Source organism: Nocardioides sp. SRI_004 (assembly GCF_057586415.1).
In genome coordinates this window covers 220634-334985 of the sequence record NZ_JBYCZV010000002.1, presented here as the reverse complement: position 1 = coordinate 334985, position 114352 = coordinate 220634, and the positions used below count along the sequence as shown (strand labels likewise).

The 114352-nt window shown below is 72.1% G+C and carries 101 protein-coding genes and 1 pseudogene (2 of these 102 cut by a window edge); 81 read left to right on the top strand and 21 right to left on the bottom strand.

Annotation, left to right across the window (positions count from 1 at the left end; translation table 11 throughout):
* The 14 genes from AC2YHB_RS03770 to AC2YHB_RS03705 all read left to right on the top strand — a co-directional run.
* Window positions 1-927: the 3' portion of an ABC transporter permease gene (locus tag AC2YHB_RS03770; protein ID WP_036547143.1), read on the top strand. The gene continues 105 nt to the left of window position 1, outside the view; 927 of the gene's 1032 nt are visible here — the last part of the coding sequence; its start codon lies off the left edge, out of view; it ends in the stop codon at window positions 925-927.
* Complete coding sequence (locus tag AC2YHB_RS03765; RefSeq protein WP_179649441.1) at window positions 924-2027, top strand: ABC transporter permease; 1104 nt, start codon at window positions 924-926, stop codon at window positions 2025-2027. Before AC2YHB_RS03770 ends, AC2YHB_RS03765 begins: the two co-directional genes overlap by 4 nt.
* A complete protein-coding gene (rhaS, locus tag AC2YHB_RS03760; protein ID WP_179649443.1) occupies window positions 2024-3046 on the top strand; it encodes a rhamnose ABC transporter substrate-binding protein in 1023 nt (340 codons plus the stop codon). Before AC2YHB_RS03765 ends, rhaS begins: the two co-directional genes overlap by 4 nt.
* Before the next feature lie 40 nt (window positions 3047-3086).
* Window positions 3087-3428 (top strand): L-rhamnose mutarotase, encoded by a 342-nt coding sequence (locus AC2YHB_RS03755; RefSeq protein WP_036547149.1) that lies wholly within the window; start codon window positions 3087-3089, stop codon window positions 3426-3428.
* The gene (gene rhaI, locus AC2YHB_RS03750) at window positions 3425-4612 is read left to right on the top strand and encodes an L-rhamnose isomerase (protein ID WP_036547152.1); all 1188 of its coding nucleotides are present in this window, start codon (window positions 3425-3427) and stop codon (window positions 4610-4612) included. The genes AC2YHB_RS03755 and rhaI overlap by 4 nt, the downstream gene beginning before the upstream one ends.
* An 87-nt stretch (window positions 4613-4699) precedes the next feature.
* Window positions 4700-6736: a bifunctional rhamnulose-1-phosphate aldolase/short-chain dehydrogenase gene (locus AC2YHB_RS03745; protein ID WP_036547155.1), complete on the top strand. Its 2037-nt coding sequence runs from the start codon at window positions 4700-4702 to the stop codon at window positions 6734-6736.
* On the top strand, window positions 6733-8205 hold the full coding sequence (locus AC2YHB_RS03740; protein ID WP_179649445.1) for a rhamnulokinase: 1473 nt from the start codon (window positions 6733-6735) through the stop codon (window positions 8203-8205). The genes AC2YHB_RS03745 and AC2YHB_RS03740 overlap by 4 nt, the downstream gene beginning before the upstream one ends.
* Window positions 8206-8251: 46 nt before the next feature.
* Window positions 8252-11356, top strand: coding sequence for a glycosyl hydrolase (locus AC2YHB_RS03735; protein WP_179649447.1), 3105 nt, complete (start codon window positions 8252-8254; stop codon window positions 11354-11356).
* Window positions 11357-11378: 22 nt separating this feature from the next.
* Window positions 11379-12119 carry a (Fe-S)-binding protein gene (locus AC2YHB_RS03730; RefSeq protein WP_179649449.1) on the top strand — a complete coding sequence of 247 codons (741 nt, stop codon included), beginning with the start codon at window positions 11379-11381 and terminating at the stop codon, window positions 12117-12119.
* Window positions 12116-13576, top strand: a complete 1461-nt coding sequence (locus AC2YHB_RS03725) for a lactate utilization protein B (protein ID WP_179649451.1) — start codon at window positions 12116-12118, stop codon at window positions 13574-13576. The genes AC2YHB_RS03730 and AC2YHB_RS03725 overlap by 4 nt, the downstream gene beginning before the upstream one ends.
* On the top strand, window positions 13573-14193 hold the full coding sequence (locus AC2YHB_RS03720) for a LutC/YkgG family protein (protein WP_179649453.1): 621 nt from the start codon (window positions 13573-13575) through the stop codon (window positions 14191-14193). The genes AC2YHB_RS03725 and AC2YHB_RS03720 overlap by 4 nt, the downstream gene beginning before the upstream one ends.
* A 402-nt stretch (window positions 14194-14595) precedes the next feature.
* Window positions 14596-15849 carry an acyl-CoA dehydrogenase family protein gene (locus tag AC2YHB_RS03715; protein WP_179649455.1) on the top strand — a complete coding sequence of 418 codons (1254 nt, stop codon included), beginning with the start codon at window positions 14596-14598 and terminating at the stop codon, window positions 15847-15849.
* Between the two features lie 69 nt (window positions 15850-15918).
* Window positions 15919-17412 (top strand): aldehyde dehydrogenase family protein, encoded by a 1494-nt coding sequence (locus AC2YHB_RS03710; protein ID WP_487353502.1) that lies wholly within the window; start codon window positions 15919-15921, stop codon window positions 17410-17412.
* 206 nt (window positions 17413-17618) lie between these two features.
* Window positions 17619-18626: a helix-turn-helix domain-containing protein gene (locus tag AC2YHB_RS03705; RefSeq protein WP_179649457.1), complete on the top strand. Its 1008-nt coding sequence runs from the start codon at window positions 17619-17621 to the stop codon at window positions 18624-18626.
* 57 nt (window positions 18627-18683) lie between these two features.
* On the opposite strand, the gene AC2YHB_RS03700 is transcribed toward AC2YHB_RS03705, so the two are convergent.
* On the bottom strand, window positions 18684-19274 hold the full coding sequence (locus AC2YHB_RS03700) for a TetR/AcrR family transcriptional regulator (RefSeq protein ID WP_179649459.1): 591 nt from the start codon (window positions 19272-19274) through the stop codon (window positions 18684-18686).
* A gap of 116 nt (window positions 19275-19390) precedes the next feature.
* Between AC2YHB_RS03700 and AC2YHB_RS03695 the strand changes: the two genes are divergently transcribed.
* The 5 genes from AC2YHB_RS03695 (at window position 19391) to pgm (ending at window position 25519) form a co-directional block, all read left to right on the top strand.
* Complete coding sequence (locus AC2YHB_RS03695; RefSeq protein WP_487353501.1) at window positions 19391-20584, top strand: thiolase family protein; 1194 nt, start codon at window positions 19391-19393, stop codon at window positions 20582-20584.
* Window positions 20585-20599: 15 nt separating this feature from the next.
* Window positions 20600-21364 carry a 3-hydroxyacyl-CoA dehydrogenase gene (locus tag AC2YHB_RS03690; RefSeq protein WP_179649463.1) on the top strand — a complete coding sequence of 255 codons (765 nt, stop codon included), beginning with the start codon at window positions 20600-20602 and terminating at the stop codon, window positions 21362-21364.
* 8 nt (window positions 21365-21372) lie between these two features.
* On the top strand, window positions 21373-22560 hold the full coding sequence (locus AC2YHB_RS03685) for an acyl-CoA dehydrogenase family protein (RefSeq protein WP_036547187.1): 1188 nt from the start codon (window positions 21373-21375) through the stop codon (window positions 22558-22560).
* A complete protein-coding gene (locus tag AC2YHB_RS03680; protein ID WP_257026889.1) occupies window positions 22557-23642 on the top strand; it encodes an LLM class F420-dependent oxidoreductase in 1086 nt (361 codons plus the stop codon). The genes AC2YHB_RS03685 and AC2YHB_RS03680 overlap by 4 nt, the downstream gene beginning before the upstream one ends.
* Window positions 23643-23866: 224 nt before the next feature.
* Window positions 23867-25519, top strand: a complete 1653-nt coding sequence (pgm, locus tag AC2YHB_RS03675; RefSeq protein ID WP_179649465.1) for a phosphoglucomutase (alpha-D-glucose-1,6-bisphosphate-dependent) — start codon at window positions 23867-23869, stop codon at window positions 25517-25519.
* Between the two features lie 38 nt (window positions 25520-25557).
* Here the strand turns inward: pgm and glgA are convergent, their stop codons facing one another.
* Together glgA and glgC are read right to left on the bottom strand one after the other, a co-directional pair.
* Complete coding sequence (gene glgA, locus AC2YHB_RS03670; protein WP_179652306.1) at window positions 25558-26715, bottom strand: glycogen synthase; 1158 nt, start codon at window positions 26713-26715, stop codon at window positions 25558-25560.
* 11 nt (window positions 26716-26726) lie between these two features.
* A pseudogene (glgC, locus tag AC2YHB_RS03665) lies at window positions 26727-27953 on the bottom strand (glucose-1-phosphate adenylyltransferase); the annotation flags it as partial.
* A 225-nt stretch (window positions 27954-28178) separates the two neighbouring features.
* Here glgC and AC2YHB_RS03660 point away from each other — a divergent pair.
* The 20 genes from AC2YHB_RS03660 (at window position 28179) to AC2YHB_RS03565 (ending at window position 55402) form a co-directional block, all read left to right on the top strand.
* Window positions 28179-29309: an ROK family transcriptional regulator gene (locus tag AC2YHB_RS03660; protein ID WP_179649467.1), complete on the top strand. Its 1131-nt coding sequence runs from the start codon at window positions 28179-28181 to the stop codon at window positions 29307-29309.
* Window positions 29310-29616: 307 nt separating this feature from the next.
* Entirely contained in the window at window positions 29617-30867 is a 1251-nt protein-coding gene (locus tag AC2YHB_RS03655) for an ROK family transcriptional regulator (RefSeq protein WP_308645572.1), read from the top strand.
* Window positions 30864-32411 carry a sugar ABC transporter ATP-binding protein gene (locus tag AC2YHB_RS03650; protein WP_308645573.1) on the top strand — a complete coding sequence of 516 codons (1548 nt, stop codon included), beginning with the start codon at window positions 30864-30866 and terminating at the stop codon, window positions 32409-32411. The genes AC2YHB_RS03655 and AC2YHB_RS03650 overlap by 4 nt, the downstream gene beginning before the upstream one ends.
* Window positions 32408-33478: an ABC transporter permease gene (locus AC2YHB_RS03645; RefSeq protein ID WP_036547217.1), complete on the top strand. Its 1071-nt coding sequence runs from the start codon at window positions 32408-32410 to the stop codon at window positions 33476-33478. The genes AC2YHB_RS03650 and AC2YHB_RS03645 overlap by 4 nt, the downstream gene beginning before the upstream one ends.
* 44 nt (window positions 33479-33522) lie before the next feature.
* Window positions 33523-34584, top strand: a complete 1062-nt coding sequence (locus AC2YHB_RS03640) for a substrate-binding domain-containing protein (RefSeq protein ID WP_218864705.1) — start codon at window positions 33523-33525, stop codon at window positions 34582-34584.
* A gap of 71 nt (window positions 34585-34655) precedes the next feature.
* A complete protein-coding gene (locus AC2YHB_RS03635) occupies window positions 34656-35855 on the top strand; it encodes a Gfo/Idh/MocA family protein (RefSeq protein WP_218864706.1) in 1200 nt (399 codons plus the stop codon).
* Window positions 35852-37015, top strand: coding sequence for a xylose isomerase (gene xylA / locus AC2YHB_RS03630; protein WP_179649469.1), 1164 nt, complete (start codon window positions 35852-35854; stop codon window positions 37013-37015). The genes AC2YHB_RS03635 and xylA overlap by 4 nt, the downstream gene beginning before the upstream one ends.
* 136 nt (window positions 37016-37151) lie before the next feature.
* Window positions 37152-43241 carry a ThuA domain-containing protein gene (locus tag AC2YHB_RS03625; RefSeq protein ID WP_179649471.1) on the top strand — a complete coding sequence of 2030 codons (6090 nt, stop codon included), beginning with the start codon at window positions 37152-37154 and terminating at the stop codon, window positions 43239-43241.
* Between the two features lie 278 nt (window positions 43242-43519).
* Entirely contained in the window at window positions 43520-44527 is a 1008-nt protein-coding gene (locus AC2YHB_RS03620) for a sugar phosphate isomerase/epimerase family protein (protein ID WP_036547223.1), read from the top strand.
* Entirely contained in the window at window positions 44524-45498 is a 975-nt protein-coding gene (locus AC2YHB_RS03615; protein WP_179649476.1) for a helix-turn-helix domain-containing protein, read from the top strand. Before AC2YHB_RS03620 ends, AC2YHB_RS03615 begins: the two co-directional genes overlap by 4 nt.
* Complete coding sequence (gene xylB, locus AC2YHB_RS03610; RefSeq protein ID WP_487353500.1) at window positions 45495-46886, top strand: xylulokinase; 1392 nt, start codon at window positions 45495-45497, stop codon at window positions 46884-46886. The genes AC2YHB_RS03615 and xylB overlap by 4 nt, the downstream gene beginning before the upstream one ends.
* Before the next feature lie 46 nt (window positions 46887-46932).
* Window positions 46933-48084 (top strand): inositol-3-phosphate synthase, encoded by a 1152-nt coding sequence (locus AC2YHB_RS03605; RefSeq protein WP_487353499.1) that lies wholly within the window; start codon window positions 46933-46935, stop codon window positions 48082-48084.
* Window positions 48081-48959 (top strand): SCO3242 family prenyltransferase, encoded by an 879-nt coding sequence (locus AC2YHB_RS03600; RefSeq protein ID WP_487353498.1) that lies wholly within the window; start codon window positions 48081-48083, stop codon window positions 48957-48959. Before AC2YHB_RS03605 ends, AC2YHB_RS03600 begins: the two co-directional genes overlap by 4 nt.
* The gene (locus tag AC2YHB_RS03595; RefSeq protein ID WP_487353497.1) at window positions 48956-49825 is read left to right on the top strand and encodes a sugar phosphate isomerase/epimerase family protein; all 870 of its coding nucleotides are present in this window, start codon (window positions 48956-48958) and stop codon (window positions 49823-49825) included. Before AC2YHB_RS03600 ends, AC2YHB_RS03595 begins: the two co-directional genes overlap by 4 nt.
* Window positions 49822-50460, top strand: a complete 639-nt coding sequence (locus AC2YHB_RS03590; protein WP_487353496.1) for an EboA domain-containing protein — start codon at window positions 49822-49824, stop codon at window positions 50458-50460. The genes AC2YHB_RS03595 and AC2YHB_RS03590 overlap by 4 nt, the downstream gene beginning before the upstream one ends.
* A gap of 1 nt (window position 50461) precedes the next feature.
* Window positions 50462-51343 carry a TatD family hydrolase gene (locus AC2YHB_RS03585; RefSeq protein WP_487353495.1) on the top strand — a complete coding sequence of 294 codons (882 nt, stop codon included), beginning with the start codon at window positions 50462-50464 and terminating at the stop codon, window positions 51341-51343.
* Window positions 51340-52506: a metabolite traffic protein EboE gene (gene eboE / locus AC2YHB_RS03580; protein WP_487353494.1), complete on the top strand. Its 1167-nt coding sequence runs from the start codon at window positions 51340-51342 to the stop codon at window positions 52504-52506. Before AC2YHB_RS03585 ends, eboE begins: the two co-directional genes overlap by 4 nt.
* A 30-nt stretch (window positions 52507-52536) precedes the next feature.
* Complete coding sequence (locus tag AC2YHB_RS03575; protein ID WP_487353493.1) at window positions 52537-53931, top strand: alkaline phosphatase family protein; 1395 nt, start codon at window positions 52537-52539, stop codon at window positions 53929-53931.
* Window positions 53931-54896 (top strand): polyprenyl synthetase family protein, encoded by a 966-nt coding sequence (locus AC2YHB_RS03570; protein WP_487353492.1) that lies wholly within the window; start codon window positions 53931-53933, stop codon window positions 54894-54896. Before AC2YHB_RS03575 ends, AC2YHB_RS03570 begins: the two co-directional genes overlap by 1 nt.
* A complete protein-coding gene (locus tag AC2YHB_RS03565; protein ID WP_487353491.1) occupies window positions 54872-55402 on the top strand; it encodes a copper resistance CopC family protein in 531 nt (176 codons plus the stop codon). Before AC2YHB_RS03570 ends, AC2YHB_RS03565 begins: the two co-directional genes overlap by 25 nt.
* 120 nt (window positions 55403-55522) lie before the next feature.
* On the opposite strand, the gene AC2YHB_RS03560 is transcribed toward AC2YHB_RS03565, so the two are convergent.
* The 5 genes from AC2YHB_RS03560 to AC2YHB_RS03540 all read right to left on the bottom strand — a co-directional run bounded on the left by AC2YHB_RS03560 (window position 55523) and on the right by AC2YHB_RS03540 (window position 61417).
* Window positions 55523-56518, bottom strand: coding sequence for an ABC transporter permease (locus AC2YHB_RS03560; RefSeq protein WP_179649496.1), 996 nt, complete (start codon window positions 56516-56518; stop codon window positions 55523-55525).
* The gene (locus AC2YHB_RS03555; RefSeq protein ID WP_487353490.1) at window positions 56515-58014 is read right to left on the bottom strand and encodes a sugar ABC transporter ATP-binding protein; all 1500 of its coding nucleotides are present in this window, start codon (window positions 58012-58014) and stop codon (window positions 56515-56517) included. Before AC2YHB_RS03555 ends, AC2YHB_RS03560 begins: the two co-directional genes overlap by 4 nt.
* Before the next feature lie 24 nt (window positions 58015-58038).
* Complete coding sequence (locus AC2YHB_RS03550; protein WP_036547248.1) at window positions 58039-59055, bottom strand: sugar ABC transporter substrate-binding protein; 1017 nt, start codon at window positions 59053-59055, stop codon at window positions 58039-58041.
* A 57-nt stretch (window positions 59056-59112) separates the two neighbouring features.
* Window positions 59113-60240, bottom strand: a complete 1128-nt coding sequence (locus AC2YHB_RS03545; protein ID WP_179649502.1) for a class II histone deacetylase — start codon at window positions 60238-60240, stop codon at window positions 59113-59115.
* Window positions 60241-60337: 97 nt separating this feature from the next.
* Window positions 60338-61417 carry a helix-turn-helix transcriptional regulator gene (locus tag AC2YHB_RS03540; protein WP_487353489.1) on the bottom strand — a complete coding sequence of 360 codons (1080 nt, stop codon included), beginning with the start codon at window positions 61415-61417 and terminating at the stop codon, window positions 60338-60340.
* Window positions 61418-61634: 217 nt separating this feature from the next.
* Here AC2YHB_RS03540 and AC2YHB_RS03535 point away from each other — a divergent pair, with 217 nt between their 5' ends.
* A complete protein-coding gene (locus AC2YHB_RS03535; protein WP_487353488.1) occupies window positions 61635-63317 on the top strand; it encodes an amidase in 1683 nt (560 codons plus the stop codon).
* Complete coding sequence (locus AC2YHB_RS03530) at window positions 63314-64045, top strand: gamma-glutamyl-gamma-aminobutyrate hydrolase family protein (RefSeq protein ID WP_487353487.1); 732 nt, start codon at window positions 63314-63316, stop codon at window positions 64043-64045. The genes AC2YHB_RS03535 and AC2YHB_RS03530 overlap by 4 nt, the downstream gene beginning before the upstream one ends.
* Here the strand turns inward: AC2YHB_RS03530 and AC2YHB_RS03525 are convergent.
* Entirely contained in the window at window positions 64006-64536 is a 531-nt protein-coding gene (locus AC2YHB_RS03525; RefSeq protein WP_036547257.1) for a MarR family winged helix-turn-helix transcriptional regulator, read from the bottom strand. The two genes, AC2YHB_RS03530 and AC2YHB_RS03525, sit on opposite strands and share 40 nt — an antisense overlap.
* A 161-nt stretch (window positions 64537-64697) precedes the next feature.
* On the opposite strand from AC2YHB_RS03525, the gene AC2YHB_RS03520 reads away from it, so the two are divergent.
* The 4 genes from AC2YHB_RS03520 to AC2YHB_RS03505 are packed head-to-tail and all read left to right on the top strand — an operon-like array spanning window position 64698 to window position 69562.
* A complete protein-coding gene (locus AC2YHB_RS03520) occupies window positions 64698-66143 on the top strand; it encodes an APC family permease (protein ID WP_487353486.1) in 1446 nt (481 codons plus the stop codon).
* Window positions 66144-66176: 33 nt separating this feature from the next.
* The gene (locus tag AC2YHB_RS03515) at window positions 66177-67529 is read left to right on the top strand and encodes a glutamine synthetase family protein (protein WP_487353485.1); all 1353 of its coding nucleotides are present in this window, start codon (window positions 66177-66179) and stop codon (window positions 67527-67529) included.
* Window positions 67530-67554: 25 nt separating this feature from the next.
* Window positions 67555-68520 (top strand): PDR/VanB family oxidoreductase, encoded by a 966-nt coding sequence (locus tag AC2YHB_RS03510; protein WP_487353484.1) that lies wholly within the window; start codon window positions 67555-67557, stop codon window positions 68518-68520.
* A 10-nt stretch (window positions 68521-68530) separates the two neighbouring features.
* Window positions 68531-69562: a Rieske 2Fe-2S domain-containing protein gene (locus tag AC2YHB_RS03505; RefSeq protein WP_179649516.1), complete on the top strand. Its 1032-nt coding sequence runs from the start codon at window positions 68531-68533 to the stop codon at window positions 69560-69562.
* A gap of 9 nt (window positions 69563-69571) precedes the next feature.
* Here the strand turns inward: AC2YHB_RS03505 and AC2YHB_RS03500 are convergent, their stop codons facing one another.
* On the bottom strand, window positions 69572-70675 hold the full coding sequence (locus AC2YHB_RS03500; RefSeq protein ID WP_179649518.1) for a TIGR03857 family LLM class F420-dependent oxidoreductase: 1104 nt from the start codon (window positions 70673-70675) through the stop codon (window positions 69572-69574).
* A 59-nt stretch (window positions 70676-70734) separates the two neighbouring features.
* On the opposite strand from AC2YHB_RS03500, the gene AC2YHB_RS03495 reads away from it, so the two are divergent.
* Window positions 70735-71385 carry a TetR/AcrR family transcriptional regulator gene (locus AC2YHB_RS03495; protein WP_487353483.1) on the top strand — a complete coding sequence of 217 codons (651 nt, stop codon included), beginning with the start codon at window positions 70735-70737 and terminating at the stop codon, window positions 71383-71385.
* A 15-nt stretch (window positions 71386-71400) separates the two neighbouring features.
* Here AC2YHB_RS03495 and AC2YHB_RS03490 read toward each other — a convergent pair whose 3' ends face one another.
* Entirely contained in the window at window positions 71401-72669 is a 1269-nt protein-coding gene (locus tag AC2YHB_RS03490; protein WP_036547275.1) for a cytochrome P450, read from the bottom strand.
* A 146-nt stretch (window positions 72670-72815) separates the two neighbouring features.
* Here AC2YHB_RS03490 and AC2YHB_RS03485 point away from each other — a divergent pair, with 146 nt between their 5' ends.
* The 11 genes from AC2YHB_RS03485 (at window position 72816) to AC2YHB_RS03435 (ending at window position 83126) form a co-directional block, all read left to right on the top strand.
* Window positions 72816-73637, top strand: coding sequence for an acetoacetate decarboxylase family protein (locus AC2YHB_RS03485; RefSeq protein WP_036547278.1), 822 nt, complete (start codon window positions 72816-72818; stop codon window positions 73635-73637).
* The gene (locus AC2YHB_RS03480; protein ID WP_036548328.1) at window positions 73634-75130 is read left to right on the top strand and encodes an aldehyde dehydrogenase; all 1497 of its coding nucleotides are present in this window, start codon (window positions 73634-73636) and stop codon (window positions 75128-75130) included. The genes AC2YHB_RS03485 and AC2YHB_RS03480 overlap by 4 nt, the downstream gene beginning before the upstream one ends.
* A gap of 2 nt (window positions 75131-75132) precedes the next feature.
* A complete protein-coding gene (locus AC2YHB_RS03475) occupies window positions 75133-76092 on the top strand; it encodes a DODA-type extradiol aromatic ring-opening family dioxygenase (RefSeq protein ID WP_487353482.1) in 960 nt (319 codons plus the stop codon).
* A 25-nt stretch (window positions 76093-76117) separates the two neighbouring features.
* On the top strand, window positions 76118-76978 hold the full coding sequence (locus tag AC2YHB_RS03470; RefSeq protein ID WP_036547284.1) for a fumarylacetoacetate hydrolase family protein: 861 nt from the start codon (window positions 76118-76120) through the stop codon (window positions 76976-76978).
* Window positions 76979-77009: 31 nt separating this feature from the next.
* Window positions 77010-77942: a TIGR03619 family F420-dependent LLM class oxidoreductase gene (locus AC2YHB_RS03465; RefSeq protein ID WP_487353481.1), complete on the top strand. Its 933-nt coding sequence runs from the start codon at window positions 77010-77012 to the stop codon at window positions 77940-77942.
* Window positions 77942-78646, top strand: coding sequence for a type 1 glutamine amidotransferase (locus AC2YHB_RS03460; RefSeq protein ID WP_487353480.1), 705 nt, complete (start codon window positions 77942-77944; stop codon window positions 78644-78646). Before AC2YHB_RS03465 ends, AC2YHB_RS03460 begins: the two co-directional genes overlap by 1 nt.
* Complete coding sequence (locus tag AC2YHB_RS03455) at window positions 78643-79476, top strand: SDR family NAD(P)-dependent oxidoreductase (RefSeq protein ID WP_207009008.1); 834 nt, start codon at window positions 78643-78645, stop codon at window positions 79474-79476. Before AC2YHB_RS03460 ends, AC2YHB_RS03455 begins: the two co-directional genes overlap by 4 nt.
* Window positions 79473-80816, top strand: coding sequence for an NAD-dependent succinate-semialdehyde dehydrogenase (locus tag AC2YHB_RS03450; protein WP_487353479.1), 1344 nt, complete (start codon window positions 79473-79475; stop codon window positions 80814-80816). The genes AC2YHB_RS03455 and AC2YHB_RS03450 overlap by 4 nt, the downstream gene beginning before the upstream one ends.
* Complete coding sequence (gene npdG, locus AC2YHB_RS03445) at window positions 80813-81499, top strand: NADPH-dependent F420 reductase (protein WP_487353478.1); 687 nt, start codon at window positions 80813-80815, stop codon at window positions 81497-81499. Before AC2YHB_RS03450 ends, npdG begins: the two co-directional genes overlap by 4 nt.
* Before the next feature lie 98 nt (window positions 81500-81597).
* Window positions 81598-82740 (top strand): CaiB/BaiF CoA transferase family protein, encoded by a 1143-nt coding sequence (locus AC2YHB_RS03440; RefSeq protein WP_487353477.1) that lies wholly within the window; start codon window positions 81598-81600, stop codon window positions 82738-82740.
* 200 nt (window positions 82741-82940) lie between these two features.
* Window positions 82941-83126, top strand: coding sequence for a hypothetical protein (locus AC2YHB_RS03435; RefSeq protein WP_179649542.1), 186 nt, complete (start codon window positions 82941-82943; stop codon window positions 83124-83126).
* Between the two features lie 3 nt (window positions 83127-83129).
* On the opposite strand, the gene AC2YHB_RS03430 is transcribed toward AC2YHB_RS03435, so the two are convergent.
* Window positions 83130-84068: an AraC-like ligand-binding domain-containing protein gene (locus tag AC2YHB_RS03430; protein ID WP_179649544.1), complete on the bottom strand. Its 939-nt coding sequence runs from the start codon at window positions 84066-84068 to the stop codon at window positions 83130-83132.
* Between the two features lie 200 nt (window positions 84069-84268).
* On the opposite strand from AC2YHB_RS03430, the gene AC2YHB_RS03425 reads away from it, so the two are divergent.
* The 11 genes from AC2YHB_RS03425 (at window position 84269) to AC2YHB_RS03375 (ending at window position 93538) form a co-directional block, all read left to right on the top strand.
* Window positions 84269-85816: an amidase gene (locus AC2YHB_RS03425; protein WP_179649546.1), complete on the top strand. Its 1548-nt coding sequence runs from the start codon at window positions 84269-84271 to the stop codon at window positions 85814-85816.
* Complete coding sequence (nthB, locus tag AC2YHB_RS03420; RefSeq protein ID WP_179649548.1) at window positions 85813-86532, top strand: nitrile hydratase subunit beta; 720 nt, start codon at window positions 85813-85815, stop codon at window positions 86530-86532. The genes AC2YHB_RS03425 and nthB overlap by 4 nt, the downstream gene beginning before the upstream one ends.
* On the top strand, window positions 86529-87128 hold the full coding sequence (nthA, locus tag AC2YHB_RS03415) for a nitrile hydratase subunit alpha (RefSeq protein ID WP_179649550.1): 600 nt from the start codon (window positions 86529-86531) through the stop codon (window positions 87126-87128). The genes nthB and nthA overlap by 4 nt, the downstream gene beginning before the upstream one ends.
* The gene (locus AC2YHB_RS03410; RefSeq protein ID WP_179652324.1) at window positions 87128-87559 is read left to right on the top strand and encodes a nitrile hydratase accessory protein; all 432 of its coding nucleotides are present in this window, start codon (window positions 87128-87130) and stop codon (window positions 87557-87559) included. The genes nthA and AC2YHB_RS03410 overlap by 1 nt, the downstream gene beginning before the upstream one ends.
* Before the next feature lie 36 nt (window positions 87560-87595).
* A complete protein-coding gene (locus AC2YHB_RS03405) occupies window positions 87596-87790 on the top strand; it encodes a CbtB domain-containing protein (protein ID WP_179649552.1) in 195 nt (64 codons plus the stop codon).
* A gap of 13 nt (window positions 87791-87803) precedes the next feature.
* Window positions 87804-88577: a CbtA family protein gene (locus tag AC2YHB_RS03400; protein WP_179649554.1), complete on the top strand. Its 774-nt coding sequence runs from the start codon at window positions 87804-87806 to the stop codon at window positions 88575-88577.
* Window positions 88574-88960, top strand: a complete 387-nt coding sequence (locus AC2YHB_RS03395; RefSeq protein ID WP_179649556.1) for a hypothetical protein — start codon at window positions 88574-88576, stop codon at window positions 88958-88960. The genes AC2YHB_RS03400 and AC2YHB_RS03395 overlap by 4 nt, the downstream gene beginning before the upstream one ends.
* 42 nt (window positions 88961-89002) lie before the next feature.
* Window positions 89003-90064, top strand: a complete 1062-nt coding sequence (gene oxdA, locus AC2YHB_RS03390; RefSeq protein WP_179649558.1) for an aliphatic aldoxime dehydratase — start codon at window positions 89003-89005, stop codon at window positions 90062-90064.
* Window positions 90065-90171: 107 nt separating this feature from the next.
* Window positions 90172-91896 (top strand): AMP-binding protein, encoded by a 1725-nt coding sequence (locus tag AC2YHB_RS03385; RefSeq protein WP_487353476.1) that lies wholly within the window; start codon window positions 90172-90174, stop codon window positions 91894-91896.
* A 104-nt stretch (window positions 91897-92000) separates the two neighbouring features.
* Entirely contained in the window at window positions 92001-93017 is a 1017-nt protein-coding gene (locus AC2YHB_RS03380) for a WD40 repeat domain-containing protein (RefSeq protein WP_179649562.1), read from the top strand.
* Between the two features lie 26 nt (window positions 93018-93043).
* A complete protein-coding gene (locus AC2YHB_RS03375) occupies window positions 93044-93538 on the top strand; it encodes a VOC family protein (RefSeq protein WP_179649564.1) in 495 nt (164 codons plus the stop codon).
* Between the two features lie 84 nt (window positions 93539-93622).
* Here AC2YHB_RS03375 and AC2YHB_RS03370 read toward each other — a convergent pair whose 3' ends face one another.
* Complete coding sequence (locus AC2YHB_RS03370; RefSeq protein ID WP_257027440.1) at window positions 93623-94501, bottom strand: LysR family transcriptional regulator; 879 nt, start codon at window positions 94499-94501, stop codon at window positions 93623-93625.
* A gap of 88 nt (window positions 94502-94589) precedes the next feature.
* On the opposite strand from AC2YHB_RS03370, the gene AC2YHB_RS03365 reads away from it, so the two are divergent.
* Entirely contained in the window at window positions 94590-95870 is a 1281-nt protein-coding gene (locus tag AC2YHB_RS03365; protein WP_218864709.1) for an MFS transporter, read from the top strand.
* On the opposite strand, the gene AC2YHB_RS03360 is transcribed toward AC2YHB_RS03365, so the two are convergent.
* The 4 genes from AC2YHB_RS03360 to AC2YHB_RS03345 all read right to left on the bottom strand — a co-directional run bounded on the left by AC2YHB_RS03360 (window position 95809) and on the right by AC2YHB_RS03345 (window position 98463).
* Entirely contained in the window at window positions 95809-96411 is a 603-nt protein-coding gene (locus AC2YHB_RS03360; protein WP_179649568.1) for a DUF2238 domain-containing protein, read from the bottom strand. The two genes, AC2YHB_RS03365 and AC2YHB_RS03360, sit on opposite strands and share 62 nt — an antisense overlap.
* Before the next feature lies 1 nt (window position 96412).
* Entirely contained in the window at window positions 96413-96997 is a 585-nt protein-coding gene (locus tag AC2YHB_RS03355) for a class I SAM-dependent methyltransferase (protein ID WP_257027442.1), read from the bottom strand.
* A gap of 78 nt (window positions 96998-97075) precedes the next feature.
* A complete protein-coding gene (locus tag AC2YHB_RS03350) occupies window positions 97076-97597 on the bottom strand; it encodes a nuclear transport factor 2 family protein (protein WP_179649572.1) in 522 nt (173 codons plus the stop codon).
* The gene (locus AC2YHB_RS03345) at window positions 97594-98463 is read right to left on the bottom strand and encodes an LLM class F420-dependent oxidoreductase (RefSeq protein WP_179649574.1); all 870 of its coding nucleotides are present in this window, start codon (window positions 98461-98463) and stop codon (window positions 97594-97596) included. Before AC2YHB_RS03345 ends, AC2YHB_RS03350 begins: the two co-directional genes overlap by 4 nt.
* Before the next feature lie 189 nt (window positions 98464-98652).
* Between AC2YHB_RS03345 and AC2YHB_RS03340 the strand changes: the two genes are divergently transcribed.
* On the top strand, window positions 98653-99477 hold the full coding sequence (locus AC2YHB_RS03340) for an IclR family transcriptional regulator (RefSeq protein WP_487353475.1): 825 nt from the start codon (window positions 98653-98655) through the stop codon (window positions 99475-99477).
* Between the two features lie 125 nt (window positions 99478-99602).
* Here AC2YHB_RS03340 and AC2YHB_RS03335 read toward each other — a convergent pair whose 3' ends face one another.
* Genes AC2YHB_RS03335 through AC2YHB_RS03325 form a run of 3 tightly spaced genes read right to left on the bottom strand, consistent with a single transcriptional unit; the run spans window position 99603 to window position 101834 of the window.
* On the bottom strand, window positions 99603-100394 hold the full coding sequence (locus AC2YHB_RS03335; RefSeq protein ID WP_179649576.1) for an SDR family NAD(P)-dependent oxidoreductase: 792 nt from the start codon (window positions 100392-100394) through the stop codon (window positions 99603-99605).
* The gene (locus tag AC2YHB_RS03330; RefSeq protein ID WP_179649578.1) at window positions 100387-100695 is read right to left on the bottom strand and encodes a ferredoxin; all 309 of its coding nucleotides are present in this window, start codon (window positions 100693-100695) and stop codon (window positions 100387-100389) included. The genes AC2YHB_RS03335 and AC2YHB_RS03330 overlap by 8 nt, the downstream gene beginning before the upstream one ends.
* Window positions 100692-101834 (bottom strand): 3-ketosteroid-9-alpha-monooxygenase, oxygenase component, encoded by a 1143-nt coding sequence (locus AC2YHB_RS03325; RefSeq protein ID WP_487353474.1) that lies wholly within the window; start codon window positions 101832-101834, stop codon window positions 100692-100694. The genes AC2YHB_RS03330 and AC2YHB_RS03325 overlap by 4 nt, the downstream gene beginning before the upstream one ends.
* A 156-nt stretch (window positions 101835-101990) precedes the next feature.
* On the opposite strand from AC2YHB_RS03325, the gene AC2YHB_RS03320 reads away from it, so the two are divergent.
* From AC2YHB_RS03320 to AC2YHB_RS03310, 3 genes are all read left to right on the top strand, one after another.
* Window positions 101991-102629 carry a TetR/AcrR family transcriptional regulator gene (locus AC2YHB_RS03320; RefSeq protein ID WP_036547339.1) on the top strand — a complete coding sequence of 213 codons (639 nt, stop codon included), beginning with the start codon at window positions 101991-101993 and terminating at the stop codon, window positions 102627-102629.
* The gene (locus AC2YHB_RS03315; RefSeq protein WP_487353473.1) at window positions 102626-103402 is read left to right on the top strand and encodes an SDR family oxidoreductase; all 777 of its coding nucleotides are present in this window, start codon (window positions 102626-102628) and stop codon (window positions 103400-103402) included. The genes AC2YHB_RS03320 and AC2YHB_RS03315 overlap by 4 nt, the downstream gene beginning before the upstream one ends.
* 114 nt (window positions 103403-103516) lie before the next feature.
* Window positions 103517-104452: a type IV toxin-antitoxin system AbiEi family antitoxin domain-containing protein gene (locus tag AC2YHB_RS03310; protein WP_487353472.1), complete on the top strand. Its 936-nt coding sequence runs from the start codon at window positions 103517-103519 to the stop codon at window positions 104450-104452.
* A 112-nt stretch (window positions 104453-104564) separates the two neighbouring features.
* On the opposite strand, the gene AC2YHB_RS03305 is transcribed toward AC2YHB_RS03310, so the two are convergent.
* Window positions 104565-105323, bottom strand: coding sequence for an SDR family NAD(P)-dependent oxidoreductase (locus tag AC2YHB_RS03305; RefSeq protein ID WP_487353471.1), 759 nt, complete (start codon window positions 105321-105323; stop codon window positions 104565-104567).
* Between the two features lie 101 nt (window positions 105324-105424).
* Here AC2YHB_RS03305 and casG point away from each other — a divergent pair, with 101 nt between their 5' ends.
* From casG to AC2YHB_RS03265, 8 genes are all read left to right on the top strand, one after another.
* On the top strand, window positions 105425-107032 hold the full coding sequence (gene casG, locus AC2YHB_RS03300; RefSeq protein ID WP_487353470.1) for a steroid-24-oyl-CoA synthetase: 1608 nt from the start codon (window positions 105425-105427) through the stop codon (window positions 107030-107032).
* Window positions 107029-108306 (top strand): NADH:flavin oxidoreductase, encoded by a 1278-nt coding sequence (locus AC2YHB_RS03295; protein WP_487353469.1) that lies wholly within the window; start codon window positions 107029-107031, stop codon window positions 108304-108306. The genes casG and AC2YHB_RS03295 overlap by 4 nt, the downstream gene beginning before the upstream one ends.
* Before the next feature lie 21 nt (window positions 108307-108327).
* Window positions 108328-109281, top strand: coding sequence for an ABC transporter permease (locus tag AC2YHB_RS03290; RefSeq protein WP_487353468.1), 954 nt, complete (start codon window positions 108328-108330; stop codon window positions 109279-109281).
* A complete protein-coding gene (locus AC2YHB_RS03285) occupies window positions 109268-110323 on the top strand; it encodes an ABC transporter permease (RefSeq protein WP_487353467.1) in 1056 nt (351 codons plus the stop codon). The genes AC2YHB_RS03290 and AC2YHB_RS03285 overlap by 14 nt, the downstream gene beginning before the upstream one ends.
* On the top strand, window positions 110320-111333 hold the full coding sequence (locus AC2YHB_RS03280) for an ABC transporter ATP-binding protein (protein ID WP_487353466.1): 1014 nt from the start codon (window positions 110320-110322) through the stop codon (window positions 111331-111333). The genes AC2YHB_RS03285 and AC2YHB_RS03280 overlap by 4 nt, the downstream gene beginning before the upstream one ends.
* Window positions 111323-112306 carry an oligopeptide/dipeptide ABC transporter ATP-binding protein gene (locus tag AC2YHB_RS03275; RefSeq protein WP_179649591.1) on the top strand — a complete coding sequence of 328 codons (984 nt, stop codon included), beginning with the start codon at window positions 111323-111325 and terminating at the stop codon, window positions 112304-112306. The genes AC2YHB_RS03280 and AC2YHB_RS03275 overlap by 11 nt, the downstream gene beginning before the upstream one ends.
* On the top strand, window positions 112303-113715 hold the full coding sequence (locus tag AC2YHB_RS03270) for an amidase (RefSeq protein WP_487353465.1): 1413 nt from the start codon (window positions 112303-112305) through the stop codon (window positions 113713-113715). The genes AC2YHB_RS03275 and AC2YHB_RS03270 overlap by 4 nt, the downstream gene beginning before the upstream one ends.
* A gap of 224 nt (window positions 113716-113939) precedes the next feature.
* Window positions 113940-114352, top strand: the beginning of a protein-coding gene (locus AC2YHB_RS03265) for a type IV toxin-antitoxin system AbiEi family antitoxin (RefSeq protein WP_179649595.1). 568 nt of this gene lie beyond the right edge of the window; only the first 413 of its 981 coding nucleotides appear in the window; its start codon is at window positions 113940-113942; the stop codon falls past the right edge of the window.

Below are 114352 nucleotides of genomic sequence, written 5' to 3'. Positions count from 1 at the left end.
ATCCTCATCGTCGCGACCAGCCGCCGCAGCTCGTTCGTGTTCAGCGCCGACGGCTGGCGCGACACCCTGCTCGCGCCGTCGATCCTGCTCCTGCTCGCTGTCGGCCAGATGGTGGTCGTGGTCACCCGCAACGTCGATCTCTCGGTCGGCTCGACGCTCGGCATCACCGCCTATGCGACAGGGAAGATCTTCGTCGCCAATCCCGAGACGTCGGTCGTGGTCGTGTTCGTGGCCGGCCTCGCCATCGGCGCGGTCGTCGGCGCCCTCAACGGCCTGCTGGTCACCGTCTTCAAGGTGCCGGCCCTGGTGATCACGCTCGGCACGATGTACGTCCTGCGTGGCGCGCTGACCCATGAGGTCGGCAGCGACCGGATGACGGCGGGCGACTACCCGGCCCACTTCGAGAAGCTCGGCACCCAGCAGGTGCTCACGATCCCGGTGCTCACGATCATCGCGCTCGTCGTCGTCGGCCTGGTCGGCTACTACCTCCACACCGCCCGCGGCGGCCGCGAGCTCTACGCGATCGGCTCCGACCCGGACGCCGCCGACCTCTACGGGCTGCCCTCCGGTCGCCGCGTGTTCGGCGCCTTCGTCCTCTGCGGCGCGCTCGCGGGACTCGCCGGGGTCTTCTCCGCCGCCCGCTACGCCACGGCCTTCTCCGGCACCGGCTCCGGCATCGAGCTCCAGGCCGTCGCCGCCGTCGTCATCGGCGGGGTCGCCATCTTCGGCGGCAGCGGCACCGTCTGGGGCGCCGCCATCGGCGCCTTCCTCCTGGTCACCATCAACCGGGCGCTCCCGATCCTCGGCATCAGCGAGTTCTGGCAGGGCGCCGTCGTCGGCGCTCTGATCATCGGCTCGATCGTTCTGGACCGCGTGCTGAGCGTCCGTCGTACGAACAAGCTCGTGGAAGCGAGGGACCACGCATGAGCACCCTGACGAAGGAGCCGACGCCGGCTGCTGCCGCTCCGGCCCGCACCTACCCGGCGTACTCCCGCAACCTCCTTGCCCGCGTCCTGCTCAACCGCGAGGCGGCGGTCATCCTCGGCCTGGTCGCGGTCTACCTCTACGCGATGGCCAACGTGCAGTTCTTCGACGGCCCACTGACGACGTACAACCTCAGCAAGGAGTACGCGCCGATCCTGCTGATGGCGCTGCCGATGACGCTGATCATCATCACCGGCGAGATCGACCTCTCCGTCGCGAGCACCCTCGGCGCGAGCGCCGCGATCACCGGCGTGCTGGTCGTGGAGCACGACCTGTCGGTCCCGGTCGCCGCGCTCGTCGCGATCGGCGTCGGTGCGCTCCTCGGCGCGCTCAACGGCTTCTTCGTCGCCTACGTCGGACTGCCCTCGCTCGCGGTCACGATCGGGAGCCTCGCGCTCTACCGCGGTCTGGCGGAGGGACTCATCCAGGACAAGCGGATCGCCGGCTTCCCGGAGAGCTGGCAGGACTGGCCGACCGAGCGGATCGGCGAGTCGCAGTACCCCAACATCGTCATCCCGATCGCCGTCCTGGCCGTGCTGTTCGCGCTGCTGCTGCACTTCACCAGCTTCGGCCGCGGGGTCTTCGAGATCGGCCTGAGCGACGAGGCCGCGCACTTCTCCGGCGTCAACGTCGCCCGCACCAAGCTCATCCTGTTCACGCTCAGCGGTGCGGTCGCCGCCCTCGCCGGGGTGTACGTCGCGCTCAAGGCGAACTCGGTCGCCACCGACACCGGCAACGGCTTCGAGCTCAAGGTCATCGCGGGCGTGCTGCTCGGCGGGGTCTCCATCTTCGGCGGGCGCGGAGCCCTGCACGGCGTGGTCGCCGGCGTCCTCCTCATCGCCGTCCTCAACTCGGCGCTCCAGCTCGACGGGCAGGGCTCCGAGGTCATCCAGATCATCATCGGCCTCCTGCTGGTCGGCTCGGTGATCGCCTCCAACTTCCTGCCGCGTATCCGGGCCTTGATCCCGCGGCGGGCAGCGGTAGCAGCTACCGCACCACAGACGCCGGTCAACGGCGACCAAACCCGAAAGGCAAGTCAATGAGGATCAACTCCAAGCGGTTCGCTGCCGGCGCCGCCCTGGCGCTGGTCGCCTCCCTCGGCCTCGCCGCCTGCGGAAGCAGCGACGACGGCGGCTCGGGCAGCGACGGCGGTGACGTCACGGTCACCTTCCTGCCGAAGAACCTCGGCAACCCGTACTTCGAGACCAGCGACGCCGGCGGCAAGAAGGCCGTCGAGGAGTTCGGTGGCACGTACGACGAGGTGGGTCCCGACACCGCCGGCCCCGACGCCCAGGTCAGCTTCATCGACACCGCCGCCCAGCAGGGCGTGAAGGGCCTCGTCGTCTCCGCCAACGACCCGACGGCGCTGTGCGACTCGCTCGACGCCGCCCGCGACGCCGGCACGAAGGTCGTCACCTTCGACTCCGACACCGACGCCGAGTGCCGCGACCTGTTCATCAACCAGGCCACCGCCGAGGGCATCGCGAAGGTCCAGGTCGACATGATCGCCGAGCAGATCGGTGACTCCGGCGAGATCGCGATCCTGTCGGCGGCCGCCAACGCGACCAACCAGAACGCCTGGATCAAGCTGATGGAGGAGGAGCTGAAGAGCCACCCCGACATCAAGCTCGTCGACACCGTCTACGGCGACGACGACGACCAGACCTCGTTCGACAAGACGGCCGCGCTGCTGGCGGACCACCCGAACCTCAAGGGCATCATCTCGCCCACGACCGTCGGCATCTCCGCGGCCGCGCGCTACCTGTCGACCTCGGACGCCAAGGGCAAGGTCGCGCTGACCGGCCTCGGCACCCCGAACCAGATGCGCGACTACGTCAAGGACGGCACCGTCAAGGAGTTCGCGCTCTGGAACCCGGAGGACCTGGGCTACCTGGCGGCGTACGCCACCAAGGCGCTCGTCGACGGCGACATCACCGGCAAGGAGGGCGACACCTTCGAGGCCGGCGACCTCGGTGAGTTCACCGTCGACGAGAACGGCACCGTCCTGCTGGGCGACCCGTTCCGCTACAACGCCGACAACATCGACGACTTCAACTTCTGAGCCGTCACCCACCCGCAGGAACAGGGAGAGGAGGTCACCCATGCCCCGCTACTGCTTCAGTCTCCAGGTCCGTCCCGACCGGATGGAGGAGTACGTCGAGCGCCATCGGACCGTCTGGCCGGAGATGCTCGACGCGCTCGAGGAGACGGGCTGGCGCAACTACTCCCTGTTCCTGCGGGAGGACGGGCTGCTGATCGGTTACGTCGAGTCCGACGACCTGGTCGCCGCCCAGGCCGCCATGGCCGCCACCGAGGTCAACGCCCGGTGGCAGGCCGAGATGGCGCCGTACTTCACCCAGCTCGAGGGCGCACCCGACGAGGGGTTCGTCCTGCTCCACGAGGTGTTCAACCTCGACGACCAGCTCGAAGGCACACGATCATGACAAGTCACCAGGGATTCGCCGCCATCGCGGCCCAGCTCGAAGGCCAGGCCATCGAGCTCCCGTCCTGGGCGTTCGGCAACTCCGGCACCCGGTTCAAGGTCTTCGGCAGCGCGGGGACCCCGCGCTCGGTCGAGGAGAAGATCGCCGACGCCGCGACCGTGCACCGGTTCACCGGACTCGCCCCGACGGTCGCCCTCCACATCCCGTGGGACAAGGTCGACGACTACGCCGCGCTGCGGTCCTACGCCGGCGAGCAGGGTGTCGCGCTCGGCACCATCAACTCGAACACCTTCCAGGACGACGACTACAAGTTCGGCGCCCTGACCCACGTCGACCCCAAGGTCCGCCAGAAGGCGATCGACCACCACTTCGAGTGCATCGACATCATGCACGCGACCGGCTCGCGCGACCTCAAGATCTGGCTCGCCGAGGGCAGCAACTACCCCGGCCAGGCCGACCTCCGTGGCCGCCAGGACCGGCTCGCCGAGTCGCTGGCCGCGATCTACGACCGGATCGGCGAGGACCAGCGACTCGTGCTCGAGTACAAGTTCTTCGAGCCGGCGTTCTACCACACCGACGTCCCGGACTGGGGCACGTCGTACGCCCAGGTGAGCGCCCTCGGCGAGCGCGCCGTGGTCTGCCTCGACACCGGCCACCACGCGCCCGGCACCAACATCGAGTTCATCGTGATGCAGCTGCTGCGGCTCGGGAAGCTCGGCTCGTTCGACTTCAACTCGCGCTTCTACGCCGACGACGACCTCATCGTCGGCGCGGCCGACCCGTTCCAGCTCTTCCGCATCCTGTTCGAGGTGATCCGTGGCGGCGGCTACGGCCCGGCCAACCCGGACGGCCGCAGCGAGGTCGCGTTCATGCTCGACCAGTGCCACAACGTCGAGGACAAGATCCCCGGCCAGATCCGCTCCGTGCTCAACGTGCAGGAGATGACCGCGCGGGCGCTGCTCGTCGACCGCGAGGCGCTCGACGCCGCACAGTCGGCCGGTGACGTGCTCGGCGCACACGGTGTGCTGATGGACGCCTTCTACACCGACGTCCGCGCCGACCTCGCCGCTTGGCGCGAGGAGCGCGGCCTGCCCGGCGACCCGATGAAGGCGTACGCCGAGTCCGGCTACCAGGCGCAGATCGAGGCCGCCCGCGTCGGCGGCACCCAGCTGTCCTGGAACTGACCAACCGCCGGTGGTCGAGGAGGTCGCGCAGCGACCGACACGAGACCCCGTGACCGACCAGACCAACCGCACCCCGAGAAGGACGTCATGACGAACCCCGCAGCGGCCGCGCTGATCGCGCGCTCCAACCGCCTCGGCGCCGACCCCAAGAACACCAACTACGCGGGCGGCAACACCTCGGCCAAGGGCACCGAGACCGACCCGGTCACCGGCGAGCCCGTCGAGCTCCTCTGGGTGAAGGGATCCGGCGGCGACCTCGGCACCCTCACCGAGTCCGGACTGGCCGTCCTCCGCCTCGACCGGATGCGCAGCCTGGTCGACGTCTACCCCGGTGTCGAGCGCGAGGACGAGATGGTTGCCGCGTTCGACTACTGCCTCCACGGCAAGGGCGGCGCCGCGCCGTCGATCGACACCGCCATGCACGGCCTCGTCGACGCTGCGCACGTGGACCACCTGCACCCCGACTCCGGCATCGCGATCGCGACCGCCGCCGACGGCGAGGCGCTGACCAAGGAGATCTACGGCGACAAGGTCGTCTGGGTGCCGTGGCGCCGTCCCGGCTTCCAGCTCGGCCTGGACATCGCCGCGATCAAGGAGCAGAACCCGCAGTCGATCGGTTGCATCCTCGGCGGGCACGGCATCACCGCCTGGGGTGACACCAGCGAGGAGGCCGAGGCCAACTCGCTCTGGATCATCGACACCGCGGCGGCGTACATCGCCGAGCACAGCAAGGCGGAGCCCTTCGGCGCCGCGCTCGACGGGTACGGCGCCCTGCCGGCCGCCGAGCGCCGGGCACGGGCCGCCGCGCTCGCCCCGACCATCCGCGGCATCGCGAGCGCTGACCGGCCGATGGTCGGCCACTTCACCGACAGCGACGTGGTCCTCGAATTCCTCGCGAGCAGCGAGCACCCGCGCCTGGCCGCCCTCGGCACTTCCTGCCCCGACCACTTCCTGCGTACCAAGGTGAAGCCCCTGGTGCTCGACCTCCCCCCGACCGCGTCGGTCGAGGACAGCATCGCCCGGCTGCACGAGCTGGCCGTTGCCTACCGCGAGGACTACCAGGGCTACTACGACCGCAACGCCGTCGCGGACTCGCCGGCGATCCGCGGCAAGGACCCACTCATCGTGCTGGTGCCCGGCGTCGGCATGTTCAGCTTCGGCAAGGACAAGCAGACCGCCCGTGTGGCCGGTGAGTTCTACGTCAACGCGATCAACGTGATGCGCGGCGCCGAGGGCCTGTCGTCGTATGCGCCGATCGACGAGGCGGAGAAGTTCCGCATCGAGTACTGGGCGCTCGAGGAGGCCAAGCTCCAGCGGATGCCGAAGCCGAAGCCGCTCGCCACCCGGGTCGCGCTGGTCACCGGCGCCGCCTCCGGCATCGGCAAGGCGACCGCCGCCAAGCTGGCTGCCGAGGGCGCCTGCGTCGTGATCGCGGACCTCAGCCTGGAGAAGGCCCAAGAGGCCGCCGCGGAACTGGGCGGCTCGGACGTCGCCGTCGGCGTCCAGGTCGACGTCAGCGACGAGGCCGCCGTCCAGGCCGCCGTCGACGCCGCGGTCCTGGCGTTCGGGGGTGTCGACCTCGTCGTCAACAACGCCGGCCTCTCGCTCTCGCGCTCGCTGCTCGAGACCACGGAGAAGGACTGGGACCTCCAGCATGACGTGATGGCCAAGGGCTCCTTCCTCGTCGCCAAGGCGACCGCGAAGGTGATGATCGACCAGCAGCTGGGCGGTGACATCGTCTACATCTCCAGCAAGAACTCGATCTTCGCCGGCCCCAACAACGTCGCGTACGGCGCCGCGAAGGCCGACCAGGCCCATCAGGTCCGCCTGCTCGCGGCCGAGCTCGGCGAGCACGGCATCAAGGTCAACGGCGTCAATCCCGACGGCGTCGTCGCCGGCTCGGGCATCTTCGCCAGCGGCTGGGGCGCCAACCGGGCCGCCGTCTACGGCGTCGAGGAGAAGGACCTCGGCAAGTTCTACGCCCAGCGCACGATCCTCAAGCGGGAGGTGCTGCCGGAGAACATCGCCAACGCCGTGTTCGTGCTCTGCGGACCCGAGCTCACCCACACCACCGGTCTGCACATCCCGGTCGACGCCGGGGTGGCTGCCGCCTTCCTCCGATGAACGCCGTCCGGGTCGCAGCGGTCGACCTCGGTGCCACCTCCGGCCGGGTGATGTCCGGCCGGATCAGCGGCGAGCGCGTCGAGATCAACGAGATGCACCGCTTCCCCAACGGGGCGGTGCGGGTGCGCGGCTCGCTGTTCTGGGATGTCCTCGGCATCCACCGCGAGGTGCTCAACGGCATCGGCGAGGTGGCCCGGACCGGCCCGCTGCACGGCATCGGCATCGACTCGTGGGCCATCGACCACGGGCTGCTCGACCGCGACGGCCAGCTGCTCGGCCAGGTCTTCAGCCACCGCGACGCGCGCGTCGACGGAATCGCCGAGAAGGTGGTCGCAGAGGTCGGTGCCGACCGCCTCTACGGGACGACCGGCATCCAGCAGCTCCCTTTCAACACCCTCTACCAGCTGGTCGCCGCCCGCGGCACGGCTGCGCTGGAGTCCGCGGAGACGATGCTGCTGCTGCCCGACCTGCTCGGCTACTGGCTCACTGGCGCGATCGGCGCCGAGCGCACCAACGCCTCGACCACCCAGCTGTACGACGTCCGCACCGGCACCTGGGCGGTCGACCTGTGCCGGGAGCTCGGGCTGCCGTGGGGGATCCTCCCTCCCCTGCGGGAGCCGGGCTCCCTGCTCGGCCCGCTGCTGCCCGACGTCGCCCGGGAGCTCGGTGTGTCCGCTGACGTACCGGTCGTCGCAGTGGGCTCGCACGACACCGCGTCGGCGGTCGTCGGCGTCCCCGCGCAGGCCGAGGACTTCGCCTACATCTCCTCGGGCACGTGGTCGCTGGTGGGCCTCGAGCTCGACCAGCCGGTGCTGACCGAGGACGCCCGCCTGGCCGACTTCACCAACGAGATCGGCGTCGACGGAACGGTCCGCTTCCTCAAGAACGTGATGGGCCTGTGGGTCCTCTCGGAGTCGCTGCGCTCGTGGAGCGAGCGGCGCTTCAAGGACGTCGAGCTGCGCTCGCTGATCGAGGCCGCGGCCGGGTTCGAGCCGCTGCGTACGGTGGTCGACATCAACGACCCCCGTCTGCTCTTCCCGAGCAGGGCGGCCGACCCGATGCCCGAGCGGATCGCGAAGCTGGCGGCTGAGGCCGGCGAGGTGATCCCGCACTCGCCGGTCGCGATCACCCGCTGCATCGTGGACAGCCTCGCCGTCGCCTACCGTCGGCACGTCCGCACCGCGGCAGCGCTCGCGGGCACCGCGCCCGAGGTCGTCCACGTCGTCGGCGGTGGCTCTCAGAACGAGGTGCTCTGCCAGCTCACGGCCGACGCCTGCGGCCTGCCCGTCCTCGCCGGCCCCGTCGAGGCGGCCGCACTCGGCAACGTCCTCGTCCAGGGTCGCGCCCTCGGCGCGGACCTGCCGGACCTGCCGGCGATGCGTGACCTCGTCCGTCGCTCGTACAACGTCAAGCGGTTCGAGCCGCGCGACGGACTCGACTGGGATGCGGCCGAGGCGCGCATCTCCTGACCTGCTGCTCCTTCCTCCTCCCACTCCTCCCGGAAGGCCGACCCGCATGACCGACCCGACCCCCGTCCCCGGCGCCCGCCTCAACCGGCGCGCGCTCTTCGGTGCCGCCGCCGCGACCCTCGGCACGGCCGCCGCGGTCGGCGCCGCCGGCACCGCCGCCATGGCTCCGGCCCAAGCCGCTGCGCCCGGCACCGCCGGACTCCCCGACGCCCTCGTGAAGGCCTTCCGCAAGCCGGGGACCGCCACCGCAGCGGGCTTCCGCTGGTGGTGGCCGCACGGCCTCGTCGACCCGGTCGAGGTCGCCCGTGAGGTCGACCAGGTCGCCGACGCCGGCTTCGGCGTGCTCGAGGTCGCCGACGTCACCCACAGCCTGCGCGCCCGCGGCATCGAGATCGACGTCGCGTCCCACGGCTGGGGGACCGGCCCGTGGGTGGCCGGGGTCAAGGCCGCGCTGGCCCGTGCCGCGCAGCGGGGAGTGCGCGTGGACGTCACGGTCGGGCCCTCCTGGCCCGCGGCCGTCCCGACCATCACGCCCGACGACGACGCGGCCTGCACCGAGCTGGTGCACGGGCAGGCGACATTGCTCGCCGGCCAGGCCTACGACGCCGCGTTGCCCGAGCCCGTCGTCGAGGCCGCGTCGTCGGTGACCCGTCAGGAGCTGGTCACGGTGCAGGCCCACCGGGTCACCGGCCACGTGCGTGACCGCAACAACAACATCACCAGCACGATCCTCGACCCGGCGTCGTACGTCGACCTGGCCGCCGAGGTCGATGGTGAGCACCTCACCTGGGCCGCCCCCGCCGAGCCCGCCGGTGCGACCTGGGTCCTGCTCGCCACCTGGCAGCGCGGCTCGGGCCAGGAGCCCGAGGCCGGCCCGCACACCTCGCCCCGCGCCTACGTGGTCGACCACTTCAGCCGCCGCGGCGCGCAGAAGGTCATCGACCTCTGGGAGGACCGCGTGCTCGACGGGGAGCTGCGGGCGCTGTTCCGCGCGGCCGGCGGGTACCTCTTCGAGGACTCCCTCGAGATCGAGACCGACGCGACCATCTGGACCCGCGACTTCCTCGACGCGTTCGAGGCGACCCACGACTACGACCTGCGGCCGTGGCTGCCGTTCGTGCTGGAGAAGGACGAGAAGTACCAGTTCTCGCTGGCCGCCGCCGACCCCACGACGGCCGACAACCTTCGCACCAACGAGGTCCGCGACGACTACAACATCGTCCTGTCCGACCTCTACCGCGACCAGCACCTGCGCCCGATGCAGGAGTTCGCGAAGACGCTCGGCATGGGCATCCGGATCCAGCCCTACGGCCTGGAGACCGACACCATGCAGCACGCGGCGGTCGTCGACGTGCCGGAGACCGAGTCGCTCGGCTTCAAGAACCTCGACGACTACCGGGTGATGGCGGCCGGTCGCGACCTGGCCGGCCACAAGGTCCTGTCCTGCGAGGCGATCTGCTACAACGGCGCGGCCTACAACACGACCTGGGGCGCCAACAGCACCAGCCCGACGGCACAGAACCAGGCGCTGTTCACCATCAACAGCATCTTCGTCGCGGGCGTCAACCACCTGATGGTGCACGGCTTCCCCTATGCGAAGGCGCCCGACGTCACGTGGCCGGGCTTCGCGGCGTTCTCGCCCTACTACAACAACGCCGTCGGCTTCGGTGAGGCCTGGGGACCGCGGACCCCGCAGTGGCAGCACGTCCCCGGCATCGCCGCCTACCTCGCCCGGACCCAGCTGGTCCTGCAGACCGGCGCCCCGAAGTACGACGTGGCGTTCTGGCGGCACAAGGGCTGGGCATCGACCGGCATCGGCCCGCAGTGGATCACCAACAACGGCACCAAGCTCGGCTGGTCGCACTCCTTCGTGAGCGCGTCGTTGCTCGCGCTCGACGGCGTGGACTTCGCGAACGGCCGCCTGGCCCCGGACGGCCCGGCCTACAAGGCCGTCGTCGTGGGCCCCGACAACCTGCGTGGCAACGCCTTCACGATGGACGTCGACGGCGCGAAGCGACTGTTCGCGCTGGGCCGCAAGGGCCTGCCGATCGTGCTCATCGGCGACTGGACACAAGTGACGCCGGCCGGCCGGGACGACGCCGCGGCGACCACCGAGGTCCGCTCGCTGATGACCCAGATCGGTGCGTTGCCGACCACCCGCACGGTCCCCGAGGCCGAGGTCGGCAACGCGCTGGCTGCCCTCGGCGTCGTACGCGACGTCGAGCACACCGACTCCACGGTCATGCACGTCCGCCGGGTCACCGGCGACGTCGACCTCTACTACCTCGCCAACGCTCGCCACGCCGAGAACCGACGGCTCAACCCGGTCCAGCAGGACGTGTGGCTCACCGCCACCGACCGCGCGTCCGTCCCATGGCTGCTGGACGCATGGACCGGCGAGGTCACGCGGATCGCAGCCTACGAGCGCTCGGGCGCCCGAGTCCGGGTCCGGGTCGACCTGGTGCCCGGGCAGTCCACCGTCGTCGCACTGGCCGCGCCCGGCGCGGGCGTCGCCCGCTCGGTGCTGCCCGTCGCGACGGCCGGCCAGAGCATCGTGGCGCGCGGCGCCAACGCCGCCCTGCGGACGACGACCGCCGGCACCTTCGAGCTCACGAAGGCCGACGGGCGCACCGCGAAGGTGGTCGTCGACCGGGTCCGGCAGCCCGTCGTACCGGCGTCGTGGAGCCTGGAGCTGGAGGACTGGAGGCCGGCGAACCCGGCCGACCCGAAGGACCTCGCGACGTCGAAGGAGGTCCTCACCCGCGACCTCGCCTCCGTGCAGGCGTGGTCGAAGGTGAGTGGTCTCGAGGACGTCTCCGGTGTCGGCCGCTACCGCATGACCGTCGACCTCGGCGCCGACTGGACCGCGGCCGACGGCGCCTTCCTCGAGCTCGGCGAGGTCAACGACACCTTCCGGGTGCGGGTCAACGGCGAGCTGCTGCCGGCCCTCGACCCGATGGACGCGGTCGTGGACCTCGGCCACACCCTCGTCCCCGGTGCGAACGTGATCGAGGTCGAGGTGGCCTCGACGCTGCTCAACCGGCTGCGAGTCGTGACGCCCGGCGTCTACGGCGTCACCACCCGCCAGAGCTACGGCCTGACCGGTCCGGTACGGCTCGTGCCCTACGTCGAGAAGGTGGTCCCTGCCTGATGGACTCCGCGAGGATGAGCGCATGCGCGTCGCACTGATGGTCACCTGCGTCAACGACGCGATGTTCCCCGGCACGGGCCAGGCCGTCGTACGGCTGCTGCGGCGGGTCGGCGTCGACGTCGACTTCCCGCAGGCGCAGACGTGTTGTGGGCAGCCGATGGTCAACACCGGCTACCTCGACGAGGCGGTCCCGGCGGTGCGCTCCTTCGTCCGTGCCTTCGAGGGGTACGACGCCGTCGTCACGCCGTCCGGGTCGTGCGCGGGCTCGGCGCGGCACCAGCACCAGCTGGTGGCCGCACGGTCGGGTGATGCGGGGCTGGCTGCCGCGGTCGCGGAGACCTCGCCGAAGACGTACGAGCTGACCGAGTTCCTCGTCGACGTGCTCGGCGTGACCGACGTGGGGGCCTACTTCCCGCACTCGGTGACCTATCACCCGACCTGCCACTCGCTGCGGATGCTCAGCGTCGGCGACCGGCCCCGGCAGCTGTTGGAGAAGGTGCGCGGGCTGCGGCTCGTGGACCTGCCGAAGGCCGAGGAGTGCTGCGGCTTCGGCGGCACCTTCGCGCTCAAGAACGCCGACACCTCCGTGGCGATGGGCACGGACAAGGCCCGGCACGTACGGGAGACCGGCGCCGAGGTCCTCGTCGCGGGTGACAACTCCTGCCTGATGCACATCGGCGGTGTGCTGAACCGCGGCCGCTCCGGCGTCCGGGTGATGCACTTGGCCGAGATCCTCGCCTCGACCGAGGAGCGGCCGGCATGACGGGCACCTTCGTGGGCATGCCGACGTTCCCGTCGGCCGCGCGTACCGCACTGGCGGACACCCAGCTGCGCCACAACCTCGCCCACGCCACCGGGGTGATCCGCGGCAAGCGCGCTGCGGTCGTCGGTGAGGTCGAGAACTGGGAGGACCTGAGGCTCGCCGGTGCGGCCGTCAAGGACCGCGCCCTGCGCTCACTGGACTCCCGGCTCGTGGAGCTGGAGGAGTCGCTGACCGCCCGTGGTGCCGTCGTGCACTGGGCCCGTGACGCCGACGAGGCCAACCGGATCGTCGTCGAGGTCGCGCGCGCGCACGCGGTCGACGAGGTCGTGAAGGTCAAGTCGATGGTGACCCAGGAGATCGGCCTCAACGAGGCGCTCGAGGCTGAGGGCATCGCAGCCTGGGAGACCGACCTGGCCGAGCTGATCGTCCAGCTCGGCGGTGACCTGCCGAGTCACATCCTGGTGCCCGCGATCCACCGCAACCGCGCGGAGATCCGTGAGATCTTCCGCCGCCGGATGGGCGAGGTCGGGCGGCCCGCGCCGGACGACCTGACCGACGAGCCGGCGGTCCTCGCCGGCGCGGCGCGCGAACACCTGCGCGAGAAGTTCCTGCGCGCGAAGCTCGCCGTCTCCGGCGCCAACTTCGCCGTCGCCGACTCCGGCACCCTCGTGGTCGTCGAGTCCGAGGGCAACGGCCGGATGTGCCTGACCCTGCCCGACGTGCTGGTCAGCATCGTCGGGATCGAGAAGGTCGTCCCGACCTGGGCCGAGCTCGACCCCCTCATCCGCTTGCTGCCCCGGTCCTCGACCGGCGAGCGGATGAACCCCTACACCTCCACCTGGACCGGCATCACCCCCGGCGACGGACCCCAGGAGGTGCACGTCGTCCTCCTCGACAACGGCCGCACCCGCGCACTGGCCGATGAGACCGGCCGCCAGGCCCTGCGGTGCATCCGCTGCTCGGCCTGCCTGAACGTCTGCCCGGTCTACGAGCGGACCGGTGGACATGCCTACGGCTCGGTCTACCCCGGCCCGATCGGCGCGATCCTCAACCCCCTGCTCAAGGGGACGGGCGACCCGCAGACCGACTCGCTGCCCTATGCCTCCTCGCTGTGCGGCGCCTGCTTCGAGGCCTGCCCGGTGCGGATCGACATCCCTGAGGTGTTGGTCCACCTACGTGCCAAGGTCGTCGACGGCCACCGCGACGACCGGGTGCCGAAGCCCGAGGCGCTCGCCTTCCGCGGCGCGGCCTGGGCCTTCGCCGACCCTGGTCGCCTCGGCCGCGCCGAGCGGCTCTCCTCCGTCGCGGGGCGGGTCCTGCGCCGGCGCGGCAAGGCTTCGCTCGGGCGACTGCCCGGTCCGGGCGGTGCGTGGACCGACGCCCGCGACCTGCCGGTCCCGCCGGCCGAGTCGTTCCGGGACTGGTGGAAACGGACCGACGGAGGTGAGCGCGAATGACGAGCGCCAGGGACGAGGTCCTCGGCCGCGTCCGCGCCGCACTGCGCGACGTCGAGGGCGCCGACGAGCCGGTGGTCGCACCGCCCGGCGCTGCGGCGCCGGCAGGTACGTCACTGGTCGAGCATTTCGCCGAGCGGGTCGCCGACTACCGAGCCACGGTCGTCCAGTGCCCGCCCGACGGGCTCGCCGCGGCGGTCGCGGCCGCCCTCCCGGACGGCGCGCGGGTCGTCGTACCGGTGGGGCTGCCGGACGTCGTGCTCGCCGGCATCGCGTCGCCGGTCGTCGACGACGCCCTCTCGGCGGCCGACCTCGACGCGATCGACGCGGTCGTGACCTGCGCCCGCGTCGGCATCGCCGAGACCGGCACCATCGTGCTCGACCATGCGCCCGACCAGGGCCGCCGCGTCATCTCGCTCGTGCCCGACCGCCATGTCTGCATCGTGTACGCCGACCAGGTGGTCGCCGACGTGCCCGACGCCTTCCCGCTGCTCGACCCCGTCCGCCCGCTCACCTGGATCAGCGGCCCGAGCGCGACCAGCGACATCGAGCTGGACCGGGTCGAGGGGGTCCACGGGCCGCGGCATCTGCACGTGATCGTGGTGGATGAGTCGTCATGAGCGCAGGCGGCGGTCGAGCCGCCGACACCTCGACGCACTCAAGCGTGTCGCAGCCCGCGCACGCCTCGACGCCCGTGCGGAGTCGAGACTCTGTGCAGGCGTGAATCCGATCGCCCAACGGCCGGAGAGCCATTCACGGTGAGAAGGTCAGGGGTTTCGAACCCCCTCGCCTCCACCGGTGCAGCGTGAACCGGTCCGACGCCTCGATCCGAGGCGGGTCGCGGGCCAGCGCATCGGCCGGCTGCTCGCGGATCTGCCGGCTGCGCATCCGTCGGTCCGGCGTGCACAGCGGTTCCATCCACCGTGCACGTACGTCCACGCGGCGGCGGGGGGCAGGCGGAGAGATTGGGCGCATCACGAGATCTCCGTCACGTGACGGAGTCGCAACCCGAGGAGGCCGCCATGGCAATCGACTTCACCCTGAGCGAGGAGGAGCTGGGTCTCCGCAAGCAGGCGCGGGCATTCGCTGACGAGGTGCTCAGCGGCGTCGCGGACGCGATCGCCCCGTTCACGGACCCGCTGGACCGGTTCCGTGCCATCCGTCCGTTCTACGAGCAGATGGTCGCCGGTGGCTTCCTCCGCGGGCTGGTCCCGGCCGAGTACGGCGGCGGCCGCTTCACCAACCTGCAGTTCGCGCTCGCCTGCGAGGAGATCGCCCGTGTCGACGTCAACGTGGCGTCGGCACTGCTCGGCACCGGCCTCGGTCTCCACCCGGTCATCGTCGGGGGCACCGAGGAGCAGAAGGAGCGCTTCCTCCGCCCGTTCACGGGCGACCAGCCACGGCTCGGCGCCATCGCGTTCACCGAGGCCGCGGGCGGTGCGAACTACGACTCGCCCGACCCGGCGGCCGGCACCCGGACGTTTGCCGAGCTGGACGGGGACGAGTGGGTCATCAACGGCAAGAAGGCCTACACCACCAACGCCTCCGGGTGGGACGACCGCGGCGCCGACCTGATCAGCGTCATGGTCCGGACCGACATGTCCCGGCCTTCGTCGGAGTCGTTGGCGGTCATCGTCGTCGAGGCCGGTGCGCCGGGTGTCGAGATCACCGGCATGATCGACACGATCGGCCACCTCGCCACGAACTCGCCCGTGGTGGAGTTCAACGACGTCCGGGTGCCGGCGTCCAACATGATCGGCTCGCCGGGCGACGGACTCGAGCTCATCAAGGCCGCCTTCTCCTGGACCTGCTCGAGCATCGGGGCTGCCTGCGTCGGTCGGATGCGCGCGGCCTTCGACTTCGCCTACGAGTTCACGCGGACCGACCACCGGTCCGGTCCCCACCCCGTCCTGGAGTACCAGAACGCCGGCTACATGCTCGCCGACATCAAGACCCGCATCGAGGCCGCCAGGTACTTCGCGTGGAAGGCGGCCGACCACTACGACAAGACCGGCGGCAAGGACCGGGAGCTGGCCAACATGGTCAAGATCTTCAACTCCGAGCTGTCGGTGCAGACGGTCTACGACGCCATGCGCCTGGTGGGCGTCGAGGCGTACGGCGACCGCACCCCGATCGCGTCGATCATGCAGGACGTCCTCTGCTTCCCCGTGTACGACGGCGGGAACATGGGCGTCCGGCGCCGCGCGATCCACGAGATGCTCCTCAACCCTGCCTTCGACCCGCTGGCTGCCGGTGAGAACCGGCTCTCCCTCTGACCACTCCCTCGATGGGCGTCGGGTGAACCAGCCCGGGCGGCCACGCACACAGACGAAAGAAGGCACATCATGACGATCTCCCTGGAGATCCCGGACGCCGTGTCGGCGTTCCTGAAGTCCCCGGTCTCCCACCTGATCGGCGGGGCGGACGTCTGGTCGGCGAGCGGCGAGACCTTCACGACACTGAACCCCTGCGACGGATCGGCGCTGGCCGACGTCGCCTCGGGCGGCCCGCGCGAGGTCGACTTCGCGGTCACGGCCGCCCGTCTCGCCCTCGACGGGCCGTGGAAGCGGATGCCTGCGGGGGAGCGCTCCAAGGTGCTCTGGCGGCTCGCCGACCTGATCGAGGAGCGGGCCGAGGAGTTCGCCACCCTCGAGGCGCTCGACACCGGCAAGCCGCTCACGCTGGCCCGTGCCGTCGACATCCCGCTCGTGGTCGAGTGGTTCCGTTACATGGCGGGTTGGCCGACCAAGCTGACCGGCTCCACCATCCCGGTCACGGCGCCGGCCGGACCCGGGAACTACTTCGCCTACACCTTGCGCGAGCCGGTGGGTGTCGTCGGCGCGATCATCGCGTGGAACTTCCCTCTCCTGCTCGTGGCGTGGAAGCTCGCGCCCGCACTGGCGGCGGGCAACACGGTCGTCCTCAAGCCGGCCGAGCAGACGCCACTGACGGCTGCGCTCTTCGCCGAGGTCGTCCGGGAGGCAGGGATTCCCGACGGTGTGGTCAACATCGTCCACGGCGGCGGCGAGGAGACGGGCGCCGCGCTGGTCAACCACCCGGGCGTCGACAAGGTGTCGTTCACCGGTTCCACGGAGGTCGGCAGGAAGATCATCCAGGGAGCAGCCGGCAACCTGAAGAAGGTGACGCTCGAGCTGGGTGGCAAGTCCCCGAACATCATCTTCGGTGACGCCGACCTGGACACGGCGATCCCGGGCGCCGGCATGGCGATCTTCCTCAACCAGGGCGAGGCCTGCGAGGCGGGGAGCCGCCTCTTCGTCCACGACAGCGTGTACGACGAGGTGGTCGCCGGCGTCGCCGACATCGCGCGCGGGTTCAAGCTCGGGAACAGCCTGGACCCGGAGACGACCATGGGACCGGTCGTGTCGCAGGCCCAGCTCGACACCGTGCTCGGCTACCTCGACGCCGGGCGCCAGGAGGGTGCCCGTGCGGTGGCGGGGGGCCGCCGCCACGGCACCGAGGGCTTCTTCGTCGAGCCCACGGTCCTGGTCGACACCGAGCCCGGCATGCGGGTGGTCGACGAGGAGATCTTCGGCCCGGTGCTGACCGTTCAGCGCTTCACCGACACCGAGCAGGTCGTCCAGGCCGCCAATGCGACCGCCTACGGACTGGCCGGCGGCATCTGGACCCGCGACCTGGCGCTCGCCCACGACGTCGCCGGCGAGCTGCGTGCCGGATCGGTGTGGATCAACACCTACCACGTGCTGGACCCGGCCCTCCCCTTCGGCGGCTACAAGCAGTCCGGGTGGGGACGCGAGCACGGCGCCGAGGTCTTCGACGCCTACACCGAGACCAAGACGGTCGTGGTCAACAAGGGCTGACCACGGTCGTCAGTCGGCCGCGACGCCCTGGCGGGGCGTCCCTGGCACCGGACGGGGCGAGAGCGGATCACCTCCCGCCCCGTCCGGTCACCAACGGGACGGCAGAGATGCCAGAATGGATGGGGATGCACCGATCCGCGCCGCACGGGCGGATCCACCCGTAGACCGAATCCCGTTCTCCTGAGCAGCACCAAGACGGAGAAGTGGTGGACAGAACCTGGAGCACCGACACCTACCCGGTCGACCAGCAGCTGGCGTACTGGGCCGATGTGGTGTGCCAGGCCTTCACCCCCCTCGCGCCGACCCGCGCCCGCGAGCACATCGACCGCAGCCGCACGCCCGTCGGGCTGGAGGGCTGGGTCCGGTCCACCCGCCTCGGCGAGACGAATGCGGCCGAGATCGCCTCCTGCACCCAGCTCCTGCGCCACGGACCCCGAGAGGTCCGGCAGTCCCCGAGCGAGGAGGTCTTCGTCAACCTCCAGCTGGCGGGCTCCTGCAAGGGCGAGCAGGGCGACGAGCGGCTGGTGATCGGCCCCGGTCAGATCGGGATCTACGACACGACGGCGCCGTACACCCTCGAGTTCGAGGAGGCCCGCGACGGACAGGCGTGGCGCGTGCTGTCGTTCCGCGTCCCGCGGACCAAGCTCGCGCGGATCATGCCGGCGGACAGCAGGATCGGAGGGCGAGGCATCGACCGCCAACGCGGTGCCTCGAGGGTGGCCATCGACATGATGCTGAGCATCTGGGAGTCGCGCGGGCATCTCACGCCGGCCGCGCAGCTGGCGCTCGACGACAGCTTCGCCCAGGTCCTCGCCACTGCTCTCGGAGCGTTCGACGGGCCCACGATCGAGGACCGCGGCGCACGCGACGCGGCATTGCGGGCTGCGGCCACGCGCTACGCCCGCAGCCGCATCAGGAGTGGGCGAGTCCTCGCCGAGGAGGCGGCCGGTCACGTCGGGATCTCCGTGCGCAAGCTCCACCAGGTCTTCTCGAACGACGGTGAGTCCTTCGGATCCGTCGTACGCCAGCTCCGTCTGGAGCAGGTCGCCCGCGAGCTGCGCGCCCAACCGTCGGCGAACGTGACCGACCTGGCCCATGCGTGGGGGTTCTCCGACAGCTCCCACATGATCCGGCTCTTCAGGGAGCACTTCGGCTGCACCCCGACGGAGTACCGGTCGAGGACGGAGTGGGTGTCCCCGACGCCCAGCACGTAGGGGTCGGCCTGCGGCGCGCGTTCGGGCGCGCCTTCGAAGGTCCGGCGCCTGGGGCCGTCAGAGCAGGACGGTCCGTGCCAGCTGCTTGAGCCGCTCGACGTGGCGCCGCGTCGGCTCCTCGCGGGGGTCGAACGAGGTGGTCAGCGCCATCCCGCGCAGGCTGGTGAAGAGCACCTCGCGCAGGCCCTCGTAGCCGGGGCGCGCGCAGAGCTCCTCGCCGAAGAACGAGTCCATCGCGACGCGGACCGCGCGGGCGATCTCGCGCTCACCGGGCAGCAATGCCTCGCGGAGGTCCTCGTGGGTCCGGGCTGCGATCCAGAGCTCGGTCGCTGCCCAGAAGTAGGGCTGGGTGAAGGTGCCGGCCATCGTCTCGACGACGGCGTCGATCCGCTTGCCGGGGTCGGCGGGCCAGGAGTGGCCGGACGGCAGCTCGCCGACGCGGGCGCGGGCGAGGTGCTGGGAGGCCGCGATCAGCAGCGCGTCGCGTGAGGGGAAGTGGTGCAGGAGCCGTCCGCGGGAGACGCCCGCGCGCTCCTGGATCCGCACCGTCGAGGCCCCGCTGTAGCCCTGTTCGAGCATCACCTCGACCGCCGCGTCGAGGATCCGGCGCTGCACGTCGATGGTGCGGCTCTGCACGGCGCGCGACATGGGGCGCTCCTCTCGATCCGGGTCGGGGAGGGGTGACAAACGGCGGAGTCGAAGGCTACCCTCGACCTAACCAGTCAGCACTGACTGGTTTGTTGTCCGTCCTCCCGGAGGTCCCCGTGCCCACTCCCGTCATCGTCGACGTCGTCCGCCTCGCCTCCGGAAGGGGCAAGCCGGGCGGCGCCCTGTCCGGCACCCACCCGACGTCGATGCTGGTCCACGTCCTGCGCTCGATCGTCGAGCGCAACGACCTCGATCCCGCCCTCGTCGACGACGTCATCGCCGGCTGCGTCATGCAGGCCGGCGAGCAGGCGATGAACATCGGCCGCGCCGCGGTCCTCGGCGCCGGCTTCCCTGAGTCGGTCCCGGCGACGACCATCGACCGCGCCTGTGGCTCGAGCCAGCAGGCCGTCCACTTCGCCGCCCAGGGCGTCGCCGCCGGTGCGTACGACGTCGTGATCGCCGCCGGCGTCGAGTCGATGAGCCGCGTCCCCATGGGCTCCTCGACGATGGGCAAGGACACGTTCGGGCCGGAGGTCCACGCCCGCTACCCGGAGGGCCTGGTGCACCAGGGCATCTCCGCCGAGCTGGTCGCGCAGCGGTGGAAGCTCGACCGCGCGACCCTCGACGCCTACTCCGCCGAGTCGCACCGCCGCGCGGCCGAGGCCACCGCAGCCGGCCTGTTCGACCGGGAGATCGTGCCGATCACGGTGACCGACGCGGAGGGGAACGCGGTCGAGCACCGCGTCGACGAGACCGTGCGGGCGAGCACGACCGCCGAGGGCCTCGGCGGCCTCCAGCCGGCCTTCCGCACCGACGAGTTCGCGGCCCGCTTCCCCGACATCGAGTGGCAGATCCACCCGGGCAACTCCTCGCCCTTCACCGACGGAGCCTCGGCCGCGCTGATCATGAGCGAGGAGATGGCGAGCCGGCTCGGCCTGACGCCGCGGGCCCGCTTCGCGTCGTACGCCGTGACGGGCGACGACCCGCTGCTCATGCTGACCGCGCCCATCCCCGCCACCCAGAAGGCCCTGGCCAGGGCCGGCCTCGGCATCGACGACATCGACGCCTACGAGGTCAACGAGGCCTTCGCGCCGGTCCCGCTCGCGTGGGCCCACGACCTGGGCGCCGACCCGGCGCGGCTCAACCCGTGGGGCGGCGCGATCGCGCTCGGCCACGCGCTCGGCTCGTCCGGCACCCGCCTGCTGGCCACGCTCGTCAACCACCTCGAGGCGACCGGCGGCCGCTACGGCATCCAGACCATGTGCGAGGCCAACGGCATGGCCAACGCCACGATCATCGAGAAGTTCTGAGAAGGAAGACCAAGCATGCAGATCAACGACACCGTCGCCCTCGTCACCGGCGGGGCCTCCGGCCTCGGCCGTGCCACCGTCGAGGCCCTCCTCGCCAAGGGCGGCAAGGCCGTCATCCTCGACCTGCCCGGGGGTCCGGGCGAGGTCGCCGCGAAGGAGCTCGGCGACGCCGTGTGCTTCGTCCCCGGCGACGTGCGCAGCGAGGACGACGTGCTCGCCGCGATCGCCGCGGCCTCCGAGCTCGGCACCCTGCGGGTGGTCGTGAACTGCGCCGGCACCGGCGACGCGATCAAGACCGTCGGCCGCGACAACACGCCCTACCCGTACGACAAGTTCCAGCGGATCATCGAGATCAACCTGATCGGCACCTTCAACGTCATCCGGCTCGCCGCCGCCCACATCGCCGGCCTCGAGCTCGTCGGCGAGGAGCGCGGCGTCATCATCAACACGGCGTCGGTCGCCGCGTTCGACGGCCAGATCGGGCAGGCGGCGTACTCCGCCTCCAAGGGTGGTGTGGTCGGCATGACGCTCCCGATCGCCCGCGACCTGTCGACCATCGGCATCCGCGTGGTCACCATCGCGCCGGGCCTCTTCGACACCCCGCTGCTCGCCTCGCTGCCGGAGGAGGCCCGCACGAGCCTCGGCCAGCAGGTCCCGCACCCCTCGCGCCTCGGCGACCCGAAGGAGTACGGCGCCCTGGCGGCCCACGTCGTCGAGAACCCGATGCTCAACGGCGAGACCATCCGCCTCGACGGCGCGATCCGGATGGCGCCTCGATGAGCGGGCCGATGAGCTCGCTCAACCACCGCACCGGCTTCTACACCGAGGACCACGAGGCCTACCGCGCCTCGGTCCGGGAGTTCGTGCGCCGCGAGGTCGAGCCGCACCACCTCGAGTGGGAGGACGAGCGCCTCACCCCGCGCAGCGCGTGGCAGGCCGCCGGCAAGAACGGCATCATCGGCCTCGCCGTGCCCGAGGAGCTCGGTGGCGGCGGCGAGCCCGACTTCCGCTACCCGATGGTCGTGGCCGAGGAGCTCGCGGCGATCGGTGCGACGTCGTACTGCCTGGGGCTGCGGCTCCAGGACGACATCGTGCTGCCCTACCTGCTCGACCTGTGCACCGACGAGCAGAAGCAGCGCTGGCTGCCGGGCATGGCCACCGGCGAGCTGGTCGGCGCGATCGCGATGACCGAGCCGGGTGCCGGCAGCGACCTGCAGGGCATCCGTACGACGGCCGTCCGCGACGGCGACGGCTGGGTCCTCAACGGGCAGAAGACGTTCATCACCAACGGCATCAACGCCGACCTCGTCATCGTCTTCGCGAAGACCGACCCGGACGCCGGCTCGCGCGGCTTCAGCCTCTTCGTCGTCGAGCGCGACGACCCGGGCTTCTCCCGTGGCCGCAAGCTCGACAAGGTCGGCCTGGCCGGCCAGGACACCGCCGAGCTCGTCTTCGAGGACGTCCACGTCGGACCGGAGAACGTGCTGGGCGAGATCGGGCAGGGTCTCATCTACCTCATGCAGCGGCTCCCGAAGGAGCGGCTCTCGCTGGCGATGCAGGCGCTCGCCTCCGCCGAGGCGGCGGTGCGGTGGACGCAGGACTACGTCTTCGACCGCACCGCCTTCGGCCAGCGGGTCGGTGACCTGCAGGCCACCCGCTTCGAGCTCGCCGAGCTCGAGACGGAGGTGGAGATCACCCGCGCCTACGTGCAGAACGCCGCCCTCGCGCTCAACGAGCACTCGCTGACGACCGCCGAGGCGTCGAAGGCGAAGCTGTGGGCGACCGAGATGCAGGTGCGCGTCACGAGCCGCTGCCTGCAGCTGTTCGGTGGCTACGGCTTCATGAACGAGTACCCGATCGGGCGGGCGTTCCGGGACAGCCGCGTGCAGACGATCTACGGCGGCACCAGCCAGATCATGAAGGAGATCATCGGCCGCGACATCGCCGGCCGCTACGCGAAGGACGCCACCCGATGAGCACGGCACCGACCGACCGGATCAAGCTCGGCATGGTCGTCGACTACGCCGGCGGCTTCGACGAGACCGTCGAGCTGATGCTCGCCTACGAGCAGGCCGGACTCGAGCTGGCCGCGATCCCGGAGGCCTACTCCTTCGACGGCGTCAGCCAGCTCGGCTACCTCGCCGCGAAGACCGAGAGGCTCGAGCTGCTCTCCGCGATCTTCCAGATCTACTCCCGCACCCCGGCCCTGCTGGCGATGACGGCAGCGGGCCTGGACTTCGTGTCCGGCGGCCGGTTCACGCTCGGCCTCGGCGCCAGTGGCCCGCAGGTCGTGGAGGGCTTCCACGGCGTCAAGTACGACGCCCAGCTCGGTCGCACACGCGAAGTGGTGGACATCTGCCGCCAGGTGTGGCGGCGTGAGCCCGTCGTCCACCGGGGGAAGAACTACACGGTGCCGCTGACCCGCGAGGACGGCGGTTCGGGCCTGGGCAAGCCGCTCAAGCTCATCAACCACCCGGTCCGCAGCGAGATCCCCGTGTCGATCGCGGCGCTGGGGGAGAAGAACGTCGCCCTCGTCGCCGAGATCGCCGAGGGCTGGCAGCCGCTCTTCTTCCACCCGCTCAAGGCGCAGCAGGCTTGGGGCGACGCGCTCGCCGCCGGCTTCGAGAAGCGTGATCCCGCGCTCGGCGAGCTCGACATCCAGCTGCAGGTGAACTTCCACGTCGGCGAGCCGCCGGCCGAGGTGGTGCAGAAGGTGCGCGACCAGCTGGCGCTCTACATCGGCGGCATGGGTGCGCGCGACAAGAACTTCTACAACCAGCTCACCTGCCGCTACGGCTACGAGGACGAGGCGAAGGAGATCCAGGACCTCTACCTCGCCGGCCAGAAGGCGGAGGCGGCCGCGACCGTGCCGCAGGACCTGGTCGAGGCCGTCACCCTGATGGGCGACGAGGCGTCGATCGCCGGCCAGGTCGAGGAGTTCCGCGCCGCCGGCGTGCGCACCTTCCTGGTCAACCCGATGGCCGCCGACCCGGCCGACCGGGTGGCCCACGTGCGCAGCCTCGCCGGGATCCTCCAGAGCGCGCGGGTGCCGGCATGACGACGATCGCGATCCTGGGCGGGACCGGCCGCAGGGGCGCGGCCTCGCGCAGGTCGAGGCACTGACCGCCGACCTCGCCGCCGTCGACAAGCGCTACAAGGCCCACGCCGGAGTCCACATCACCGACGTCTGAGGGCGTTCGCCGGTGACGCCCCCGCCAGACGTCGATACGGTGGCGGCATCGGTGGCGCACCGTGGCGCACCCGTACCGAGGGGAGACGGCGGTGGACCAACGGGCAGGCAGGCCGGCGGAGGCGTCCGACCTGGTCGACGTCGCGCACCTGGTGACGGCGTACTACACGCAGCAGCCCGACCCCGACGATCCCGAGCAGCGCGTGGCCTTCGGCACGAGCGGTCATCGTGGGTCGTCGCTGCGGACCTCCTTCAACGAGCACCACATCGCCGCGACGACGCAGGCGATCTGCGAGTACCGCGCCGGCCAGGGCATCACCGGGCCGCTCTTCCTCGGCCGCGACACCCACGCCCTCTCCGAGCCGGCGTGGGCCACGGCGCTGGAGGTGCTGGCCGGCAACGACGTGACCGTTCTCGTCGACGACCGTGATGGCTACACGCCGACGCCAGCCGTCTCGCACGCGATCCTGAGGGCCAACGCGGGTCGGGCCCCGGCGGCGCCCGGCCTCGCCGACGGCATCGTGGTCACGCCCTCCCACAACCCGCCCGCCGACGGCGGCTTCAAGTACAACCCGCCGCACGGCGGCCCCGCCGACACCGACGCGACCTCGGTCATCGCGCAGCGCGCCAACGAGCTGATCGCGGCCGGGCTCACCGGCGTACGCCGGGTGCCGTTCGCGCGCGCTCGGGCCGCCGCGTCGGCGTACGACTTCATGGGCACGTACGTCGACGACCTTCCGTCGGTGCTCGACCTCGACCGGGTCCGTGACGCCGGCGTCCGGATCGGCGCCGACCCGCTGGGCGGAGCCAGCGTCGCCTACTGGGCCGAGATCGCCGAGCGGCACCGGCTCGACCTCACGGTCGTCAACCCCCTCGTCGACCCGACCTGGCGGTTCATGACGCTCGACTGGGACGGCAGGATCCGGATGGACTGCTCGTCCCCGGCCGCCATGGCCTCGCTGATCGGGCTGATGGCCGGCGGCGACCGCTACGACCTCGCCACCGGCAACGACGCCGACGCCGACCGGCACGGCATCGTCACGCCCGACGGCGGCCTGCTCAACCCCAACCACTTCCTCGCCGTGGCCATCGGCCACCTGTTCGGCGGCGCCCGGCCCGACTGGCCGGCGCGCGCGAGGATCGGGAAGACGCTCGTCTCGTCGTCGATGATCGACCGGGTGGGAGCGGACGTGGGGAGGCCGGTCGTCGAGGTGCCGGTCGGGTTCAAGTGGTTCGTGCCGGGGCTGCTCGACGGCAGCTTCGGCTTCGGCGGCGAGGAGTCGGCCGGCGCGTCCTTCCTGCGCCGGGACGGGTCGACGTGGACGACCGACAAGGACGGCATCCTGCTCGCCCTCCTCGCCTCGGAGATCCTCGCTGCCACCGGCTCCACGCCGAGTGAGCTGTACGCCGACCTGGTGGCGCGCCACGGCGACCCGGCCTACGCCCGGGTGGACGCGCCCGCCGACCGCACCCAGAAGGCGAAGCTGGCCGCTCTCTCGCCCGACGACGTCACCGCCACGGAGCTGGCGGGCGAGCCGATCGTCGCGCGGCTGACGGCGGCGCCCGGCAACGGTGCGCCGATCGGCGGGCTCAAGGTGACGACCGCGTCGGCGTGGTTCGCGGCGCGCCCCTCGGGCACCGAGGACGTCTACAAGATCTATGCGGAGTCCTTCCGCGGCCCCGAGCACCTCGCCGAGGTGCAGGCCGAGGCCCGCGAGGTCGTGGCCGCGGCGCTCGGCTCCTGACCGGTCGAGCACCCGGGCGAGCAGCTCAGGCGAGCAGCTCAGGCGAGCAGCGAGGAGTACAACTCCACCGTGCGGGCCGCGATCGGCTCCCACCCGAAGGCGTCGGTCGCGCGCGCCCTGCCGGCCGCGCCGAGGGCGCGGGCCCGCTCGGGGTCGGCGACGAGCGTGTTGGCGGCCGCCGCGAACCCGCGCTCGAAGTCCTCGGGCGCCGCGGGGTCGTAGTCGACGAGGAGCCCGGTCTCGCCGTCCACCACGACGTCCGGGATGCCGCCCACCCGGCTGGCGACGACGGCGGTGCCGCAGGCCATCGCCTCGAGGTTGACGATGCCGAGCGGCTCGTAGACCGACGGGCAGCAGAAGAACAGCGCGTGGCTGAGGACCTGGCGCACGTCGCCCGGCGGCAGCATCTCGGAGACCACGAAGACGCCCGTACGCCGGGCGTGGAGCTCGGCGATGGCGGCGTCCGTCTCCGCCTTGAGCTCCGGGGTGTCCGCGGCTCCCGCGAGCAGCACGAGCTGGATCTCCGGCGCGAAGTCCAGCGCCGCCCGCAGGAGGTGCGCGACGCCCTTCTGCCGGGTGATCCGGCCGACGAAGGCGGCGTAGGGCCGGTCGGGGTCGACACCCAGTCGGTCGAGCGTGTCCCGCGACGGGTCCGGGTGGTAGAGGTCGGCGTCGATCCCGTTGTGGATCACGTGGACCCGCGACGGGTCGACCGCCGGGTAGGCGCGCAGGACGTCGTCGTGCATCGCCCGGCTGACCGCGACGACCGCGTCGGCGGACTCGTACGCCGTGCGCTCGGCCCAGCTCGAGAGGGCATAGCCGCCGCCCAGCTGCTCGGCCTTCCACGGCCGGTCCGGCTCGAGCGAGTGGGCGGTGATGACGTGCGGGACGCCGTAGAGCAGCTTGGCCCAGTGGCCGGCCATGGCGGCGTACCAGGTGTGGGAGTGCACGATCGCCGCGCCCTCGCAGGCGGCGGTCATCGCGAGGTCGGTGGAGAACACGCGCAGCGCGGGGTTGGCGTCGCTGAGGCGGGCGTCCTTCTCGGAGTGCGCGGTCGCGCCCGGGCGGGGCTCGCCCATGCACTGCACCCCGACGTCGACGAGCTTGCGCAGCTCGCGGACCAGGAAGTCGACGTGGACCCCCGCGCCGCCGTACACGTCGGGCGGGAACTCGCGGGTGAGGATCTCGACGCGCATCTCGGCGGGGCTCACAGCACGTGGCCCTTGCCGATCGCGACGACGCCCCCGGGGCTGACGGAGAACCCGCGACGGAGGTCCTCGTCCCGGTCGATGCCGATGAGGGTGCCGGGCGGGACGGTGACGTTCTTGTCGATGATCGCGTTGCGGATGATCGCGCCCTTGCCGATGAGCACGTTGTCCATCAGCACGGATCGCTGCACCGTCGCGCCCTCCTCGACCCGGCTGTTGGTCCCGATGACGGAGCTCTCGGTGCTGGCCCCCGAGATGATCGACCCGGCGCTGACGATGGAGTCGCGCACCGTGGCGCCGTGCACGAACTTCGCCCCGGGCAGCTGGGCGGGCAGCGAGTAGATCGGCCACTCCGCGTTGTAGAGGTTGAAGACCGGCTCGGCGGAGACGAGGTCCAGGTGGGCCTCGTGGTAGGAGTCGATGGTGCCGACGTCGCGCCAGTAGCCGCGGTCGCGCTCGGAGGTGCCCGGCACGGAGTTGTGCTTGAAGTCGTAGACCGCGGCCATCCTCCTGCGGACGAGTGCGGGCACGATGTCCCCGCCCATGTCGTGCTTGGAGGCCGGGTCGGCGGCGTCCGCCTCGAGCGCCTCGATGAGGACCTCGGTGCTGAAGACGTAGTTGCCCATCGAGGCGAGCACCTCGTCGGGGGAGTCCGGGAGGCCGGGCGGGTCGGCGGGCTTCTCGAGGAACTCGTCGATCGCCACGCCGTCGGCGCCGACCTTGATGACGCCGAACTGGTCGGCCTGGGCGCGGGGCACCCGGATGCCGGCGACCGTGACGCCTGCCCCCGAGGCGAGGTGGGCGTCGACCATCTCGCGGGCGTTCATGCGGTAGACGTGGTCGGCGCCGAACACGACGATGACGTCGGGCCGCTCGTCGACGATCAGGTTCATCGACTGGTAGATCGCATCGGCGCTGCCCATGTACCACTGCTTGCCGCGACGCTGCTGCGCCGGCACGGGGGTGACGTAGTTGCCGAGCATGCTGGACATCCGCCAGGTCAGCGAGATGTGCCGGTCGAGCGAGTGCGACTTGTACTGGGTGAGCACGGCGCACTTGAGGAACCCGGAGTTGATGAGGTTCGACAGCGCGAAGTCGATCAGCCGGAAGCTCCCCGCGAACGGTACGGCGGGCTTCGCCCGGTCCTCGGTCAGGGGCATCAGCCGCTTGCCCTCGCCGCCGGCGAGCACGATGCTCAGCACCTTCATCGTCGTGCTCCTCCGCTGCCGGTGGGGTGCGCGCCTCGCGCAGTGACGTGATCGGCGTCACATCGGCAGCGTACCCACCTGCCGTCCGACGGCTGCCGGGATTGACGCTCACCTGCCGTCTCTACCGGTCCGGCGTCGGGCGGCCCGAGGTGCTCCGGTGGAGTCCTCGGGCGGTCCGTCGACCGGTTGCGGCGCGGACGAGCGCCGTCCGTGCGGTTGGTGGGCTGTGCGATCTTGAGGTGCGTGACGACCGGGCTCGACGGCGACGTGCTGCGGCGGCTCCGCGACGCGGGGCCGCAGACCAAGTCACAGCTCGCGGAGTGGCTGGGCGTGCCGCGGACCACCCTCACCACCTCGCTGCAGTCGCTCGCGGCCTCCGGCCACATCGAGGACGGGCCGCTCGCGCCCAGCTCCGGTGGCCGGCGCTCGGTGACGGTGCGCACGACGTCCGACCGCGTCGTGGTCGCGCTCTCCCTGGGTGAGCGCCGGGTGCGGATCGCCGTCCTCGACGGGCACCTCGCGATCGAGAGCGGCGTGAGCATCGACCTGCAGGACCGCGGGACGGACCCGGACCCGATCACGGCCACCGTCCGGCGCGCGACCGAGCAGGTCCTCGCCGGCCGCGTCCCGGTGGCGTTCGGCATCGCTGCCGCCGGATCCGCACCCCTGACACCCGAGGACCTGGCCGACTTCCTCGAGGAGGACTATCCCGGTACGCCGGTGGCGACCATCCCCGCCGTCCGCGCCATGGCGCTGGGGGAGCACCGCTCGGGCGAGGCCCGCGGCATCGACGACTTCGTGGCCGTGCGCCTCGGCGACACCGTCACCGTGGCCACGATGGCGGGCGGGCACCTGAGCGCCGGCGGCTCGGGTCGGGCCGGCGAGATCGGCCACCTCCGCGTCGAGGAGTTCGGGCCGGCCTGCGTGTGCGGCCTGACCGGCTGCCTCGACTCCTTCGTCAGCTCGGTGGCGCTGGTGGCGCAGGCGACCGACCTCGCCCAGCGCGGGCGGTCGGGCACCCTCGCCAACGTGCTCGCGCGCTCGGGCGCGCTCGACCTCGCCGACCTGGTCGCGGCCGGCCGCGCCGGTGACCCGGCCGTGGCGCAGCTGGCCCGCGAGCTCGGTCAGCGGCTGGGCGGCGTGCTCGCCACCCTCGTCGCCCAGGGCGACCCGCTGCGCGTGGTCATCGGAGGACCGGTGGCCGCCCTCGGGGCCCACGTGCTCGGGGACCTGCGGACCACCGTCTACCGGCTGGCGCCGGCGCGGTTGGCCGAGAACCTCGACATCGTGCTCAGCGAGCTCGGCGACCACGCCGTCCTCATCGGCGCCGGTTCGACGGCGTGGGAGGCGTGGATCGCGGCGCTCGGACGCTGATCCCGGACAACTTGTGACGATTCTCGTCACAATGGTGAGAGGGTTCGTCAGAAGTCGGGAATTCGTCCCGGGCATCTTGCTCAGGTGCCTTGCCGCCCTTCGTTGAGCCGCCTTAGTTTGGGCGTCGCCCCAACAAACAGGTGACCACGGTCACACAGCCGGGGCACAGCAGCAGGACCGCCTCGCGCATCTCGGGCGCACCGGTCCTGCCACCCCCCAACTCCCACCCCCACCGTCGCCGACGCCTGCCGTCGGCGCTCTTCTGAGCGCGCCCGCCGGCGTACAGCCCTGCCCGAGAGGAGGCATCGTGTCGACCCTCAGCCACACCGCGGACCACAGCCTCGCCAACCCCGACGTCCGTCGGTCCAACCTCGGCCTGGCGCTGCGCCACCTCCGCGACCACGGGGCGCGGTCACGGGCCGCCCTGGCCGTCGAGCTCGGCATGACCCGGTCGACGGTCTCCAACCTGGTGAGCGAGCTGATCGAGCGCGGGCTCGTCAGCGACGGGCAGCTGGTGCAGAACACCGTCGGCCGGCCGAGCACCGCTGTCGAGCTCGACGGCCGCACGGTCTGCGGCATCGGGGCCGAGATCAACGTCAACCACGTCTCCACGATGGCCCTCGACCTGCGCGGCGAGGTGGTCGAGGAGCGCAAGCTCGCGCTCGACGCCCGCTCGCTCGACGCGGAGCGGGTGCTGTCCCACCTCGCCGACCTGGTCCGCGAGACGGTCGCCGGCCTCGGGCAGGCCGGCGCCACGCCCGTGGGCCTCACGGTCGGCGTCGCCGGGCTCTACGACCAGACGAGGGACCTGCTCAGCCACGGCCCCAACCTCGGTTGGTACGACGTCCCGGTCGGGTCGATCCTCCGTGAGGAGCTCGGGAGCGCCTACCCGATCGTCGTCGACAACGAGGGCAACCTGGCGGCGACCGCCGAGGTCACCCCGGGCGACCCGGCGCGCCAGGACATCCTCGTCCTGCACGGCGAGGTCGGTGTCGGCGGCGGCATCGTCACCGGAGGCCGCCTGCTGCGGGGCAGCCACGGCTACGCCGGCGAGTTCGGCCACATGATGGTCGACCCGCGCGGGCGCCAGTGCGGCTGCGGACGGCAGGGCTGCTGGGAGACCGTGAGCGGCCTGCGGGCCCTGATCGAGAAGGCCGCGGACCCCGACGACCCGATCCGCAACGCGAGCATGGACATCGACGACCGCCTCGCCGAGATCAACCGCAGGGCCGACCTCCGCGACGCGCGGACCCTGGCCGCCCTCGAGGAGGTCGGCGCCTGGGTCGGGGTGGGCGCATCGATCCTGGCCAACACGCTGAACCCGGCCACCATCGTGCTGACCGGCTACTACGCCGCCGTCGGCCACCACATGCGCCCGGCGATCGAGCGCGAGCTCGGCGCGGGCGTGGTCGCCCCCGGTGCCGGCGGCACCCGGGTCGAGCTGTCGACCCTCGGCTTCAGCGCCGCCGTGCGCGGCGGCGCGACCGCATCCCTCGAGGTGGTCTTCGCCGACCCCACCCGAGTGGCCCGTCGATCGGCGACAGGAGACGCGAAGTGACCACCACCGGCGGCGAGGGCCGCGAACCCGAAGGCCGCGCGGCCGCCCCGCTGCTGCGGATGGCCGGCATCACCAAGCAGTTCTCCTCGGTGCGGGCCCTCGACGGCATCGACCTCGAGGTCGCGGCGGGCGAGGTCCACTGCCTGCTGGGGCAGAACGGCGCCGGCAAGTCGACGCTGATCAAGATCCTCTCGGCGTCGTACCAGCCGGACGAGGGGACGATCTGGTGGAAGGGCGAGGAGGTCCGCTTCGGCCATCCGCAGGCGGCGATCGACGCGGGCGTCGCCACGATCTACCAGGAGCTCGACCTCGTGCCCGGGCTGACGGTCGCGGAGAACGTCTTCCTGGGCCACGAGATCTCGACCGTCGGGTTCTCGCGGCGCGCGGCGACCAACCGCCGGGCGCAGGAGATCCTGGCCCGGCTCGGCCACGGGGAGATCAGCCCCACGCAGCTGGTCGGCGACCTGTCGCCGGCGGGCCAGCAGGTGGTCAGCATGGCGCGCGCCCTCTCCCACGAGGTCGACCTCCTCATCCTCGACGAGCCCTCGGCCGTCCTGGACAGCGGCGAGGTCGAGAACCTCTTCCGGGTCATCCGCGCCCTCACCGCCCAGGGCGTCGCGATCGTCTACATCTCCCACCGTCTCGAGGAGATCCGCCAGATCGGCGACCGGATCACCGTCCTCAAGGACGGCTCCACGGTCGCCACCGGACTGCCCGCGGCGACGACGCCCACCGCCGACCTCATCAAGCTGATGACCGGCCGGTCGATCGAGTACGTCTTCCCGGAGCGCAGCCGGGAGGCGGCGCCCGGCGAGGTCGTGCTCGAGGTCAGCGAGCTCTCGCTCGACGGTGTCTTCGACGACGTCAGCTTCGACGTCCGGGCCGGCGAGATCGTCGGCCTGGCCGGCCTGGTCGGCTCCGGGCGCACCGAGATCCTCGAGGCCGTGTACGGCGCCCGCCGGGCCAGCTCCGGCACGGTCACCGTCGACGGGAGGCGCCTGCGCCGTGGCGCCGTCCACGCCGCGGTCGCCGCGGGCATGGGCCTCGCCCCCGAGGAGCGCAAGAGCCAGGGCCTGCTGCTCGACCAGGCGGTCTTCGCCAACATCTCGGTCTCGTCGATGAAGGACTTCCAGCGGGTCGGCTTCATCCAGCGGGCCCGCGAGAAGGCGAAGGCCAGCGAGCTGGTCGCCTCCCTCGACGTACGCCCCCGCAACATCTCGCGGCACGTGCGGACCATGTCGGGCGGCAACCAGCAGAAGGTCGTGGTGGCCCGATGGCTGCTGCGCGGCTGCCGGGTGCTGCTCCTCGACGAGCCCAGCCGCGGCGTCGACGTGGGCGCGCGGGCCGAGATCTACAAGCTGATCCGCTCCCTGGCCGATTCCGGGGTCGCGGTCGTCGTCGTGTCGAGCGAGGTCGAGGAAGTCCTCGGCCTCGCCGACCGGGTCCTGGTGATCCGCGAAGGCTGCGTCGTGCACGAGAGCGCCTCTCACGAAATCGACGAGTCCCGGGTCCTCGACCTGGTCATGGAAGGAACCCCCGCATGAGCGACCAGACCACCAGCGCCGCCGTACCGGCCGTCGCCTCGACCGAGTCGTCGCAGGCCATGGACGCCCACGGGTCGCACCGCACCAAGGGGAGCACGACGACGTGGCTGGCCGAGGCGGGCTTCTTCCGCATGCTCGGCCTGATCATCGCGCTCGCGCTGCTGTGCATCGTCGGGGCGGTGACGGCGGGCGACCGGTTCGTCGACAGCGACAACCTGCTCACCATCCTGCGACTCTCCACGGTGATCGGCGTGGTCGCGATCGGGATGACCTTCGTGATCACGGGCGGCGGTATCGACCTGTCGGTCGGCGCGATCCTCGCCCTCTCCTCCGTGTGGGCGACCACGCTCGCGACGCGGCAGATGGCCCAGGACACGCACTGGATCGTGATGGTGCTGACCGCCCTCGCGGTCGGCGCCGGGTGCGGTCTCGTGAACGGCGTCCTGATCGCCTACGGCAAGGTGGTCGCCTTCATCGCCACGCTGGCGATGTTCGTCTCCGCCCGCGGGCTGGCGGAGATCATCTCAGAGAAGAAGACGCAGATCGCCACGGACGTCCCGGGGTACTTCGACTTCTTCACCGCCAAGCCGCTCGGCATCGACATGTCCATCTGGATCTTCGCCGTGGTCGCCGTCGCTGGCTGGGTCCTGCTCAACCGCACGACCTTCGGCCGTCGTACCTTCGCGGTCGGCGGCAACCCGGAGGCCGCCCGCCTGGCCGGCATCAACGTGCGTCGCCACACCGTGCTGCTCTACGTCCTGGTCGGCGTCTGCTGCGCCATCGGCGCCCTGCTCATCGTCGCCCGCACCACGACCGGGTCCTCGACGCACGGCCAGCTGCTCGAGCTGGACGCGATCGCCGCCGTGGTCATCGGCGGCACGCTCCTGGCCGGCGGCCGCGGCACCATCACCGGCACCGTCCTGGGCGTCCTCATCTTCACGACCCTCACCAACGTCTTCACGCTCAACAACAGGGACAACTCGGAGCAGTCCCTGCTCAAGGGCGTGATCATCGTCGCCGCCGTCCTGCTCCAGCAGTGGTTGGCGTCTCGGAAGAGCACCAACTGATCCATCCGCACCACTACCCCTCACGCACCACCAAGGAGCACCACATGTCCCTCAAGCAGATGTCCGCCGTGCACAAGAAGGCGGCCGCCGCGCTCGCCGTGGTCGCCGTGCTCGGCCTCAGCGCCTGCACCAGCAACGACCCCGACGACGGCAACGACAACCTCAAGGGCGGCACGTCCGACGCCGAGGCGGGTTCCAACGACGAGGCCGGCGACAAGATCACGATCGGCTTCTCGGCCCCGGCAGCCGACCACGGCTGGATGGCGTCGATCACCGAGTCGACCAAGGCCGTCGCCGAGAACTACGAGGACGTGGAGCTGGTGGTCGCCGAGGGGACCAACGACCCGCAGGTCCAGATCCAGCAGATCGAGACCTTCATCAACGACAAGGTCGACGCCATCGTGCTGCTGCCGTTCGACGGCGCCGCGCTGACCCCGATCGCCCTGGAGGCGATGGAGGCCGGCATCCCGGTCGTCAACGTCGACCGAGAGTTCAACGACCCCAACGCCGCCCGCGTGACGGTGCTCGGCGACAACTACGGCATGGGCGTCTCGGCAGGGGAGTACATCTGCTCCCAGGCCGGCGACGACTCCGACGCGGTCGTGGCCGAGATCGCGGGCATCGACTCGCTGCCCCTGACCCAGGACCGCAGCAAGGGCTTCAAGGACGCCCTGAAGGAGTGCGGCCTCGACGTCGACAACCGGGTCGCCGCCGACTTCACCGTCCAGGGTGGCGAGGAGGCCGCGACCAACCTCCTGCAGGCCGCGCCGAAGATCGACTACCTCTGGAACCACGACGACGACCAGGGTGTCGGCGTCCTCGCGGCGATCGACAACGCCGGTCGCGACGAGTTCGTGATGATCGGCGGCGCCGGCTCGAAGAACGCCATGGAGGCGATCAAGGCCGGCAACAGCGTGCTCAAGGCGACCGTCATCTACCCGTCCACGCAGGGTGCCGACGGCCTCAAGCTGGCCCGCCTGCTCGCCCAGGAGAAGTCGGTCGACGACCTCGTCGAGGTCGAGGTGCCGCGCCAGGTCCAGCTCTACGCCCCGGTCGTGACCGCGGACAACGTCGACAAGTACCTGCCGAGCGCCTTCACGTCCTGATCCGTCCTGCTCCCCCCGGATCGCGCGGCTGCGCGATCCGGGGTGGGCACCTGCCAGAAAACAGGTGAGCCATGTCCTCGGACACCCCCCAGACCAGCGGTTCCACCGGCGCCGTCCTCAACATCGGCATGGTCGGCCACTCGTTCATGGGTGCCGCCCACTCGCAGGCGTGGCGCTCCGCCGGGCGCTTCTTCGACCTGCCGCTCGCCCCGGTGATGCAGGTCCTCGGCGGGCGCGACGAAGCCCGTACGGCGGCCGCCGCCGCCCGGCTCGGGTGGAACCAGCACGTCACCGACTGGCGTGAGCTCGTCCACCGCGAGGACGTCGACGTGGTCGACATCTGCACCCCGGGCGACTCGCACGCGGAGATCGCCATCGCCGCCCTGGCCGCCGGCAAGCACGTCCTGTGCGAGAAGCCGCTGGCCAACTCGGTGGCCGAGGCCGAGGAGATGACCCGTGCCGCCGCGGAGGCGGCGCAGCGCGGCGTACGCGCGATGGTGGGCTTCACCTACCGCCGGGTGCCGGCGATCGCCCTGGCCCGCAAGCTGGTCGCCGACGGCCGGCTGGGCACCGTCCGCCACGTCCGCGCGCAGTACCTCCAGGACTGGATCGCCGACCCGGAGGCGCCGCTCTCGTGGCGGCTGCAGAAGGAGCGCGCCGGCTCGGGGTCGCTGGGCGACATCGGCGCCCACGTCATCGACCTCGCGCAGTACATCACCGGCGACGCGATCACCGAGGTCTCCGGCCACCTGGAGACCTTCGTCAAGGAGCGCCCCCTCGCGGCCGAGCACGCCGGCCTCTCCGGCACCGCGTCGGAGGAGCGCGGCGAGGTCACCGTCGACGACGCCGCGATGTTCCTGGCCCGCTTCGCGTCCGGCGCGGCCGGGGTCTTCGAGGCGACCCGCTTCGCGACCGGCCGCAAGAACGCGATCCGGATCGAGGTCAACGGCTCGCTCGGCAGCCTCGCCTTCGACTTCGAGGACATGAACGTCCTGCAGTTCTTCGACGCGACCCTCGCGGACGAGGAGGCCGGCTTCCGCCGGATCCTCGTCACCGAGCCGACCCACCCGTACGTCGCCGCCTGGTGGCCGCCCGGCCACGGGCTGGGCTACGAGCACGGCTTCACCCACCAGGTCGTCGACCTGGTGACCGCCATCGCGGACGGCACCCAGCCCACGCCGACCTTCGCCGATGGCCTGCAGATCCAGAGAGTGCTCGACGCCGTCGAGACGAGTTCCGCGACCCGCACCTGGCAGGAGATCACCGCATGACCGACCCGTACCAGCCCGTCCCCGAGGACAAGTTCTCCTTCGGTCTCTGGACCGTCGGATGGGAGGGCGTCGACGTCTTCGGCCCGGCCAGCAGGCCGCCGCTCGACCCGGTCGAGAGCACCTACAAGCTCGCCGAGCTCGGCGCCGCCGCCGTCACCTTCCACGACGACGACCTGCTGCCCGACGACAGCACCCGCGACGTGACCCTCAAGCGCTTCGAGCAGGCGCTGTCCGAGAGCGGCCTCCGCTGCGAGATGGTGACCACGAACCTGTTCAGCCACCCGGTCTTCAAGGAGGGCGGACTCACCGCCAACGACCGGACGGTACGCCGCTACGCGCTCGCCAAGGTGCTGCGCAATATCGACCTGGCGGCCTCGCTCGGCGCGGAGACCTTCGTGATGTGGGGCGGGCGCGAGGGCGCCGAGCACGGCGCCAGCAAGCACATCCCGGCCGCGCTCGACCGCATGGCCGAGGCGCTCAACATCGTCTGTGCCTACGTGAAGGAGCAGGGCCACCACCTCCGCTTCGCCCTCGAGCCCAAGCCCAACGAGCCGCGCGGCGACATCCTGCTGCCGACGATCGGGCACGCCCTCGCCCTCATCTCCGAGCTCGAGCACCCCGAGATGGTCGGCCTGAACCCCGAGGTCGGCCACGAGGAGATGGCGGGACTGAACTTCGCGCACGGCATCGCGCAGGCGATGTGGCACGGCAAGCTCTTCCACGTCGACCTCAACGGCCAGCACGGCCCGCGCTTCGACCAGGACCTGCGCTTCGGCGCCGGCAACCTGCGGGGGGCCTTCTGGACCGTGGACACGCTGCTCGGCGGCGGCCAGGCGGCGCCGTACCAGGGCTATGTGCACTTCGACTTCAAGCCGCCCCGGGCCGAGGGCCTCGACGGGGTCTGGGAGTCGGCGCGCGGCTGCATGCGCAACTACCTGATCCTGCGGGAGCGGGCGCTCGCCTTCCGCGCCGACCCCGAGGTCCGCGCGGCGCTCGACGCGGCGCGGGTCGAGGAGCTCTCCACCCCCACCGTGGCGCCGGGCGAGCCGCTGTCGGCGCTGCGTGACGCGGACTACGACCTGGCCGCCCTGACCGCACGCAGCGTGGCCATGGAGGCGCTCGACCAGCTGGCGATGGACCACCTGCTCGGCGCCCGCTGACGCCCGCCGCCCCTGTCCCTCGACCCCCACAGCAGCACCCGCACCACCAGCACGACCAGCACGACCAGGGCCGAACGCCCGGGGACCCGCCCCGGAACCGATGGAGCGCAATCCGTCACCAACGAAGGGAATCGTGATGAAGAACGTCATCACGCGGCTACGGAAGGGCTCGCGCGCAACGCTCGGCACGACCGTCGCCATGATCGTGTCGTTGCCCTTGGGCGCGGCAGCCCTCGCCGTACCAGCCGCGGCAGCCGAGCCGGCACCCGCGGCCGTCGCATCGGCCGAGGGTCCCGCCACCGCGAAGAGTCCTGCGGAGGCGGCTCCTCCGAGCAACGCCGTTCCGTGGACGGCCGACGAGGTGGCAGCCGCCGCCGAGGCCGACGAGTTCGACGCCCTGGTCTTCTCGAAGACCGCTGCCTTCCGGCACAGCAACATCGACGAGGGCATCACCGCCATCCAGCAGCTCGGCACCGCCAACGGCTTCAACGTCACGGCGACCGAGGACGCCGCGGCCTTCACCGACGAGAACCTCGCCCAGTACGAGGTCGTCATCTTCCTCTCCACCACCGGCGACGTGCTCAACGAGGCCCAGCAGGGCGCGTTCGAGCGCTACATCCAGGCCGGTGGCGGGTACGCCGGCATCCATGCGGCCTCCGACACCGAGTACTCGTGGCCCTGGTACGGCAACCTGGTCGGCTCCTACTTCAACAACCACCCCGCGGGCACCCCGACCGCGACCGTCAAGGTCGAGGACCCGGCCCACGCCTCGACCGCCGGCATCGACCGGCGGTGGGAGCGCACGGACGAGTGGTACAACTTCCGCACGAACCCGCGCGGCAAGGTCCACGTCCTCGCGTCGATGGACGAGACGACCTACGCGCCGGGCGGCGGCGCGATGGGTGCCGAGCACCCGATCGCCTGGTGCCAGGACTACGACGGCGGCCGCAGCTGGTACACCGGCATGGGCCACACCGAGGCGTCCTTCACCGACGCGAAGTTCCTCAAGCACATCCTCGGCGGCATCAAGACCGCCGCGGGCGTCGTACCGTCCGACTGCAAGGCGACGCTCGAGCCGAGCTTCGAGAAGGTCGCGCTCGACGAGAACACGTCGAACCCGATGGAGCTCGACATCGCCGACGACGGCCGGGTCTTCTACATCGACCGCAACGGCGCCGTCCGCATCATCCTCACCAACGGCTCCGTGGTGACGGCGGGCACGATCCCGGTCTACACCGGCCAGGAGTTCGGCCTGCTGGGCATCGCCCTCGACCCGAACTTCTCGACCAACAACTGGGTCTACCTCTACTACTCGCCGACGGGGTCGACCCCGACCGACCGCATCGCGCGGTACACGATGTCGGGCAACACGCTGCAGCTCGACAGTGCGACCACGATCCTCGACGTGCCGACGCAGCGCGACCAGTGCTGCCACGCCGGCGGGTCGATGGAGTTCGACAAGGACGGCAACCTCTACCTCGCGACGGGTGACAACACGAACCCGTTCGACTCCGGTGGCTACACCCCGATCGACGAGCGCCCCGGCCGCAGCGCCTGGGACGCCCAGCGCACGGCGGGCAACACCAACAGCCTCAACGGCAAGGTGCTGCGCATCAAGCCGCTCCCGGCCGGCGGCTACTCGATCCCGGCGGGCAACCTGTTCGACGAGGCCAGCGACACCGACCAGAAGACCCGGCCCGAGATCTACGCGATGGGCTTCCGCAACCCCTTCCGGATCGGCCTGGACGAGCAGAACAACCACCTGCTCGTGGCCGACTACGGCCCGGACGCCGGTTCGGTGAGCGACACCCGTGGCCCGAACGGCCGCGTCGAGTGGAACGTGCTCGCCGAGCCCGGCAACTACGGCTGGCCCTACTGCGTCGGCGACAACGCGGCGTACAACGACTACAACTTCGCCAGCAGCACCGCGGGTGCGGCGTTCAACTGCGCCAACCCCGTCAACGACTCGCCGAACAACACCGGCCGGACGCAGCTCCCGCCGGCGAAGCGCGCGGTCATGTGGCAGAGCAACAACGGCTCGATCACCGGCACCCCGGAGATCGGCGCCAGCGGTGCCCCGATGACCTCGGGCACCTACTCGTACGACGCCGACCTGGTCTCCGACCGCAAGTGGCCGGCGTACTTCGACAGCAAGGCGATCTGGGCGGACTGGAACAACAGCCGCCTGTTCACCGTGCAGATGAACGAGGGCGGCACCGGTTACACCGACATCAACCGCTTCCTGCCCAACCTGCCGATGGTCCGGCCGCACGCGCTGCAGTTCGGTCCCGACGGTGCGCTCTACATGATCGAGTGGGGCAGCGGCTTCAACGGGAACAACGCCGACTCGGGCATCTACCGGATCGACTACGTCGAGGGCAACCGCGCCCCGGTGGCCCGGGCGACGACCGACAAGACGTCGGGTCCGGCGCCGCTGACGGTCCAGTTCGACGGCTCCGACTCCTTCGACCCCGACACCGGGGACGCGACCGGGATGTCGTACGCCTGGGACTTCGACGGCGACGGTGACACCGACGCCACGACGCCGACGGGCAGCCACACCTACACCGAGGCCGGCAACTACACCGCCCGCCTCACGGTGACCGACGAGGGCGGTCGCACCGGGACGACGAACATCGACATCGTCGCCGGCAACACCGCTCCGACCGTGGAGCTGCTCGCTCCGCCGGACGGTGGCTTCTTCGACTTCGGCGACACCCTGAAGTACGAGGTCAAGGTGACCGACCCGGAGGACGGGGCGATCGACTGCGACCGCGTCGTCGTACAGCCGGGCCTCGGCCACGACCAGCACTCGCACGACTACGAGCAGTACCACGGGTGCAGCGGCTCCCTGGCGCTCCCGGGCGACGTCGGCCACGTCGGCGCGAACATCTTCGGCACGATCAAGGCCACCTACACCGACGACGGTGCGGGTGCGGCCGGAGAGCTGACCGGTGTCGACGGCATCGTCGTCCACACGAAGCACAAGGAGGCGGAGTTCTTCGACGAGACCGGGCGCACCGGGACCGGCACCGGCACGGCCGGCGTGACGACCCAGACCACCACCGACTCCGGCGGCGGCCTCAACGTCACCGGCGTGGAGACCGGCGACTGGTTCCGCTGGGACGTCATGAACCTGACCGGCATCACCGGCGCGAAGCTGCGCGTCGCCTCGACCACCACCGGCGCGGAGTTCGCGATCCGGCAGGGGTCGCCGACCGGCACCACGATCGGCACCGTCACGGTCCCGAACACCGGTGGGGCGCAGACCTTCCAGGACGTCTCGACCACCTTCACCGGCGCCACGACGGACAGCGCACCGCTGTACTTCGTCGCGACGACGGGTGGCGCGAACGTCAACTGGATCGAGTTCGCAGGCCGCGGCATCACCGACAACCAGCCGCCGACGGTCGCCATCGAGGCCAGCACGCTCCGTGGCGAGGCGCCGCTGCCGGTGCAGTTCACCAGCACGGTGAACGACCCCGACGGTGACACCCCGGTCGAGTACGAGTGGGACTTCGGCGACAACGCCACCTCCACCGAGGCGAACCCGAGCCACACCTTCACCACGCCGGGCAAGTACGTCGTCTCGCTGACCGCGACCGACGCCCGGGGAGCGAAGAGCAACCGCACGCTCGAGGTGACCGTCCTGCAGGCGCTGGACATCTGCTTCAGCGGTCGCTCGGACGACTTCGTGGGCGACGCCCTCGACACCGACCGCTGGAACCGCAGCGTTCGCGTCGACCAGTCGCTGACGGTGGCGGACGGGACGCTCAACATCCCGATCACCGCGACCGACATCTACCAGACCACCAACACCACGCCGAACATCGTGCTGCAGGACCTCCCTGCCGGTGCCTTCGAGGCGACGACGCGGCTCACGCTGCCGGCGGTGCGGTCGTACCAGCAGGCCGGACTGGTGGTCTACGGCGACGACAACAACTACCTGAAGCTCGTCTACTCGGGACGCTCCAGCTCCCCGGACAAGGCGAGCAACGTCATCCAGGTCGCCAAGGAGGTCAACGCCACCGCGTCGGAGACCAACTCCGCCAACCTCGGGGCCGACTTCCCCGACACGGTGTGGTTGCGGATCTCGAGCACGAACGGGAACGCCGTCACCACGTCGTACAGCACCGATGGTGCGACCTGGACGACGTTGTCGACGAACCGTGACCTGACCGGCATCACCGCGCCCAAGGTCGGACTGCTCGCGCTGGGCAACCAGGCCGCCGCGGTCGGGATCACCGCCCAGTTCGACTACTTCACCCTCACCCCCGACGACACGGCCGAGCCGTGCGCCCCGGACTGCCTCGTCGAGAACTTCGACGGGAACGCCCTGGGTGAGGGCTGGGACGTCGTCCGGCCGAGCGGCAACCTCTCGGTCTCCGGCGGCTCGGTGAAGATCCCGCTCGAGGCGACGGACCTCTACCAGGGCACGAACACCGCACGGGACCTGGTCCTCACCGACCTGCCCGACGGCCCGTTCGTGGTCACGACCAAGGTCAGCGCCCCGATCAACCGGTCCTACCAGTCGGCGGGCCTGCTGCTCTACGGCAATGACGACAACTACATCAAGCACGTGTTCCAGGGCCGCAGCAGCGACCCGAGCGCGGCGTCCAACATCATCCAGACGGCGAAGGAGGTCGGCGGCACCGCCACCGAGACCAACACCCCGGGCCTCGGGGCGAGCTTCCCGAGCACCGTGTGGCTGCGCCTCACCAGCGACGACGGTGAGCAGGTCATCGGTTCCTACAGCACCGACGGCGAGACCTGGACGGAGATGTCCGGCGGGTACGACCTGACCGGCATCACCAACCCCCGGGTCGGCCTGCTGGCCGCGGCCAACACCGCGAACGGCGCCGGCATCACCGCCAGCTTCGACTGGTTCACGCTCGGCGAGGACGCCACCTGTGAGCCGGACGGCGGGGAGCCGACCGACACCACCGCACCGACCACGACCATCACGGTCCCGGCGGCGGACGGCGAGGCCGGCTGGCACACCACCCGGCCGTCGTTCACCCTGACGGCCACCGACGGTGCGGAGGGCTCGGGCGTCGCATCGGTCGAGTACCGCATCGCCGGAGGTGCCTGGACGCCGTACACCACGGCGGTCGAGGTGAGCGGTGAGGGCGAGCGCCTGGTCGAGTTCCGTGCGACGGACGAGGCCGGCAACGTCGAGGAGACCAGGTCCAGCACGGTCAAGGTCGACACCGTCGTCCCGACCGTCACCGCGGACGAGACGGGCACCCGGACCAAGACGCTGACGCTCAGCGCCAGCGACGCGACGTCCGGAGTGGACCGGATCGAGTACCAGGTCGGCACCGCGACCACGTGGTCGGACTACAGCTCGCCGCTGTCGTTCGAGGACGTCGGCACCCACGTCGTGCGCTACCGCGCGGTCGACGTGGCGGGCAACGTCTCCGCGGTGGGCACCTCCACCGTCGAGGTCGGGCCCATCACCGCCCCGAAGGTCACCGTCACGACCGACCCCGCCGCTCCGAACGGGCGCAAGGGCTGGTTCGCCGGACCCGTCACGGTCACCCTGACCGGGACCGGCGGCGACGGCGACCTGACGCTGGAGTACCGCACCGGCAAGGGCTCGTGGACGACGTACACCGCTCCGTTCCGCATCACCAAGGACGGTGTCACGAAGCTCGAGGCCCGGGCGCGCGACGAGGCGGGCACCGTCTCGGCGGTCGTCGGCAAGACGTTCAAGATCGACGACACCGCACCGGCGCTGAGCGTCAGCGGGATCGCGAACGGCGCGCAGCTGAGCGTGGCGACGGTCCGCACGGTGCAGGTCACGGCAGCGGACCCGACGTCCGGCGTCGTGAGCAGGTCGGTCCGCCTCGACGGCAAGGTCGTGGCGTCCCGGACGCGCATCGATGCACTGGTGCTGCGGACCGGTACCCACCGCCTGGCGGTCGTCGTCACCGACGAGGCCGGCAACCAGCGGACGCGGACGGTCACCTTCAAGGTGGTCGCCACGTACGCCGGCGGCAGGGCGTTGGTCGACCGGCTCGACCGTGAGAACCGGATCGGAGCCCGGCTCGCCGGGAAGCTCGAGAGCGCCCTCATCACGGCGCAGCGAGCCGACGGACGCGGGGACGAGCGTCAGGCCAGCCAGGCCCTGACCAGGTTCCGGGTCCTCGCCTCCGGCATCCGGAGCACCGTGGTGAGGACCGCTCTCACGGACCTCGCCCGCCGGCTGGACGCCCAGCTGTAGGCGAGCGGAACCGGAGAGGAGAACGTTCGCCGATGGGATCGCCCCGCCACGTCGCACCACCAGGTGAGGCAGCCGACGGCCAGCAGGATCGGCCCTGCCGGCCGGCCGGTGGGTGGGGTCCCCGTCCCGGACGGGGGAGCGGCGCCGCGAGGCGCCGCTCCCCGCGGCCCGGTGCCGGGACCGTGCGCTCCGTCCCGGCACCGGCCCGCACGGGCTGCCCGCCGACCAGAACCTGAACCACCACCACCCGCACATCCACCGCAACCCGAGGAGACGCCATGGCACGCCCGATCACCCTGTTCACCGGCCAGTGGGCCGACCTGCCCTTCGAGGAGGTCTGCAGGCTCGCCTCCGAGTGGGGGTACGACGGCCTGGAGATCGCCTGCTGGGGCGACCACCTCGACCCGTGGCGGGCCGCCGAGGACGACGCCTACGTCCAGGAGAAGCTCGACCTGCTCGAGAAGTACAACCTCCGCACCTGGGCCATCTCCAACCACCTGACCGGCCAGGCCGTCTGCGACGACCCGATCGACGGGCGCCACCAGGCGATCCTCTCCGACCGGGTCTGGGGCGACGGCGACGCCGAGGGCGTGCGCCGGCGCGCGGCCGAGGAGATCACGATGACCGCGCGCAGCGCGCAGCGGCTGGGCGTGAAGACCGTCATCGGCTTCACCGGCTCGGCCATCTGGAAGTACGTCGCCATGTTCCCGCCCGCGACCGAGGAGATGGTGGCCGCCGGCTACCGCGACTTCGCCGACCGCTGGAACCCGATCCTCGACGTGTTCGACGAGTGCGGCGTCCGCTTCGCCCACGAGGTGCACCCCTCCGAGATCGCCTACGACTACTGGACCACGGTCGCGACCCTCGACGCGATCGGCCACCGCGAGGCCTTCGGCCTCAACTGGGACCCGTCGCACTTCGTGTGGCAGGACCTCGACCCGGTCGGCTTCCTCTGGGACTTCAAGGACCGGATCTACCACGTCGACTGCAAGGACGCGAAGAAGCAGGTCGGCAACGGCCGCAACGGCCGAATGGGCTCGCACCTGCCGTGGGCCGACCCGCGTCGCGGCTGGGACTTCGTCTCGACCGGGCACGGCGACGTCCCGTGGGAGGCGTCCTTCCGGATGCTCAACACGATCGGGTACGACGGCCCCATCTCGGTCGAGTGGGAGGACGCCGGCATGGACCGCCTCGTCGGCGCCCCCGAGGCGCTCGCGTTCGTCCGTCGCCTCGCCTTCGACCCGCCGAGCGCGGCGTTCGACGCGGCCTTCTCCTCCTCGTCGTGAGGCCGGGACCGGTCATGCAGGCAGCGTCGGCGGACCTCGGGGCGACGGCCGTCGCGCCGCTGGACCTGCGGTCGCGGCGCGGCGAGCTCGGGCTCTCCGCGCCGGACGTCGCGAGGTCGGTCGGCGTGCAGACCGCGACGGTGCTGCGCTGGGAGCGCGGGGAGAGGCTGCCCGGGCCGAGCGTCATCGACCGCCTCGCCCAGGTGCTCGCGGCCGACCGTGCCGCGGTGGTCCGCTTCTTCGACGCGCACCGTCCTCCGGCCGCCCCGAGGACGCGGGTCAGGGCGACCGGGCTGCGTGGCCTACGGCGCCGGCAGGGCTGGTCGGCCGCGTACGTCGCCGACCGGCTGGGCGTGCCCGTGGCGACCGTCTTCAACTGGGAGGCGGGCCGGGCGGGCATGCCGGTCGCCATGGTCCCCCGTGTCGTGGACCTCATGAGCGGGCGCGACGACGCCCTCACGCCGCACACCGTGCGCACCCTGCTCACCCGCCCCCGGGCGCAGCGGCCGATGCGGCACGGGCCGCTGCGCCGGGCGCGGGGGAGGCGGGGGCTCTCGCAGCAGCGCCTCGCCGACGAGCTCGGGGTCTCCCGCCAGCTCGTGGGGTGCTGGGAGCGCGGCCTCGCGCCGCACATCGCCCACCAGCGCCGGCTCGCCCGCGTCCTCGGCACCGACGTCGCGACGGTCAGCGGGTGGTTCGCCACCCCGCCGCCGATCGGACTCCGGCCGGCCCTCTGGCGCCCCGGCGACCTGGGCCAGGTGCTGCGGGACCTCCGCGCGTGGAGCGGCCTGCGGCAGTGCGACGTCGCCCGGCACTGCGGCCGCTCGACCGCGACGGTCCGGGCATGGGAGACGGGGCGCACGGTGCCCCCGGCCGGGCAGCGCGAGCTGCTCGCGGACCTCTTCCGGCTGCCGCCGACGGCCTTCGACGCGGCACTCCCGCAGGCGCCGGGCGGGGGAGACGAGCGATGACACTCGTCCTCGGTGTCGACTCCTCGACCCAGTCCACCAAGGCCGTCCTCGTCGACGTCGACGACGGCATGGTCGTCGACTCGCGCACGGCGCCCCACCCCGCCGGCACCGAGGTCGATCCCCGGGCCTGGCTGGCGGCGTACGACGACGCGGCGGGGCCGCTGCTCCACCGCGCCGCCGCGGTGTCGGTCGCCGGCCAGCAGCACGGCATGGTCGCCCTCGACGCCGTGGGTGACCCGGTCCGTCCCGCCCTGCTGTGGAACGACATCCGCTCCGCGGGCGCGGCCCGCACGCTCGTCGAGGAGATGGGCGGTGCGCAGGCGTGTGCCGAGGCCGTCGGGAGCGTGCTGGTGGCGTCGTTCACCTCGACCAAGCTGCGCTGGCTCCGCGACCACGAGCCGGCCGCCGCCGACCGCGTGGCGGAGGTGCTCCTCCCGCACGACTTCGTCGCCCGGCACGCCGCGGCCCCCGGGACGCGGTCCTTCACCGACCGCGGCGACGCATCGGGGACGGGCTACTACGACACGGCCGGCGGCACCTGGCGCCCCGACCTCCTGGCGGCGGCGCTCGGCCACGACGCCGCGCTGCCCGAGGTGGTGGCCGGCGGTGCCGTCGCGGCCACGACGCAGGACGGCGCCGTCGTCGCCGCGGGCACCGGCGACAACATGGGCGGCGCGCTGGGCATGGCGCTGGAGCCCGGTGACCTCCTCGTCTCGGTGGGGACGAGCGGCGTGGTCTCCGCCATCAGCCCCCGCCCGGTCGCGGACGGGTCCGGCGTCGTCACCGGCTTCGCCGACGCCCACGCCGGCTTCCTGCCGATGGTCACGACCATGAACGCCGCCGGGATCCTCGACCTCCAGGCGCGCTGGCTCGGCGTCGACCACGCCGCGCTCGCCTCGCTCGCGCTGTCCGCGCCGTGGGGGTCCGGGGGAGTGAGCCTGCTGCCCTACTACGGGGGCGAGCGCACGCCCAACCGCCCCGACGCGGTCGGGACCTGGCACGGCCTGACCTCCACGACGACCCGTGCCGAGCTCGCCCGAGCGGCCTTCGAGGCCCTGCTCTGCTCGCTGGCCGACGCCGTCGACCAGCTCATCGCCACCACCGGCCTCGAGCCGAACCGCCTGTTCCTGGTCGGTGGGGCCACCCGCAGCCCCGCCCTCCGGGCGATGGCGCCGGCCCTGCTCGGCCGTGCGGTGACGCTCCCGGCCCCCGGTGAGTACGTCGCCCTCGGCGCCGCCCGCCAGGCGGCATGGGCCCTCGCCGGCACCGCCGACCCGCCGTCGTGGGGACGGCGCTCCGTCGAGGAGCTGGCCCCGCCCGGCGACAGCGACGAGGCAGCAGCCGCCGAGGTGCGGGCGGCGTACGACCGTCTCCGCGACCGCACCTGACCGACCCCGCGGCTCCCGCCGCCACCACGAGATTCGAGGACCCCCCATGACCAGCAACGACCTTCCCGTGAACGCCCCGACGACCGGCAACACCGGCGTGTGGTTCATCGGTGCGCGCGGCTCGGTCGCGACGACCGCGGTGGTGGGTGCCCTCGGCGCGAGCCACGGGCTGGTCCCTGCGACGGGGCTGGTGACCGAGTTGCCCGAGCTCCACCCGGAGGGGCTCCCCGACCTGTCCAGCCTGTTCTTCGGTGGGCACGAGGTCGGCGGCGGGTCGCTGGCCAAGAAGGCCGAGGCGCTCGTGGCGGGCGGCGTGCTCCCGGCGGCCGTCGTCAGCGCCGTGGCGGCCGACCTCGAGGCCGTCGACGTGGCGATCCGGCCGGGCCACGTCGCGGGCGAGGAGACCGCTGCCGCCGCCGTCGAACGGCTCGCCGCCGACATCTCCGGGTTCCGGGAGCGGCACCGGCTCGACCGGGTCGTCGTGGTCGACGTCGCCAGCACCCAGCCGCCGGTCGACGACCCGGCGCAGGTGCGGGGCGTCACGGACGACCTGCCGGTCACCGCGGTCTACGCGCTCGCCGCGCTCCGGGCCGGGGCGTCGTACGTCTCGTTCACGCCCAGCCCGTGCCTGCGCCTGCCCGTGGTGCTGGAGGCGGCCGAGCGCAGCGGGCTTCCCTACGCGGGCTGCGACGGCAAGACGGGGGAGACCCTGGTGAAGTCGGCGCTCGCACCGATGTTCGCGATGCGCGCCCTCGACCTGCGCTCCTGGACGTCGGTCAACCTCCTCGGTGGCGGCGACGGCGCGACCCTGGCGGACCCCGCCGCGGCGCGGAGCAAGACGGTCGCCAAGCGCAGCGGCCTCGACGCGATCGTCGGCCGGCCGGTCCCGGGCCCGATGCACATCGACAACGTCGAGGACCTCGGCGAGTGGAAGACCGCCTGGGACCACGTCCGGTTCGACGGCTTCCTCGGCACGCGGATGACCCTGCAGTTCACCTGGCAGGGCTGCGACTCGGCCCTCGCCGCGCCGCTCGTCCTCGACCTGGCGCGCCTGATGTCCACCGCGCACGCGGCCGGCCGGACCGGGCCGCAGGCCGAGCTCGCCTTCTTCTTCAAGGACCCCGTCGGTGCGACGGAGCACCGGCTCTCCGAGCAGTGGCGGGCACTGGTCGAGTGGCGTGAGGGGCTGGACGCATGACCGCCCTGCCGGCCGCACGGGACCTGGCCGAGCTGGTCCGGCTGCCGGCTGCGCTGACGGTGCCGGGCGACGCGTGGTCCGGGGCCGCGTGGGCCGGGACGGCCGCCGCCGGCAGCGGGCTGATGCCCGTGGGCTCCGTGCTCCTCTACTGGTCGGGCATGGCGCTCAACGACTGGGCCGACCGAGCGGTCGACGCCGTCGAGCGGCCCGAGCGCGTCATCCCGTCCGGTCGCGTCCAGGCGCCGACGGCGCTGGCGATCGCGGCCGGCCTCGGCGTCGCCGGCGTGGCCGTGACCGCCGCGGTGGGTGGGCGCCGGGCACTGCGGGTCAGCGTCCCGCTCGCCGCGCTCGTCGCCACCTACGACGTCCTCGCCAAGGACTCACCTGCCGGGCCCGTCGTCATGGCCTCGACGCGGGGGCTCGACGTCCTGCTCGCCGCTGCGGCCGCCCCCGGCGCGGCGGCCCGACCCGCCGCCGCCGTGGCCGTCCACACGGCCGGGGTCACGCTGCTCAGCAGGGGAGAGGTGCACGGCGCGACACCGGCGACGGCCGGCGCCGCCCTCGCCGCCACGGGCACCGCGCTCGGCATCCTGGCGTCGTCACTGCGCCGTGGGTCCGGGATCCCGCCCGGCCGGCGGCGTACCGCCGCGGCGTTCGCGCTCCTCTACGCAGCCCGGGTCGGTGTCGCACAGGCCCGTGCGGCCGCGTCCCCCGACGCCGGCACGGTCCGGGCCGCGACCGGCGCCGGCATCGGCGGCCTGACCTTCCTCCAGGCGGCCTGGCTCGCGGCTCGCGGCCGGTTCCTCCCGGCGGTCGTCGTGGCCGGCGCGAGCCCCGCCTTCCGCCGGGCGGCGCGGGTGGTGAACCCGACATGACGGTGCGCCTCGGCTACGGCCTCAACGGGTTCGCCGGCCACCGGCTGGCCGACGCGTGCGCCGTCGTCTCCTCGATCGGCTACGAGGGCGTGGGCCTCACCCTCGACCAGCCGCACCTCGACCCCTTCGGCGACCTTCCCGGCCAGGTCGCCCACGCGCGCCGTTGCCTGGAGGCGAACGGCCTCGCGTCGGTCGTCGAGACCGGGTCGCGCTACGTGCTCGACCCCTGGCACAAGCACGAGCCGACCCTGGTCAGCGACGAGGGGCGCGAGCGCCGTGTCGAGCTGCTCCGCCGTGCGGTGCGCATCGCCTTCGAGCTCGGCTCGGAGGCCGTCTCCTGCTGGTCGGGCACGGCGCCCGCGGGCACCCGCCCGGAGGCGCTGTGGCAGCGGGTGGTCGACGGACTCGGCCCGGTCCTCGACGATGCGGCCGACCTCGGCGTCAGCGTCTGCGTCGAGCCCGAGCCGGGGATGTTCCTGGCGACCCTCGACGACGTCCTCGCCCTCCGGGAGCGGCTCGGTCGTCCCGAGCACCTGCGGGTGACCCTCGACCTCGGCCACCTCGTCTGCAACGAGCCGCGGACCCCTGCGGACACCGTGCGGCAGGCAGGCGCGCTCCTCGGCAACGTCCAGGTCGACGACATGGTCCGCGACGTCCACGAGCACCTCGAGCTGGGGACGGGCGAGCTCGACCTCGACGCGGTGCTGGGCGCCCTCCTGGAGATCGGGTACGACGGCCTCGCCTGCGTCGAGCTGCCCCGGCACTCCCACGCCGCCCCCGCGGTGGCGGCGTCGAGCATGGTGGCGCTCCGGGCCTCGCTCGCCCGCATCGGCCACGCGTCCGGCCTCGCCGGGGGTGTGCGATGACGTCCGTGGCGCTGCTGGTCCGTCCCGGTGAGCTCAGGGCCGTGCTCGGAGCAGAGCGGGCCGACGCGCTCGACGAGCTCGTGGCCGGGATCATGGACGACCCGGGCACCCTCGGCCGGGTCTTCCCCGCGGCGGCCCGGCGTACGGCGCGTGGCGAGCTCCCCGGCGGCGGACGCATCGAGGACGCCGTCCGGGTGGAGCTGGTCGCGGCTGCCGCGTCGGTCCTGACCCCGGGCGCGCTCGTCGAGGAGCTGGGCCTCGTCTACCACCACGGCGACGCCGACGAGCGACGCGCCGTGCTGCTGGGGCTCTCCGCCCTCGACGACCCGCAGGTCGACGGCTCGGCGATCCTCCTCGACGCGCTGCGGACCAACGACATCCGCCTGGTGACCGCCGCGATGGGCCGGCACGCGCGGACGCTGTCCCTCCACGACTGGCGCCACGGCGTCCTCAAGTGCCTGTTCGTCGGGGCTCCGCTGGCGCAGGTCGCCGACCTGGCCGAGCGTGCGGACGACGAGCTCGGCGCGATGGTCCGTCGCTACGTCCTCGAGCGGCAGGCTGCGGGCCGGTCGGTCCCCGACGACGCCCACCTCGTGCTCGAGCTGACCCACCCCACCCCTCCCCGGGAGTCCTGACATGCGCATCTTCGATCCCCACATCCACATGACCTCGCGCACGACCGACGACTACGAGCGGATGTACGACGCCGGCGTCCGCGCGCTCGTCGAGCCGGCCTTCTGGCTCGGGCAGCCCCGCACCAACGTCGGCTCCTTCACCGACTACTTCGACGCGCTGGTCGGCTGGGAGCGGTTCCGCGCCGCGCAGTTCGGCATCGCCCACCACTGCACGATCGCGCTCAACCCCAAGGAGGCCAACGACCCGCGCTGCACCGGTGTCCTCGACGTCCTGCCCCGCTACCTGGCCAAGGACGGCGTGGTCGCCGTCGGCGAGATCGGGTTCGACTCGATGACCACGGAGGAGGAGAAGGCGTTCGTCCGGCAGCTCGAGCTGGCGGTCGAGTTCGAGCTGCCCGCGATGGTGCACACCCCGCACCGCGACAAGGAGGGCGGCACCCGGCGCACCCTCGAGCTCGTCGAGGCCTCCGGGCTCGCCCCGCACCGGGTCGTCGTCGACCACCTCAACGAGATGACGGTGGGGCAGGTCGCCGAGAGCGGCTGCTGGATGGGCTTCTCGATCTACCCGGACACCAAGATGGACGAGCACCGGATGGTGCGCATCCTCGAGGAGCGCGGCCTCGACCGGGTCCTCGTGAACTCCGCCGCCGACTGGGGCCGCAGCGACCCGCTCAAGACCGCCTCCACCGGCCGGGCGATGCTCGCCGCGGGCTTCTCCGCGGACGACGTGGACCGGCTGCTGTGGCGCAACCCGCTGGAGTTCTTCGGGCAGAGCGGCCGGCTCCTGCTCGACGACCTGGCGGAGACCACGGGCGGTGTGCCGGACGGGGTGTCGACCTTCGAGGGCAACTCCGTGCTCCGCGGGGCGAGGGCCGACGCATGAGGTTCCGCCACCCCGACGGCTCGGTCGTCCACCTCGCCTACGGCACGAACGTGCTGCCCGCGCAGGACGTCGACGGCATCGTGGCGCAGGCGTCGAGGCTCGGCGACCGGCTGCGCGCCCACCTCGACGTCGACCGCGTGGGGCTCGGCATGTGGTTGCCCGCGGCGGCGGCGTACCGGCTGATCGCGGACCCGGGCGACCTGGAGCGGCTGCGCAAGAGCCTCGACCACCACGGGGTCGAGGTGGTCACCGTGAACGCCTTCCCCCACGCCGACTTCCAGGGCGAGGTCGTCAAGAAGGCCGTCTACCACCCGGCGTGGAGCGAGCCCGAGCGGCTGCGCTACACGCTGGCGGCGGCACAGGTGCTGGCGGCGCTCCTGCCCGACGACGTCGACCGCGGGACGATCTCGACCCTGCCCCTGGGCTGGCGCGCGCCCTGGCTGGTGGACCGCCAGCACGCGGCGGAGCGCCATCTCGCCCAGCTCGCGGAGGGTCTCTCGACGATCGCCGGGGAGACCGGCCGCGCCATCCGGGTCGGCCTCGAGCCGGAGCCCGGTTGCGCCGTCGAGACGGTCGACGAGGCCGTGGCTCGCCTCGCCGGGGTGGACCGGGACTGGATCGGTGTCTGCCTCGACCTGTGCCACCTGGCCGTCGGCTTCGACACGGCCGCCGCCGCCCTCGAGCGACTCGACGAGGCGGGCCTGGCGGTGGTCAAGGCCCAGCCGGCTGCCGCGCTGGTCGTCGACGACCCCGGCGACACGACCACGCGCTCCGCGCTCGCGGCGTACGCCGAGGACCGCTTCCTCCACCAGGTGCGCCAGGAGACCGGCGGCCGCCTGACCGGGCGCGACGACCTGCCCGACGCGCTCGACGGTCCGCGGAGCCTGCGCACCGGCCGGCCGTGGCGGGTCCACTTCCACGTGCCGGTGCACGCCGACCCGGCCCCGCCGCTGCGCAGCAGCCGCGACGAGCTGCGCGCCTCGCTGGCCGCCCTCGTGGGCGGGCCTCGCGCGCGCGTCCACCACCTGGAGGTCGAGACCTACACCTGGTCGGTCCTTCCCGGTGGCGGCCCGACCGACGACGACGCCTTCGCGGCAGCGCTCGCCGCCGAGCTCGCCTGGGTGCGCGCGGAGCTCCTCGACCTCGGCCTGACCGCCCTCTGAACCCACCCCCACGCCCCCCTGGAGATCCCCATGGACAAGCTCCTCGTCGCCGACGTCGTCGGCCTCACCCCCGACCTGCTCCAGCACATGCCCCGGCTCCAGCGCCTGGCGGCGAAGGGCTCGTCCGCGGTCCTCGACCCCGTGCTGCCGGCGGTCACCTGCTCGGTGCAGTCGACCTTCCTCACCGGCCTCACCCCGGCCGGGCACGGCATCGTCGGCAACGGGTGGTACTTCCGCGACCTCGGCGAGGTGCACCTGTGGCGCCAGCACAACCGCCTCGTCCAGGGCGAGAAGGTCTGGGAGACCATCCGGCGCCAGGTCCCCGACTACACCGTCGCCAACGTCTGCTGGTGGTACGCCATGGGTGCGTCGACCGACTGGACCGTCACGCCGCGGCCGATCTACTACGCCGACGGCAAGAAGGCGCCCGACTGCTACACCCGTCCGCCCGAGCTCCACGACGAGCTGGTGCACGAGCTGGGCGAGTTCCCCCTCTTCCAGTACTGGGGGCCCACCGCGTCCCTCCGCTCGACCGAGTGGATCGTCGGCGCGGCCCGCCGCCTCCTGCCGCGGGCCGACCTGACCCTCGCCTACCTCCCGCACCTCGACTACGACCTCCAGCGGTTCGGGCCCGACTCGGCCCAGGCCCGCCGGGCCGCGCACGACGTCGACGCGGCGCTGGCGCCCCTGCTCGACGACGCGGAGCTGATGGACGCGCGCGTGGTCGTCCTGTCCGAGTACGGCATCACCCGGGCGGACACGCCGGTCGACATCAACCGGGCCCTGCGCGCCGCCGGCCTGCTGAACGTCCACACCCAGGACGGCATGGAGTACCTCGACCCCTGGACGTCGCGGGCCTTCGCCGTCGCCGACCACCAGGTCGCCCACGTGTACGTCGCCGACCCGACCGACCTCGAGCAGGTCGGCGCGCTGTGCGCGGGCCTGCGCGGTGTGGCGCAGGTGCTGGACCGGGCCGGCCAGGCCGCCGTCGGCCTCGACCACGAGCGTGCGGGCGAGCTCGTGCTGGTGGCGGAGCCGACCGCGTGGTTCACCTACTACTACTGGGAGGACGACGACCGGGCGCCGGACTTCGCGCGCGGCGTCGAGATCCACCGCAAGCCCGGCTACGACCCGGCCGAGCTCTTCTTCGACCCGAAGGACCGGCTGGTCAAGGCCCGCGCGGCCCTGACCCTGGCCCGCAAGGCCGCCGGCCTCCGCTACTCGATGAAGGTGGTGCCGCTCGACCCGGCGCCGGTGCGGGGCACCCACGGTCGTCTGCCGCTCCGCGACGAGGAGGGGCCCATGGTGATCTGCGACCGGCCCGACACGCTGGGCAGCCGACTGGCTGCGACGCAGGTGCGGGACCTGCTGCTCGACCTGGCCGGCGCCAGCGCCGCGACCCCGACGGTGTCGACGGTGTCGTGATGGTCGACGACGTGCTGGGCGCGGTGCGTGAACGGCTCCGGACACCGCCGTCGTGCGGGGTCGCCGGCCTCGACCGCGTGGTCGCCGACGCCCTGCGCCCGGGCAAGCTGCTCAGGCCCGGGCTCGTGGTCGGCAGTGCGGCGGCGGCCGGCGCCGGGCTGGCCGACCGTGCCCTGCGGAACCGGGTGGTGCTGGCGGCCGAGGCGATGGAGCTGCTGCACGTGGCCACGCTCGTCCACGACGACATCATCGACGGGTCCCCGCTCCGCCGCGGCCGGCCCTCGGTCGTCGCGAGCGCCGGTGTGGCGTCCGCGCTCGTCATCGGTGACCTGCTCCTCGCCCGGGGCGCCCTCGCCGCGGCCGGCGCGGCGCCGAACGGCCCGCTCGTCTGGGCGCGTGCCCTGGCGTGCATGGCGAGGGGCCAGCTCCTCGAGGCCGATCTCCGGGGCGCTCCGTCGGTCGAGGCGCACCGGGAGTACGCCGCCCTCAAGACCGCCGAGCTGTTCCGGGCGAGTGCCGAGATCGGCGCCCTCGCGGTGGACGCCGAGCCGGACGTCGTCCGCGCGCACGGGGAGTTCGGGCTCCACTTCGGCATCGCCTTCCAGCACGTCGACGACCTGCTCGACGTGGTCGGCGACCCGGCCCGGACCGGCAAGCCGGCCGGCCTGGATGCCGCCAACGGCGTACCGACGACCGCCGCGCTCCTCCTCGAGGCGCCCTCGCCCGGCGGCCTCGCCACCCTGGTGGCCGCCGAGCTGGATGCCGCCTCGGCGTCGCTGCCCCCGGGGCGGGGCTCGGCCGAGCTCCGGGCCTGGGCGGCCGACGCCCTGCGCAGGACCCTCCACGCCGCCGACGACAGGCCCCGCCGCACGCTCGTCCAGCTCTCCGCCGTGCTGGACCGGTTCGAGCACGACATCCACCCAGTCAGGGAGACCACGCCATGCACGCCTTCGCCCGTCCTGTGAGCTCCAGCCGGTTCGTCCGCTGGGTCGCCGTCGCCCTGGTGGCCGCCCTGCTCGGCCTCCTGCCCGCGCCGCCCGCGTCGGCCCACGACGAGCTCGTCTCCTCCGACCCCGCCGAGTCGAGCGTGGTCGAGACGCTGCCGTCGCGGGCCACCCTGACCCTGAGCGGCAAGGTCCGCAAGGTCCGCTCGGTCACGGTGACCGGACCCGACGGCGACGTCGCCAACGGCAAGGCGACCTTCCGGGACGACGAGGTGCGCCAGAACCTGTGGTCCGGACCCGACGGCGAGTACGTGCTCGCCTACGACGTCGTCTCGGCCGACGGCCACCAGGTCACCGGCGAGGTCCACTTCGAGGTCGGCCCGGTCTCCGGGCCGACGGACAGCGGACCGCGCGCCACGGTGGAGCAGGACGCCGGCGGTGGGCAGCGCGGCATCCTGCTGGTCGGTGTGGTGCTCCTGGCGGGTGCGGGCGGGCTGGTGGCGCTGCGGCGGCGCCGGCTCGGCTGAGCGCCGACGGCGCGCTCTCGCCGACCTGCGAAGGGCCGCCGGCGAAATTGATTGACGTCAATCAATTTCGCCGGCAGGCCCTCGTCGATCGTGCCGCGACCGGACCGCCGCGCCGCGAGGCTAGGCGGGCACCGGGACCGGCTTCGGTGCCTCCGGCCGCGGCGCGGTCATCGCCTCCAGCCTCGGGCTGAGGTAGGCGAGGCCGGCGGCCACGATCAGGGCGACGCCCTGGGCGACCTGCTGCCAGAAGGTGGGGACGCCGAGGAGGGTCAGGCCGTTCTGGAGGATGCCGAGGAAGGCGACGCCCAGGACCACCCCGACCAGCGAGCCGGAGCCCCCGGCGAGCGCCACCCCGCCGACCAGCACCGCGGTCAGCACCGCGAGCTCGAACCCGAGGCCCGCCGTACCGGACTGCACGGCGCCGAGGACGGAGGCCTTGATCGCGCCGGCGAGCGCGGCCAGGGCCCCGGTCAGCAGGAAGAGGCCGAAGGGCACCATGCGCACCCGCACGCCCGAGAGGTACGCCGCCTCCCGGGAGACCCCGATGGCGTAGATGTGGCGCCCGAGGGGCGTGGCGACGAGGACGAAGCCGGCGACGAGGACCACCAGGATCGCGATGATGACGGGGGAGGGCAGGCCCGCGACCTTGGACCCGCCGAGCCAGGCGAAGGACTCGGAGAAGCCGGTCTGCGGCAGGGGCGCGAGCTGCTGGGCGATGCCGCGCACGGCGGTCAGCGTGCCGAGCGTGACGATGAACGGCGACAGGCCCAGTCCGCAGCACAGGAGGCCGTTGACCGCGCCGACGGCGACGCCGGCGAGCAGGGCCAGCAGCACGCAGCCCAGCATGCTGCCGTTGTGCTCGGAGGCCAGCCAACCGGCGGCGACCGCGCCGAGGGCGTAGGTGGAGCCGACCGACAGGTCGAGGTAGCCGCTGATGACGAGCATCGCCGTCGGGACGGCGACGATCGCGAGGGTGGCGCTGTCGGTGGCGATGCCGAGCAGGTTCTGCTGGCCGACGAAGCTGCCGGTGCTGGCCTCGAAGGCGATCGCCATCACGATGATGACGGGGATCAGCGGGTAGCGCGCGAGCTGGCGCACGGACTGGGGTGTGCTCATGACGGAACCTCCATGGGAGTGGGGCGGTGGACGGCTGCCAGGAGCGCGTCCTCGGTGAGGTCGGGTCCGGCGATGGTCGCGACCACGCGGCCCCGGTCCATCACGAGGCAGCGGTCGGCGAGCGTCACCACCTCCTCGGGATCGGTCGAGGCGAAGAGCACGGCCGCGCGGCGCTCGCTGGCGATCGTCCGGACGACGCGGTAGATCTCGTGGCGGGCGTTGACGTCGACGCCCTGGGTCGGCTCGTCGAGCAGCAGGACCGTGGTCGGCAGGACGCCGTTGATCCACCGGCCGAGGAGCAGCTTCTGCTGGTTGCCGCCCGAGAACGCGCGGGCCGGTGCCACCGCCGAGGCAGGCCGCACCTTCAGGGAGTCGGTCAGCGAGGCGAAGGTCTCGCGCTCGCGCCGGCGGTTGCGGACGCCGAAGCGGGACAGCGCGCGCTGCGCCGGGAGCAGGGCGTTGTCGAGCGCGGAGAGCGAGGCGAACAGCCCCTGCCGGCCGCGGTCGCCGGGCACGAGCGCCAGGCCCGCCGCGAGCCCGCCGCGTGGGCCGCGCCGGGTCACCGGGCGCCCGCCGACGCTCACCGTGCCGTGGCGCCGGTAGCGGCCGAAGACGGTCTCGATGGTGCGGGTGCGGCCGGAGCCGATCAGGCCGTAGAGGCCGACGATCTCGCCGGGCCGGACGTCGAGGTCGATCGGGCCGACGCCCGGCCCGGTCAGGCCGCGCAGCTGGAGCTGGGGCGGGTCCGCCTCCAGGATCGGCGCGCGCCCGGGCAGCTCCGAGGAGGGCTCCGCGATCGCCTCGATGATGTCGCGCCGCGACTTGCCGGCCAGTGACGTGGCGACGTGGACCTGCCCGTCGCGCAGCACCGTCATCCGGTCGGCGAGCCGCTCGACCTCCCCGAGCAGGTGGGTGACGTAGCAGATCGCGAGGCCGTCGCGCTTCAGCGCGAGGACGGTGCGCTCGAGCGCCTGGATCTCGTGCACGGACAGGGCGGCCGTGGGCTCGTCGAGGATGAGGACGGCGGGGTCGCGGCTCAGCGCCTTGGCGATCTCCACCAGCTGCCGCTGGCCCATCGGCAGGGTGCCGACCCGGGCGTCCACCGCGACGTTGGCGCCGAGGCGGTCGAGCAGCCCGCGGGCCTGCTCGCGCTGGCTCCCGCGGTTGACGATGCCGCCGCGGTGCTCCTCCTGGCCGAGGAAGATGTTGTCGACGACCGACAGCGAGTCGACCAGGCTGAGGTGCTGGAAGATGATCGCGATTCCGGCGTCGATCGACTTGCGGGGCGACAGGGCGTCGTACCTGTGCCCGGCGACCTCGATCGTCCCGCTGTCGGGCGAGAAGGCACCGCCGAGCGCCTTGATCAGTGTGGACTTCCCCGCGCCGTTGTGGCCGAGGAGGGCGTGGACCTCACCGCTCTCGATGGTGAGGTCCACGCCGCGCAGGGCGTGCACGCCGCCGAAGGACTTCGCGAGTCCGGTGACCCTGAGTGTCATGACGTGTCCGCCTCGGTCCTCGGGTCAGGCGTACTGCGAGATGATCTCGTCGAGCAGGCTGTCGCCCTGCTTGACGAGCGCGATCGGCACGTCGGTGCTGGCGTCCGCGTCGCTCTTGCCGTCCGCGACGGCCAGCGGTACGTCGATGACCGCGTTGCCGATGTCACGCAGCTGGAGTGCGGCCGAGGCCCGGTAGAAGGTGCCCTTCTTGATCAGCTCGAGCGAGCCGAGGTCGCCGTCCTGGCCGCCGACGTAGGTCTTCGCGTCGCTCTCCGCGCGACCGGCCTCGACGAGCGCCTTGTAGCCACCGAAGGCGGCGCCGTCGGTGATGCCCAGGACCATGTTGAGGTCGGGGTGCTTCGCCAGGATCGCCTTGATCTTCGACAGGCCGGTGTCGGGGTCGATGGCCTGTTCGCGGCCGACGACCTCCATGTCCGGGGCAGCCTTGGTGAAGGCGTCCATCATGCCCTTGGTCCGCTCGCGGCCGAGCTGGATCGTGTCGTCGACGAGGAACGCGATCTTGCCCTTGCCACCGAGGTTCTCCTTCGCCCAGGTGGCGGCGTCCTCGCCGAGCAGCCGGCCGCCCTCCTCGAAGCTGAAGGTGATCGAGGCGCTCTGGTTCTTCAGCGTCCCTCCGTAGGTGACCCAGATCAGGCCGGCGCTGCGCGCAGCCGCGGCCTGGGTCTCGAGCGCCTCGAAGACCATCGGGAACGACACGATCGCCGGGACCTTCTGGGCGATCAGGGTGTCGAGGTTGGACGCCTGGACGTCGGGGCGGCCGTTGTCGCTGGTCTGGGTCAGGTCGACGCCGACCTCCTTGGCCCGGGCCTTGGCGAACTTCGTGACGCCGGCGTACACGGGCAGGAAGGTGAAGGGGTAGTCGAAGCCGATCTTGTCGACGTCCTTGCTGGACTTGGCGACCTTGTCCTTGGCGTCGGAGGAGCTGGACGGGGCCGAGCAGGCCGCCAGGAGCACGGCGGCGCCGGCGCCGCCGGTCCAGCCGAGGAAGCGGCGGCGCGAGAGGTCAGCGGGCTGGGACATGGTGGTTCTCCCTTGGAGTGGTGCCGAGTGGTGCGGAGGGTGGTGGGTGGAGCGGGATCAGGCGCGGTTGCCGGAGCCGATGGCGTCGAGGAGCGGCACGACCTGGTCGAGCAGCGCGGTCTGGTGGGGCTGCAGCTCGAGCTGGCCCATCCCGCCGAAGATCGGCTCGTAGGGGTCGGCGAGGGGCTCGGTCACGCCCGCGAGGGCCTCGATGACGGCCAGGCCGCAGAACGGCACGTAGACCGGGTTGTAGCCGCCCTCGTGGCTCATCGCCAGGCGGCCGCCGGCGTGCTGGCCGGCCACCTCGAGCAGCCGCTCGGTCATCGTCCGGTAGGCGCTGCTGGTGAGGCCCTGGCGGGCGAGCGGGTCGGCGGCGTTGGCGTCGAACCCGCTGGCGACGAGGACGAGGTCCGGCTGGAACCGGTCGATGGCCGGTGCGATCACGCGGTCCATCGCCGCCAGGTAGCCGCCGTGCCCGGTGCCGGGCGGGAGCGGGATGTTCAGCGCGTAGCCCTCGCCGGCGCCGGTCCCGCGCTCCTCGACGAGTCCGGTGTCGGGCGGGAAGACGCGGTCCTGGTGGATCGAGATCGTCAGCGTGTCCGGGTCGTCGTAGAACGCCGCCTGCGTGCCGTTGCCGTGGTGGACGTCCCAGTCGACGATCGCGATCCGCTCGACACCGCGGCTGTGGCGTACCGCCTTGGCGGCGATCGCGAGGTTGGCGAACATGCAGAAGCCCATGCCGTGCTCCGGCACGGCGTGGTGGCCCGGCGGGCGGACCAGGGCGTAGCCGTTGTCGACCGCGCCGTCGACGACCTGCTCGACGAGGGCGATGACCCCGCCCGCCGCGAGCCGGCCGATCTCGATGCCGCCGGGGCCGAACGGGCTGAGGCCGTCGCCGGAGTCGCCGCCCTTGGGGTGGTCGCTGCCGGCCTGGATCCGGGCCAGGTGCTCCTCGGTGTGCACGAGGAGGATCTCCTCGTCGGTGGCCTTGCGCGGGCGCACCGGGGTCAGCTGGTCGATCAGGCCCGAGACGACCACCAGCTCGTGGAGCCGCCGCTTCGTCTCGGCGTTCTCGAAGTGCTGGAAGGGCTGGATGCCCAGGCGGTGGTCCGCCGGGAAGAGGCCTGCGTTGGTGCCGGTGTCGTGCCAGCCGAAGACCTCGTTGTAGACGTACCCGGTCGTCATCGTCGCTCCCGTGGTCGGGCGCCGGTGTGCCCGGCGCGGTCGGACCATCGTGGGACCGGGGTGTCCCGCGTCACATTGGCAGAATTGCCAGTCTTCGTCAGACGACGGGGCGGCGCAGCACGGCCGAGAGCGAGCGCACGGAGTCGGGCCGGCCCGACGGCAGGAGTACGCCGGCCGCGGTCGCCTTGGCTGCGGCACCCGCCCGCGACGGGGCGTCCAGGCGGGTCAGGATCGCCTCGACGTGCGCCGCCACGGTGCGCTGGGTGAGGAAGAGCTCCTCCGCGATCTCGCGGTTGCCGGCGCCGGTCGCGACGGCCGTGAGCACCTCGAGCTGGCGCATGGTCAGGCCGAGCGTCGACTCGGCGGGACGGGTCGCGACGACATACGGCTGGTGCACCGTGCTGCGCCCCTCCGGCACGTGGACCCGGACCTCGACCAGGCGGCCGTCCTGCTGGTGGAGGAAGCCCGCGAAGCGCACCCCGGTCGACAGGATGTCGTGCACGATCGCCAGCACGTCGTCGTCGAGGTCGAGGTGCAGCGGGTCCCGGCCGACGACCGGACGGACCCGTCCCTGGGCGTCGACCCGCACCACGGCGTACTCCGGCGGGAGGGTGACGTCGCGGACCGTGCAGGACGCGACCTCCGTGACCCGCGCGAGCACGCGCCCGATCGCCGGCAACGCCGCCAGCGTCTCGGCGCGCAGGTCGTCGGCGGAGCAGGCCGACAGGTGGACGATCCCGACCACGACGTCGTCCGGCGAGCGGAGCGCGAGGGAGATCCCGTCGTCGTACCCGGCGGGCTGGAGCACGTCGTGGAAGTGCGTCGTGCCGCGGAAGTCGTGGGTGTCGGCCTCGATCCGCAGCGGGTCACGGCTCTCGAGCACCAGGCGGCCGTGGGCGGAGTGGAGGAACTCCCCGCCGAGGTGGCGGGACACCGGTCGCGCGTAGCCGATGCTGGCGAGGGTCTGCCAGTGCTTCGTCGCGGTGCCTCGACTGGTGGTCGTCGCGGCGTCGACCTGGCAGGCGTTGGCGCCGACCTCGTCGGCCAGGCGGTCGAGCATCTGGGGGAGCCGGGCGGTCGTGTCGTCCGGCGACCCGAGCGTCGCGAGGTCGGCGACGAGCTCGAGCATCGACACGTCCGGGACTGCCGGAACGGGGGCGTCGTCGACAACTGCCATGGAACCGCCATTGCTCAGGCCCGAGAACGTTAGGAGCCAAATCGTAAGAGGGCCGTCGCGTGCTGGCAACGGTTCGGTCCGGACCTCGGATGCCAAGCCCTCGCCGAAACCCGGCAGTCGAACGCCCTCTTGCGGGATCCGCGCCATACCAATACGTTCGGGTCCGAACGAAATTGTTCGCATCAAAACGATCTGGCATCCGCGAGAGGACGACGCGATGGCATCCCAGCAGCTCAGTGGCCCCCGATCCGACGTGCAGGGCGGCCTGGGGCGCCTGTCCCGCCGCTCCCTGGTCGCCGGTGCGACGACCGCCGCCGTGACGGTGCGTGTCGCCGGCGCCGCCCGTGCCGCGGCGCCCGAGGTGGCGTGGCCGAAGGTCGAGCGGCCGGCCGACCTGCGCCGCATCGTCTGGTGGTCGGCGGCCGAGCTCGCCGTCGCGATCCGGCAGCGCAAGGTCAGCTGCGTCGAGGTGATGACCGCCTATCTCGACCACGTCGACGAGGTGAACCCGGCGGTCAACGCCATCGTGGCGCTGCGCCCGCGGGCCGAGCTGCTCGCCGAGGCCGCGGAGAAGGACGCGCTGCTCGCGAAGGGCACCTACCAGGGCTGGATGCACGGCTTCCCGCAGGCCGTGAAGGACCAGTGGAACGTCAAGGGCATGACCACGACGGTCGGCTTCTTCGGCCAGCCGGGCGTGCCGTTCAACCCGCCGGCCACGAGCGACGCGCTCCTGGTCGAGCGGATCCGCGCCGCGGGCGCGATCTTCATCGGCAAGACCAACCTCCCCGAGTTCGGCGTCGGGTCGCACACGTACAACCTCGTCTACGGGACGACGGGCAACGCCTACGACCCGACCAAGTCGGCCGGCGGCAGCAGCGGCGGCGCCGCGGCGGCCGTGGCGCTGCGGATGCTGCCTGTCGCGGACGGCAGCGACTTCTTCGGCTCGCTGCGCAACCCGCCGGGCTGGAACAACGTGCTCGGCCTGCGGCCCTCCTTCGGGCGCACGCCCGAGCTGGGCGGGGAGCAGTTCGTCCAGCACGGCGGCGCGACGGGCCCGATCGCCCGCGACGCCCGCGACCTCTCGCTCCTGCTCTCCACCATGGCCGGGTACGACGCCCGGGTGCCGCTGTCCCTCGAGGACGACCCCAAGGCCTTCACCACGGTCCGCCGCACGTCGCTGCGTGGGGTGAAGGTGGCCTGGATGGCGGACCTCGGTGGCTACCTGCCCACGGAGCCGGAGGTGCTGGCCGTCACCGGCGCGGCCGTCGACAGGATGCGGGCCCTCGGCGCCAAGGTGGACCGGATCGACAAGCTCAACCAGGTGGGCGGGACCTTCACGAACGCCGACCTGTGGCCGACCTGGCTGGTCTTCCGGCACTGGATCAGCGGCAGCCTGAACTTCCCCGTCTACAACAACCCGGCGTGGAAGCCGTACGTGAAGCCGGAGACGACCTACGAGGTCGAGGGCCTGCTCAACGGCATCGACGGCCAGGGGCCGATCACCGCGCAGGAGGTCTGGAACGCGTCGTCGAAGCGCACGGCGCTCTACCAGAGCTTCCGCCTCCTGTTCGAGAAGTACGACTACGTGCTGCTGCCGACGGCGCAGGTGATGCCCTTCGACAACGTCGACGGCGAGGGCAACGAGGTGCACTGGCCGAAGGAGATCAACGGCGTGCCGATGGCGACGTACCACCGCTGGATGGAGGTCACCGCGATCGGCACCCTGCTCGGGGCGCCGACCCTGGCGATGCCGGCCGGCTTCGGCGCCTCCGGCATGCCGATCGGCTTCCAGGTCATCGGCCGCAACCACGATGATGCCGGTGTGATCGAGTTCGCCGCGGCCTGGGAGCGGGAGACGCGCTTCGTGCAGGAGCACCTCCCGCCGCTGATCGCGCCATGAGCCGCCGACCGCTGATCGTGGTGCCGGCGCGGTTCTCCGCGTCCGCATCCGCCCTGAGGTACGGCGCCGACGTGGCCGCGCGTGCGCTGGTGGAGGCCGTGCACGTGGCCGGTGGCGAGCCGCTGGTCGTCCACCCCGCCGCCCCCGGGGCTGCCGTGGACGTCGACGAGGTCCGCGAGCGCCTGTGGTTCGCCGACGGCGTGCTCCTCCCGGGCGGCGGCGACCTGGCCGCACGCTGGTCCGGTCAGCAGCCCCACCCCTCGCAGTACGACGTCGACGAGGAGCAGGACGCCTTCGACCTCGCCGTCGCGCGGCACGCGCTGGCGGCCGGCCTGCCGATGCTGGCGGTGTGCCGGGGCAACCAGGTGGTGAACGTCGCCCTGGGGGGTGACCTGGTCCAGGACCTGGGGGAGCGGATCCACCGCCACGTGGTCCAGGAGATCGCGGTCGACCCCGGCACGGCGCTCGCGCGCCTCGTCGGGACCGCGCCGACGATCTCCTGCTATCACCACCAGGGCATCGGCCGGCTGGGCGCCGGTCTCCGCGCGGTGGCGCACGCCCCGGACGGCGTCATCGAGGCGGTCGAGCTCGAGGGCTCGGCCGGCTGGTACCTCGGCGTCCAGTGGCACCCGGAGGACACCGCCGCCCACGATCCCGTCCAGGCCGGGCTCTTCGGGGAGCTGGTCGCTCAGGCCTCGGCGCGGGCTTCGTCGCGCGCTTCGTGCTGAGCCTCGACGGCATTCACCACGTCGCGCAGGGTGCGCGTGAACGCGCTGACCTTGCGGTCGGACAGCTGGCTGACGATCTCGGACTCGACGGCGTTGAACTCGGGGTAGATCTCCTCCATCAGCCGCACGCCCTCCTCGGTGAGCCGCAGGCGGACCAGCCTCCGGTCGTGCTCGTCGCCCTCGCGCAGGATCAGGCCGCGGCCCTCGAGCGTCTTGACGACGCCGGTCAGGGTCGCCTTCGAGATGTCGGCCGACTCGGCGACGTGGCGCGTCTCCATGCCGTCCCAGATCCACACGACCCACAGCACGACGAACCCGGTCCAGGTCATGTCGTGCTGGCGGAGCACGCGGTTGGTCAGCTCGGTGCGCACCGCGTTCGCGGCACGGAACAGGTTCGAGAGGGCGTTCGCGGCGGCGAAGTCGAGGGGCAGTGCCCCGACGTGGTCCTTCATCGCACGTTCGGTCTCTTCGAGCGTGTGGCGGTCCGGCATGCGGCCAGCCTAACCATCCTCATGCGACCACCTGATCGTTCGGGGCCAAACATTTCTAGGGAAATTTGTCCTGAGGGGATGGTGCCCCGGGTCACATCATGGTTATCGTACGGATCCGAACGATCTCGCGTGGAGGTCGCCGAGACAGTGAAGGAGTCCCGATGTCGGACACCGTCAACACCACACTCCGCAAGGACGCGCTCGGCGTCGGCGCCATCGTGTTCCTCGTCCTTGCGGCGGTGGCGCCCCTGACGGGCATGGTGGTGGTCGCCTCGCTGGCCATCGCCTTCGGGAACGGCGGAGGGGCTCCCTTCTCGTTCCTCGCGGTCGCCGCGGTGCTCCTGCTCTTCGCCATCGGCTACGGCAAGATGTCGAGCCAGCTGGTGAACGCCGGCGGCTTCTACGCCTTCGTCGTGAAGGGCCTCGGCCGTCCGGCCGGGCTGGCCGCCGGCTACATCGCCACCCTCGGCTACAACTTCTTCGTCGTCGGGACGATCGGCACCAGCGGCTTCTTCATGATGGTCCTCATCGACTTCCTGTTCGGGCTCAGCCTCAACTGGTTCCTGTGGGGCGCGGCCTCGATGGTCGTCGCCTACCTGATGGCCGTGAAGGGCATCGACTTCAGCTCCAAGGTGCTCGGCGTCTCGCTGGTCCTGGAGACCTCGATCCTCGTCATCTTCGACGTCGCGGTGCTGTTCAAGCACGGCTACGACTTCTCCGCCTTCTCCGGCGACGCGATCACCTCGGGTTCGCTCTCGATCGGCCTGCTGCTCGCCGCCACCGGCTTCCTCGGCTTCGAGGCGACCTCGCTGTTCAGCGAGGAGGCGCGCAACCCGCTGAAGACGATCCCGCGGGCGACCTACCTCGCCATCACGATCATCGGCCTGCTGCTCGCCGTCACCACCTGGGCCGTCGTGAGCGCGACCGGCGTCGCGGAGGCCCAGCAGAGCAGCATCGACCACCTGGAGACCGGTGACCTCGTGTTCAGCCTGGGCGCCGAGTACCTCGGCGAGTTCATGATGAAGGTGATGATGGTGCTGCTGCTGGTCAGCCTGTTCGCCGCGATGCTCGCCTTCCACAACTCCGCGACCCGCTACCTCTTCTCGCTCGGTCGTGCCGGCGTCCTGCCGAAGGCGCTGTCCCGCACCAGCTCGACCGGCTCGCCCGTCCTGGCCGGCACCCTGCAGGCCGGCTTCGCCCTGCTGGTCGCGGCGGCCTTCCGGATCGCCGACCTCGACCCGATCCTGCAGGTGGTGCCCGCGATGCTCGGCTTCGGGACCTTGGCGATCGTCGTCCTGCAGGCGCTCGCCGCGCTCTCGATCGTCGTCCACTTCCGCCGCACGGGCGACCCGCACCTCGGCAGCACCTTCGTCGCCCCGGCGATCGGGTTCGTCGGCCTGTCCTTCATCGTCGTCATGGCGGTCACGCACTTCGACGTGGTCGCGGGCTCGACGGAGAAGGCGATCACCAACCTGCCCTGGCTCCTGGTCCTGGCTCTGGTCATCGGCGTGGCGCAGGCGTTGTATCTCAAGAGCAACCAGCCTGATGCCTACGACGGCCTCAACTCCGACCTCGAGCGGTTCGACACCGCCGACGCCACCCACTGACCGCCTGACTGACAGGGGAGAGGGACACCTCCGATGGGACACTTTGACGAAGACTCCCTGCGCCAGCTCGCGGAGCAGCTCCGGGCCGATGGCATCGACATCGTCCGGATCGGCTACAGCGACCTGATCGGCACCGAGCGTGGCCGGGACGTGCTGGTCGACCGCTTCGACCGGACCGTCGGTGACGGCGTGGCGTTCTGCCGCTCGGTCTACGGGACCTCGCCGATGGGCGACGTGGTCGACATCGCGGGTGGGCTCTCGGCCGGCCTGCCCGACATCGTCGCCTTCCCCGACGTCGCCACGGCGCGGAAGGTGCCGTGGGAGCCGGGCGTGGCGCACGTGATCGCCGACGTCCACAATCCCGACGGCTCGCCGTCGGAGGAGAGCCCGCGTATGGTGCTGCGGCGCGTCGTGGAGCGGTTCTCCGAGCTGGACATGACCCCCGTCGCGGGGCCCGAGCTCGAGTTCTACGTCGTCGAGAAGGACGACTCGGCAGCCAACGGCTACCGGCGCTACGGCGAGGCGACCGGCAACGTCTACGTGTCCGGCCTCAAGGGCGACCCCGAGAACCTGCTGCTCGGCTCGCTGCGCGAGCTGGCGGCGTACGACATCGACGTGGTGGCCGCCAACCACGAGTTCTCCAGCGGCCAGTTCGAGATCAACCTGTGGCACTCGGAGGCGCTCGACGCCGCCGACCGCGCCTTCCGGTTCAAGACGGCCGTCAAGGAGCTCGCCCGCCGCCAGGGCAAGATGGCGACCTTCATGGCCAAGCCGTTCAACGACGAGGGCGGCTCCGGCTTCCACATCCACTTCTCGACCGTCGACGACGAGGGCCGGCCGCTGTTCGACGACCCGGCCGGCGAGGACGGGCTCTCGAAGACCGCCCGGTCGGCGATCGCGGGCGTGCTGGCGCACGCGCCGGCGCTGGCCGCGATCAGCAACCCGACCATCAACTCCTACAAGCGCTTCGGTCCCGACACGCTCGCGCCGTGGCTGGTCGACTGGGGACTCGACAACCGCAGCGCGATGGTCCGCATCCCGCCGGAGCGGGGCCGTGCCTCCCGCATGGAGCTGCGCCTGGGCGACGCGTCGGCGAACCCGTACCTCGCGATCGCCGGCCTGCTGGCGGCGGCGTACCTCGGCATCCGCGACGGCCTCGAGCCGCCGGCCAAGCTCGAGGGCTACGGCTACGACCCGACCAAGGCCGACAAGCTGCCGGGCGACCTGGGCACCGCGCTGGCGGCGCTCGAGGAGGACAAGGACCTCGCCGAGATCCTCGGGCCGGAGTTCGTGTCCACCTTCGTGGCCTACAAGCGCAACGAGCTCGAGCGGTTCGGCCAGTACGTGACCGACTGGGAGTTCCGGGAGTACGCCTACCACCTGTGAGTGGGGGCTGGAGGAGAGATCTGTCGTGACGACCCAACCGATCGTCCGTGAGTTCGAGGCGGACCTGACCATCGTCGAGGCCGTCGAGTCGGCCACCGACGTGCTGACCCTGACCCTCGCCGCGAGCGACGGCTCGGCGCTGCCGCCGTGGACGCCGGGTGCTCACGTGGACCTCGTCCTCGGACCGGACCTGGTCCGCCAGTACTCCCTGTGCGGGAGCCCGGCGGACAGCGGCCGGTGGCGCGTCGGCGTGCTGCGCACCCCCGACAGCCGGGGCGGCTCGAAGGCCGTCCACGAGCTCACCGCGGGCGCGGCCGTGCGGGTCCGCGGCCCGCGCAACCACTTCCCGATGGTGGCCTCGCCGCGCTACCTCTTCATCGCCGGCGGCATCGGCATCACGCCGATGCTGCCGATGATCGCCGAGGCCGAGGCCTCCGGTGCCGACTGGCGCCTCGTGTACGGCGGCCGCACGCGCTCCTCGATGGCCTTCGTCGACGAGCTCGCGGTGTACGGCGACAAGGTGACCCTGCTGCCCCAGGACGAGGCCGGCCTCCCCGACCTCGACGCCCTGCTCGGCGCGCCCGAGCCGGGCACGCTCGTCTACACCTGCGGCCCCACCGGCCTGCTCGACGCGGTCGAGGCCGGCTGCGCCGGGTGGCCCGCGGGCAGCCTCCACCTCGAGCGCTTCTCCGCGAAGGCCGCCGAGCCGGCCGAGGGTGGCGACAAGGAGTTCGAGCTGGTGCTCCAGCGCTCCGGCCTCACCCTGACCGTGCCGCCGGACAAGTCGATCTTCGAGGTCTGCCGGGCGGCCGGCGTCAGCGTCGTCGGCTCCTGCCTCGAGGGCGTGTGCGGCACCTGCGAGACCGAGATCATCGAGGGGGAGGTGGACCACCGCGACTCGATCCTCAACGACGAGGAGAAGGAGTCCAACGAGTTCCTGATGATCTGCGTGTCCCGCTGCCGCGAGGACCGCCTGACCCTGGACCTCTGAGGGGATCGCCATGAGAGAGCCGAGAGAGCACCGCAGCACCGGCCACCCGCGCAACGCGTGGTACGCCCTCGCCGCCTCCACCGAGGTCGGCGCCAGCCCGTTCGGCACCCGCGCCCTCGGTGCGCCGATCGTCCTGTTCCGTGCCTCCGACGGCTCCGTCGTCGCGCTCGGCGACCGCGACGCCCACCGGCCCTACCCGCTGAGCCTGGGCCGGGTCGAGGGCGACACGATCGTCTCCGGCTACTCGGGCTTCGCCTACGACCGCACCGGTGCCTGCGTGCGCGTGCCCTCGCAGGCCCAGGTGCCCTACGGGGCCCGAGTGCCGTCGTACCCGGTGCTGGAGGAGGGCGGCCTGGTCTGGGTGTGGCTCGGCGAGCCGTCGCTCGCCGATCGCCGTCCGCCGGTCGCGACGCCGTGGCTCACCGACGACGCCTGGGAGACCTTCGGTGGCCAGTGGGAGACCGCCGCCGACGTGCGCCTGCTGCACGACAACTTCGCCGACATCACCCACGTGGCCGTGGTCGACCCCGTCATCTCGCCGCCGGCGCTCTCCGGCGTCGCCCCCGCGCTCCAGGTCGAGATCACCGAGACGACCGTGCACTTCCACCGGGACTGGCCGGCCGCGCCGGTGCCGGAGTGGCAGGCCAAGCTGACCGACATCGCGCCCGATGCCGCCTTCCCGCAGCGCGAGGAGGGCGCCTTCCTCGCGCCGGGCCTGTGGGCCGACCGCTGGGACGTGCTGGTGCCGGACGAGCAGGGCGGGCCGCAGTGCTTCCGGTTCACCCACGCCGTGACGCCCGTCGAGGACGGCCGGACCCGCCACATCTGGCGGGTGAGCCGCAACTTCGCGCCGGGTGCGGAGGTGACCGACGTGCTGCGGCCCATCTTCGAGTCCTACTACCTCAAGGTCCGCGAGATCCTGGAGACCATGCAGCAGGTCATCGACCGCGACGGGTACGGCGACGACGTCAACGTCGCCGCGGACGCGGCAGCTCTGCAGGTGCGCAAGATCCTGCGGCGGCTGGTGGCCGACGAGGGCTGACCCACCGGCTCAGTCGGCGAACCGGCCGGGGTTGACCGCCACGGGCCGGGCCAGCTCGGGCCGCACCGCGCGGTAGGCCTCGACGATCGGCGCCAGCTCGTGCGGCTCCGCGCCGTGCAGGATCACCGAGTGGCAGCCCAGCTCGAGCTCGCGGACGATGGTTGCGGCGGCCTCGGCGGACGTGCCGTGGGCCGACGCCTCGAGCCACTCCTCGGGGACCAGCTCGGCGATGCGGTGCAGCGTCTCCGCGTCGGCGGTGGCGTCGATCGCGCCCGCGGCAGCGGCCTCGGTGAAGACCTCGGAGGTGCGCAGGCGCTCCCACGCGGCGGGGTCCCAGCCGTTGACCGAGACCAGCACGTCGCCGTACGCCTGGAAGTAGGTGACCAGCCGGCCGACGCCGCGGCGTACCCGGTCGTCGTCGGAGAGCCCGTCGGGCACGGTCGCCAGGCACGACCAGATCCGGATGCCGTCGGGGTCGCGGCCGGCGCGCTCGGCGCCGCGGCGGACCGCCTCGATCGAGGAGCGGGTCGCCTGCTCGCCGAAGAAGGTGTGCATGACCACCCAGTCGCAGATCTCCCCGGCCAGCTCCATCGTCCGCGGTCCGACCGCGACCAGCCCGACGGGCGGTCCCTCGCCCAGCCCGCTCAGGTTGTGCACGACCGGCCAGGATCCCGACGGGCCCTGGTGGTCGACGACGTAGCCGTCGGACCAGACCTTGCGCAGCAGGCCGATGAAGTCGCGCAGGGCCGCCTCGGTGACGACGGGCAGCCCGATCGCCTTCCAGTGCTGTGACGAGCCGCGGCCGAAGGCCATGGCGTACCTGCCCTCGGTCATCTGGTGCATCGTCGAGCCGAGGGTCGCGGTGATCATCGGGTGCCGGGTGTGGTGGTTGATCGCGGCGCTGGCGATGCCCAGTGAGGGTGCCCGCCCGGCCACCCCGCCGGCCAGTGAGCCCGCCTCCTTCACCGTGAACCTCTCGCTGATGTGGCAGGAGCCCAGCCCGAGCTCCTCGGCGGAGGTGGCCTCGGGGAAGAGCACCCGCGCGTCGGCGGGGTGGTGGGTCACGGCGTAGTAGCCGAGCTCGTTGAGCTGTGGCAGCGCGCTGGTCGTCATGGCCGGTAGTCTTATCAAGTGATTAGACTCGGTCAAGGGGTCCTAGGATCGACCTCGCCATGACTGTCCGTACGACCACCCGCCCCGGGCCCCGCACCGACGTCGACGTGCGCACCCGGCTGCTCGACGTGGCCGAACGACTCTTCGCCGCCAACGGCGTGGGCGCCGACTCGCTGCGCGCCATCGGGCGCGAGGCCGGCGTGTCGTCGGCGGCGGTGCCCTACCACTTCGCGACCAAGCAGGCGCTGGTCGACGCCGTCGTCGCGCGGCGCGGCGAGGAGCTGACCCGGCAGGCCCGGGACCGGCTCGCCGCACTGCTGGACCGTCCCGAGGGGACGATGGGCGCGCGCGACGTGGTCGACGCCGTGCTGGTGCCGCTGGTCGCGATGATCGACGCGGACCCGGACGGCGGCCTGGCCTGGGTCAAGGTGGTCACCCAGCTCGCCAACAACCGTGACGTGGCCTGGGCCGACCTCGCCGACGGCGGACCGACCGCCTCGGAGCTGTTCCACGCCGCCGCCGTACGGGCGCTGCCGCGGTACGAGTCCACGGCCGTGCAGTTCCGGCTCGGGATCGCGATGTTCTCGATGCTCGGCTCGCTCGCGGGAGCCGACCAGGGCAAGCCCGGCGGGAAGTTCGGCCCGGCGGGCCTGGACCCGGTCTTCGTGGAGGAGCTGGGCCGCTTCACCGCGGCCGGACTGGCCGGCTGACGGCGGAATGGGGGATCAGTCGTTGGTGGTGACCTTCACCGGGAGGGTCTTGATGCCGTTGACGAAGTTGCTGCGGACGCGGCGCACCTCGCCGTTGAGCTCGACCGTCTTCAAGCGGGGGATCAGCTCCTCGAACATCAGGCGGATCTCCATGCGGGCCAGGTTGTTGCCCATGCACAGGTGCGGGCTGCCCTTGCCGAAGGTGACGTGGTCGATGTTGGAGCGGGTGACGTCGAAGTCGTAGGGGTCCTCGAAGACCTCCTCGTCGCGGTTGCCCGAGGCGAACCACATGACGACCTTGTCGCCCTCCTTGATCTGCTGGCCGCCGAGCTCGACGTCGCGGGTGGCGGTCCGCCGGAAGTGGTAGACCGGCGAGGCCCAACGGAGGAACTCCTCGACCGCGTCGGGGATCAGGTCCGGGTTGGCCTGCAGCTTGGCGAGCTGCTCGGGGTGCTCGATCAGCGCCAGCATCGAGTGCGTGATCGTGTGGCGGGTGGTCTCGTTGCCGGCGACGACGAGCAGCAGGAAGTACGAGTCGTACTCCGAGGCCGACATGGCCTGGCCGTCCTCGGGGATCTTGTTGACGAGCTGGCTGACCAGGTCTGTGCCGTCCCCGCCCTTGCGGTCGGCCGCGAGCTCGCGGCCGTAGTCGAAGACCTCCTGCGAGACGGGGGAGCGGAACGGCAGGTGCTTGTACTTCTCGCTCTCCGGGTCCGAGATCAGCACCCGGGCGTGCTCGGGGTCGGAGAAGCCGACGATCTCGTTGCCCCAGTCGATCAGCTGCCCGGTCTTCTCCTGGGGTACGTCGAGGAGGCGGGCCAGCACCTGGATCGGGAAGTCGGCGCTGACCTCCTCGACGAAGTCGAACTCGCCCTTGGCGAGGGCGGCGTCGACCGTCGCCCGCGTGATGTCGCGCAGCAGCGCCTCGTAGTTCCTCATCAGGTTGGGGCGGCTGAACTCGCGCGAGATGAGCTTGCGCAGCGCGCGGTGGCGCAGGCCGTCCATCTCCAGGATCGAGCGGCGCGCCTCGCGGAGGTCCTCGTCGACCTCCTCGAGGTTCACGAAGCCGGTCGACGTGTAGGTCTCCGGGTCCTTGTCGACCTCGCAGATGTCGGCGTGCCGGGTGACGGCCCAGAAGCCCTTGCCGCCGTCCGTCTCGCGCTGGAAGTGGACGGGCGACTCCTTGCGCAGCGTGTCGAGCATGCCCCAGGCCTCGGGGCCCTGGAAGCGGTCGAGGTCGACGAGGTCGACGTCGGCCAGCGGGATGTACGGGGGCTTCTCCACGGCAGGTCTCCATCCGTTCTCGATTAGATCGTTCGGGTCCGAACAATATCTCCTGAGAAGTTTGCCCGCAAGGGTGGTCTTCGGGCCGATGGCTGGCTATCGTACGGATCCGAACGATCTTTCGCACCGACCTGATCTGAGGCCCGATGAACAACATGGAGGGGTTCTTCTTCCCCCGCACCGCGACCGGCCAGTCCTCCCTCATCCCGTCGCCTCCGTGGTCGTACTCGGGTGACCTGCTGACGGTCGAGTACCGCACCGACCCCGAGCGCGTGGCCGAGCTGCTCCCCGAGCCGCTCGAGCTCGCCCCGGAGGACCCGGGCGCCGTCGCGCTGATCTGGGCCGACTGGCAGTCGTGCTCCAGCAGCCGCGAGGAGCTGCTCGACCCGGTGCGCTCGCAGTACAAGGAGGCGTTCGTCGTCGTACGGTGCGCGTTCGAGGGCGTGACCTACTCGCGCTGCGTGTACATCTGGGTCGACAAGGACTTCGCCTTCGCCCGCGGCATGCACCAGGGCTACCCGAAGAAGTTCGGCTCGATGTGGCAGACCCGGCCGCACCCGTTCGGCCAGGCTGCGCCCCAGGTCGCCGCCGGCGGCGTCTTCGGTGCCACCCTCGCGGCCGGCGACCGGCGCCTCGCCCAGGCCGTGCTGACGCTGCGCGAGGAGTCGCCGCACAACGGCTTCGTCAACGGCCACCCGATGGCTCACCACCGCGTCTACCCGGGCATCGCCAAGGGCAGCCCGGATGCCTACGCCGAGCTGATCTCGTCGGGAGCCAGCTCCTTCGAGGCCGGTCCGGCCTGGACCGGTGACGTCGAGCTCGAGCTCTTCGAGTCCCCCACCGAGGAGCTGCACCGCCTGCCGGTGCGCGAGGTGATCGGCGGCTACTACCGCCAGGTCGGCGTCGTCTGGGACGGCGGCGCGACCCTCGCCACCGCCGGTGCTGCCGGATGGGAGTCGGCCCGATGAGCGAGCACCTCGATCACATCGCGATCGTCGAGGGTGTCGAGGTCGACACCCGCCACTGGATCGGCGGCCAGCGGGTCGCCTCGGCCAGCACGTTCACCGACATCTCGCCGATCGACGAGACGCCGCTCGCCGAGGTCCACGCCGGTACGGCGACAGAGGTCGACGCCGCGGTCGCGGCTGCGCGAGCGGCCTTCCCCGCGTGGGCGGCCCTGTCGGTCAAGGAGCGCAGCGACATCCTGCGCCGGGTGGCCGACGGCATCGAGGCCCGGATCGAGGACCTCTCGCTCGTCGAGACCCGCGACAACGGCTCGCTCATCCGCAGCCACCGCCGCGGTGTCATGCCGCGGGTGGCCATGAACTTCCGCGCCTTCGCCGACTTCGCGGAGCACCAGCTCGGCCACCCCGACATGGAGGTCCCGGGCCGAGGCCACCGCGAGCGGATCACCTACGACCCGGCCGGTGTCGTCGCGGTCATCACGCCGTGGAACGCGCCGCTGATGCTCGCCAGCTGGCGGATCGGTCCGGCCATGGCCGCCGGCAACACCGTCGTGGTCAAGCCGCCGGAGTGGGCCCCGCTCACCGCGAGCCTGCTGGCCGACATCATGCACGAGGCCGGCGTCCCGGCCGGTGTGTTCAACGTCGTCCAGGGCACCGGCGCCGACGCCGGTGCGCCGCTCACCGCGCACCCCGACATCAACCGCCTCGCCTTCACCGGCTCCGTCCCGACCGCGGGCGTGATCGCCAAGGCGGCCGCCACCAACATCGTGCCGCTGTCCTACGAGCTCGGCGGCAAGTCGCCGCTGCTCGTCTTCGAGGACGCCGACCTCGACCTCGCCGTCGAGATCGCCGTGGAGCAGTTCGACAACGCCGGCCAGGTCTGCCTCAAGGCGGCCCGGATGTACGTGCACTCCTCGCTCGCCGACGAGTTCACGCGCCGCGTCGTGGAGGGTGCCTCCAAGCTGGTCCAGGGCGACCCGCGCGACGAGTCCACGGACGTGTCCGCGCTCGTCGCCCGGCGCCACTTCGAGCAGGTGTCCGGCTTCGTCGAGCGGGCGGTCGCCGACGGTGCGCGCCCGCTGCTCGGTGGGGGTCCCAACCGTGAGCTCGGTGGCCTCTACTACCGGCCGACGATCCTGGTCGACGCCCGCGACGACTCCGAGATCATGACCGAGGAGGTCTTCGGCCCGGTCGTCACGATCAGCACCTTCGAGACCGAGGAGGAGGCCGTCACCAAGGCCAACGACACCCCCTTCGGCCTCGCCGCCACGATCGTCACCGGCGACAAGGACCGCGCCGAGCGGGTCTCGGCCGCGCTCGACGCGGGCACGGTGTGGGTCAACTGCTTCTTCGTCCGCGACCTCAACGCGCCCTTCGGCGGCAACGGCAAGTCCGGCATCGGCCGCGAGGGCGGCATCTGGTCGTTCGACTTCTACACCGACATCAAGAACAGCGTGTTCTCCCCGACCGGCTGGACCGACAAGGGTGGTGAGTGACCATGGGTGAGGTCGTCGGAGCGGGCTTGATCGCCCACGTCCCCACGATCGTGCTCCCGGAGGAGATCCGGCGCGAGCTCAACGACGGCGAGGACACGACCCTCGTGTCCGGCCTGCGGCAGCTGCGCCGCGAGGTGTTCGACGTCCTGGACTACGACACGGTCGTCGTCCTCGACTCGCACTGGGCCACCACCGTGGAGTGGGTCGTCACCGCGCAGGACCGCCGCAGCGGGCTGTTCACGTCCGAGGAGTTGCCCCGCGGCATGACCCGGCGGCACTACGACTTCCCGGGCGACCCCGAGCTGGCGCACCTGGTCGCGAGCAAGGCCGAGGAGAACTCGACCTGGATCACGGCGATCGACGACCACTCGCTGCCGATCTTCTACGCGACCACCAACGTGTGGGAGTACCTCGGCCAGGGCCTGCCGGACAAGAAGTGGATCTCGATCGGCGTCTGCCAGACCGCCGACGGCGAGGACGCGCTGCGGCTGGGCCGAGCGCTCGGGGCGGCGATCGCCGAGTCCGACCGCAAGGTCCTGCTCGTGGCGTCCGGCGCGATGTCGCACACCTTCTGGTCGCTGCGGCAGCTGCGCGACCACGAGGCGTCCGGCGTCGAGCACATCTTCACCCCGGAGGCGGCGGCCGCCGACGCCGAGCGGATCGGCTGGTTCAAGCGGGGCGACCACGCCCGCGTCCTCGACACGATGGACGAGTTCTACCGGTTCAAGCCGGAGGCCCGCTTCCAGCACTACCTGATGATGATGGGCGCGATCGGCGAGGGCGACTGCACCGCCCTCGGCCGCCAGTACGGCGAGTACGAGAACTCCATCGGCACCGGCCAGGTGCACATCTGGTTCGACCGTCCCGAGGGAGGCTTCCCCGCCGCCCGCACCACCCCGACCGACCCCGACTACGTCCGCCAGATGAGCGGTTCCGGCGCCGACGTACCGGCTGCCGGCTGACCCCTGGCTGAGAGGAAGACCTGCGATGACCACCGAGTACCGCCGCATCCTGCTGGACGGCAACGCCGTCGACGTACGACGGGAGGGCGAGACCCTCGTCGCCGGCGACGGCCGCACCGTCGCCGTCGCCGACGCCACGCACCTGCCGCCGGTGACGCCGAGCAAGATCGTCTGCGTCCACCTCAACTACTCCTCGCGCGTCGAGGAGATGATGACGACGCTGCCGCCGGCTCCGACCTACTTCCACAAGCCGGTCTCGGCGCTGAACGCGCACGAGTCGGCCGTGGTGCGCCCGCAGGGCTGCAAGTGGCTCAACTACGAGGGCGAGATCGCCATCGTGATCGGCAGGACGGCGCGCAACATCTCGCCCGAGGAGGCCGGCGACTACATCCGCGGCTACTCCATCGGCAACGACTACGGCCTGCACGACTTCCGTGACACCGACTCCGGCTCGATGCTGCGGGTCAAGGGTGCCGACACGCTGTGCCCGATCGGCCCCGGCATCGTCGAGGGCTGGGACTTCCGCGACAAGCGGATCCGCACCATCGTCAACGGTGAGGTCCGCCAGGACGGCAACACCAACGAGATGAAGTGGGACATGCACTACCTGGTCGCCGACATCGCGCGGACGATCACGCTGCACCCCGGCGACATCCTCATGTCCGGCACGCCGGCGATCTCGCGCACCGTCTACCCGGGCGACGTCGTCGAGGTCGAGGTCGAGGGCCTCGGCACGCTGCGCAACCACATCGTCGAGGGACCCACGCCGATCCGCAGCGACGTCGGCGCGCAGCCCACGGAGAGCGAGGAGGTCCTCTCGACCGCCAAGGGCGGCGACTGGGAGTTCCGCGGGATCCGCAAGCCCGACCTGTCCAACACCCACTGACCGTCGTACACGACGACCGAAGGACCGCACCGTGCCCGCACCCCGCATGCTGATGATCCTCAGCGAGAACTGGACGCTCACCGACGGCCGCAGCCTGAACGACCTGGTGACCTGGGCCCGGATCGCCGAGGACACCGGCTTCGACTCGGTGATGATCTCCGAGCACGTCGTCCTCGGCCCCGACGCCAGCGACAAGGGCGTCATGGGCAACCCGCGTGACTACGCGGCGCCCGGCAACCAGGACCCGCTGATGCCCTGGCCGAACTCCCTCATGCTGTTCTCCGCGATCGCCAGCGTCACCGAGCGGATCCGCCTGGTGGGAGCGGCGGTCCTCGCGCCGCTGCGCCACCCGCTGCTGCTCGCCCGCGAGCTCGGCACCCTCGACCTGATCTCCGAGGGGCGTCTGGTCGTGCAGCCGAACGTCAGCTGGAGCAAGGACGAGTACGCCGCCATGGGCGTGCCCTTCCGCGAGCGCGGCAAGATCCTGAGCGAGCAGCTCGAAGTGATGAAGCTGGTGTTCGAGCAGTCGCCGGCGACCCACCACGGCCACTACTTCGACTTCGAGGACATCTACCTCGAGCCGAAGGCGTTCCGGCCCGAGGGCCCGCGGATGTGGTTCGGCGGGCAGAAGGCGCACGGAGCCGTCGTCGAGCGGATCGTGAAGTACGGCCACGGCTTCCACCCGTTCGGCCGCCCGACCGAGGAGGACCTGCGGGTCATCCGCGAGGCGATGGCCGAGGCGGGGCGCGACATGGCCGAGCTCGAGATGGTCGGCGGCGTGCGCTACTCCTTCCCGGACGACCACTCGCTTGCGGACCTGGGGGAGTCGATGGACTCGATCCCCGAGCAGCTCGAGCACGGCTTCACCACCATCTGCATCAAGCCGTCGATGTATATCAACGACCAGTCGGAGATGGAGTCCTTCTGCAAGGACGTCATGAAGCGCGCGGAGGCGATGGGCTGATGGGCAAGCGCCTGCTCGTCATCGGCCACGACTACCTCGAGACCTCCGGCGCGATCGAGGCGCGCTTCGCCGAGCGTGGCTACGACGTCGAGGGCCTGCGAGTGGTCCCGTCGGACCGCTTCGACGACCCCGGCGTCGACGTGGAGTTCCCCGACCCGCGTGAGTACGACGCCGTGCTGGTCCTCGGCGCCCGCTGGAGCGCCTACAGCGACGCCGTCGCGTCGTGGGTGAAGCCGGAGACCGAGCTGCTGCAGGCCGCCGACGAGGCCGGTGTGCCGGTCTTCGGCATCTGCTTCGGCGGCCAGATGCTGGCCCAGGCGCACGGCGGGCAGGTCGTGCCGTCGCCGGTTCCGGAGGTCGGCCCCAGCGTCGTCACCGGCGTCCCGGCGGTGAGCGGCGTGTGGACCCAGTGGCACTACGACCGGTTCGTGCCGCCGGCCGACGCGACCGTGGTCGGCGCCAACGCCGCGGCGCCACAGGCGTTCGTCCTGCGCCGCAACCTCGCCGTCCAGTTCCACCCCGAGGTCGACGCGGCGAACGTGCAGGGCTGGCTCGACGACGGCGGCACCGAGGACGCACGGGGTCACGGCTTCGACCCCGAGGTGCTCATCGAGCACGTCCGCTCGCTCGACGGCGAGGTCCCGGCGCGCGCGGCCGCCCTGGTGGACTGGTTCCTCGACGAGGTCGCCGAGGCGCCGCGATGAGCACCGCCACGAGCTCCGGCGGCAAGGTCGTCCTCGTCACCGGCGGCGGCACCGGGATCGGGGCCGCGATCGCACGGCTGCTCGCAGCCACGGGCGACCAGGTCGTCATCTGCGGGCGCCGGGAGGCGCCGCTGCGCGCGGTGGCCGAGGAGACCGGCGCCCACGTCGTCGTCGCCGACGTCGCCGAGAACGCCGGTGTGGAGCGGGTCGTCGCGGACACGGTCGCCACCTTCGGGCGGCTCGACGGCCTCGTGGTCAACCACGGCATCATCCACGTCGGCCGGGTCGACGAGGTCACCCCCGAGCAGTGGGACGACACGATCCGGGTCAACCTGACCTCGCCGTTCCTCCTCGTCCGGGCCGCCCTGCCGCACCTGCTGGCCGCCCGCGGCGCGGTCGTCGCCGTGTCCTCCGTCGCCGCGCTGCGCGCCAGCGACGGGATGGCGGCGTACTCGGCCAGCAAGGCGGGCCTGCTCCTGCTCACCCAGTCGCTCGCGGTCGACCACGGCCGGGACGGGCTGCGCGCGAACGCGGTCTGCCCGGGCTGGACCGCCACCGAGATGGGTGACATGGAGATGGCCGAGCTCGGTGCCGAGCGAGGGATCAGCGCGGACGAGGCCTACCGGCTCGCCACCGCGATCGTCCCGCAGCGCCGCGCCGCGCAGCCCGAGGAGATCGCGGGCGTCGTCGCCTGGCTGCTCTCCGACGCGGCGTCGTACGTCAACGGCACGGTGCTGCCCGTCGACGGCGGCTCCTGCATCGTCGACCCCGGCACCGTCGCGCTCGACCCCCGCGTCTCCATCGACCTCTCTCCCAGGAGTCCTGAATGAGCAAGTACGCCGTCTGCAACCCCGCGACCGGAGAGGTCGTCGAGACCTTCCCGTCGGCCACCGACGAGGAGGTCGCCGCCGCGGTCGCCTCGGCCCACGACGCCTACACCGGCTGGGGGCGCACGTCGACCGTGGCCGAGCGCGCCGCCCTGGTGCGCCGGGTCGCCGAGCTGCACCGCGAGCGCGCCGGGGAGCTGGCGAAGGCGATCAACGAGGAGATGGGCAAGGCCCTGGCGGCGGCCGAGGGCGAGGTCCTCTTCTCGGCCGACATCTACCAGTACTACGCCGACCGGGCCGAGCAGTTCCTCGCCGACCAGGAGATCGAGCTGCTCGGCGGCGAGGGACGTGCGCTGCTGCGCCGCCAGCCGGTCGGTGCGCTGCTCGGCATCATGCCGTGGAACTACCCCGTCTACCAGGTCGCCCGCTTCGCCGCGCCCAACCTCGTCACCGGCAACACGATCGTGCTCAAGCACGCCGCCCAGTGCCCCCGCTCGGCCGCCCTCCAGGCCGCGATCTTCCGCGACGCCGGACTGCCGGAGGGCACCTACGTCAACGTCTACGCGACGAACGACCAGATCGCCGACGTGATCGCCGACCCGCGGATCCAGGGTGTCTCGCTCACCGGCTCCGAGCGCGCGGGCTCGATCATCGGGGAGATCGCGGGCCGCAACCTCAAGAAGTGCGTCCTCGAGCTCGGCGGCGCCGACCCGTTCGTGCTGCTGTCCACCGACGACCTCGACGGCGCCGTCGACGACGCGCTGTCCGCGCGGACCGGCAACGTCGGCCAGGCCTGCAACGGCGCCAAGCGGTTCGTCGTCGTCGACGACCTGTACGACGACTTCGTCGCCACGCTGCACGAGCGGGTCGCCGCCGCGGTGGCCGGAGCGCCGCTGTCCTCGCTCGCGGCGGCCGAGGGGCTGGCCGAGCAGGTCGACGCGGCGGTCGCCGCCGGCGCCCACCTGGTCACCTCCGGCGAGCGCAACGGTGCCTTCCACCCCGTCGGCGTGCTGACCGACGTCACGCCGGACAACCCGGCGTACCACCAGGAGTTCTTCGGGCCGGTGGCGATGGTGTTCCGGGCCGCCGACGAGGCGGACGCGGTCCGGATCGCCAACGACACGCCCTACGGCCTCGGGTCCTACGTCTACTCGACCGACCCGGAGCAGGCCGACCGCGTCGCGAGCGCGCTCGAGGTCGGGATGGTCTTCGTCAACGGTGTCGGCCTCGAGGCCGTGGAGCTGCCCTTCGGGGGCGTCCGGCTCTCCGGCTACGGCCGCGAGCTCGGGAGCCTCGGGATCGAGGAGTTCGTGAACAAGAAGATGATCAGGATCGCCCGATGACGACGCACCACACGGTCGCCGTGATCGGTGGCACCGGTCCGCAGGGCAAGGGGCTGGGCTACCGGTTCGCGCGGCACGGCCATGACATCGTGCTGGGCTCGCGCGCCGCGGAGAGGGCCGAGGCCGTCGCGGCCGAGGTGACCGAGCGGCTGGCGGGTGTCGAGGGTGCCGGGTCGGCGCGTGGCGCGGCCAACGAGGACGCGGTGGCGGCTGCCGACGTGGTGCTGCTGGCGGTGCCCTACGACGGGCACGACGAGCTGGTCGCGTCGCTGGCCGGGGCGCTGGCGGGCAAGACGGTGATCTCGTGCGTGAACCCGCTGGCCTTCGACAAGCGCGGCGCGCACGGCCGGGTCGTCAACGGCGGTGAGGGCTCGGCGGCGGAGTCGGCGGCCGGGCTGGCTCCCGAGGCGGTGGTCGTCGGCGCGTTCCACAACGTGTCGGCGGTGGGCCTGTGGGGCGATGAGGAGTTCCTCGACGAGGACGTGATCGTGGTGGGTGACTCGGTGGAGGGCAAGCAGGTCGCGATCGACCTCGCTGCTGCGGTGACCGGTCGTCCGGGTGTGGATGGCGGGAAGCTGCGCCTGGCGCGGGTGCTGGAGCCGTTCACGGCGGTGCTGATCTCGATCAACCGGAAGTACAAGGCGCACTCGGGCATCCGGGTCACCGGGCTCGACGCCCACTGACGCCGGCGTACGACAGGTCGCCCCGGGACTCGGACCCGGGGCGGCCGCCGTGATGGTTCGATGCATCCCATGACCGACCCGGTGATCGGAGCACGAGCATGAGCGGCCCCCTCGACGGCGTGCTGGTGGCCGACTTCAGCCGGGTGCTCGCCGGCCCCCTGGCGACGGCGACGCTGGCCGACCTCGGCGCCGAGGTGGTCAAGGTCGAGCGGCCCGGCACCGGCGACGACACCCGCCACTGGGGGCCGCCGTGGAGCGTGGACTCCAGCTCGTACTTCGAGGCGGCCAACCGCTCGAAGAGGTCGGTCGAGCTCGACCTCGCCGACCCCGCGGACCTCGCCGTCGCCCAGGAGTTGGCGGCGCGGTGCGACGTGCTGGTCGAGAACTTCCGGACCGGTACGCTCGACCGCCTCGGCCTCGGGTACGCCGAGGTGGCGGCCCGCAACCCCGGCGTCGTCTACACCTCGATCACCGGCTTCGGCAGCCGCGAGGGCGCGGAGCTCGCCGGCTACGACTTCCTCGTGCAGGCCGTCGGCGGCCTGATGAGCGTGACCGGCCCGCCGGGGGAGCCGACGAAGGTGGGCGTCGCGCTGGTCGACGTACTCACGTCGAAGGACGCGGTCGTCGGGATCCTCGCGGCGCTGCGGGCCCGCGACCAGCAGGGAGGGCGCGGGCAGCGGGTCGAGGTCAACCTCCTCTCCAGCCTGCTGGGGTCGATGGCCAACCAGGCCTCGGCCTTCCTCGCGACCGGCGAGGCGCCCGGTGCGATGGGCAACCGGCACCCGTCCATCGCGCCCTACGAGACCCTGCACGCGAGCGACGGCCAGGTCGCCGTCTGCTGCGGCAACGACCGCCAGTTCGCCGTCCTGGCCGGGATCCTGGGACTGCCGGCGCTGGCGGCGGACCGGCGGTTCGCGACCAACGCCGACCGCGTGGCCCACCGCGACGCGCTGGTCGCCACGCTGGAGGCGGCCCTCGCCACCGACACCGTGGACGCCTGGGTCGAGCGGCTGTCCGCGGCCGGCCTGCCCGTGGGCCGGGTCGGCACCGTCGCCGACGCGTTCGCGCTCGCCGAGCGCCTCGGCCTCGCCCCCACCGTGGAGGTCGGTGAGGGCCGGCCGCCGCAGGTCCGCAGCCCGCTCACCTTCTCGGACACGCCGGTCACGGGCTACGTCCGGCCGCCGCGGCTGGGGGAGCACAACGACGAGGTGCGCGGCTGGCTGGGCGGCCCGGCGACCTGACGGCCTTCCCGGTATGCCGCCGCAGGACCGGGGTACCGACCCGCCGTCGCGGTCGCCGCGACCCATGGGGTGAGAACGGAGAAGCCGATGAAGGTCGTCGCCAGCAGCATGAGTTCCGGTGCCTCCGGTCGTCCGGCAGGCCAGGGGAGCGCGCACCCCTGGCGGGACGAGGTCGCCCGGATGAGGAGCCTCGTCGCGCGGTGGATCTGCACCTGGGGCGGTCCGAGCGCGGGAGCGGCCCGGTGACCGCCGTCGCCGAGCTGCCCGGCCCGGGGCAGCCGCGCCTCATCGTCGACTTCCTCGAGGCGATGATCGTCGACGTCGGCACGCTCGCCCGGCGCGACGCGCTGCTCGACCCGCGCCCCGAGGTCGAGCCGCCGGACTGACGGCTACGCGCGGGCCGTGCGGCGCAGCTCGCCGGGGGACACCCCGAAGCGCTTCTTGAACATCCTGCTGAAGTGCGCCGGGTCCGTGATGCCCCACCGCTCCGCCACGTGCGCCACCGGCTCCTCGACGGCTGCCTCGAGCAGGTCGCGGTGGACCGCCTGCAGACGCTGCTCCCGCACGTAGCCGGCGACCGTCGCGTCGTCGTTGGCGAACAGGCGGTGCAGGTAGCTGAGCGAGATGTTGCACGCGGCCGCGACGTCGGCCGGGGTCAGTCGCGGGTCGCCCAGGTTGCGCGCGATGAAGGACTTCGCCAGGGAGAGGTTGACCGCCGGCGGGTTGCCGCCGAGCCCGGCCTCCGAGAGCAGCGCGACGTACATGCTGACCATCGCCTGCTGCAGGGCGAGCTGCTGGGCGGCATCGGCGTCGGAGCTGGCCCGGGCGAGTGAGCAGAGGAAGGGCGCGACCGCAGCGGCGACGCCCCCGCTCGTGGGCAGCGCGCGTGCGGTCCACTGGCGCTGCACCCGCTCGGGGACGGGCAGCAGCCGCTTGGGCAGCAGGCAGATGGTGAACTGGAAGTCGTCGTCGGTGCGGAACCGGAACGGGCGCGTGCTGTCGTAGAGCAGCAGGTCGCCGGCGCGCACCGGCGCGGTGCGGTCGTCCTGCTCGACCAGCGTCTCGCCGTGGTCCATGTGCAGCAGGTGCAGCACCTCGGGGTCGGTCTGGGCGATGTCGGCGTCGCGACGCTCGAACCGGTGGCGGGTCGCCCGCATCCGGCGCATCCGGATCTCGGCCACGTTGCCGCCCGCGACCCGGCCGCGCAGCGCATCGCCCGCCGGCTCGACCGCGAGGGGGACGAACTGGTCGCACACGCTGGTGCGCCAGTACTCCGCCCGTTCCGTGGCGGGCCGGTCCGCGGCACTGATCTCGAACCACTCCGACATGGCTCAACAGTGAGCGCGCCGTGACCGGCGGTCAAGGGTCCACCTCCCTTTGTGACCACCGTCCTGCACCTGCGTCGCCTCGCCTTGACCGTCCCTATCCAGAACCCGGCCGGGGGCCGGTCGGCCGTTGACCCCGGGGTCGACGGGGGCGTTCGCTCTGCCGCCAGGGAACGACCGACAGAGCATCAGGAGGAACTGCCATGGACCTGCCGTCCCGAGCGGCGATCGACGACCTGGCGGACGAGCTGCGGCTCGGCATCCCGTCCGGGGACGTGGACTTCTACCACGCCGCGGCCACCGGGCTGCTGGGCTCGTGGGCCGTCGTCGAGGAGCTGTACGACGCCGAGGTGGCGCCGGTCGCGCCCGAGCGTTCGTGGGCCGAACCCGCCGAGAACCCCCTCGGCGCCTGGTACGTCACCACCGAGCTGACCGGCTCCGCCGAGGGCCCGCTCGCCGGCCGCCGGGTCGCCGTCAAGGACAACATCGCCGTGGCGGGCGTGCCGATGATGAACGGCTCCGAGACGGTGCGCGGCTTCGTGCCTGCCGTCGACGCGACCGTGGTCACGCGACTCCTCGACGCCGGAGCCACGATCGCGGGCAAGGCGGTGTGCGAGGACCTGTGCTTCTCCGGCGCCTCGCACACGTCGAAGTCCGGCCCGGTGCGCAACCCGTGGGACCGCCGCCGCACGACGGGCGGTTCGTCCAGCGGCAGCGCCGCGCTCGTCGCCGCGGGCGTGGTGGACCTCGCGCTCGGCGGCGACCAGGGCGGCTCGATCCGGATCCCGGCGTCGTTCTGCGGGGTGGTCGGGCACAAGCCGACCTTCGGCCTGGTGCCCTACACGGGAGCCTTCCCGATCGAGCAGTCCATCGACCACCTCGGCCCGATCGCGCCGACCGTCGCGGACGCCGCCGCGATGCTGACCGTGATCGCAGGCGCCGACGGCCACGACCCCCGCCAGCCCACCGGGGTCACCGGACAGGACTACCTCGCGGGACTGGAGGACCTCGACCGCGGCCTGCGCATCGGCGTGGTCACCGAGGGCTTCGACCTGCCCAACTCCGACCCCGAGGTGAACGCCGTGGTGCGCTCGGCGATCGAGCGGCTCACCGCCGCCGGCCACGTCGCCGAGGAGGTCGCCGTCCCGTGGCACAAGCACGGAGCGGCCCTGTGGGACGTCATCTCCGTCGAGGGCGCGACCTGGCAGATGGTCCAGGGCAACGCCTACGGCCTGAACTGGAAGGGCACCTACGACCCCGACCAGATGGCGTTCTACGGCGAGCGCTGGCGCCGCGACCCGGCCGCCTTCTCCGAGACGGTCAAGCTCGTCGCCCTGGGCGGCACCTGGGCACTGCGCAACGGGTACGGCGCCGCCTACGGCAAGGCCCGCAACCTCGAGCCCGTCCTCGCCGCCGCGTACGACGCCGCGCTCGCGTCGTTCGACGTGCTGGTCATGCCGACGCTGCCCATCACGGCCAGCCTCATCCCGGCGCCGGACGCCGGGGTCGAGGAGGTCGTGACCCGCGCCCTCGAGATGGTCGCGAACACCGCGCCCCTCGACGTCACCGGCCACCCGGCCTGCAGCATCCCGGCGGGCCTCTCGGACGGACTCCCGGTCGGCCTCATGGTCGTCGGCCGGAGGTTCGACGACGCCGGCGTCCTGCGCGCCGCACACGCCTTCGAGCAGACGCTCGGAACCCTCACCGCACCCCACCACCAGTCCCACGACAGCAAGGAGCTCACCGCATGAACGGAGTCTTCGACCTCGCCGGCACCGACGGGCTCGGACCCGTCGTCGTCCCCGACGAGGAACCGGTCTTCCGCGCCGACTGGGAGCGCGCGGTCTTCCCGATGTTCGCGATGTGCTTCCGCGCCGGCTTCTTCGGCGTGGACCAGTTCCGCCACGGCATCGAGCTGATCGACCCCGCCGTCTACCTCAAGTCGCCCTACTACGAGCACTGGATCCACACGGTCGAGCACTTCGGCGAGCAGCTCGGCAAGCTCGACATCGCCGAGCTCGACCGGCGCACCGAGCACTACCTGGCGAACCCCGACGCCCCGCTGCCCGAGCACGCCGACGACCCTGACCTGCTGGCCTTCGTCGAGGCCGTCGTCCCGGCCGGCGCCCCCGCCAAGCGGGAGTCCGACAAGGTCGCGAGGTTCAAGGTCGGAGACATCGTGCGCGTCGACCGGTCCGCCCCCAAGGGGCACACCCGCCGTGCGCGCTACGTCCGCGGCGCGGTCGGCGAGGTCGTCCTGCACCACGGCCCGATGATCTACCCCGACACGGCCGGCAACGGCCTCGGCGAGAACCCCGAGCACGTCTACACGGTGAGGTTCAGCGCCGAGGAGCTCTGGGGCGCCGAGCACGCCGAGCCCAACCAGTCCGTCTACTTCGACGTCTGGGACCCCTACCTCGAGCTCGTCACCGAGCACACCCACCGCACCGAAGGAGCACCCGCATGAGCGCCGTCACCCGCACCCAGGAGGAGATCGCCGCGCGCGTGAAGGCGCTCGAGTCGATGCTCATCGAGCAGGGCGTGATGACCACGCAGGCCATCGACCGGATGGTCGAGATCTACGAGAACGAGGTCGGCCCGCAGCTCGGGGCGCAGGTCGTCGTCCGGGCCTGGATCGACCCCGCGTTCCGCGCCCGCCTGGTCGCCGACGCCAGCGAGGCCTGCCAGGAGCTGGGCATCAGCGGCCTGCAGGGCGAGGACATGGTCGTCGTCGAGAACACCGACACCGTGCACAACATCATCGTCTGCACCCTCTGCTCCTGCTACCCGTGGCCCGTGCTCGGCCTGCCGCCGAACTGGTACAAGGACCCGCAGTACCGCGCCGCCATCACGCGGGAGCCGCGCAAGGTGCTGCGCGAGTCGTTCGGCTTCACCGTGCCCGACGAGGTCGAGGTGCGGGTCTGGGACTCGAGCAGCGAGATGCGCTACTGGGTGCTGCCGCAGCGGCCGGCGGGCACCGAGGGCTGGAGCGAGGAGCAGCTGCTGGCCCTGGTCACGCGCGACGCGATGATCGGCGTCGGCCCGGTCGGGGCGGTGGCGTGATGCTCTCGGCGCCGTACGCCGACCCGGCGGAGCTGGTGGCTGCGCGGAGCAGTGTCGCCGAGCTGGTCTGCGACCTGCCGGAGGGGGACCCGGAGCAGCTGTCGTTCGAGCACCCCTGGGAGATCCGGGCGTTCGCGATGGCCGTCTCGGCCCACCGCGCGCTCGGCTTCGACTGGACCGACTTCCAGCAGGCGCTGATCACCTCGATCAGCGGCTGGGAGGAGAGCACCGGCACCAGCGACCGCGGCTGGTCCTACTACGAGCACTGGCTCGCCGCGCTCGAGTCGGTGCTGGCGGGCCTCGGCCTGCTCAGCACCGACGACCTGGCCCGCGCCACCGGCGAGGTGCTCGCCGTCCCCGCGAACCGGAACCACCACGAGGCGCACACCGAGCCGATCGCGATCGACCCGGCCCGCCTCACCCACCCCTGAACCACCCTCACCGCCACCACTGATCGGAGTCCCGTCATGGCATCCAGCACCACCCTGGCCCCCGGCCGCGCCGCCGCACCCGTCGTCGGCCTCGCGCTGGCCCTCGTCGCCCTGCTCGGCGTGCTGTTCCTCCTGCAGGAGAACGGCCTGCTGCTCTCGGCCGACGCGGCGTCGTACCTGCACGAGGTCACCCACGACGCACGGCACGCCCTCGGCGTGCCCTGCCACTGAGCGGGGCGGACACGTGTCCGGCCCGACCCCGCAGCCCAGGCTGGGCCGCACCGTCGGCAACGGCGCCCTGGCCGGCGCCGTCGCCGGCGGGCTCGGCGCGGCCGCGATGTACTGGCTCGTCGAGCCGTCGATCCGCGCGGCGATCGCCATCGAGGAGGCCGGCACGGCGCACGAGCACGGCGCCGGCGCGTCCCACGACCACGGGACCGAGGCGCTGGTCTCGCGTTCCGAGCAGGTGGTGGCCGGGTTGGTGACCGTGCTCGTCGTCGGCGTCCTCATCGGGATCGCCTTCGCGCTCGCCCACCGCTTCCTCGCCCCGCGCCTGCCGGGACGCACACCGGTGGCGACCACGATGGTGCTCGCCGGGCTGGGCTTCCTGACCTTCACCCTCGCCCCCGCGATGGTGGTGCCCGCCAACCCGCCGGCGGTGGGGGACCCCGCGACGGTCGACCTGCGCACGGCGACCTACCTCGGCACGATCGTGTGCGCGGTGGCCCTCACCGCGCTCGTCGCCGGGGTCGCCCGCGCCGGCGCGCTGGCTCCGGGGACGCGGGCCGTGGCGGCCGCCGCGCTCGGCGTCGTCGGGACCGTCGTCCTCGTGGCGGTGCTGCCGCACGCCGCGGACCCGGTGCCGGCGAACGTGCCGGCGGACCTCATCTGGCGGTTCCGGGTCGCCTCGCTCGCGCAGATCGGCCTGATGTGGCTGGCCATGGGCGCCACCTGCGCCTGGCTCGGGCAGCCGCGGACCGTCCCGCTCGCGCGCACCCGCCGTCTCGTGGCGGCGTGAGCGCCGTGGCCGGCGAACGGGGTCCACGGGTCCGGATGTGCCGCGGCTGCTGCTGCGGGACCCGGCGCAAGCACCGCGACGTCGACCACGACGCCATCGCCCTCGCTCTCGGTGAGGGGCTCGGCGACGACGCCGAGCTCCTCACCGTCGACTGCCTCTGGGCCTGCGACCTCTCCAACGTCGTGGTCGTCAACCCGTCGACCACGGCCCGGTCGGGCGGCGCCCGGCCGGCCTGGGTGCGCGAGGTCAACACCGTCGAGCGGGCCCGCGAGCTCGCTGCCTGGGTACGCCGCGGCGGCCCGGGCGTCGTCCCACCACCCGCCGCGCTCGGCGAGGTGCACACCGCCGCAGGCCTGCGCCGGGTCAGCAACGCCGGCTGGTGACCGGCTCCCCGAACACCCCGATGTGAATACCCAGGAGGAACCATGGAATCCGCGATCGACACCCACCTGACGTGCCCGCGCACCCTCTCGCGCCGGGTGCCCGACGACTACCAGCCGCCGTTCCCGATGTGGGTCGCGCGCGCCGACGCCTCGCTCCAGCAGGTCGTGATGGCCTACCTCGGCGTCCAGTACGACGACGAGGCCCGCCGCGGCGACGCCCTCGCCGCGCTGCGGACGATCGTCGGGACCTTCGACGCCGCGGACGGCCCGGTGCACCACGACCTCACCCACCACGTCGACAACCGCGACCACCACAACCTGATGGTCGTGGCGTACTGGGCCGACCCGGCGGCGTACGGCCGCTGGCTGCGCTCGGACGAGGTCGCCGGGTGGTGGGAGTCCGACGAGCGCCTGCACGACGGGCTCGGCCACTTCCGCGAGGTCGTCGCCCCGCGGGTCGACCAGTTCGAGACCCTCTACGCCTTCCAGGAGCAGCTGCCCGGCGTCGGCGCGGTGATGGGCGGCATCAGCGGCGACATCAACGAGCACGGGTACTGGGGGTCGATGCGTGAGCGATTCCCGATCTCCCAGACCGACTGGATGCAGCCCAACGGCGCGCTGAGCGTCGTGGAGGGCGACCCCGCGAAGGGCGGGCGGGTCGTGGTCCGCGGCCACGACAACATCGCGCTCATCCGGTCCGGCCAGGAGTGGATCGAGGCCGGGGAGGAGGAGCGCTCCCTCTACCTCGACGAGATCCTGCCGACCCTCGAGGCCGGGATGGACTTCCTGCGCGACAACGGCGAGGCCGTCGGCTGCTACAGCAACCGCTTCGTGCGCAGCATCGACCTCGACGGCAACGAGCTCGACGAGAGCTACAACATCGGCCACTGGAGCTCGCTCGACAAGCTCGAGCGCTGGGCCGAGTCGCACCCCACCCACCTGCGGATCTTCACGACCTTCTTCCGAGTCGCCGAGGGCCTGGACAAGCTGCGGCTCTACCACGAGGTCTCGGTGTCGAGCGGCTCCGAGCAGCTCTTCGAGTACGTCAACTGCCACCCCGGCACCGGCATGCTGCGCGACGCCCGCGTCGGGTCCCACGCCTGAGCCGCGTCACTGCGTCCTCCCGGGCCGGCGGTCGTGCGTCCGCCGGCCCGGGGATCCACCTTCGTTCGGGGGTGCCGTCCGGCGCCTCGGGAAGCGAGCCTTCGACCATGAGCATCACGACCCCTGTCTCGACCGGACTGGGCGCCACGCGGGACCGCCTGCTGGCGCTGCGCACCGACCACGCCGCCGCGGTGGAGGAGTTCCGCTGGCCCGACGTGGGCCCGACCTTCAACTTCGTGCACGACTGGTTCGACGCCTACGCGCGAGGCAACGACCAGCCCGGGCTCGTGATCGTCGAGGAGGACGGCGCCCGGGCGTCGTACACGTTCGGTGAGCTGGTGACCCGTTCGGAGCAGGTCGCGAACCATCTGTCCGCGCTGGGGGTGCGGGCAGGTGACAGCGTCGTGGTGATGCTCGGCAACCAGGTCGAGCTGTGGGAGTCGATGCTCGCGCTGATCCGGCTCGGCGCGGTGATCATGCCGACCACGACGGCGGTCGGGCCGGCCGAGCTGGTCGACCGCCTCGCCCGCGGCAACGCCCACGCGGTGGTCTGCAACGCCGCTGACACGGCCAAGTTCGACGAGGTCCCCGGCGACTACCTCCGGGTCGCCGTCGGCGAGGTGCCCGAGGGCTGGAGCCCGTACGCCGCTGCCTTCGCGACCCCGGCCGCCCCCGTCCCGCACCCGGGCAACGCCAGCGACGACCGCCTGCTGCTCTACTTCACCTCCGGTACGACGAGCCGGCCGAAGCTGGTGGAGCACACGCATACGTCCTACCCGGTCGGGCACCTGTCGACGATGTACTGGCTGGGCCTGCAGCCCGGCGACGTGCACCTCAACATCTCGAGCCCCGGCTGGGCGAAGCACGCGTGGTCGAACTTCTTCGCCCCGTGGCTGGCCGAGGCGACCGTGTTCGTCTACAACTACGCACGCTTCGACGCGGCCGCGCTGCTCGAGCGGATCCGGAGCGAGGGCGTGACGACCTTCTGCGCCCCGCCGACGGTCTGGCGGATGCTCATCAACGCCGACCTCTCCGGCGGTAAGGGCGCGCTGCGCGAGGCGATCGCCGCGGGCGAGCCGCTCAACCCCGAGGTGATCAGCCAGGTCGAGAAGCACTGGGGCCTGACCATCCGCGATGGGTTCGGCCAGACCGAGATGACCGCCGCGATCGCGAACCCGCCCGGCCAGCCGGTGACGTCGGGCTCGATGGGGCGGCCGCTGCCGGGTGTCCCGGTCGTGCTCGTCGACCCGCTCGAGGGCACCGTCGTCGACGGGGTCGGCGAGGGCGAGATCTGCCTCGACCTGTCCGTCCGCGACGGCGCCGGGCCGCTCCCGCTGATGACCGGCTACCAGGGAGACCCGGAGAAGAACGCCGAGGCGATGACCGGCGGCTTCTACCACACCGGCGACGTCGCGGCCCGCGACGAGAACGGCTACATCACCTACATCGGCCGCACCGACGACGTGTTCAAGGCCTCCGACTACAAGGTGAGCCCCTTCGAGCTGGAGTCGGTGCTGATCGAGCACCCGGCGGTGGCCGAGGCGGCCGTCGTACCGGCGCCCGACCCGGTTCGCCTCGCGGTCCCCAAGGCGTACGTCGCGCTCGTCGACGGCCACGAGCCGACGGCGGAGACGGCGGAGTCGATCCTGCGCTACGCGCGCGAGCACCTGGCGCCGTACCTGCGGGTCCGACGGCTGGAGTTCCACGAGCTGCCGAAGACGATCTCGGGCAAGATCCGCCGGGTCGAGCTGCGCCAGCGCGAGACCGAGGTCGAGGGCAACCGGCCGGCCGGCGAGTACCGCGACGAGGACTTCCCTGCGCTGAAGGGCTGACGTCGCGGCCGGCGAACTCCGCCGTTCCCCGGACGCGGTGGCCTCGCGGATGTCACTGTCGGCGTCTCGTCCCGAGCAGGTCGGGACCGGCGAAGGGGCATGTCGTGGAGCGAGCCGGGCTCAGCCGCGTCGGTCGGCTGTCGTTGCTGGCCGCCGTGGCCGCGACCATCGCGGGCGTCGCGGCGGTCACCGCCGTCGTGGCCGCGCAGGACGACGCCGACCCGTCGTCGCCGCGTGCGAACGTCCTCAGCGACCACGTGCCGGTCGTCGACCACACGGGGACCGTCACCTACCGGGGTCACGTCGTCCCCGGTGCCGAGCGGACGGTGGTCTCGGTCGGGACCTCCACCGGAGGCCTCGTCCTCACGATCGCGCCCGAGGACGACGACCTCCGCGCGGTCGCCATCCACGACGGCTCGGACGAGCTCGCGGCGTACGACGACGTCCGCGGCATCGCGCTCTCGGACCCGGGCGGCACCCTCGCGGCCTGGGTCGAGGTGGAGGAGTCCGGCACGGGGTCCACCGACACCGTCATCGCCGTCGACACCTCGACGGGGGAGGAGCTCGGCCGGCTCCCGGTCTCCGGGTACGCCAATGTCACCGCCGTCCGCGGCGACGAGGTGGCGATCACCGACGGTGGCTCCAGCAGGCTCTGGACCCCCGGCGGATCCGCGCGGCGGGTGCGCTTCGTCCCCGAGGACCACCTGGTCGTCGGGTTCACCGACACCCGCGTCATCGCGGCCGACTCGGACCTGGAGACGACCGTCTACGACCGGAGCACCGGCGCCGAGATCGCAACGATCGCCGACCTCACCCAGTGGGACACCAACGTCGCCGGCGACCTGCTCGTCGGCGCGGCGGGCGAAGGCGACGTACGACAGGTCGAGCTCGCCACCGGCACGTCGAGGCTGGTCGACACGACCGTCGAGGCCGGCGTGGCGACCTTCGGCGAGGACGACGCGGTCGTGGTGCTGGGCATCGACGCGTTCGAGGGCGACGACGCCGGGGGGATCACCGTCGACATCTGTCCCCAGGGAGGGGAGTGCAGGAGCGTCACCAGCCCGTCGGTGCCGCTGATCCCCAACGACGCGGTCGGGCAGCTCGTGTCGCAGTCGGCCTGAGGGCGCCTGCCCCTAGTCTGCGGGTCATGCTCCCCACGCCCTTCGGCCCGGTCGTGCAGCTCGCCTGGGTCACCGACGACCTCGAGGCGACCGAGCAGGCCCTGCACGCCACCCTCGGGGCCGGCGCGTGGACGCGGATGCCCGGCATCCACTTCGGCCCGGAGGACTGCGTGCTGCGGGGAGCGCCCGCGGACTTCGTCGCCGACATCTCGCTGGCCTATGCGGGCGACCTGCAGCTCGAGCTCATCCGGCCGGTGAGCGGGGCGTCGATCTACGAGGAGTTCCTCCGCGAGCGGGGGCCCGGAATGCACCACGTCTGCTGCGAGGTCGACGACATGGACGCGGCGCTGGCGCAGGCGGCCGAGGGCGGGCTCGACGTGGTCCAGGCCGGCACCATGGCCGGCGGCCTGATGCGCTTCGCCTACCTCGACCTGACGGCTGCCGGCGCCGGCCTGGTCGAGCTCGCCGAGATCTCGCCCGACCTGCACGCGATGTTCGCCGACATCAAGGCGCGGGGCTGACGACCCGGTCGCCCGCAAATTGATTGACGTCAATCAATTTCCGCGGCCGGGGCATCGTCGCACCCGGGCGACCGAGCCGGGCGCTCAGCGCGCGGTCGCGTACGGCGCCTCCGCGACGACGTGGTCGCGCAGCCGGACAGCCGGCGGCGCGAGCGGGCGGTCGGTGCGCCAGGTCAGGCCGATCGTGCGGCGCGCGCGGGCGTGGAGGATGCGCAGCGAGAGGGTGTCCGACAGGCCCGCCTGTGCCTCCGGCACGATCGCGAGGCCGAGGCCGGCGGCGACCAGGCCCTCGATGGTCACGAGGTCGGCGCTCTCGAAGGAGACCGGTGGGGCGACGCCGGCATCGGCCAGCAGGCTGTCGACGAGCGTACGGTGACCGAAGCCGACGGGGGTCGTGACGAGCTCGTCGTCGGCCAGCTCGGCCAGGGCGACCTGCTTGCGCCCGCGCAGCCGGTGGCTGGGGCCGACGATCACGACGAGGCGCTCCTCCTGGAGCGGCACCCAGGCGAAGTCGCCGTCCGGCCGGGTCGAGGTGACGGCGAGCTCGGCGGTGCCGCGGTGCAGGTCGCGGATGATGTCGTGCCCGGGCTCCTGGACCAGCTCCACGCGCACGAGGGGCGCGAGCTCGTGGAAGCCGCGCAGGATCCGGGGGACCAGCGAGGTCGCCATCGAGTCGAGGAAGGCGAGCCGGACGACACCGCGGTCCGGGTCCCGCCGGCCCGCGAGGTCGCGCACGAGCTGGTGGTAGCGGCCGAGGATCTCCCGTGCGGCGTCGACGACCAGCTCGCCGTCGGGTGTCGTGACCAGGCCGTGGGGCACCCGCTCGAAGAGTCGGGCGCCGAGCTCGTGCTCGGTACGGGCGAGCGCCCGCGACAGCGTCGGCTGGCTCACGCCCAGCGTGGCCGCGGTGTCGGTCACGTGCTCGGTGTCGGCCAGCTCGACGAGCCAGGCGAGGTCGCGCATCAGCACGAGCCTGATCATACGCCTGACGTATCGAGATCCGATCGGGAAGACATTGGACGCATGGCTCCCGGGAGCGCACCCTCGTCGGGTGGTCAGTACGCGGACGATCGAGGAGCAGGCGTCGGGGCACGTCCCGGGAAGCGACGGCTACCGCCGTGTCATGGTCGCGATGTTCGCGGCAGGCGTCGCCACGTTCGTGCTGCTCTACGCCACCCAGGCCCTCCTGCCCGAGCTCCACCACGCGTTCGGCGTGACGCCGGCGCAGGCGACGCTGAGCATGTCGCTGACGACCGCGGGCCTCGCCGTCGGCCTGCTCGTGGCCGGCCCCGCCTCCGAGGTCCTCGGCCGTACGCCGCTGGTCGCCGGGTCGGTCTGGCTGGCGGCGGTGGTGGCCTGCCTGTGCCCGTTCGCCTGGTCCTGGCCGGCCTTCCTCGGGCTGCGGCTGGTCGAGGGCCTCGCCCTCGCGGGGTTGCCGGCCGTGGCGACGGCGTACCTCCGCGAGGAGCTGCACCCCAGCGCGCTGGCGCGCGCGACCGGGCTCTACATCGGCGGCAACGCGATCGGGGGCATGGCGTCGCGGCTGCTGACCGCTCCGGTCGCCGACCTCGCCGGCTGGCGGTGGGCGATGGCGGCCGCCGCCGGGCTCGCGCTCGCCTGCGCGCTGGCGATGACCCTCACGCTGCCGGCGTCGCGGAACTTCGTGCCCCGGCCGCGGGGCCGGGCGGGCCGCTCGGGGATGGCCCGGGCAGCGCTGACCGACCCGGCGCTGCGCCACCTCTATCTGCTCGGCGCCTGCTCGGTGGGGACGCTCATCGCCGTGTTCAACGCCCTCGGCTTCCGGCTGACCGCGGCGCCGTACCACCTCAGCCTCGGCGCGATCAGCCTGCTCTACCTCGTCTATCCGCTCGGCACGGTCAGCTCGTCGGTGTCCGGGGCCCTGGCGGACCGGTTCGGCCGTCGGGCCGTGCTGCCGGCCGGCTGTGCGCTCGCGATGGCCGGCGTCCTGCTCACCCTGCTGCCGTCGCTCGTTGCGGTCGTCGCCGGCCTTGCCTGCCTGACGGCCGGCTTCTTCGTCATGCACGGGCTGGCGAGCAGCTGGGTCGCGGTGCGCGCACACCTCGCGGGCGCGAGCTCCAGCCAGGCGGCGGCGTTCTACCTCTGCTCCTACTACGTCGGCTCGTCCGTCTTCGGCAGCCTCGGCGGCAGTGCGTGGTCGGCCGGGGGCTGGCCGGGCGTCACCCTGCTCGCGGTCGTCCTCCTGACCTGCTCGGGAGTCGCGACGGCGCGGCTGCGCACCATCCCGAACCTCACCCCACCGGACGCGCAGGCCGTCCGCGCTGCCGCCGGGCGAGGAGCAACGCTGCCGTGAAGGCGCCCAGGGTGCCGAGGACCTCGTCGCCGAGCGTGTCCTCGTAGGCGGTGTCGAGCTCCGTGCCGTGGCGGATGAAGGTGAACCACTCGCCGAGCTCCCACCCGATCGCCAGCACGGCGCCGATGCCGGTCACGGCGACGATCACCCAGCCGGGCTCGAGCCGGCCGGCGACGAGCAGGCCGAGGCCGCCGCAGAGCAGGGCCCAGTTGGCGTAGTGGTTGAGGTCGTCCCACCACACGACGGTGTCGTAGAGGTCGAGGCTGTTGCCGGTCACGTCGACCAGGAACGGCATCATGACGAGCGCGAACGCGCCCCACGGTGCGCCGCCGGCGTCGGCCGTACGACGCGCGCGCAGCCACCAGACGGCAGGCACCACCAGCATCAGCACCGGGTAGGCGAGGAGGCGTCCACCGAAGGCCTTGCCCTCGAAGCGGTCGATCCCGGGGACGAAGGTCGCGACGGCCAGCTGGCCCACGGTGAGGACCAGCACGGCTGCCGGCACCCACCACGGGCAGGTCCGTCGTGCGGCCGGGGCCACCTCAGCGCCGTCCGGAGAACCGGTAGGCGCCGGCGATGCCGAGCGGGCGCACGGTGACGTCGCCCAGGCCGAGGCCCTCGAGCTCGGCCGTGAGGTCGTCGGGCGCGACCATCCGCACCGTCGAGCGGGTGACCCGGTGGACGAACCTGCCGCGACGTGAGTCCGACAGGTCGTAGCCGGCGAGCAGCCCACCGGGCCGCAGCACGCGCACCGCGTCGGCGAGCACCTGCTCCCAGGTGATCGTGTGGTGGAGCATCAGCCAGCTGACGACCGCGTCGAAGGAGCCGTCGGCGAACGGCAGGCCGGACGCATCCACCTCCTCCACCGCGGCCCGGTCGCCGAACCCGGCGAGCTGCCGTCGCGCCAGGGCCACCATCGCGGGGTCGACGTCGGTGGCGACGTAGCGCCGGATGTCCGGTCGCGCGCGCAGCACCTCGGCCGCCATCGCACCGCTGCCGCACCCGATCTCGAGCACCTCGGCGCCCAGGGCCGCGGGATCGCGGGGGAGCACCCGCGGGACGACGAAGCGGCGGGCGAACGCGCGCCACGGCGGCGTACGGCAGAAGACGGACTCGAGGTCGGACATGCGGGCCACGGGCGCAAGTCTCCCGGACGGAGGGCCGGCGCGGGAGGGATCCGGGCGACGGGGGCGCCGGCGGGCGCGTCAGCGCACGGGCCCACCCGCGCGGGCGAGCAGCGCACGGGCGTCGGCGCTCCCGTCCAGCCCGCGGGTGGTACGACGGGTGGTGCGCCAGCCGTCGTCGGTGCGGACGAGCTCGAAGTGGTTCGCGCCGATCCGGGCCGGGAAGACCTTGCCGTGGTGGCGCACGAGCAGCACCGACTCGCACACCGCGACCGCGCGGTCGCCGTCCACCGCCACGTGCGCCGGGCCGAGGAAGTGGCTGCACCCGTTGCCGATCAGGCCCTGGTGGGCGTCCGAGCGCACCATCGCGTCGACCTCGGCGCGGCTGCCCATGAAGAGCTCGTCGACGTCGTACACGCCGTCCTCGGTCCACAGGTCGGCGACGCGCTCGGCCTCGCCGGCGTCGACGAGGGGGCCGTAGGAGGCGATCAGCTGGGTGATGGCCTGGACGTCCTCGAGGCGCTGCAGGCGCTCCTCGACGCTGGGCCTGCTCGGGGGCCCGCTCGGGGGTCTGCTCGTCGGCCTGCTCGTGGGGTTGCTCATCGGGCCTCCAGGGGAGTCAGGTCGGCCAGGTCCGCGAGGGCGGCGAGCTGGTCGACGTAGTGGTCCGCCGAGGTGGCGGTGACGTGGACGTTGACCACCGTGGCACCGGCCGCGACGGTGCGGTCGAGCGCGCGGCGGGTGCGGTCGGGGTCGCCGATCGGGTCGACCGGGCGGCCGGCGCCCAGCACCACCTCGAAGCCGTCGGGCAGCGGGGCCTTGTCGAGCATCTCCCGCAGCCGGTCGTGGGGGAGGCCGAAGGGCACCCAGCCGTCGCCGTGCTCGCGGGCGCGGCGCAGGCTGCGGGGCGTGTGGCCGCCGATCCAGAACGGGACCCGAGGCTGGACCGCGTGCGGCTCGACGACCACGTCGGCGAAGGGGAAGCGCGGGCCGTCGTACACGGGGGTGGCCGTGGACAGCGCGGCGCGCAGTGCCGGAAGGGCGTCGTCGGCGACGGCGCCGCGCTCGGCGTACGCCGCACCGAGCAGGTCGAACTCCTCCTCGATCGACCCCACGCCCAGGCCGAGGACGAGGCGGCCGCCGCTGAGGACGTCGAGGGTGCCGTAGCGCTTCGCGATCGCGAGCGGGTGGTGGTAGCCGATCACGAGGACCTGGGTGACCAGCCGGATCCGCTGCGTGTGGGCCGCGAGATAGCCCAGGGTCGCCAGCGGGTCCCAGTAGGTGCCACCGCGCTGCTCGGCGATGGCCGTCGGGACGGCCACGTGCTCGGAGCAGGTCAGGTGGTCGAAGCCCAGGCGGTCGGCTGCGGTGGCGATCGCGGCCAGCCCGGCGGGGCCGGCCGTGCGCTCCCAGGCGCCGAAGAAGCCGGGCAGGGCAGTGACGACCGGACTGGTGATGCCGACGCGCATGGTGCTCCTCGCTCTCGTGGACGGGTCCCCATCCAAGCCGTCGGCGGCGTCCGGTGGCGCGGACCGGTCCCGGTGACCGGGCGGGACAGCTAACTAGAATGAATTTCAGAAATGGTCTTCCGTCCGTCGCTCGGCGGTGTTAGCGTCGTCACTAGAATTCATTTCAGTTCTTGGCTGTGGGAGGTAGCGATGTCGGCACTCGCGATGGAGCAGGCGGACGTCACGACGGGTACGACGGCGCGCGAGCTGCCGCCGTCGATGGTCGAGCGGATGACGCTGATCCTCGACCTGTTCACCGAGCGGCAGACCTGGTTGACGCTGGAGGAGATCGCCCGCTCGACGGGCCTCCCGCGCTCCACCGCGCACCGCATCCTCGACCAGCTGGTCCGCCTCGACTGGCTCGAGCACGCCTCGGTCGGCTACGGGCTGGGCCGCCGCTCGCTCGTCCTGGGCGGGGGGTCCGCCGAGCACGCGGACCTCCGCTCCGCGGCATCGCCGTACCTCCACGACCTGCTGCTGCGCACCGGCGCCGTGATCCACCTCGGCGTCCTCGAGGGCGCGCGGGTCACCTACCTCGACAAGCTCGGCGGCCGCTTCGCGACCACCGTGCCCTCGCGGGTCGGCGGCTCCGCGCCCGCGCACTGCACCGGCCTCGGCAAGGCGATGCTCGCCTGGCTCGAGCCCGAGCACGTCGACGCGCTCGTGGGGGAGGAGCTCCGGCCCCGCACCCCCTCGACGATCCCCGGTCTCGAGGAGCTCCACGTCGAGCTCGCCCGGATCCGGGCGCGGTCGGGGCTCGCGCTGGAACGTGGCGAGTGCTTCCCCGACATCGCCTGCGTGGCCGCCGCGGTGCGCGGGCCGCGAGGTCCGGTCGGCGCGATCTCGATCGTCGCCGCGGCAGGTACGGCGCTCGAGCGGGTCGCGCCGCTGGTGCTCGACGCCACGCGGCGCATCGCTGCCGACCTGTTCCCGGACGTGGATCCGTTGAGTCGGCGGTTGCACGTCGTGGACTGAGGGAGTTTCACCGGCCGGCCGGTGAAACTCCCGCGCTGGGACGACAGAACTCACGCTTGGACGACGAAGTTTCATCGTCCAAGCGTGAGTTTCGTCGTCCAGGCTGGCCCCGCCGCGGCGGCGGATCAGTCGTGCGGCACCAGCAGCCGCATGACCTTCTCGGTCCCGGCCACCAGCCGCGCCCGATCCGCCGAGGAGCGCATCTCGACGATCGCCTCGTTGCCGCTCACCACGTGCACCGGTCCATGGGGGAGCGCGACCAGGCCCTCCCGAGCGACGTCGACCGGCTCGGAGACGTGCATGCCGGGCACGTCGAAGTTCAGCCCGGCCCGCTCCATCGCGGGGGTCCGGGTCACGCCGAGCACGAGCTCGAGCACGTCGACGCCGTACTCCCGCAGCTCGGCCCACAGGCCCTCGGCGAAGATCCGGCCGAACGCCTTGACCCCGCCGTAGACGCCCTCGGTCGACGTACCGACGTAGCCGGCGAGGGAGCCGACGAGCAGGATCCCGCCGCGGCCGCGCTCGCGCATGGGTACGGCGTAGTGGTGCACCAGCGCCAGCATCGCGGTGATGTTCAGGTCGATCACCGAGGCGAACCCGTCGAGCGTGCCGCGCGTGAAGGCCCGGCCGTGGGTGTTGGCGCCGGCGTTGTAGACCAGGAGCCCGACCTCGACGTCCGCGGTCGCGGCGGTGATCTCGCCGATCGCGCCGGGCGCGGTCAGGTCGGTGGCGACCGTGCGCACCTCCACCCCGAGCTCGCGGAGCCGTGCAGCGGTCGACTCCAGCGGCCCGGGCGTGCGGGCGACGAGGACGAGGTTGACGCCCGAACCCGCCAACTCTCGGGCGAATTCAGCGCCGACGCCCTCCGAGCCGCCGGCGATGACGGCCCAGGGGCCGTACGGGGACAGGTCAGTCATGGAGTGCCTCCGGGTTGGTCCTCAGGGGTTCGTCGGACTGCACCTCGAGCTCGCCCCGCACAGCAGCCTCGCGGACCGAGGCCCGCAACGCCGAGCAACCCGGGAAGGCGTTGCGGTTGGGGCGCTCGGACCGGGCTGTCGTCGTACGACGCTCGACGCACCGCTCCAGCGCGGCCGCGGTCCACTGCAGGGTCGACTGGTCCCAGCTGCTCTTGCGGGCGAGGACCTCCGCACCGCACGTCAGGCAGGAGACCGGCTGCATCGGTGCGGTCTCGAGGCGCACGTCCTGCCGCGGGCTCATGACTGCCGTGCGGAGCGGGCGGCCAGGTTCTGCTCGACCTCGGACCGCCACGCCTCGTTCGGCCGCGTGGTGTCGATCTCGAACTCGAAGCGGTCGGTCATCTCCGGCGTCACGTCGGCGGCGTCGACGTAGAACTGCTGGTACCACCGCCGCAGCTGGTAGACCGGCCCGTCCTCCTCGCACAGCAGCGGGTTGTCGATGCGCGCCTTGTTCTTCCAGATCGCGACGTCCTGCTCGAAGCCGTACTTGATGAAGGCCCCCGTCTTCGCGGCCATCAGGTCGGCCTCCTCGTCGGAGATGCCCTCCTTCTTCTCCACGATGATCCCGTACTGCAGCACGAAGGAGTTCTCGTCGATCGGGTAGTGGCAGTTGATCAGGATCGTGTCCACGTCGAGGTCCTCGTAGTGGTAGGTCACCTCGTCGATCATGAAGCTGGGCCCGTGGTACGCCGCCACGCTCGTCGTGCCGAGCACGGCCGGGTTGCTCTTCGAGGGCCGGGCCGGACGGACGTCCTCGCGGCCGGCGCCGTTCATGTACTGGTAGGCGCTGGTGCCCTCGAAGACGTTCTTGAAGTACGTCGGGAACGAGTAGTGGATGTAGAAGAAGTGCGCCATGTCCACGACGTTGTCGACGATCTCGCGGCAGTTGGCGCCCTCGATCACGGTCTCGTACCAGAGCCAGTCGGTCCAGCGCTCGTCCTCGACCTGGGGGATCCGCGGGATCGTCACGTCGGCCGGGGGCGGGTTGCCCTCCGGGTCGTTCCAGACGAACACCATGCCGTCCTGCACCATGGTCGGCCACGCCGCCGTACGGGCACGCAGCGGGACGCGGCGCGCGTAGGGGATCTGCTTGCAGCGACCGTCGCCGCCCCAGCGCCAGTCGTGGAACGGGCAGGCGATCTCGTTGCCCTTGACCTCGCCCTGCGACAGGTCGCCGCCCATGTGGCGGCAGTAGGCGTCGAGGACGTTGAGCTCGCCGTCCGCGCCGGCGAAGACCACCAGCTTCTGCCCGAACGCGTTGACCTGGTGGGGCTTGCCGTCGGCGAGGTCGCGGGCGAGGCCGAGGCAGTGCCAGCCGCGCGCGAACCGGCGCGGGCCCGCGTCCACCTCGATCTGCCGGACCTGATCAGTGCTCGTCATGGGCCGAGTGTGGGTCGGGCCGCACGATGTGCGCCGCCGCCGGTCCCACTCACCGGTAGCCTGCTGGAACGCCGGAGCGGGTGCGGGCCCAAGATGGTCGTCGGCCCCTACCGCAGGGTGCCCGACCAGACCACCCGACCAGATCAGGAGAGACGCGTGGCTCGTATCGCCGAGGCCCGGAAGCCCGCCGAGCCGGTCTCCGAGGAGCAGAAGGACCGCTACCGCCGGATCCTCCGTGCCGCCAGCAAGCTGGGCGCCGAGCACGGCCTGGAGCGGATGCAGATGAACGACGTGGCCAAGGAGGCCGGCGTCGCGATCGCCACGCTCTACCGCTACTTCCCGTCCAAGACCGACCTCTTCGTCGGCGTCCTCCACTCGCAGATCCAGCACCTCAGCTCCGGCTCCGGGTCCGGGTCGGGCGTGGTCGCGGCAGCGCCCGCGGGCGAGCGGGCCGCCGCGGTCGCCGAGGTGCTGATCGGCGCGGGTCGCGGCATGCTCGCGCGTCCCCAGCTCGCGATGGCGATGCTGCAGGCCAACAACGCCGCGCAGCTGCAGGGCGGACGCGAGTACACCGAGGCCAACGCCGCCTTCCACGGCGTCCTGCTGCGCGCCCTCGGCGTCACCGAGCCCGACGACGAGGACTACCGGATGGTCCGGATCACCGAGCAGACCTGGTACGGCGTCCTGGTCTCCGTGCTCAACGGCGTGATCACGATCGACCAGGCCGACGCCGACATCCGCCTCGCGGCCCGCCTCCTGCTCGGACCCCGGTACGACGAGGGATCGGCCTCGTGAGCGGCCCGCTGCGGACGGTCGTCGTCACCGGGGCCGCCTCCGGCATCGGCGCCACCACCGCGTCCCTGCTGCGCTCCCGGGGTGATCGGGTCATCGGGGTGGACCTGCGCGACGTCGACGTGTGCGCCGACCTGTCCACGGCGGCCGGCCGGTCGGCCGCAGTCGCCGGGGTCGCGGAGCTGGTCGGCCCGGACGCGCTGGACGGCCTCGTGACCTGCGCCGGCCTGAGCCGCGCGGGCGCCCCGCAGGTCAGCGTCAACTACTTCGGCACCGTCGACCTCGTGCTCGGCCTCCAGCCGCTGCTGGCCCGCTCCGCGGCGCCGCGCGTGGCCCTCGTCAGCTCGATCTCCTCGACCCAGCCCCACGACCCAGCCGTCGTCGAGGCCTGCCTCGCCGGCACCGAGGCGACCGCGCTGGAGCTGGCCGAGGCCGCCGTCGCCGACGGTCGCCCGCACGAGATCTACGCCTCGACCAAGGCTGCCCTGAACCGGTGGCTGCGCCGTGCCGCGGTGTCGCCCGAGTTCGCCGGAGCGGGGATCGCGGTCAACGCGGTGGCACCGGGCGTCGTACTCACACCGATGACGGAGGAGCTCGTCTCCAACCCGCAGTGGAAGGCCGTCATGGACGCCGCCGTCCCCATGCCCCTCAACGGCTACGCACCGCCCGAGGCCATCGCCCACGCGCTGCTGTGGCTGCTCGCCCCCGAGAACACGCACATGGCCGGGCAGGTGGTCTTCGTCGACGGTGGGGCCGAGGCGCTCACGGTGGCATGAGTTTCGTCGTCCAACCATCCGCGAAGAGTCCACAACCGCTTTCGGCGGGCTGGTTCTCCACAAGCTGTACGACGTCCAGAGGACTGGCCGGTCCGCGTTGCTGATGCTGGGCGAATGATCGAGTACCTGGTCAACGACAGCGGAATCCTCCTCCGGCGTGACGCCCTTGCAGCGGGTGTCGACGACAACGCCCTCAGGCGAGGCATCGACGCGGGCTTCCTCGTTCGGATGCGGCAAGGCGTCTACGTCCTTGCCGCGGTATGGGAGCAGGCGAACTCGCTGGAGCGACATCGTCTGCTCCTCGAGGGCGTCCGGCTCCTGTATGGCGACGGCGTCGCTGCATCCCACATCAGCGGGTGTGTGGAGCAGGGCGGGCCGACGTGGGGGATGGATCTCTCGGTGGTGCACCTGACGGACCTGACCGGCAAGGGGGAGCGGAGCGTGGGCAAGGTCGTCCACCATCGGGGCGTCTGCCTGGTATCGGACGTCACACGCGACGCCCAAGGTTGGATCACTGCACCCGCACGAACGGCGCTCGACACTGCTTGCCTGGTCAATCAGGAGGCGGGTGTCGCCGTCGTCGACTGGTACCTCCAGAACGCGCTCACCACGATCGACGAGCTGCGACAACTGCACGAGCGGATGGCGGAGTGGCCGGGATCGATCGGGCTCCACCGCGTCCTCGGACTCGTGGACGGCAAGGCAGAGTCGGTCGGCGAGACGAGGACAAGGCTGATGTGCCGAGCCCACCGGCTGCCGCCGCCAATCGCGCAGCTCGAGATCCACGACCACAACGGCCGGCTGGTCGGTCGGGTCGACTTCGCGTGGCCACGGCATCGGGTGATGCTGGAGTTCGACGGGATGGTCAAGTACCACCGCCACCGCCGTCCCGGCGAGACCATCGAGGACATGGTGATGCGTGAGAAGCAACGCGAGGACCGGCTTCGTGAGCTCACAGGCTGGACGATGGTCCGCATCACCTGGGCGGACCTGGCGCGACCCGAGGCAACGGTGGCCCGGATCCTCCGTGCGCTGCAGTCAGCGGCCTGACGCTGGACGACGAAACTCACGCTTGGACGATGAAACTTCGTCGTCCAAGCGTGAGTTTCTTCGTCCAAGCGCGGGAGTTTCACCGGCCGGCCGGTGAAACTCCCACCCCGGCTCAGAAGTGAGCCTGCCCCCCATCCAACGGAATCGTCGCGCCGGTCAGGTACGCCAGGTCCGGCCCCACGAGCGCCACGACCGCACGGCCGATGTCGGCCTCGGGGTCGCCGATCCGCTTCATGGGGATCGCGGCGACGAACTCGGCCGCCTCCTCGGGGTTGTTCTCGGTCCACCACTTGAGGCCGGGGGAGAGGGCGTGCGGGGCGATGGAGTTGACCCGGATCCCAGCCGCGGCCCACTCGACAGCGGCGGTGCGGGTGAGCGAGCGCAACGCGGTCTTGGCGGCGGCGTACGCGCCGTAGGTGGTGGGGTCCCAGCGGACCATCGCAGAGGTGACGAGGTTGACGATCGAGCCGCCGCCGGCGGCCACGAGGTGCGGGTGGGCGGCCTGCATGAAGGCGAAGGCGGCGAAGGGGCCGGAGACGAAGCCCTTGGTGAAGTTCTTCAGGCTCATGTCGAGCAGCGGCATCATCACGCCGTCGTAGGCGTTGTTCACCACCACGTCGAGGCGACCGAAGTCGCCCGCGATCCGGTCCACGAGCGGCGCGATCGCCTCGGTGTCGAGCAGGTCGAGCTCGTAGGCCTCGGCGCGCACGCCCCGCTCCCGCAGCAAGGCGCAGGTCCCTTCCAGCTTGGCGAGGGTGCGGCCGACGACGGCCACGGAGACGCCCTCCGACGCCAGCGCGAGGGCGATGCCCTGGCCGACTCCCTGACCGGCTCCCGTAACGACGGCGACCTTGTCCTGCAGTGCGTTCATGCCCGCACCCTCGCCGGTACGACGCCCGCCACCGTCGACGCGTCCCGGTCACCGGGAGCCGTCCGCGCCCGCGCGGCGAGGGCCGCCGAATACTCCCCGCCATGAGCACGACAGTGACGACGACCGAGCTGGTGGTGGAGGACGTCCTCGGGGCGCCCGTCCAGGTGTTCGCGGAGCGCTTCCGCGCGCTGCACGAGGTGCTGGCCGCATCGGTCGCGCACGGCGACCGGCCCTATGTCGTCACCCTCGAGGGCCGGCTCACCTTCGCCGAGCACGCCCGCCGGGTCTCCTCGCTCGCCCACGAGCTGCGCACGACGTACGGCATCGACAAGGGCGACCGGGTCGCGATCGACGCCGCCAACTCCCAGGCCTGGATCGAGACCTTCTGGGCGACGGTCTCGATCGGCGCGATCGCCGTCGGCTGCAACGCCTGGTGGTCGGCGCGCGAGCTGCAGGACGCGCTGGAGCTGACCACCCCCAAGCTGGTCGTCGCCGACGCCCGCCGCCGCGCGCTCCTCGCCGACATCGCCACCACGGCGCCGGTCCTGAGCCTCGAGGACGACCACGACCGTCTCGCCACGCTGCACCCGGACGCCCCACTGCCGAGCGCCGACGTCGCCGAGGACGACCCCGCGGTCATCCTCTTCACCTCCGGCACGTCGGGGCGTCCCAAGGGCGCCGTGCACACGCACCGCAACCTCTGCTCGGTGATCGGCTTCCACCGCAGCATGGACGCCCTGGCCGCGCAGTACGGCGACCCGGTGGCGCCGCAGGACAAGGTCTACCTGCTGGCGATGCCGCTCTTCCACGTCGGGAGCCTGCACAACCTGGCCGTCCCGCGCCTCGCCAACGGCAGCACGGCCGCCCTCCACCTGGGTGCGTTCGACCCGGCGAAGGTGCTGCAGCTGGTCCAGGACGCCCGGGTCACCCACTGGGGCGCCGTGCCGACGATGGCGAACCGCCTGCTCGGCTTCGACCGCGTCGGCGACTACGACACGTCCTCCCTCTACGCCTTCTCGCTGGCGTCCGCGCCGTCGAGCACCGCGTTCAAGGAGCGGCTGCGCACGCACCTGCCGTTCGCCGGTGCGCTCGTCGACAGCTACGGCCTCACCGAGTCGTGCACCGCGGTCGCCCTGGCGACACCCCTCGACCTCGCCGAGGCGCCGGGCACCCTCGGCACGCCGATCATCGGCGTGGAGATGGAGGTGCGCGACCCGCTCGGCAACCCGCTGCCGCCGGGCGAGGAGGGCGAGATCTGCGTCCGCAGCGCCTACAACATGCTCGGCTACTGGGAGAACCCGGACGCCACCGCGGCCGCGATCGACGCCGACCGGTGGCTGCACACCGGCGACATCGGCACCTTCGACGACAAGGGCCGGATCCGGCTCGCCGCACGCCGCTCGGACCTGATCATCCGCGGCGGTGAGAACGTCTATCCCGCCGAGGTGGAGGGCCTCCTCGTGGAGCACCCCGCGGTGCGCGAGTGCGTCGTGCTCGGCGTACCCCACGACGACCTGGGCCAGGAGGTGGGCGCCGTCGTCGTACCCGAGGACGCAGGGACCGACGCGGCCGCGCTCGTCACCGAGCTGCAGGAGTACGCCGCCCGCGGGCTCGCGCACTACAAGGTGCCCACGCACTGGCGGGTCGCCGCGGAGCCCCTGCCGCGCAACGCCACCGGCAAGGTCGTCCGCCCGGCGGTGACCCTGTGAGCACCCGGAACGAGGCGCCCGACGTCTTCTCCGCGGGCAGGCTCGGCCCGCTCACCCTCCGCAACCGCACGATCAAGGCCGCCACCTACGAGGGCCTGAGCCACCGTGGTCGGGTCACCCAGGACCTGGTCGACTTCCATGTCGCCTACGCGAAGGGCGGGGTCGGGATGACGACGGTCGCCTACCTCGCCGTCGCGAAGGACGGCCGCACGGACCGGCACCAGGTGCTCTGGACCGACGAGGCGATGCCCGGCCTGCGGGCGCTCACCGACGCCGTGCACGCCGAGGGTGCGGCGGTCTCGGCCCAGATCGGCCACGGTGGTCCGGTCGCGGAGGCCCGGGGGAACCGGTCGCCCGCGCTGGCACCTTCGGCCCGGACCAACGTGATCGCGATGAACCGCTCGCAGGCCGCCACGCGGGCCGACATCGACCGGATCGTCGCGGCGCACGGGCACGCGGCGAGCCGGGCCGTCGAAGCGGGCTTCGACGCCGTCGAGGTGCACCTCGGCCACAACTACTTCGCCAGCGCCTTCCTCAGTCCCAAGCTCAACCGGCGCGACGACGAGTTCGGCGGCAGCCTCCGCAACCGGGCGAAGGTCGCCCGCGGCATCCTCCAGGCGGTGCGGGACGCGGTCGGCGACCGGATCGCGATCGTCGCCAAGATGAACATGGACGACGGCGCCCCCGGCGGGTTCTGGCTCGACGAGGCGATCCCGGTCGCGCAGTGGCTGGAGGCCGACGGCACCCTCGACGCGCTGGAGATGACGGCGGGCAGCTCGCTGCTGAACCCGATGTACCTCTTCAAGGGCGACGTCCCGCTCGACGAGTTCGCCGGCGTCATGCCGCAGCCGATCAAGGCCGGTGTGAAGGCAGTCGGGCACCGGCTGCTCAAGGCCTACCCCTACACCGACGGCTTCCTGCTGGAGGACGCCAAGCAGGTCCGCGCTGCCGTCGACCTGCCGATGGTGCTGCTCGGCGGGGTCAGCAGCCGCGAGGTCATGGACACCGCCATGGCCGAGGGCTTCGGCTTCGTCGCGATGGCCCGCGCCCTGCTGCGCGAGCCCGACCTGGTCAACCGGATGCAGGCCGACGAGACGCGCCGCTCGCTGTGCATCCACTGCAACAAGTGCATGCCGACCAACTACACCGGGACCCGCTGCGTGCTGGTCGACCGGCGGACCACCCGCAGCGCCAGCTGGGGCAAGCCGGAGGGCTACGCGGCCACCACGCCGGGCCCTTCCGGTGAGTGGGACGCGTCACATCACGGATCCTGACCGGACTGGGAGATTCCTTCCGTGACCCGCCGATTCCTCCTCCCGCTCCTGGAGCTGGTCGCTGTCCTGTTCCTGGTCAGCATCGGGGTCTTCCTGCTGCTGTCGCTGGTCCCCGGCGACCCGGCCGTCGCCGTGCTCGGCGAGGGCCGCAGCCCGCAGGAGTACGACGCCCTGCGCGAGCAGCTCGGTCTCGACGACCCGCTCCTGACCCGGTACGCCGACTGGCTCGGCGGCGTCCTGCACGGCGACCTCGGCACGTCGCTGGTCCCGCCGCAGACCGACGTCCTCGACCGGATCGCGTCCGCGTTCCCCGTCAGCCTCGAGCTGGCCGTGCTCGGGCTGGTGCTGGCGCTGCTCATCGCGGTCCCGCTGGCGATGTGGTCGGCGTACCACCAAGGCGGCCGCGCCGACCGCGCCATCAGCGCCGTCACGTTCGGCCTGCTGTCGATGCCGTCCTTCCTGATCGGCATCGTGCTGATCGCGGTGCTGGTGAACTCGCTGGGGATCTTCCCGCGCAACGAGTGGGTGCGCCCCGGTGACAGCCTCGCGGGCAATCTGTCCCACGCCTTCCTGCCGGCGCTGACGATCGCGCTGATGGAGGCGGCGATGTTCACCCGGATCCTGCGCAACGACCTGGTCACCACGCTGCACGAGGACTTCATCCTCGCCGCCCGCGCCCGCGGCATGTCGCCGCTGCGGATCATGGTCAGCGACGCGCTGCGACCCTCGTCGTTCTCGCTCGTCACCGTGCTCGGGCTGAGCATCGGGCGACTCGTGGGCAGCACCGTGATCGTGGAGTACCTCTTCGCGCTGCCCGGCATGGGCAAGCTCGTCATCGACGCCGCCAACCAGGGCAACTACCCGGTCGTGCAGGGCGCGGTGCTCGTCATCGCCGTCGTGTACGTCGGCAGCAACGCCCTGATCGACCGTTCCTACGGACTGCTCGACCCGAGGACCCGCCGTGCTCGCGCCTGAACCCGTCGTCCCGCCCCGTCCCGCCCTGCGCGACCGTCGTACGACGCTCCTGCTGACGGGCGTCCTCCTGCTGGCCGCCGGTCTCGGTGTCGCCGGCTGGGCCGCCGGCACCACCGTGCTGGTCACCCTGGTCCGGATGCTCGTGCTGGTCGCGGGCCTGCTCGCCGCGATCGCCGGCCTCGGCCGGGTGGCCCGCGCCGTGCGGGGCAGGCCCGTCGATGTCGTCTTCTGGCTCGGCATGACGTGGCTGGTGCTCGTCCTCGGCGCCGCCGCCCTCGCGCCCTGGTTGCCGCTCGGCAACGCCGACGACTCGGTGAAGGGCCTGACCTCGCCGATCTTCACGCCTCCCGGCGGGATCGGTGCCGAGCACCCGCTCGGCACCAACAACTACGGCCTCGACGTCCTCGCCCGTGCCGTGTACGGCGCCCGGACCTCCATCCTCGTCGCCCTGCTGGCCGTGCTCATCGGCACCACCGTGGGCGGTCTCGTGGGCCTGGTGTCCGGCTTCGTGCGCGGCGCCACCGACCGGGTCGTCGGGATCCTGGCCAACGCGCTGCTCGCCGTACCCCCGCTGATCCTGCTCATCGCGCTCGGCACCGTGCTCGACCCGAGCGTGCGCAGCATCGCGTTCGCCCTGTCCCTGCTGACGATCCCCAGCATGGTGCGGCTCGCGCGGGCCAACACGATCACCGTCGCGCAGCGGGAGTACGTGCTCGCCGCGCGGGCGCTCGGCGCCGGCCGGGTGCGGCTGATGCTGCGCGAGGTGCTGCCCAACGTGGTGCTGCCGGTGCTGTCGCTCGCGGTCGTGATGATCTCCGTGCTCGTGGTCGCGGAGGCGTCGCTGTCCTTCCTCGGCATCGGCATCGAGCAGCCGCAGCCGACGTGGGGGAACATGATCGCCGAGGGCCAGGGCGGCGTCATGGAGAAGCACCCCTTCATCGTGGTGGTGCCGGGGATCTGCCTGTTCCTGACCGTGTTCTCCTTCAACCTGCTGGGGGAGAGGGCGCAGAAGCGCTGGGACCCGAGGGTGGCCAAGCTGTGAGCACTCCTACCGCACTGCTGGAGGTCGAGGACCTCCGCACGACCTTCCACACCCCGCGCGGCGACGTGCGCGCCGTCGACGGCGTCTCCTTCGTCCTCGCGGCGGGCGAGACCCTCGGACTGGTGGGGGAGTCCGGCTCGGGCAAGTCGGTGCTCGGCCGCACCGTCATGGGGCTGGTCGCCTCCGGTGGCACCACCACGGTCAGCGGGACCGTGCGCCTCGGCGGCCGCTCGGTGCACGAGCTCAGGCCGTCGGCGCGCCGGCGGCTCTGGGGGCCGGAGGTCGCGATGGTCTTCCAGGACCCGATGACCTCGCTGAACCCCGTCAAGCGGGTCGGCACCCACCTCACCGAGACCCTCCGGCGCCACCTCCGCTGCTCGCGCGCCGAGGCCACCGAGCGTGCGGTCGACCTGCTCCGCCAGGTCGGGATCCCCGAGCCCGCGCGGCGCCTGCGGCAGTATCCCCACGAGCTCTCCGGCGGCATGCGCCAGCGCGTGGTGATCGCGACCGCGCTGGCCTGCGACCCGCGGCTGCTCATCGCCGACGAGCCGACCACCGCCCTCGACGTCACCGTGCAGAAGCAGATCCTCGACCTGCTCGGCTCGCTCGTCGCGGAGCGCGGCATGGCGATGCTGCTGGTCAGCCACGACCTCGGCGCCGTCGCCGGACGCACCGACCGGGTGCAGGTCATGTACGCCGGCCGCACGGTCGAGTCCGGTCCGACGCGGCCGGTCTTCGCGGCGCGCGCGCACCCCTACACCGACGCGCTGCTCGCCTCGATCCCGCGGCTCGGCAACGCGCCGCACACCGTCCTGCGCACCATCGAGGGCAACCCGCCCGACATGACCCGCCCGCCCGCGGGCTGCCGGTTCGCGCCCCGCTGCGGGTTCGCGACGGACACCTGCCGCGACGCGCTGCCGGTGGCGGCCGTCGTACCGGGTGGGCGCGAGGTGGCCTGCCACCACCCGTTGCGCACTGCCGTCCTGGAAGGAGCCGAGCATGGCCGGTAGCGGTACGGCGCACCTGCGTCCGGACCGGGAGCGGGCGCTCGTCGTCGACGACCTCGTCGTCGAGTTCCCCGTCGCGCGCGGCACGGTGCACGCCGTGTCCGGGCTCAGCCTCGACCTCCTGCCCGGGGAGACCCTCGGCATCCTCGGCGAGTCCGGCTGCGGGAAGTCCAGCGCGGGGCGCGCGGTGATGCAGCTGCCGCCTCCGACGTCGGGATCGGTGCGGCTCGGCGAGGTCGAGCTCACCGGTCTGCCCGCCCGGCGGATGCGCGAGGCCCGGTCCCGGATGCAGCTGGTGCTGCAGGACCCGGTCTCCGCGCTCAACCCACGGCGACGCGTGAAGGACCTCGTCGTGGAGGGCCTGGAGATCTGGGGCTGGGGCGCGCGGGACCGCGACCACTTCGTCGACGAGCTGCTGTCGTCGGTCGGGCTCGACCCCGCGACGGTGCGCGACAAGCGGCCGCACGAGCTGTCCGGTGGCCAGTGCCAGCGGGTCTGCATCGCCCGCTCGCTCGCGCTCGACCCCGACGTGCTGATCTGCGACGAGCCGGTCTCCAGCCTCGACGTGTCCGTCCAGGCGCAGATCCTCAACCTGCTGGAGAAGGCGCGGGAGCGGCTGCGGCTCTCGATGGTCTTCATCGCCCACGACGTGGCCGTCGTGAAGAACATCAGCGACCGGGTGCTGGTGATGTACCTCGGCAAGACCTGCGAGGTGCTGCCGTCGGCGTCGCTGGAGGACGCGCTCCACCCCTACACGCGGCTGCTCCTGGCGTCGGTGCCCGAGGCGGCCGCGCCCGACGGGGAGGGCGCCGAGCCCGCGCGGGCGGTCGAGCTGCCCTCGCCGCTGGACCCGCCGTCCGGGTGCCGGTTCCGCACCCGCTGCCCGCTCGCCACCGACCGGTGTGCGGGCGAGGAGCCCGAGCTGCGGGAGGTCCGCCCCGGACAGTTCGTGGCCTGTCACCACGTGGAGGCATGACCCCGATGTACGACGACGCGATCGCCACTGCCGCCGCCATCCGGTCCGGGGAGGTGTCCGCGCGCGAGGTCGCCGAGGACGCCATCGCCCGCATCGAGAAGCACTCCGCCCTCAACGCGGTCGTGGCGGAGCGCTTCGAGCAGGCCCTCGCCGAGGTCGACGCCGGCCTGCCCGCCGGACCGCTCCACGGTGTGCCGACGCTCATCAAGGACCTCGGCATGCAGGTCGCCGGTCTCCCGCTGACCCGCGGCAGCCGCCTGTGGGACGGCGACGTCCAGGCCGTCGACAGCGAGCTGGTACGGCGCTACCGCGCCGCCGGCATGGTCGTCATCGGCATGTCCAACAGCCCCGAGCTCGGCAAGAACGCGAGCACCGAGCCGCTCCTCCACGGCCCCACCCGCAACCCGTGGGCGCCCACCCACTCGCCGGGTGGCTCCTCCGGCGGGGCCGCCGCTGCCGTGTCCGCCGGGCTGGTGCCGGTGGCCCACGGCAACGACGGAGGCGGATCGATCCGGATCCCGGCGTCGGCCTGCGGGCTGTTCGGTCTCAAGCCGAGCCGGGGCCGCGTGTCGTCGTACCCGGTGGCGGGGATGCTGGCCGCGCCGCTGTCGGTCAACCACGTGCTGACCCGCTCGGTGCGCGACAGCGCGCTGCTGCTCGACCTGTCGTCGGCGCCGTTGCACGGCGACGCCCTCGCCGCGCCCACGCCGTCGTCGCCGTTCGTCGAGCAGGCCGCCACCGCACCGCTGCGGCTGCGGATCGGGCTCGCTGTCGAGCGGGCCGACGGGGGCGAGGTGTCGCCCGAGGTGGTGGCCGCCGTACGGTCCGTCGCCGCGCTCTGCGAGGAGCTCGGCCACGTCGTCGAGGAGACCACGCTGGCCCACGACCACGAGCTCGTGATGAGCGGATTCGCCACCCTGATGGGGGTCTCGCTGCTCGCCGACGTCCGGCACCGGCTCGAGGCGCTCGGCCGTGAGCTGCGGGACGACGACCTCGAGCCGTTCACGCGGATGATCCACGACCACTACCTCGCCACCATGACCCCGGTGCAGGTGTACGACGGACTCGCCGCGGTCCAGCAGGCGGGCTGGCAGCTCGGGACGAGCTTCTCGTCGTACGACCTCCTGCTCACCCCGACCCTCCCGCTGCCCGTCCCCGAGCTCGGCGTCCTCGACACCTCCGACCCGGCCGTGATGTGGCAGCGCGGCGGTGACTACTCGTCGTTCACCGCCGTCGCCAACGCCACCGGCATGCCCGCGATGTCGATCCCCGCCGGCCTCGACACCGCCGGCCTCCCTCTGGGCGCGCACTTCATCGGCGACCTCGGCACCGAGGGCACCCTCCTCGCCTTGGCCACCCAGCTCGAGGCCGCCCGACCCTGGGAGCTCCTCGCGCCGTCGTACCGGTGAGTCTTGTAGCGCGCGAAGTGTGAGGGTTTCTCCGCCGAAGTGTGTGGTTTTCTCCTGCGAGGTGTGACGGTTTCTCCCGCGAGATGTGACTGAGCGCTGTCCCATCCGTCCCACGGGTGCGTCGGAGGACCGACGAGGCGCGACGTCCCTGTGGAGAGAGGCCCCGATCCACAGGTCGTTCCCGGCAGCCCGTCGCCGACGGCCATCGCGCCGATCCTCGAGCGATGACCATCTCCTCTCGGTTCGACGACAGACCGTTCACCGCTGCCATGGCCCGCGAAGCAGGGTTCACGCGCAACTGCCTCCACAAGCTCGTGGCGTCGGGTGAGGTGCGCAAGGTGCTGTCCGACGTGTACGTCGCGACGTGCGTCAAGGACTCCCTCGAGCTCCGAGCCAGCGCCGCAGCGTTGGTCATGCCCGACCACGCGGTGGTCGTCGACCGTTCGGCGGCATGGCTCCACGACGTCGAGATCCTGGACCTCGCGGAGCTGGACCTCGTCCCGGAGCTGGACGCGGTCTCGGTGGGTGGGAAGGAGCCGTCGAGGCGGGTGGGAGTCTTCGGCGGCAAACGCGACCTGTCCGCGGCCGACGTAATGACCTTGCACCCTGGGGTCAAGGTGACCATTCCCGTGCGCAC

Coding starts and splice junctions, on each gene's coding strand:
- AC2YHB_RS03585 (WP_487353495.1), top strand. CDS start 50,462: ATGCGCATCTTCGATCCCCACATCCACATGACCTCGCGCACGACCGAC.
- AC2YHB_RS03645 (WP_036547217.1), top strand. CDS start 32,408: ATGAGCGACCAGACCACCAGCGCCGCCGTACCGGCCGTCGCCTCGACC.
- AC2YHB_RS03270 (WP_487353465.1), top strand. CDS start 112,303: ATGACCCCGATGTACGACGACGCGATCGCCACTGCCGCCGCCATCCGG.
- AC2YHB_RS03540 (WP_487353489.1), bottom strand. CDS start 61,417: ATGGCAGTTGTCGACGACGCCCCCGTTCCGGCAGTCCCGGACGTGTCG.
- AC2YHB_RS03535 (WP_487353488.1), top strand. CDS start 61,635: ATGGCATCCCAGCAGCTCAGTGGCCCCCGATCCGACGTGCAGGGCGGC.
- xylB (WP_487353500.1), top strand. CDS start 45,495: ATGACACTCGTCCTCGGTGTCGACTCCTCGACCCAGTCCACCAAGGCC.
- AC2YHB_RS03620 (WP_036547223.1), top strand. CDS start 43,520: ATGGCACGCCCGATCACCCTGTTCACCGGCCAGTGGGCCGACCTGCCC.
- AC2YHB_RS03405 (WP_179649552.1), top strand. CDS start 87,596: ATGGCATCCAGCACCACCCTGGCCCCCGGCCGCGCCGCCGCACCCGTC.
- AC2YHB_RS03745 (WP_036547155.1), top strand. CDS start 4,700: ATGACGAACCCCGCAGCGGCCGCGCTGATCGCGCGCTCCAACCGCCTC.
- oxdA (WP_179649558.1), top strand. CDS start 89,003: ATGGAATCCGCGATCGACACCCACCTGACGTGCCCGCGCACCCTCTCG.
- AC2YHB_RS03305 (WP_487353471.1), bottom strand. CDS start 105,323: ATGAACGCACTGCAGGACAAGGTCGCCGTCGTTACGGGAGCCGGTCAG.
- rhaS (WP_179649443.1), top strand. CDS start 2,024: ATGAGGATCAACTCCAAGCGGTTCGCTGCCGGCGCCGCCCTGGCGCTG.
- AC2YHB_RS03460 (WP_487353480.1), top strand. CDS start 77,942: ATGGGCAAGCGCCTGCTCGTCATCGGCCACGACTACCTCGAGACCTCC.
- AC2YHB_RS03690 (WP_179649463.1), top strand. CDS start 20,600: ATGCAGATCAACGACACCGTCGCCCTCGTCACCGGCGGGGCCTCCGGC.
- AC2YHB_RS03590 (WP_487353496.1), top strand. CDS start 49,822: ATGACGTCCGTGGCGCTGCTGGTCCGTCCCGGTGAGCTCAGGGCCGTG.
- AC2YHB_RS03350 (WP_179649572.1), bottom strand. CDS start 97,597: ATGAGCAACCCCACGAGCAGGCCGACGAGCAGACCCCCGAGCGGGCCC.
- AC2YHB_RS03560 (WP_179649496.1), bottom strand. CDS start 56,518: ATGAGCACACCCCAGTCCGTGCGCCAGCTCGCGCGCTACCCGCTGATC.
- AC2YHB_RS03640 (WP_218864705.1), top strand. CDS start 33,523: ATGTCCCTCAAGCAGATGTCCGCCGTGCACAAGAAGGCGGCCGCCGCG.
- AC2YHB_RS03530 (WP_487353487.1), top strand. CDS start 63,314: ATGAGCCGCCGACCGCTGATCGTGGTGCCGGCGCGGTTCTCCGCGTCC.
- AC2YHB_RS03440 (WP_487353477.1), top strand. CDS start 81,598: ATGAGCGGCCCCCTCGACGGCGTGCTGGTGGCCGACTTCAGCCGGGTG.
- AC2YHB_RS03355 (WP_257027442.1), bottom strand. CDS start 96,997: ATGTCCGACCTCGAGTCCGTCTTCTGCCGTACGCCGCCGTGGCGCGCG.
- AC2YHB_RS03310 (WP_487353472.1), top strand. CDS start 103,517: ATGATCGAGTACCTGGTCAACGACAGCGGAATCCTCCTCCGGCGTGAC.
- AC2YHB_RS03485 (WP_036547278.1), top strand. CDS start 72,816: ATGAACAACATGGAGGGGTTCTTCTTCCCCCGCACCGCGACCGGCCAG.
- AC2YHB_RS03680 (WP_257026889.1), top strand. CDS start 22,557: ATGAGCACGGCACCGACCGACCGGATCAAGCTCGGCATGGTCGTCGAC.
- AC2YHB_RS03515 (WP_487353485.1), top strand. CDS start 66,177: ATGGGACACTTTGACGAAGACTCCCTGCGCCAGCTCGCGGAGCAGCTC.
- AC2YHB_RS03545 (WP_179649502.1), bottom strand. CDS start 60,240: ATGACGACCGGGTACGTCTACAACGAGGTCTTCGGCTGGCACGACACC.
- AC2YHB_RS03740 (WP_179649445.1), top strand. CDS start 6,733: ATGAACGCCGTCCGGGTCGCAGCGGTCGACCTCGGTGCCACCTCCGGC.
- AC2YHB_RS03500 (WP_179649518.1), bottom strand. CDS start 70,675: ATGACGACCAGCGCGCTGCCACAGCTCAACGAGCTCGGCTACTACGCC.
- nthA (WP_179649550.1), top strand. CDS start 86,529: ATGAGCGCCGTCACCCGCACCCAGGAGGAGATCGCCGCGCGCGTGAAG.
- AC2YHB_RS03700 (WP_179649459.1), bottom strand. CDS start 19,274: ATGTCGCGCGCCGTGCAGAGCCGCACCATCGACGTGCAGCGCCGGATC.
- AC2YHB_RS03275 (WP_179649591.1), top strand. CDS start 111,323: ATGGCCGGTAGCGGTACGGCGCACCTGCGTCCGGACCGGGAGCGGGCG.
- AC2YHB_RS03575 (WP_487353493.1), top strand. CDS start 52,537: ATGGACAAGCTCCTCGTCGCCGACGTCGTCGGCCTCACCCCCGACCTG.
- AC2YHB_RS03720 (WP_179649453.1), top strand. CDS start 13,573: ATGACGAGCGCCAGGGACGAGGTCCTCGGCCGCGTCCGCGCCGCACTG.
- casG (WP_487353470.1), top strand. CDS start 105,425: ATGAGCACGACAGTGACGACGACCGAGCTGGTGGTGGAGGACGTCCTC.
- AC2YHB_RS03480 (WP_036548328.1), top strand. CDS start 73,634: ATGAGCGAGCACCTCGATCACATCGCGATCGTCGAGGGTGTCGAGGTC.
- AC2YHB_RS03450 (WP_487353479.1), top strand. CDS start 79,473: ATGAGCAAGTACGCCGTCTGCAACCCCGCGACCGGAGAGGTCGTCGAG.
- AC2YHB_RS03505 (WP_179649516.1), top strand. CDS start 68,531: ATGAGAGAGCCGAGAGAGCACCGCAGCACCGGCCACCCGCGCAACGCG.
- AC2YHB_RS03730 (WP_179649449.1), top strand. CDS start 11,379: ATGCGCGTCGCACTGATGGTCACCTGCGTCAACGACGCGATGTTCCCC.
- AC2YHB_RS03375 (WP_179649564.1), top strand. CDS start 93,044: ATGCTCCCCACGCCCTTCGGCCCGGTCGTGCAGCTCGCCTGGGTCACC.
- AC2YHB_RS03455 (WP_207009008.1), top strand. CDS start 78,643: ATGAGCACCGCCACGAGCTCCGGCGGCAAGGTCGTCCTCGTCACCGGC.
- AC2YHB_RS03370 (WP_257027440.1), bottom strand. CDS start 94,501: ATGCGCGACCTCGCCTGGCTCGTCGAGCTGGCCGACACCGAGCACGTG.
- xylA (WP_179649469.1), top strand. CDS start 35,852: ATGACCGACCCGTACCAGCCCGTCCCCGAGGACAAGTTCTCCTTCGGT.
- AC2YHB_RS03765 (WP_179649441.1), top strand. CDS start 924: ATGAGCACCCTGACGAAGGAGCCGACGCCGGCTGCTGCCGCTCCGGCC.
- rhaI (WP_036547152.1), top strand. CDS start 3,425: ATGACAAGTCACCAGGGATTCGCCGCCATCGCGGCCCAGCTCGAAGGC.
- AC2YHB_RS03325 (WP_487353474.1), bottom strand. CDS start 101,834: ATGACGAGCACTGATCAGGTCCGGCAGATCGAGGTGGACGCGGGCCCG.
- AC2YHB_RS03565 (WP_487353491.1), top strand. CDS start 54,872: ATGCACGCCTTCGCCCGTCCTGTGAGCTCCAGCCGGTTCGTCCGCTGG.
- AC2YHB_RS03555 (WP_487353490.1), bottom strand. CDS start 58,014: ATGACACTCAGGGTCACCGGACTCGCGAAGTCCTTCGGCGGCGTGCAC.
- AC2YHB_RS03710 (WP_487353502.1), top strand. CDS start 15,919: ATGACGATCTCCCTGGAGATCCCGGACGCCGTGTCGGCGTTCCTGAAG.
- AC2YHB_RS03625 (WP_179649471.1), top strand. CDS start 37,152: ATGAAGAACGTCATCACGCGGCTACGGAAGGGCTCGCGCGCAACGCTC.
- AC2YHB_RS03335 (WP_179649576.1), bottom strand. CDS start 100,394: ATGACTGACCTGTCCCCGTACGGCCCCTGGGCCGTCATCGCCGGCGGC.
- AC2YHB_RS03600 (WP_487353498.1), top strand. CDS start 48,081: ATGACCGCCCTGCCGGCCGCACGGGACCTGGCCGAGCTGGTCCGGCTG.
- AC2YHB_RS03685 (WP_036547187.1), top strand. CDS start 21,373: ATGAGCTCGCTCAACCACCGCACCGGCTTCTACACCGAGGACCACGAG.
- AC2YHB_RS03725 (WP_179649451.1), top strand. CDS start 12,116: ATGACGGGCACCTTCGTGGGCATGCCGACGTTCCCGTCGGCCGCGCGT.
- AC2YHB_RS03475 (WP_487353482.1), top strand. CDS start 75,133: ATGGGTGAGGTCGTCGGAGCGGGCTTGATCGCCCACGTCCCCACGATC.
- AC2YHB_RS03525 (WP_036547257.1), bottom strand. CDS start 64,536: ATGCCGGACCGCCACACGCTCGAAGAGACCGAACGTGCGATGAAGGAC.
- AC2YHB_RS03550 (WP_036547248.1), bottom strand. CDS start 59,055: ATGTCCCAGCCCGCTGACCTCTCGCGCCGCCGCTTCCTCGGCTGGACC.
- AC2YHB_RS03595 (WP_487353497.1), top strand. CDS start 48,956: ATGACGGTGCGCCTCGGCTACGGCCTCAACGGGTTCGCCGGCCACCGG.
- AC2YHB_RS03385 (WP_487353476.1), top strand. CDS start 90,172: ATGAGCATCACGACCCCTGTCTCGACCGGACTGGGCGCCACGCGGGAC.
- AC2YHB_RS03715 (WP_179649455.1), top strand. CDS start 14,596: ATGGCAATCGACTTCACCCTGAGCGAGGAGGAGCTGGGTCTCCGCAAG.
- AC2YHB_RS03430 (WP_179649544.1), bottom strand. CDS start 84,068: ATGTCGGAGTGGTTCGAGATCAGTGCCGCGGACCGGCCCGCCACGGAA.
- nthB (WP_179649548.1), top strand. CDS start 85,813: ATGAACGGAGTCTTCGACCTCGCCGGCACCGACGGGCTCGGACCCGTC.
- AC2YHB_RS03410 (WP_179652324.1), top strand. CDS start 87,128: ATGCTCTCGGCGCCGTACGCCGACCCGGCGGAGCTGGTGGCTGCGCGG.
- glgA (WP_179652306.1), bottom strand. CDS start 26,715: ATGCGCGTCGAGATCCTCACCCGCGAGTTCCCGCCCGACGTGTACGGC.
- AC2YHB_RS03495 (WP_487353483.1), top strand. CDS start 70,735: ATGACTGTCCGTACGACCACCCGCCCCGGGCCCCGCACCGACGTCGAC.
- eboE (WP_487353494.1), top strand. CDS start 51,340: ATGAGGTTCCGCCACCCCGACGGCTCGGTCGTCCACCTCGCCTACGGC.
- AC2YHB_RS03340 (WP_487353475.1), top strand. CDS start 98,653: ATGTCGGCACTCGCGATGGAGCAGGCGGACGTCACGACGGGTACGACG.
- AC2YHB_RS03605 (WP_487353499.1), top strand. CDS start 46,933: ATGACCAGCAACGACCTTCCCGTGAACGCCCCGACGACCGGCAACACC.
- AC2YHB_RS03470 (WP_036547284.1), top strand. CDS start 76,118: ATGACCACCGAGTACCGCCGCATCCTGCTGGACGGCAACGCCGTCGAC.
- AC2YHB_RS03520 (WP_487353486.1), top strand. CDS start 64,698: ATGTCGGACACCGTCAACACCACACTCCGCAAGGACGCGCTCGGCGTC.
- AC2YHB_RS03345 (WP_179649574.1), bottom strand. CDS start 98,463: ATGCGCGTCGGCATCACCAGTCCGGTCGTCACTGCCCTGCCCGGCTTC.
- AC2YHB_RS03735 (WP_179649447.1), top strand. CDS start 8,252: ATGACCGACCCGACCCCCGTCCCCGGCGCCCGCCTCAACCGGCGCGCG.
- npdG (WP_487353478.1), top strand. CDS start 80,813: ATGACGACGCACCACACGGTCGCCGTGATCGGTGGCACCGGTCCGCAG.
- AC2YHB_RS03570 (WP_487353492.1), top strand. CDS start 53,931: ATGGTCGACGACGTGCTGGGCGCGGTGCGTGAACGGCTCCGGACACCG.
- AC2YHB_RS03330 (WP_179649578.1), bottom strand. CDS start 100,695: ATGAGCCCGCGGCAGGACGTGCGCCTCGAGACCGCACCGATGCAGCCG.
- AC2YHB_RS03635 (WP_218864706.1), top strand. CDS start 34,656: ATGTCCTCGGACACCCCCCAGACCAGCGGTTCCACCGGCGCCGTCCTC.
- AC2YHB_RS03425 (WP_179649546.1), top strand. CDS start 84,269: ATGGACCTGCCGTCCCGAGCGGCGATCGACGACCTGGCGGACGAGCTG.
- AC2YHB_RS03755 (WP_036547149.1), top strand. CDS start 3,087: ATGCCCCGCTACTGCTTCAGTCTCCAGGTCCGTCCCGACCGGATGGAG.